The organism is Streptosporangium sp. NPDC049046 (genome assembly GCF_040649155.1).
Taxonomy (GTDB): Bacteria; Actinomycetota; Actinomycetes; order Streptosporangiales; family Streptosporangiaceae; genus Streptosporangium.
On record NZ_JBEZEZ010000011.1, the window covers coordinates 1 to 115050 of the forward strand.

The window sequence follows — 115050 nt, forward strand, 5'->3', positions numbered from 1 at the left end:
GGTGGCGATGATCGTGCCGTCCAGGATCAGGTGGGTGAGGCCCTCATCGGTAGCACGCTGCAGGGCGTGGTGCAGGTCGGGGGCTTGGTCGGCCAGGACGTTGATGACCTCGTCGAGGTAACGGTAGGCGGTGGCGCGGGAGATGCCGTGGTCGCGGCCGAGGGCGGCTGGGGCGGTGCGGTCGCGAAACCAGCGCAATCCCATCACTGCCTGCTCAAAACAGGTCAGTGCCCGAGAACCCGAGCGGGTGCCCAGTCGGCGGCGTTCGGCCGACAGCAGCAGCGAGAGGTGGCAAACCAGCTCCCGGGGGACGTCGAGCGTGGCACGATAGGTGATCACGTGGGGCTTTCTGGACTGAAGAAGACTTGTGGTGAGACCTCTTCTACCGAAAGCTCCACGCCTATTTCAGGGGCATCGCGATCCATCCCGGTTCATGTCAGCGGGCGCCGCTTTGAAGGCATCGAATCACAACCGCCCTTATTGATCTTGGTGAGATCACCTCACTGAACGATCCGGACCGGCCTGCCGTTGAAGGCCGGTCCACGGTGCTCAGGACGCCTGAACATCTGAGCGCTTGGGCACTCGACCCGAGCCCTTGAGTACCTGAGCCCTTGAGCGCCCGAGTGCTTGGGCATCTGGGCGCCGAGAGGCACCGAGAGGAACTGCGGCGGGTCCGTCCTCGCCCGACCCGCTCACAGCCACGATCGTCGGCGCTTGAGCCGAGGGGAGCCGCGCCGGGCCCGTCCCGCTGCGCTGGCGAGACGGGCCGTCGGTGGTGCGGCCTCTCCGGTGGGACCTCGGTGAGATCAATGGGTCGATCTCACCGAGGTCCCACTACTCGTCCTCGCCCTCGTCGTCCTCGAAGATCTCGTCGACGATCTCGGCCGCGACGAAGCCGCCGACCACACCGGCCGCCCCGGCCGCGGCGACGCCACCCCAGCCAGGCCCGCTGCCGTGGCCACCGTGATGGCCGCCATGGTGACCGCCGTAGTGGCCGCCGCCCTGGTGGGCGTACGGGTCGTGGTGACCACTGTAGGGTCCGCCGCCGTGACCGCCGTAGGGGTCGTGGCCGCCGGAGTGGAAGCCGCCGTGCCCGTTCTGGGCGAGAGCGGCGAGCCAGCCGTTGATCTCGGCGGCCCAGTCACGGTGCGGGGCCTCGTCGTGGCTGGTCTGCCAGCGACCGAAGCCATCCCCACCGGAGCTGTAGCCGCCGGAGCGCTTGTCGGCCTCCAGGATGACGTCCAGCCCCACGGGACTGGCGACGAAGGTGAGCTCGACCTCGTTGATCTGCCCGGCGTAGGCGGGCGGCGGGTAGAACTCGATCTCCTGGTAGAACGGCAGCTGCTGGCTGACGCCGTAGAGGTGACCGTGCTCGATGTCGGCGCTCTTGAAGTGGAAGCCGAGCCGCACGAACGCGTCCAGCACGGCCTGCTGGGAGACGAGCGGTGCGATCTCGACCGGGTCCATGTCGCCCTTGTCGACGGCCGCGGCGATCGCGAGCTCGGTGCGCACCCCCATGACCATGCCGTGCAGGCGCTGGCCCATCACCTCGGTGACGGGAGCCTCCCACGGCACCGGCAGCTGGAACGGCACCACCCTGTCCTCGCCGCTGCGCAGCCGGAACGGCCCGCTGACCTGCGTACGGAAGAACTCCACCAGGCCCGTCTGCTCACCCTCGCCGTGCTCAGACTCCATCCTGGTGACCAGGCCGAGGGCGATGTACTCGATGTCGGCGTCGAAGTCGCCGCCCTTGACACGCACCTCGCCGCTCAGCAGCTCGCCGGGCCGCACCCTCGGCGCGGCCAGCACGGTGTCAACCGAGGGAGCTCCGACCCCGAAGGCCCCCAGCATCCGTTTGAAGATCACGGTTTCCTCTCTCTCACGTCTCGTGCGACGGTCGAGATGGAAACGATCACTCCGTGGCCGAGGTTCCCGACGCGCCATGCCGAATCGGCAGGTAAGAAAAACGTGTCTCACCTGGCGCGGAGGTCACAGGTGCACGATTCCTGCCGAGGTGTGGCCGTCATGTCCGTTGTGTCCACCGCGTTCGTCGCGTTCGCCGTGCCGGGGGTCCGCATCGCCTCGACCGTGGCGTTCAGCCGGGAGAGTTCCTGCAGCACGGTGTTGAGCTTGTCCTCGGTCCGCTGCTCCTCGGCGGAGGTGTTGTAGTCGTCCATCGCGTTGACCACCACGGCGACGAAGAGGTTGAGCACCACGAAGGTCGTCATCAGGATGTAGATGACGAAGAAGGTCCAGGCCCAGGGGATTTCGTCCATCACCTGATCGGCGATGTCGGGCCAGGCCTCGCCCGTCATGATCTGGAACAGGCTGAACAGCGAGGTGGGCAGTTCGTCGAAGTAGTCGGGGGCCACCTCGCCGAACAGCTGGGTGGCGAGGACGGCGAAGACGTACATCACCAGGGCGAGCAGTCCGACGATGGAGGCCATGCCGGGGGTGGCGGCGAGCAGGGCGCTGACGACCTTGCGCATGCTGGGAACGGCCGCGACCAGCCGCAGCGCGCGCAGGATGCGCAACGCCCGCAGGACCGAGGCCGGGCCGGAGGCGGGCACCAGCGCGATGGCCACAATGATGGTGTCGAACCAGTTCCAGGGATCCTTGAAGAAGGCACCACGGTAGGCGTACAGGCGGGCGGCGAGTTCGACGACGAAGATCGCGACCACGATCCGGTCGGCGACGTGCAGCAGGCCCCCGATCCGCTCGATGAGGAAGGGGGAGGTCTCGGCGCCGATCGTGATGGCGTTGAAGACGATGACGGCGATGACGAAACGTTCGACGAGGGGGTTTTCGAGGGAGGAACGCACCCGTTCTCGGTCTGGCAAGTGGTCAGCTCCTGCTGGGGGCGAGACTGCGACAACGATGATCGTAAACACGTGCGAGCAGGGATCGGCGAGACGATCGAGGTATGACCTCCCTCACAACCGGATAATCGGGGCTGTCGGCCGCGTCGCCGCGCTCTCTCCCGGCTCCAGCGGAACGGCCCGTTCCCGCCGTGAGATTCCCATCGCAAGAGATATGCAAATCCCCCGCAAGTCCGGATCAATAGCATCGCCGCCATGATGAAGAGAACGATCACGCTGGCCGCCGTCGCCGGAGCCGCCCTGCTGGCGGCCCAGCTCCCCGCGTCCGCGAACTCCTCCACCGCGCTGCTCCGGCTGCGCGGCGGTTTGACGCTGGAGATCCCGAACTCCTGGCGGGTGTACGGGACCGCGGACCAGGTCCGGGTGGTGACCGGTGCCTGCGCGCGGCCCAAGGGCGGCTACTTCCAGCCCAGGTGCGACAGCTTCTGGGTGATGGGGCCGAAGGCACTCAAGACCGGGGGAGAGGGCTTCCGGCGCTACGACCCCACGCAGGGCCCGTTCTACCCGGCCTCCGACGTGGCGCCCTGCGCGACCAACCCCAAGTACGGCCAGGTCATCGGCAAGGCGATCGCGGTCGGCTACCGCAACATCGGGGTGGCGCACAAGGCGCACTACCGGGTCTGGCCGGGCCGGTGCGTGACCTACAGCGGCGGCGAGCAGAAGTCGACGTTCAAACAGCGCGAGTGGTACCTGCCCCAGTCGAAGATCCTCGTCATCGACCAGTGGGCCACCCCCGGCCTCGCCACCATCCTGAAGAACGCCACCTGGGACAACTGACCACTTGCTCGAACCGCTCCCCTCCGGTTCCAGGGAGCCGCCCCTCTGGAACCGGACGGCTGCGTGGATGAGCTGGCCCAGGCTGCCGATCATTCCTTTTGAACTGCGGTCCCTCGGAGGGGATTGTGGCCCGGCAGGGGTTGGATTCCCGGAAGTCGCCACCGGAGTGTACTTCCGAGAACCGGTCGTTCTCAGAAGCCGCCCGAACGGGATCGCCGCCATTTCACCGCCGCGAGGCGCGATACCCGTCGGGGGCGGAGATAAAGCGATGAAGATGGCCGGATGTGGTCGCTGTGCCCGCATTGATCCGAAATGCGATCGGGGTCACTGTGAGTGGACTTCAGCTCACGGAGGTGGCTATGGCGGCTCAGGATGCCCTTCTCAAGGTGTACGGCGATCGGACGTACGCGCATGTGGCGATGGTCCGGCACCAGGGTGTCACGGTGGCGTTCGCGATGGACTCGGCGCGACGGATCGTCTACAACGTCCTGGACCTGGGCAAACAGGATGCCACCAAGGGCGTGCTGGACTCCGCGTACTGGGCCGACAACCCCGTCGAACTGCCGTTCCCGACAGAGATCACCGAGGTCGGCTACAGCATCGCGGGCGCGACGGCGATGCCGACGGTCAAGCGGGGCGGCCGGATAGAGGCCAAGGCGAGCGAGCAGCTCGACCCCGACGAGACCGACAGGTTCCTCTCCACGACCGCGCGGCTCTCGGCGGCGGCCCCGTTCCAGGTGATCTCGGACGGCACCTACGTGGTGGTGCTGCGGCAGTCGATCCCCGACGGCCACGCCGACGCGGTCCACAAGCTGACCGGTGGCGGCTGCTCCGGCGACCCTGCCGCGGCCGGCTACCTGCTCGGCGGCGGCAAGAAGGTGCCGCTCGTCCGTGACACGCTCTTGTGCGACCGTTTCCTGCTGGTGGAGGGGAAGCTCAAGCCGGTGCTGGAGGTGCGCTTCCGGCGCAGCCGCCACGCCTCCCGCCCTGACTCGGCCAAGGACACGCTGGGCACCGAGGACATGGAGAGCCGGCCGTTCTACGAGCCGACCAGGGAGCTCTCCTTCATCCGCAACCTGAGCGGCGGGCGCTTCACGGCGGTGCTGGTGCCGACCGCGATCAGCGGCAGGTGGCGCTGGCAGATCTTCGCGTACAACAGCGTCACCGACCGCGTCGACGGCTTCAACATCGAGCAGGATGCCGACGGCGGCTTCAACACCCAGGGCACCCGCCACTACACCAGCCCCGACCCCAGGTACCGTGACTCCGTCTTCGAGCGCACCCCTGGCAAGTGCCCCTTCACCAACCTGGACCTGGTGCCGGTGGCGGGCGTCGCGGGGCACGCGGAGACCGCGCTGCTGCTGGACGGCACGGCCGGCCACGTGGATCTGGGCACTCCTGGAACGCTCCAGTTCGGCCCCGGAGCGTACACGATCGAGGCGTGGATCAAGCCGGCGGCCCTCGGCGGGACCGTCCTGGCCAAGGGCACGGCCTGCCAGTTCGGGGTGAACGCGAACGGCACGGTCTTCCTCGCCCACAACGGCGGGGCCTGGTCGGTGACTTCGATGGAGCCGATCTCGCTGAACGAGTACACCCACGTGGCCGGGGTCTACGACGGGAGCAAGGCGACCGTCTTCATCAACGGCAGGGCGAGCCAGAGCGCGAGCCTGCAGTACCAGGCGGGCCAGGCCGCGGCCGCACCGGTCCTGATCGGCGCGGTGAACGACACAGGGCAGCCGGCCAAGTTCTTCAACGGCGAGATCGACGAGGTACGGCTCTGGGACCGCGCCCGCACGACCGAGGAGCTGAAGCGGGAACTGGGCCACCGCCTGATCGGCAACGAGTCGGGGCTGCTCTCGTACTACCGCTTCGACGAGGGGTCGGGCACGACCGTCTTCGACCAGAGCGACCGCGCCGTCAACGGCACGCTCCGCGGCGGGGTGCGGTGGGTCGGCTCGCAGGCCCCGGTGGGCGATCACCCCGGCGTGCGCCGTGACAGCTTCTCCGTCAAGGACCGGAGCGTGGTCTCCGGGCTCTCCTCCGTCATCTACCACCAGCAGCAGTCCACCGCCGTCGGATACAGCACGACCGCCAAACCGGCCAAGCGCCAGGCGCGGGTGCTGCTCGCCTTCGCCACCAAGACCGCCGCCGACTCCGGCGGCCAGGTGGCGGCCGTGGACTTCGGCGTGGGCCGGGACGGGCGGCTGACCCAGGCGCCCGACCTGCTGGACCTGCCGCTGCTGGACCGCCCGAAGCAGAGCCAGGACCTGGACGCGGTCAGCGCGCTGGAGCAGCGGATCAAGTCCCTGGAGACCGAGGTGCGGGACCTGCCCTTGGAGATCGACCGGATCTCCAAGGCCGCCGGGAACCTGCCCGCGCTCCAGGCCGACCATGACAGGCAGGCCGCGATCGCCGCCCGCTGGCAGCAGAACCTCGATGGCGACAAGGGCAATTACCTGGCCTGGCTATGGCGGCTGGAGCTGAAAGGGTCTCCCGACCGGCCGGTCATCGCGGTCATGAACGACAGCCCCGATTCGGGGGCGGAGCTGGTGCGAACCTCCGACCGCAACTCGCCCACCGGCCTGTGGAAGTTCGACAGGGTGCCCACGTCGACCAACGACGCCTTCACCTACCGGGCCATCAACGTCTTGTCGGGCAAATTCATCAACGTGGTCGGCCTCTCCCCATTGGACATGGCGAGGCTCAACCAGCAAGGAGACGGCGCGAGGTTCCGCTTGGAGCAGATCGGCGAGTACCACCGGCTCATCAACAGCCACAGCGGGTGCGCCGTCTCCTCGTCGGGCTCCGGCAACACGGTGGTCCAGTCGCGAACGGCCACGACAGATGATTCCGGGCTTGTCAAGATGGTGCCTGTCAAGCATGCGAGCGGCTGGGACACCTACCTGAAGGACGCGCAGACCGCGGTCGTCAACCTCCGCATCGCCATCGACGAGGCGCGCATGGCGCAGAGCAGGCTCGACGGGCTGCGCCGCACCCTGGCCGCCAAGACCACCGATCTGGACACGGCGCGCAACCAGCTCGCCCAGATGACCGGCGCGGCCCAGGGGTCGACCGACCTGACGGTGGTCATGCCGCTGTTGGCGCTGGACCGCACCGGGCTGAGCTGCGCCGGCGGCGTGCTGGGCTTCGCCCGATGCGCCGACGCGCCCACCCTGATGGAGAGCGCCACCGGCAACGTGGTGCTCTACTTCCGGGGCGTCAACGACCAGTTCTTCGCCGCCTACCTCGACACCTTCGTGATCCCGTCGACGCAGGAACTGCCCGTCGACAGCGACGCGGTCCTCTTCACGGCCCGCGACGCGGGCATCGACCTGGGCGCGCTCACGATCACGGTGAGCGACGGTGACTCTCCCAGCCGGTGCGACCTGACCATCACCGGGGGCCAAGAGGGCGAGACCTGGCGCTCGCTGCCGCGCGACACCGCGCGGCTGACCGCGGTGCTGGCCGGAGCCCCGGGCGAGCCCGTCAGGCTCGGCACGGTGGCCAAGGTGAACGGCACGCAGGTGGAGCTGGCCGAGCCCCTGACGACCGCCGTGCCGAAGGCCTCCCACATCATGATCGGCTCTGACGGTTACAGCGCCGGCGCTGACCACGCGGTGGGGGCCAAGAGCCTCACCCTGACCGCCGCCAACCAGACGATCACCGCCGGCGCCCTGGTCACCCTGGCCGGCTACGACTACCAGCGGGCCGTCTGCGCCCGTCCCGGAGTGCCGCTGACGGAGGGTTCGCGCCTGGTCATCCTCACCGCGGGCACCGTCGCCTCCATCGCGAACGGAACCGCCAGACGCCTGGTCAGCGGGCACGGCTCCCGCTGGCGTGGCGAGATGCCGGGCCGCGCCTACTCCTTCGACGGCCGCCAGCAGCACCTGCGCCTGCCCGCCGCCCAACTGGAGCGCGTGACGGTGACCGGCGACCTGACCATGGAGAGCTGGGTGAACGTCGGGCCGGTGAACGGCAAGGCCAGGATCCTGCAGGCCAACAGCGGCCAGTCGCAGCACACGATGGCGCTCGCGGAGGCTCCGCTGAACACCGCGAAGGTCTTCAACGGCGCCGAGACCCACGAGCTGAGCAAGAACATCGATCTGGCCAACCGGGACTTCACGATTGAGATGTGGGTCAAGCGCGACGCCTCGCGCGGCACGACCGATGGACTGCTGACCCACGGCGATCTGACCGGGCAGACGGACCGGTCGCTGCATCTGGAGTTCACCGGTACCAACCAGTTCGGCTTCTGCTTCTTCTTCGACGACTACCGCACCACGCAGACCTTCCCGGAAACGGACTGGCATCACTGGGCGGTGGTGTACGTCCACGCCACCCGCCAGCAGATCGTCTACCGCGACGGCACCGAGGTCGGCCGGCGCACAGCCAATGGCCCCTACACCGGGAAAGGGCCGCTGCTGCTGGGCTGCAAGGTCTTCTCCGGGGAATACTTCAGCGGCCGGATCGACGAGGTCCGCGTCTTCGGCCGTGCCCGCACCCCCGAGGAGATCAGCGGTGAGCGCAACCAGCGGCTCTCCGGCCGGGAGCCGGGGCTGCTGGGGTACTGGACCTTCCCTGGCAGCCTCTCGCTGCCCTCACCTATCAAGGGGTACCAGCTGGTAGCCGGGGTCGGCGGCCGCTTCGTCCGCAGCCAGGAGGCCTTCCCCTGCAACGAGTGGACGCACCTGGCCGCCGCCTTCCAGCAGTCCTGGGCCGTCAAGCTGGACGGCGGCGCCTACCTGGAGGTGGCCAAGGACGAGGCGCTGAACGTGACCGAGGACCTCACCCTCGAGGTCTTCCTGCAGGCCGATCGGCTCGGCGGCACCATGGGGCTGGTCTCCAAGGGCGAGCTGGGCTTCTCCGGCGGGGTGCCGTACCAGCTCAGTGTGCGGGGCGACGGCAGGCTGGAGTTCGCCTTCGAGGAGCCCGGCGGCCAGGTCGTCCGCTACACCTCCACCATCGGCATCGCCCCGAAGGCCTTCCAGCGGGTGGCCGTCGTACGGAAGGGCCGCAAGGTGGAGGTCTCCACCTCCGCCCAGACCCCGCCGGACACCAACCCCGGCAAGGACATCCGCTTCTACATCAACGGTCAGCCGGCCGGCGCCGAGCACTACACCGGCCCCGGTGCCCAGAGCAACAGCAGCAACCTGGTCATGGGCAAGGTGGGGTCCACCTCGACCTTCGCCGGGGTGCTGGCCGAGGTGCGCATCTGGAACGTGGCCCGCGAGGCGGCCCAGCTCGGCCTGCCGGTCGTGGGGCGAGACAGGGGGCTGCTGGCCCGCTGGCCCTTCGAGGAGAACAGCGGCAACGTCACCCTCGCCGCCGACGGTTCCTACCCGGCGCGCCTGCGCGCCACCCAGTGGGTGCGCGACCCCGATCCGACCGCCAGCCCGTTCCGCCTCTACCGCAACGGCGTACCGATCCTCGCCGACCCCATCCCCGACCCGGGCCCGGCCGACTACGGCGACCAGCAACTCACGCTGGGCGCCCGGCTGCTCTCCGGCGCGGTGGGCGAGCCGTTCAGCGGCATGCTGGAGGAGGTCAGGCTCTGGCGTACGGCACGAAGCGGAGAGCAGATCCTCGACAACCTCTTCACGCGCCTCAAGGGCGAGAAGCAGGAGCTCGTCGGCTACTGGCCCTTCGACCGCGACTCCACCTCCCCCACCGCCACGGAGGTGCACGACGAGGGCCTGCGGGGCAACCACCTCGAATTCCCCGCCTCGGCGCGCCCGCGCCCGATGCTCTCCAGCGCCCCCATCGCCACCGACACCGCCCAGGTGCGCTCCGCGCTGGCCGCCATCCGCACCCCCTTCCACGACGTGATCGGCGCCACCCCGGCCGTCGGCGAGTACGCCGACATGCAGCAGACGGTCAAAGGCGAGCCGTTCGGCGTGCTCAAACGCTGCTACAGCTACCTGCGCCAGGGCCGCTGGCACCTGGTGACCGGCTACAAGGTCGGCAACCTCGTCTCGGAGTGGGTGGGCCAGGCCCAGTTCGACCCGCAGCTCATCGGCTACATCGAGAGTGCCCCGCCGGTGCCGTCGGAGAACCTGACCGGCGCCGACTCCTTCGCCGGTGCCTCCTCCGTGGAGTTCACCGAGGCCGACCAGGTCACCTACAGCATGTCCTCCGACCGCAACAGCAGCGTCGACACCTCCTTCGGCGTCTCGCTCGGCCAGGACTCGGACCAGAACCTGATGACGATCGCCGCGCCGCTCGGCGTCGGGACGGCCACACCGATCCTGGAGGTGGACTACAAGATCTCGGCCACGAAGAACCTGGAGTTCTCCAACGCCTGGTCGAGCGAGACCAAGCTCTCCCAGGGCCAGAACAGCACGCGGGCCGCCAAGCTCCGGCTCACCGGCAATCTGGAGGACCCCACCCGGCTGCTCAACTCCGTCATCGGCCGCCGCTACGTGCCCGCCAACACGGGCTTCGCGCTGGTGCAGTCGGAGACGGCCGACATCTTCGCGCTCCGCCTGGCCCACACCGGCGCGCTGGTCGCCTACCGGATGTCGCCCAACCCCGACATCCCCAAGGACTGGAACATCATCACCTTCCCGGTCAACCCCCGCTACACCAAGCAGGGCACCCTGGACGGCGCGGTCGGTTTCGACGACCGCGGCAAGGTCCTCGATCCCGACTATCCCGCCGCCGCCGACTACGGCCAGCACAGCTTCTTCAAACCCCAGGAGGCGTACGCGCTCAAACGCCGCATCATCCGCGACCAGCAGCGGCTGCGCGCCTACTACGAGGCCGTCTCCGTCCAGACCCATGTCCCCGATCCGACGCAGGCGCAGGCCCAGAAGATCCTGCGCGGCATGGGCGTGACCGCCGATCCCCCCTCGGGCGGCGACCGCAACACCAACAGTTCCACCCCTGACAAGTTCTCTCACCGCGACCTGATCAACACCTACGTCTGGACGGCCCAGGGCGGCTTCTTCGCCGAGACCACCCAGGCCACCGACGCCGTCACGCAGACCCACAGCGGCTCCTACACCTTCAAGACGAACGAATCGCTCACCGTCGACCTCACCGTCAAGGTCCTCGGCGTCGGACTGGCCGGCAACATCGACGCCTCCATCGGCGGCAGCACCTCGGTGACCCGCTCCCGGGCCAAGGACGTCAGCCGCACCTTCGGCCTCACCGTCGACTGCGCGCCCTCCGGGGACCTACAGCGGTACGACAACGGCAAACCCGTCTTCACCGCGCAGGGCAAGCCCGTCCTCGTGCCGGGGAAGGTGGACGCCTACCGCTTCCTCACCTTCTACCTGGGTGAGAGCAGCGCCAACTTCGAGGACTTCTTCCACAAGGTCGTCGATCCGATCTGGCTGGCCAACAGCGGCGCCCCCGACGCCGCCGCGCTGCGCCAGGCCCGCCAGACCGCCACCAAGCCGCCCTGCTGGCGGGTGATGCACCGGGTCACCTTCGTCAGCCGGGTGCTTCCGCCCGTCCCGCCGCCGGGCGCTCCGCCGGTGGAACGGGCGATGCGGGCCGAGAACATCGCCAGCAACTACGAACTGATCCAGCGTCTGGCCCCCTACACCCGCACCGCCACGGCGAGCAAGGCGATACTCGCCACCGCCACCCGGGCCGCGCTCGCCAAGCACCTGCCCGAACTGCTGCCCCACGCCGCCGAGGTCATCGACTACCTGGTCGACTACTACGGCCTCCACGACTGACCTACGCCTTTCGGCGACAGATCGCAGAAGCCGCCTTCCCCGAGTAACGGCGGCGCCCTTCCGAGGGTCTCCTCGCCGGATGGCCCCGGTGCATCGATGCGCCGGGGCCACCCGGCAAGGAGGAGGCCGACCAGCAGGGTCCCTGGGCCGATGCTCACCACATCGTCTTCTACTGGGGCTACTCTGAATCTAGACAGACTAGACAGGGAGACGCCGTGAGCGGGTGGCAGGTCCAGGAGGCGAAACAACGCTTCAGTGAGGTCGTTCGGCGTGCGGTGAGTGAGGGTCCTCAGGTGGTCACCCGGCACGGCGAGGAGGTGGCCGTCGTCATCGACATCGCCGAATACCGCCGCCTCAAAGGCGACGCTCCGGACTTCGGGCGGTTCCTGCTCGCCGACCCCGACTGGGATGACGACGTGGAGTTCCCGCGGAATCGGGACCTTCCCCGGGAAGTCGATCTCGACTGATGGGCATCGGTTACCTGCTCGACACGAACGTGGTCTTCGAAGCGCGCAAGCGGAACGGCAGCCCTCAGGTCAAGAACTGGATCGCTGCGGCGCATGGACCCACCCTCTACATCAGCAGCCTGACGGTCGGGGAGATCCGCTGCGGAGTCGAGCTCCGCAGACGCCGGGACCCCGGCCAGGCGACGGTGCTGGAACGCTGGCTACACGGCCTTCAGCGGCAGTTCGGTGATCGCATCGTCCCCGTCACCCTGGAGGCCGCCGAGGAGTGGGGACGCCTGAACGCCATCCGCCCACTTCCCACGACGGACGGCCTGATCGCCGCGACGGCCCGGGTGAACGGATGGACCCTGGTCAGCCGGAACATCAAGGACTTCGCCGGCACGGGAGTGTCCGTCGTCAACCCGTTCGACGTGCTGATCTGAGTTCCGCTGCCCTGGGCACTACCCCGTGACCTGGAACCACACCGACCTGCCCGCGCCGTCGTGGTGGGATCCCCACTCGGTGGCGAGCAGGTCGACGAGCCACAGCCCCCGCCCGCCGTCGTCGTCGGCCTCCGGTACGCGTACGGCGGGCGCGCTCGTGGCGGAGCCGTCGTCGGTGACCTCCACGTGGACCAGCGTGGTCGTGCGGGCCAGGTAGACGGTGAGGCGGCCGGCCGTGGTGCGCCCGGAGTCGGAGTGGGCCACCGCGTTCGTGGCCAGCTCGCTCAGCAGGAGCAGCACGTCGTCGAGCACCGGGGCCGCGACGCGTCCGGCGAGCAGGTCCCGTGCCCAGGCCCGCACCTCCGGCACGGATGCCACCCGGCCGGGAAAGACCTGCCGCCACGCACTGTACGGCCCACCCGCCCACGGCATCGCGTCGTGACGTCCGGTTTCCCGGCATGACATCGTTGAAGTCCCCTCACCGCGATGCCCGGAACGGTCGCTCTCTTCCCCCGACGCCTCCGGCTCGGACCTCATGCGGTCACCGCCGACATGATCATGTCGGCCGCGTTGTCGGCCTCCGCCCAGCCCCATTCACCGCGCTGCCACAGCCGAGCCCACCAAGGCCGCCAGACGAACGCCCAGCCGCAGTGGCGCCGGACGACGGTGACCCTGACCAGTGCCGTGCCCGTCCGGATCTCCAGAATCGGCTGCCCGGCCACCGGAAGAACCAGAGAGGTGCACACCCCGAGGCCGTGCAGATCCCAGCTGAGCCGGGTCAGATGAATGAATCGCGCACGCCGCTCGACCGCCGTGACGCTCCTGTCCTCCGGATGCGTACGGCGAACACGACCGAGCCGCGAAAGGTCGCCGTTCTGATCATTCATCACTCGTTCTCGCCCCTGATTTAAAAGTATGAGGATGCTTTCTTTTTCGTCCTGTCGGATCGAGAGGACGTGTGATTAGATTGCCCGCGTGGCAGGTGGATTCATGGCGGGATTGACACCCCGGTGGATGCTCTGGAATGTCGGGCGAGGGTTTCCACATACCAGTGCCTGGAATCGCCGCTATAACCAAAAATCCGTTTTTCTCTATTTCAGGAGGAATGCGATGAGCGACGAGATCCCCCCGGACCCTGGCTCCCCTCGTGCGCGCTTCGGCGCCGAGATGCGCCGCCTGCGCGAGGCTGCCCAGCTCTCCCAGGCCGCCGTGGGCAGACGCCTCGGCTGCACCCAGACTCAAGTGAGCCGCCTGGAGAGCGCCGCCCGCACCCCGTCCAAGTCCGACGCCGAGCGCCTGGACGTCCTCTTCGGCTCAGATGGCAGCACCTACTTCACGGACCTGCGCGAACACATCGTCGCCCGCCACGGCGGCCCTGTCTGGTTCATGAGCTGGGCACAGGAGGTCGAGCCGTTCGCCCTCGTCCTGCGCTCGTGGGATCCGCTGCTCATCCCCGGTCTTCTGCAGACCGAGGCGTACGCCCGAGCGATCTTCAAGAATGCCCCTCGGATCACCCCGGAGGAGTTGGAGGAGCGGGTCAAGGCACGCATGTGGCGTAAGAAAATCCTCGAAGGGGACAATCCGCCACTTTTCCTCGTGCTCATCGATGAAAGTGTGCTGCGCCGTAATGTCGGCGGTCCAGAGGTAATGCGGGAACAGCTCACCTACTTGCTGGAGGTCGCCCAGCAGCCCTCTGTCTCCGTCCAACTCGTCGATCGGCTCTGCCTCTCCGGAATGGTGGGCCCTTTCATGATCGCGAAACTTCCGGACAATCAGCCGGACGCGGCTCATGCAGGCTCTGCAATGGAAGGACAGGTTTCGGCCGACCCTAGCGTCGTAACCTCGATATGGAATCGCTATGAAGCGATACGTGGATGGGCTTATCCTGACCACATGTCCCTCAAAATGATCGAGGAAGCGAGGCAGGAATGGACCTGAGTGTCGCGGTATGGCGGAAGTCGTCGTTCTCCGCAGACGATGGTGGCCAGTGCGTCGAAGTCGCCTCGAACCTTCCTGGTGTGGTCGCAGTCCGCGATAGTAAGGACCCCGACGGCGCCAAGCTGCTCTTCGCTCCCGGTGAGTGGCGGTCCTTCGTCGGCGGTATCAAGTCGGGGAAGTTCGACCGTCTGGTCTGATCTCTTCGGGAACTCAGGTGCTGGCCTACACGAATCGAGGAGAAATGGACCTGAGTGCCGCCGTATGGCGGAAGTCGTCCAGTTCTGGATCGAATGGTGGCCAATGCATTGAGGTCGCCGCCAACCTGCCCGGTGCGGTCGCGGTCCGCGACAGCAAGGACCCGTACGGCCCCCACCTGCTCTTCACCTCCACCGGGTGGCGGTCCTTCGTACACGGCATCAAGGCGGGAGACTTCGACCGTCTGATCTGAGCCGGGATTGAACTGTTCTTGGCTATCCCTTAATGGCGAGGAGTCGCCATCGCAACCCCCGATCGGTCACCGGTCGGGGGTTCTGTGCGTCCAGTAACGGTCTCGGGACGAGGCGGGAGAAGAAGTCCGAGTAATCATGTGAGGCGTCGGGGCCGGCCCACACCGACGTGGTGGTGAGCACGCCGAACACGATACTTCGCGCGGTGAGCGGCGTTAACCTCGCCAGATGGCCGATCTCCAGCGCCTCATCGGCGAATCCGGTACAGCACATGCCGGCGTAGCGGCCCGTCGGGCACGTTCGGGTGGTCGAAGTCGGCGTCGAGGTCACGGGTCATGCCGATCCGGCGCATCACCGCGTGGGATCGCAGGTTGGTGGTGGTCGCCATCGCGACGATCTCCGGCAGTTCGAGGGTCTCGAAACCGAAGGTCAGGCAGGCCAGGGCGGCCTCGGTGGCGTAGCCGTGGCCCCATGCCGAGCGTGCCAGCCGCCAGCCGATCTCCACGCCGGTGAACGGCATGCCCTCGACCGGATTCAGGCCGGTGAAGCCGATGAACTCACCGGTCGCCACGACCTCCACCGCCCACCACCCGTAGCCCCGCCTGCCGATTTCTTCCTGGATGCGGGTGAGGAAGGCGGCACTCTGCTCATGTGTCAGCAGGTCCGGGAAGTGTTCCCTGACCTCGGGGTCGGCGTTCATCGCGGCCCAGGGGGCCAGGTCGGAGTCTCGCCACTGGCGGAGCAGGAGACGGTCGGTGCGCGGTTCGAGCATGCGGCCACGCTAACGTGATCAAACTTGGGGAGTCGATCGGTTTCGCCGAGCGGCGATCCCGGTCCGTGGCGGGGGGACTGCCGGCCCACGACGGAGACCTCCCGGTCAGGTGCCGGATGTTCAGCGGGGCGAACCCGATCGAACCGTCGTCGGTCTCGTACGAGACGGGGCCAACCGACGGCGCCGCATCGTCTTTTCCCGATAGCGTCCAGCCCTCAGACAGGCGCCGACCCGCAGATGGGACTACCGTGAAGAAGCTGATCGTCCGGCTCTGGAGGCTCGTCAACGGCTCACTTCAGTGGCGCATCCTCTGGCTCCGGCACGCCAAGTTCACGGTCGGGGTGACCGGGATCGTCCGTGACGCGGAGGGCAACGTGCTCCTGCTGAAGCATCGTTTCTGGCCAGTGGGCAGGCAGTGGGGGCTGCCCACCGGGTGCGCGAACAGGTCGGAGACCTTCGAGGACACGGTCCGCCGCGAGGTGCGCGAGGAGACCGGCCTGGAGGTCGACGTCGGAGAGCTCGTCCACCTGAAGAGCGGCTACAAGCTCCGCCTGGAGGTGGCGTACGAGGCCGAGCTTGTCGGGGGAACGCTCGAAATCGACGACTTCGAGATCCTGGAGGCGAGATGGTTCGCGCCGGACGAGCTGCCGGAGGAGATGCAGGAGTCGCACCGCCTTCTCATCCACCGCGGGCGTCTCTAGCCTCCGTGCCGTGGACGACGCCGACCACGATGGAATCCGGAGGGTCGTGCTCTCGGTCGACTCGCGTCGGGACGGGTGACCGGGGCACTCCCTCCGCCCAGGGCGTATCCGCCTCCGGGGGGAGACGGTGTCCGCCCAGCGGTTGATTTTCTGCTCGCCAGGGCTCCAGCGGCCCGTTACTGTCCGGGCCGCTGCCTAGTGTCCCTCATGGCGAAGGCGCCGCACGTTTGCGTCCGGGCGATCCGGACCGGTTCTCGGGAGATGCCGTCATGACCGTGTGGGAAGAAGTCCGCGACCTCATCGGCACCGGTGATGCCTTCAAGGTCGCGGCCAGGGTCGCCGACCTCGACGACGCCGGGCGGAGGGAGGTGGCCCGGGAACTGCCGGGTCACATCCAGGAGGCCCGCAGGGAGGTGGAACGGCGGCTGAGTGAGCGCGGGGAGGAGTACGACCGGATCCGCCTGGCCCGGGGGGAGGCGTACAAGCGGTTCGCCCGCGAACGCGGGGTGCCCGAGCATGAGATCCACCGGCGGTGGGCGGAGACCCTCGGCTGGGGCGGCGACATGGAGGGCACCTGGGAGGGGCCCAAGAACAATCGGGAGTACTACAGAGCGTTTCCGCCCTCGTTCGATGGCGATGCCTGGATCGACCCGATGCGGGTCGCGGGGGCGGGCACGCTCCCCGGTGCGGCGGCCGTGGTCGCCTGGCTCAACCGGCGCGACTTCGAACGCCGCCATCGCTCCGCCGACCTCGTCGAACCGGTGCTCCAGGCGGTCGCCACCCGCCCTGCCGAGTGGCAGGCCGATCTCGCCGTACGGCTTGCGCTTCGGGTGCGTGTCCGGCGCGGAGGCTGGGAGGGCGATCCCCGCGACCGGAACCTGCCGCTTACCCTGGCACTGCTGGGCCGCACCGGCGCCACGCCGCCCGAGCACGACCCGCTCGTGCTCGCCTGGGTCGGCACACCGCCGACCGCGGAGCGGCTGCGCGAGGACCCGCTGCTCGACGTACTGCTGCCCAGGCTCTTCCAGGCGCAGGGGGTGGGCCGCGCGCTGCGCGAGGAGCGGGTCGACCCGCTCGCGGCCGAGTCGTGGTTGGGCGCGCTGCGCACCCTGGCCGACGAGGGAAGGGTGAGCCGGGAGGCGTTGCTGAAGGGCTGCGTGGGCCGGTTCCTGCGCGGGGGCGGCGCGACCGACCTGCGGTTCTTCGCCCGCCTGCACGAGCTGCTCGAACCGTCTCCCGCCGAGGTGGCCTCCCGCGCCGGTGACTACCTGCGGCTGTTGCCGACGGCGCCTGGGCCGGTGGCCGAACTGTCGTTCAGGCACCTGCGTCACCTGGACTCCCTCTCCGGGGACAACGCGGCCGGCCTCGACCCCGACGACGTGAGCGAGGCTCTGTCCGGCCTGCTGTTCCGCGCGGAGAGCGGGCTGGCCAAGGCCGGGTTGGCCTGGCTGGACCGGCTCCTCCAGCGGGAGCCGGAACGGGCCGACGAACTGTCGCCGGCTCTGGCGTTGGCGCTCGGCCACGAGGCGCCCGCCGTCCAGGAGCGGGCCGTGCGCCTGCTGGTCGGGCACGCGGCGGCCTTCGGCCCGCTCGGTGCCGAGACCGTACGGGACGCCTCCGGGCAGCTTCCGGCCGGCCTGTCCAACAGGTTGGTCGCGGTCTTCGGCGGAGATCTCCAGGAGGAACCCGAGCCCGAGCCGGAGCCGGAGGAGCCCTTCGTCCCCGCCGAGATCCCCGAACCGCCGCCCGCCACGGTGTTCCCGGTGCCGCGGACGCCCCGGCAGGTGGCCGCCCTGTTCGGGAAGAAGGACTGGGCCGAGGCAGAGGGCTTCCTCGGAGGGTTCGTCCGCCTCGCCGCCGGAGATCCCACTGGGCTCCGGGACGCGCTGGCGGCACGTTCCGAGAGGCCGCCGACGCAAGGCGACTGGACGAGTCCCCAGTGCTGGGGCGCCGCGATCGTGGCGGAGTTCGTCGATCCCGGCGCGGAGCTCCCGGAGACCGGGTCCGGGGTCGGCCTCCCCATCGACCTGCGTCCGGAGTCGCCGTCGGAGTCACCGTGGACGAGGCTTCCCGGCCGGGATGAGGTCTGCGCGCCGGAGTGGCTCGTGCTGCGCCGCCACGCGGAGATCCTCGTCGCTCTCAAGGAGGGCGTCCTGCCGCCGCTACTGCTGGCCACGCCCACCCTCTCCACCGGCCACCTCGACCCGGTGGAGCTGGTCGCCAGGATCGAGGAACTGGAGCGGGCGGGTGTGGAGCCGCTTCCGGCCGATCTGGCGCAGGCGCTGCTTCGGTTGCCCAGGGGTGCCGATCCCGTCGCGGTGACGCGGGCCGCCGCGCTGACCTCGGCGGCCGGGCGCGAGGCCGCCCGCTGGCTGGCGGGGAACGGGCTGCCCGATCCGGTGGTGACCGTCCGCCGGTTCTGCTCTCCCGGCGCGAAGCCGGACTGGAGGCTCGCGGAGGATCCGGCCGGGCACTGGCTCGACGAGCGCGAGCCGCAGGGGGCTCTCGAAGCATGGCAGACCCTGGCGGTGGCCTCCATCACGCCGAGCGACAGCATGGTGATCGACAGCACGGTGACCGACAGTGCGCCGAGTGACATCACTCCGAGCGACTGCGCGGACGAGGAGGCGGGAACGTCGGCCGGTGAGCGGGCGGTCCGTGCCTCGGCGTCGCTGATCGCCGGCCTCCTGGTCTCGCCGCCCCGGTTCCTGGAAGAGGGACGCGGCCATCACGGCAGGTTGATCGGCTGGTGGCCGGGGGTCATGCCGTCCCACCGCGAGGTGATCGCCGCGCACATGGTCCCGCTCCGGTTCCACAGCGACTGGACCGGTGGCCTCGTCGACGGGCCGAGGCTCACCGACCTCGCGTGCGCGCGGGGACCGGTCGGGCAGGCGACCGCCCTGCTGCTGGTGGAACGGCTCGCCCTGAGCATGTCGGTGTATCGGCGCCGGGCCGTGCAGTACCTCCTGGCCACCGGGGACCTGCCCGCCACCCGGATGGGCACGGAGTTCGGGGAGCGGATACGCCGGTCCTGGCTCTCGATTTCCAGGCTCTGGACGATCATGGATGACGCGGTCTGCGTGGGCACCCACCGCGAGGCGTGGGCCATGATCGCCGCCGCCCTGCCCGGCCTGCTGGCCGTCTCGGGCGGGCGGCCCCCCAAGGAGCTGGTCGGTTTCCTGGCCTTCGCCCGGCAGGTGGCCCGGCGGGCGAAGGCGACCGGCGAGATCCCCGAGGTCACGGCGGTCGCCGGGCGCAAGGGTTCCACCCAGGTCATCCGCGAGTGCCGCGCCCTGCGCGACCTGCTCTCCGCGCAGTGACGGCCGGACGGCGTCGTTCTCGATCAGCGGCTGACCCCGTCGGACGGGCGGAGCAGATCGATACATCAGTTTCGTAGGTGGGTTTCACAGTTACAGCCCACGGATGCGGCCACCCTTTCCGCGTTCGGGTTGGCCATGCCGGATCTGCGGCGCGCAGCAGAGGACGGGCTCATTTACGGCGTCGTCGTTGATGTGTCTCCGCATGCCCTACGCCAACGGTTAAAGCAGGAGGAGGTCCAGTCGTTCTGGGTGACCGATGTTTGGAAATGCTCTGACAGAGAAGCATGCCCCGGCGCGATGCGCTGAGTCCGAGATGCGCTGGTCTGCGGCCTCCGGATGGGAACCATGGTGAAGAAGCCGACCGTTCCGTCTCTGTAGGCTGCCGACTTCCCCTCCAGGTCTAAAACCAGGGGAGGGGAAGCCAACACCCCGATCAGGAGGGGGCGCCCCCTGCGAATGGGAGTGATGGTCACCCGCTACGGAGTCCTGGCAGATCCCGTCGGTACCGTAAGTAGTGGCCGAGCCCGCACAGCATCGTCGCCTCACCCGAACGATCGTTGGCCCGTCGGTAGGCGGCCCGCGCCATGCTCAGGGCCCGCTGCCAGTCGTCGTGGTATCCGCGCAGCTCGTAGAAATCGGCGCTGGAACCGGCGAGGCAGCGCGTCGTCGCGGCCAGGCCCGCCTGTGCGCAGGCCGACATCAGCGCGGCCAACGCCTCCCGTTCGGCTTCGAACCACTCAACGGGCTGGTCGGCGGCGACGGTCGCCGCCCGCTGGTCGACGATGGTCGCCGGGTGGTCCTTGTCGTCGAGGTGGAAGCGCGGGGAGTCCAGCTGTTCTTGAGCCTTCCTGGCCAGGGCGAGCCAGCCGGTGGCGGCACGGTCGAGTGCGGCCGTCCATTCGGCCTGGTCGATCTCGGACTCCCGCCGCTCTCGCGCGTACAACCGGGTGATGTCATGAAACCGATATCGCAGCTGGCCCGCCTGGTCGGGGCCGAGCGCCTCCAGCAGCCGCGCGTCGAGCAGCTCTTCGAGGACGGCGGCTCCCACGGCCGGATCGACGCCCAGCAGGGCGGCCACCGACCACCCGGGAAACGACGGCACCCCCAGCTCGCCGAGCAGCGCGAACACCCGGGCGGCGGTGGGGGTGAGCCCCTGATGGGCGAGGTGCAGTCCCGGACGTACGGCCAGGTCTCCGTGGCGCAGCTCGTCGAGTCGTTTGCGTTCGTCGGCGAGCCGCTCGTTGAGGGTCTCGACCATCCAGTAGGGGCGTGCGGCCAGTCGCGCCCCGGAGATCCGGACGGCGAGCGGCAGTCCGCCGCACGCCGAGACCAGGTCGAGCGCGGCCTCTGGCTCGGCCCGTACCCGATCCTCGCCCGCCACCCGGCACAGCAGCTCGACGGCCGTCGGCCCGGGCATCGGTCGCAGGTCGATGGAGGAGACACCGGGAAGGCCGGTCAGCGGCAACCGGCTGGTCACCACCACCGCGACGTCCTTGGTCGGCAGCAGTTGCTCCATCTGGCGGTATCCACCCACGTCGTCGACGACGAGGAGCACCTGTTGCACCGCCAGCCTGTCCCGAAACAGCGCGGCGTGCGCGTCCACACCGGTGGGCAGGGCCGATCCGTGCACGCCGAGTGTCCGCAGCCATTGGGCGAGCACCTCGACGGGGTCGACGGGGTCGGCGGTGGCGCCGCGCAGTGCCGCGTACAGATGCCCGCCGGGGAACCACGACGAGAACCGGTGACCGGCGTGTACGGCGAGGGCGGTCTTACCGATGCCCGGTGGTCCGGAGAGCACCGCCAGCCTTGGGTTGCGGTTGCCGGGGTCGAGGATCTCGGCCAGCTGGGCGAGTTCCTCGTCGCGGCCGACGAAGTCGGGAAGGTCTGCGGGGAGTTGCCTCCACATCAGGTTGGCGGCGGGGGTGCTCTCTGTCGGAGGGCTGCGGTCCGGTCGGCCGGTCCGGCTGGCCCAGAACAGCGAGTGGCCGATGGCGACGAACTCCTCCCGTTCCTGGCCGGCCAGATCCAGCGCCGTTACCAGCTGCTCCAGTGAACGGGGCCGCGGACTTCGGCCGCGCCCCCGTTCCAGTTCGGCGACCGAGCGGGAACTGATGCCCGCACGTTCGGCAAGTGCTTCCTGAGTGAGGCCCCCACGGAGCCGATGGCGTCGAAGCAGCACGCCAAACACGTCCTCCACGTCTGATGCCTCCCGTGATCAGATGTGAATGCCCATGCGATATGTAGTGGTCAGTTTTCGGACGCGTCCCCCACGTCTGACGCCTCCCCCTGACCGGATGTGATTCCACACCATATGTCGCGATCAACGTCCGGTTCAATGTCCGGCTGAACGTCATGGCGCGTTGATCGGACGCCGGGTTTCATGAAGGCAACGTTCACACAGAGCAACCAACGCTTTCCGAACCCGCTGTCCCACACATGGTGACTCGGCACTTCTGCCTGGTCACCGCGACTCGCGCGACGCTACGACCTGCGGCATCAGATCACCGTGACGCTTCGTGGACGTCGTCCCCCTCCGGCCGATCGCCGGAATCCCACGCACAGACGAATGCCGAGCCTCTCTTCGACGAGAGATCGGCCGGTGCGGTCGATCCCCAGCTAGGAGCCTCATGTCCATATCCGCTTTCTTACGAGCAGGCATTTCCGCCGTGCTCGTCGCGGCCTTCGGCGTGCTCGCCACAGCGAGCCCTGCCGCCGCGGCGGCTGCCCCGAATCTGCAGTTGCCCTTCCCCTGTGACCAGAAGTGGCGGCTGGACACCTGGGCGCACGCCCCCGCGCTCGACATGGTCAAGGAACCCGACCAGCACGGCACCGACGGCGCCACACTGATCGCCCCCGCCGCCGGGACGGTGAACCAGTCCTTCTACCACAGCAACGCCGGCAACGTGATCCAGATCAATCACGGCGGCGGCTACTACACCACCTACCTGCACCTGGAGTCCCGCGCCGTCTCGGTCGGGGCGAGGGTGAACATGGGCACGACGATCGGCAAGGTCGGCAAGACCGGCCCGACCTCCAACGGGCATCCGCACCTGCACTTCGAGCTCGGATACGACTCCAACGGCAACGGGGAGGCATCCTGGGGATTCGCGGGCTCCGAACGGGTCAGGCCGACCTTCAACGGCGTCACCTACGGCGGAGCGAACAACCAGACCTCGCGTAACGTCACCAGCCGCAACTGCTCCACCTCTCCCACTCCCTCGCGCGAGGCTCCGGCGATGATGCGCGATGACGGGGACGGGTCGATGACGATCTGGCGGTGGTCGTCGAACGGGTCCGTGTTCGAGCGCGGTAGCGACTATGAGTCCGGTGGGTGGACGATGTCGCAGGTGGGTGAGCGGGTCGCCGCTGGTGATGTGGATGGTGACGGTGCCGATGATGTGGTGGCGGCGTATCAGAATTCCGATGGCACGTTCAGTTTCCACGTGTGGAAGAAGGGCGTGAGTTACGCCGGTAAGTGGTACACGTCGGGGCCGTTCGAGTTGGGTCCGGTTGACGGTCGTTTGGTGGTGGGTGATTTCACCGGTGACGGTAAGGCCGAGCCGGCGATGATGCGTGATGACGGTGATGGGTCGATGACGATCTGGCGCTGGTCGTCCAATGGGTCGTCGTTCGCGCGTGCGGCGGATTACGAGTCCGGTGGGTGGACGATGTCGCAGGTGGGTGAGCGGGTCGCCGCCGGTGATGTGGACGGTGACGGTTCCGAGGACATCGTGGCCGCGTATCAGAACTCCGACGGCACATTCAGCTATCACGTGTGGAAGAAGGGGCTGAGCTACGCCGGTAAGTGGTACACCTCCGGTCCGTTCCAGTTGGGTCCGGTTGACGGTCGTTTGGTGGTGGGTGATTTCACCGGTGACGGTAAGGCGGAGCCGGCGATGATGCGTGACGATGGCGATGGGTCGATGACGATCTGGCGGTGGTCCTCCAGCGGATCCGCGTTCGAGCGCGGCAGCGATTACGAGTCCGGCGGGTGGACGATGTCGCAGGTCGGTGACCGGGTGGCCGCCGGTGATGTGGATGGTGACGGTTCCGAGGACATCGTGGCCGCGTATCAGAACTCCGACGGCACGTTCAGTTTCCACGCCTGGAAGAAGGGGCTGAGTTACGCCGGTAAGTGGTACACCTCCGGCCCGTTCCAGCTGGGTCCGGTCGCGGGCCGTCTCGTTCTCGGCGATTGGTAGCTCTTTCGGTATGTCCCCGGTTCGGGGACACGGGGCGGCCTTCCGGGCCGTCCCGCTCCCGGAACCGAATGAGTTCGACAACCCCCTCGCTGTCGCAAGCAGAGAAAGAGAAGAGCCTTGCGAAGATCAGTGTCGTTAATTCTCCGTCGCGGCATGACCGTCATCGTCAGCGCAGCCCTCCTGGCGGCCGCACCATCCGTGGCCTCGGCCGCCCGGATTCCGAGCCCGGCACCGACGATTCCTCCGTCCGAGGCGTCGGCAGCGGTGGCGTACGAGACCGTGCCCTGCGATCCGAACGGTACGACCAGCGGCGATGCCGCTCTGGCCACTCGGCTGAACAGCCAGTTGAAGTCCGACATGCGCGGCTACATGTCCGCGTACCGCACCTCCTGCGCCCGAATGGTGGTCAACGCGGTCAAAGCCCGAGGGCTGTCCTCTCGAGCAGCGGTGATCGCCATCGCCACGGTGATCGTGGAGACCCACCTGCAGAACATCAGCGTCGAGGTCGACCACGACAGTCTGGGCCTGTTCCAGCAGCGGGCATCGTGGGGCAGTCGGGCGCAGCGGTTGAACCCGACCTGGGCCACCAACGCCTTCCTCGACAAGATGCTCCGGGTGTATCCGAACAACTCCTGGGCGACGGCCCCGATCGGTGAGGTCTGCCAGGCGGTGCAGGTATCGGCGTACCCGGACAAGTATCAGCTTCAGGCCGGGGACGCCCAGATCATCGTCAATGCGCTGTGGGCGCCGACCACTCGATCCGCTCCGGCGATGATGCGCGATGACGGGGACGGGTCGATGACGATCTGGCGCTGGTCGTCCAATGGGTCGTCGTTCGCGCGTGCGGCGGATTACGAGTCCGGTGGGTGGACGATGTCGCAGGTGGGTGAGCGGGTCGCCGCTGGTGATGTGGATGGTGACGGTGCCGATGATGTGGTGGCGGCGTATCAGAATTCCGATGGCACGTTCAGTTTCCACGTGTGGAAGAAGGGCGTGAGTTACGCCGGTAAGTGGTACACGTCGGGGCCGTTCGAGTTGGGTCCGGTTGATGGTCGTTTGGTGGTGGGTGATTTCACCGGTGACGGTAAGGCGGAGCCGGCGATGATGCGTGACGATGGTGATGGGTCGATGACGATCTGGCGGTGGTCGTCGAACGGGTCGTCGTTCGCGCGTGCGGCGGATTACGAGTCCGGTGGGTGGACGATGTCGCAGGTGGGTGAGCGGGTCGCAGCTGGTGATGTGGACGGTGACGGTGCCGATGATGTGGTGGCGGCGTATCAGAATTCCGATGGCACGTTCAGTTTCCACGTGTGGAAGAAGGGCGTGAGTTACGCCGGTAAGTGGTACACCTCCGGTCCGTTCGAGTTGGGTCCGGTTGATGGTCGTTTGGTGGTGGGTGATTTCACCGGTGACGGTAAGGCGGAGCCGGCGATGATGCGTGACGATGGCGATGGGTCGATGACGATCTGGCGGTGGTCGTCGAACGGGTCGTCGTTCGCGCGTGCGGCGGATTACGAGTCCGGTGGGTGGACGATGTCGCAGGTCGGTGACCGGGTCGCAGCTGGTGATGTGGACGGTGACGGTTCCGAGGACATCGTGGCGGCGTACCAGAATTCCGACGGCACGTTCAGTTTCCACGCCTGGAAGAAGGGGCTGAGTTACGCCGGTAAGTGGTACACCTCCGGCCCGTTCCAGCTGGGTCCGGTCGCGGGCCGCCTCGTCCTCGGCGCCTGGTAGTCGATCACCTGTGACGCGACGGTGGGCGGTCGCGGGGTGCCGCCCACCGTCGGCCCTACGAGTCGAAGTGCCCGTCCCGAGTGATGATCGGAGGGGCGGGCACGAGAGCCGGGCGTCTCCCGGTGGACTCGGGCCGAAAGACGCTCAGGCGGCCGGTTCCTCGACGATGGAGTCGACCCGGTCGGGATAGAAGGCGACGTGGTCCTTGATCTCGGCGACGGCCGGATACGGCGACTCGTAGAACCACACCGCGTCCACCGCCTGCTTCCCGTCCACCGTGACGGTGTAGTAACTCGCGTCGCCCTTGAAAGGACAGTAGGAGGCGGTGTCGGTCCGCTCCAGCAGCGAGCGGTCGACGTCGGTGATCGGGATGTACTGCACCGGCGGGTACGCCGCCTCCCGCAGTGTCAACGCGCTCCGCGAGTCGGCGACCACCCGGCCGGCCACCGAGACGACGATCCGGGCCGGGTTCGGCGTGATCGTGATCGGGTGACTGGGGCTGGGCTCCAGGATGGGCTTGTCAGTCATGACGAGAACCCCTTTCTGTCATATCCAGTCTGCCGGACCCCGGACCCTGAACCGCGTCGCCGTCCCCCTCCCCGGTGGATGGGAGATCTGTCGCCTCCCGCTCAGGCGGGGCCGACGCCGGAGATCTGGTAGCGAGACACCTCGGCGTCGCGGATCATCGTCTCCTGGCCGTCGCTCGGCCCGGAACCCCGGAAGGCGTCGAGGGTCTCCTCCGACTCCCAGCGCTCGTAGACGTTGATCCGGCCGGTGTCGAGGAGGTCGGCGCCGAGCGTGAAGTCGAGGCAGCCGGACGCGGCGCGGGCCTGCTCGATCACGCTTACGCATCCCTTGAGGTAGTCGTCACGGGCATCGGGGTCGACACGGATCCAGCCGGAGATAATGATCACGATGGCAGGGTACGGCCCGCCACCGACATTTAGCCTCGCTCATGGACACGCGTGCCCCCTTTTCGCGTTGTCCTGGCCCACCGCGCCCCCTCCTCGTCAGCCGCGTATATAAAGGTGTCCGTCTTCCGCGCCGGTCGCGCATTCCAGACGTCGATCCTTCCGCGCCGGTCGCGCGTCTCGGGCGTCGATCTTTCCGTACGGTTCGCGCATATCAGGTGTCCGCCGGGCACGTAGGATTCGACGGCTGGGCAGGCGACGACGAGGACGACGAGGACGACGAGGACATGGTGTGAGCTTTGATCTCGGAGTCTGGTTCGCGGCCGGACCGATCACCGCGCGGGAGGCCCTTCTTCGATATCTCGCCTGGGACGAGAGCGGAGCCGCGCCCGGTGAGCCGCGCCCGGAGGTGGCGGCCTTCTACGAGGAGTTGACGGCGCTCTTCCCCGACCTGACCGTCGAGAACTACGGCGCCTCACCGTGGTCCGAGCCGCTCACCGTGGGGGAGGACTTCGTGCTGATGAACGCGGTCTTCCCACGGGCGGGGGAGGTGTGCCGCGTGGTCCTGGAGATGACGCGGCGCCACCCTCTGGTGCTCTTCGAGCCCTAGCTCTCCGGCTTCGCGGGCCTGTCCATTACCCCCGAGACTCACGGCGCCCTCGCGGACGTGACGTGCGGCCCCGAACGGCCTCGTTGAGCATTCGTCGGGCGTGGAGGGGTGGCACCCGCTCGGCTTCGTTCCCCTCTGTACCGATAATTTTTGCCTGGACCAGGGCAGAACTGTCCCTCGGGGTGGTTGACAGGCCAAAATTGATCCGTGGTCAGGATCGGATCGGTAGAGATGAGCGATTGCGAGCGTGAGAGACTCCCGCCAGTTCTGGGCCAGTTGTTCGCCGATGGGGGAGAAGGAGCCCACGAAGGCGAGGGGGACGGGGGAGGCAGGGGCAGGAGGCTCTCGGTGGAGTTGCCGCCGGGGGACGTGGTGTGGCCCGACCCCGGTTACGCTCAGCTCGCGGTCCGTCGCCGTCCGGCGTTCTGGCTGAGTGAGGTGACGGTCTCCGGCGAGTACTGGGCCCGGTTGAGGGCTCAGCACGAGCAGTCGGGCCTGTGGCCGGTCCTGCTGGAGGACTCCGTCCAGCCCTGGTCGGCGGGTCAGATCGCCCCCGACACCGCCGCGCAGATCGACAACTACAACGCCGCCGCGTTCATGGCCGAGGTGTGGTCCGACTGGATCGAGAGGGCGACCCTGGACCAGCTCGAAATCCTCGATCCCTACGGTCCCGAGTGTCCGGGCCCGGCGCCGGCGGGAAGGCTCGCCGCCGATCCCGGTGTGGTCGCCGACTGGTACGCCGGGCTGGTGGCCGAGCGCAGGACCCCGCTCGGGCTCGTCGCGGTGGAGCGCGGGGCCGACGCCCTGGCCGTGATGGGCTGGCAGGGCGCCCTGAACCACAACGAGTGGATGGTCCCGCTCGCGGCCGTCGTACGGAGCTGGGAGGAGAGGTTCGGGGTGCGGGTGGTCGGGATGGGTTTCAACACTCTCGACCTCAGCGTCGCCGCGCCTCCGACGACCTCCGAGCACGCCCTGCACGTCGCGGCGGAACACTGGACGTTCTGCCCCGACAGCATCATCCAGGGGGCGGGGACCCTCATCGACTACGCCGAGCAGATCAAGGGCAGGAACGCCTGGTCGTTCTGGTGGGACTGACCGGACGGGGATGACCCGCGGGGTGGGGGAGATCCCGTGCGGGTCTCGGTGAGGGGTCCGCGATGGGCTGCCCCCCGGTGAGGAGGCCCTGTGTGGGTCTTGGGGAAGGACCTCTGTCCCACGAGACGGACTGTCGGCCGCCGGTGGGGAGACCCCGTCCGGGGTGGGGGTTCTCGCGGCGGTTGCCGGGATGGGAGAGGCGTTCTCGCTGGTAGGGCGGGTGTCGACCTGGCGGGGCAATCGATGGGGCTTCCTTGAAGCTTGTAGGTAGATCTTCTGGGTTTTTCATGGTGTTTGCTTTGCTTTGTCCGGTTTGGTGGGTAGTGTCCACTGTTATCGGTTGGCGACCTGCCCTTCACAAGAGGAGGCGGCCGGCCGACGTCGAATCCCGAGGGCCCGCAGGGCTCCGGAGCCGGGGAACCAATTTTCCGGGGTGAATCCGCCGCGAACGCGCGGCGGTAGGGCAACTCCACCGCCCGAACCCGTCAGCTAACCCGGTAGACGAGATGGAGAGGAGATCCCCTCATGGATCACCGCGTCACCACGTCGGTGGACCCCCTGTCGGCACCGACCACCTGAACTTCAACGCCGCCCCCCGTCCCCTCGACCTCGCCGCCGCGCCTGACCGTGGCACCTTCAGGACCGTGCTCCGCGTAGCGATCGGCTGATCCGGCTACGCCACCTTTTCCGATGAGCGCGTCCCCGCCAGTGCACCCCTTCGGTGTTCGCACCTGGCCGCCCCGTTCCCTCGCGAAAGAGCCATTTCTCCATGCACCCCTCCTTTGGTATGCACAAGAACGACCTGAACACGCTCTGTCCGGGCGAGCGATCCCCGTACAGGAACACCTCCTTCGGGCGCGGCCTCGCCGCGGCCCTCACCGCCGCGAGCCTCCTCGTCTCCGGCGGTGTCGCCCTGGCGCTCCCCGCCTCCGCGGCCCCCGCCGCCACCCGCCTCGCGAACGACCCGGCGGCCGGCGCGCCCGCCGGTACCGAGGCCGTTCTGCTCCAGGGCGCGACCACGGCCTCCTACTTCTGGGACGACTCCTCTGGCCGGGCCGGTGACACCGGACTTCCCGCCAGCGGCAAGCCGATGCAGAAGGGCATGATCGCCAGCCCGAGCTGGCCCCTGTTCACCGAGGGATACATCCTCTACAAGGGCAAGAAGGCGAAGTTCTTCGTCGGCGACCGCGGCCCGGGTAACCCCTCCAACCAGGGCATCATGATCGACATCGACGCCAAGACCTTCGCCGACCTGACCGGCGGCACGTTCAACGCCGGCACGCTCGGCGTGGACGGCAACGGTGGCATGGGCCACATCGACATCCAGTACGTCGTCACCAAGTGGGGCGGCGGCACGGGGATCAAGAACCACCCGGTCGCGTTCTCCACCGGCGCGTGGAACCGCAGGGACACCAGCCCGGCCCAGCCGCCGACGACCGTCTTCGCGATGGCGAGGAAGCTGGGCATCGGCCTGCAGACCCAGCTGGTGAGCGCCGAGGCGCGACCCTGGCTCGGCAAGCCCAAGGTCATGGTCGAGCACGTCTCCGAGTACGTTCCCGACGGCGTGGCCGCAGAGAAGAACTGACCCCTACGGTGTGGCGGCCGGGAAGAACCGGCCCCCGTCACCGTCCCCGAGGGGGTAGCGGCAGGGAAGAGCCGACCTCGTCACCGTCCCCGGCGGCACGGACGCCGGGAAGAACCGCCCCCGAGAGGCGTGGAGGGTTCCGGTGCGGCCCGCGCCTGCCGGGACGCGGGCCGCACCAAAGGATCAGACTTCGAGCTTCTCCTCGATGCCACGCAGGTTGTGCCGGGCGAGCGCGAGGTTGGCCCGGTTCCGGTCGAGGGCCAGGTAGAGGAACAGCCCTTTACCGCTCCGGCCCGCGATAGGGCGGATCACGTGATACTGCGTGCCGAGCGTGATGAGGATGTCCTCGATGCCGTCCTTGATGCCGAGCGACTCCATGGTCCGCATCTTCGCCCTGACGACCTCGGTGTTACCCGCGGCCGCGACCTGGAGGTCGAGGTCCTTGGACCCGCCGAGCGCGCCGAGCGCCATCCCGCTGTTGTAGTCGACGACGACCGCGCCGATGGCACCGTCGATCGCCATCATCTCCTTGAGCGAGATGTCCATGTTGCCCATTACTGTCTCCGATCACTGGGATATCGATGTGCGTGAGCTGACGGCGGCGAGTCGATCCGCCGTTCTGCGGCCCTCCAGCCTGAGCAGTCCGAGATTGGTCCCCGGGCGTGCCAGGACTGTGAGAACGATCTTGGGTCCGGCGGCGTAGAACGCCGCGTAGCCGTTGGTTCCGGAGATGAGCGTCTCCTCGAAGGCGCCCTTGCCGGCGATGCCCGTCATCCGGCGGCTCAGGGCGAGCACCGCGGAGGAGAGCGCGCCCGTCTGCTCGATGTCGTTTCTCAGGTCGCTGGCTATCGTCAGGCCGTCGACACTGCACGCGATGCTCCCGTCCACATCGGGTACGCGTTCTCGCAGCATCGCCATCTCACGGCGTATCTCCTCGCGCAGTTCCACCGGCATCCTCCTTCCGATCAACTTCAGCGTCCGTAGCCTTATCGGCATGTGACCGGGCTCAAGTCATTGCCTCCAATGCGTTCCTGAGCCGGATGAGCAGGTTGACGTCGGCCGGGTCCCCGTTCGCCCTGGGGATCCACTCCGACGTCTCCACGGAGCCCGTCCCGGCCGCCGGGATCTCCGTGGCGCCCTTCGTCCGCCTGGGCAGCGGGTCCGGCACGGCGGGGGCCTCGGCCGGACCGGGCTCCGGGACGCGGAGCAGCCCGGAGGAGGCGAGCTGTCGTACGGCGAGCAGCACCGAGTACGCGGGACGGCCCAGTTTGCGCGCCAGCTCGGCCGGGGTCGCGACGGAGTCGGCGCCGACGAGCACCTCCCACTGGAGCGCGCTCAGCACCACCCGGTGGGCGCCGATGCGCTCCACCGGGACGACCGGGAGCGTGTCCAGCTCCGCGGACGGCCAGATCTGTTCCAACTGCGCCTTCCTCCGCTCGCACTCCCGGAGCAGGCCGGTCGCGTCGAAGTACCACTGCGGTCCGAGCCAGTGCAGCTCCCCCCGCCGGAACCTGGGCCGGTGCCCGGTGGCCCGCAGCAGGAAGTACGCGGCGTCGAGCACCGTGCTGAGCACGCAGAACTCCAGCTCACCCCTGGTGAGCAGGCCCTGGGCGATCAGCCGCTCGCCCCCCGTCGGCTGGGGCTCCCGCGACTCCTGCGGCCCGGGAGGGAGCGCGGGGTCCGGTCGCCGGCGGGTGGTGGCCTGCCTGATCTGCCGTACGGCGTGGGCGGATATGCCGCAGCGGGCACCCAGCAGGTCCTCCAGCCGAGGGGCGGACGCGCTCTCGGCGTAGGTCACCCGGCCGTCGGTGAGGTAGACGACCCCCGCCTTGCCGAGTCGCAGGGATCCGGTGGCGTGGTCGCCGGCGAGCCCGCTGAGGATGTTCTCGACGCTGGGCATGGGCTCACGTGGATATCAGACGGCCGGAAAGGGCCTGGAGGCGGTGGCGGGCCAGTGCCAGGTTCGAGCGTTCCGGATCGAGCCTGACGTAAATGACGAGCGGGCCGTCGAACGGCGTTTCCAGCGGCTTCAGTAAATGGTGTCCGCCGTCCGTGGTCACGATCATGTCGTTGATCCGGACCGTGCCGCCGGGCACGGTGACGGCGAGCCCGTCGAGCGTCGCGCGCAGGGTCTCGCTCAGCCCCGCGGCCGACCTCTCCACGTCGGCATGGCGGCTCGCACCGCCGGCGGCCACCGCGGTTCCGCTGGTCTGATCGATGAGGATCGCGTCCAGGGCCCCGGGGATGGCCATTACCTCGGTGAGGCAGTCTTCGATTCCGAGCACGTGCTCTCCCTTGCCGACGACTTCGAACGTCGCCCGGTCAGCGTAGGGAAAAGCCTCGGAAACCACTCTCTCCGGCTAGGGGTTTGATGGGAGAAGGGGGAGGATTCACCACCCCGAGGGGAAGTTATGCACCCCGGATGGAAATCAACCCTTTAGTCCTCGGCGATGAGTGCCTTTTCGTCCGGCTTGAAAATGAGAATGTTCTTCACATAGGAATTCACCGCGGCGGGCAGGCCGACATCGGTCCCGGCCTCCTCCGACATGTACCAGCGGTGGTCGAGCACCTCGTGGAAGAACTGCGCGGGCTCCAGCTTGCCCCGCATCTGGAGGGGGACGGCCAGCACCGTGGGCTGGAAGACCTCGGCGAGCCAGCGGTGGGCCACGATCGCCTCGTCCTCGTGGCGAAGGCCGTGTGACACGCGGAAGGAGTCGAGGTCGTTGAGGAGGCGTCTGGCCTGGTTCTCCTCCACGTCCAGGCCGGTGAGCCGCAGCAGCCTGCGCTGGTGGTGCCCGGCGTCCACGACCTTGGGCCGGACGATGAGCCGCCCGGTGCCCGCCTTGCGGCGGACCATCATCTCCGCGACGTCGAACCCCAGGGAGTTCAGCCGGCGGATCCGCTGGTCGATCATGTGCCAGTCGACCTCCTCGATGATCTCGTCGGAGGTGAGTTCGCCCCACAGACGGTGGTAGCGGCGGCAGACCGAGTCGGCGACCTGCTCGGGGTCGATGGAGGAGTGCAGCAGCCCGCCCGCCTCCAGGTCGAGCATCTCGCCGAAGATGTTGGTGTGCGCCACCTCGATGTCGTACAGCCGCTGCCCCTCGCTGATCATGGGGTGCAGCTCGCCCGTCTCGGCGTCGACCAGATAGGCGGCGAAGGAGCCCGCGTCCCGGCGGAACAGGACGTTCGACAGCGAGCAGTCGCCCCAGTAGAAGCCGCTGAGGTGCAGTCGTACGAGCAGCACGGCGAGGGCGTCGAGCAGCCGGTTGAGCGTCTCCGGGCGGACCGTCCCCGACATGACCGCGCGGTAGGGCAGCGAGAACTGCAGGTGCTGGGTGATGAGCGCGGAGTCGAGCGGCTCGCCGTCCGCGCCGGTCCGCCCGGTGACCACGGCGACCGGCTCGACGGACGGGGTGTCCATCCGGCTCAGGTCCCACAGCAGGCGATACTCGCGCTTGGCGTAGTACTCGCTGATCTCCTTGATCGCGTACACCTTGCCCGACAGGCGGGCGAAGCGCACCACGTGCCGGGAGATGCCCCGGGGCAGGGAGACCAGGCGGTGCTCGGGCCACTGCTCCAGCGGGACGTCCCAGGGCAGGCGGATGAGGTCCGGATCGCTCGGCGCGCCGGTGAGCTGCAGGGGCATGGGGTCAGTCCTCGCGATGGGTGGTCCGGCGGTGTGCAGGACGGGCAGGTGGTCGCGCCGCGCTCAGTCCTCGCGGCGGGGAAAGGTGGGCGGGTCGAGGGCGCGCCGGACCACCGAGGCGAGCTGCTCCTCGGTGAGCACGCGGGGCTCGCCGACGCTCCTGGCCCGCACGTAGACCTCGCAGAGCCACTCCAGCAACCTGGTCGCCTCGAAGGCACCGTCCAGGTCGTCGCCGATCGTGACCCCGCCGTGGTTGGCCATCAACGCGGCACGCCTGTCCTTGAGCGCGGCCCTGACGGAGGCGGCGAGCTCGGGGGTGCCGTAGGTGGCGTATTCGGCGACCCGCACGGTCCCGCCGAGCAGCAGGACGTTGTAGTGGATCGGCGGCAGCTCGCTCATGGTCGTGGCGACCACGGTGCCGAAGACGGAGTGGGTGTGCACGACGGCGCCGGCGCCGGTGGTCGCGTAGACCGCGAGGTGCATGGGGGTCTCCGACGACGGCCGCAGATCGCCCTCGACGAGGTGTCCCTCGATGTCGACGACCGGGCAGGCATCGGGCTCCAGCCGGTCGAGGGAGACGCCGCTGGGTGTCACGGCGACCAGGTCGCCCACGCGGACGCTGAGATTTCCCGCGGTCCCGACGACCAGTCCGGTCGTGGCGGCCCGATGGCCGTACTCACACAGCAGGCGGCGCTGCTCGGCCAGCAACATGTCGTCAAAAGTAGGGGGTTGCGGTACCGGGCGGCAAACCTTCATTATCTGGTCTAGACCGGTTGCCGCCTGTCGGTGGTCGGCGAGCAGGGTTCCTCTACCTCTCCGGCGGTCGTGCGTCAACGGTTGGTAGAGGAATTTAGACCGCTATGTGCTGTTTCGTTGCCGGATAGCACTTCCCTGGCGTTTGGTTGCTACCGGATATGTCGCGAGGACATCACGGCTCGGTCTAGACCGGATGCGGGCCCTTGACGGTGGGCTCCAGGGATACGTACCTTCGGGCAAACGTTTAGGAAACTTTCCTAATTGATCCCCCGTGCAGGAGGGTTACATGTCCACATCGGCCAGTACGCCCGGAGATATCACCCGGCGGCAGATGCTCCGCCGGATCGGCATGACCGCTCTGATCGCCGGCCCCGGCGCAGGGATGCTCACCGCCTGCGCCACCGGCGGCGGCCCGGCCCCCGCCGCCTCCGCGGCACCCTCCGCGAGCGGCGCGGTCTCCGCGGCGAACCCGTTCGGCGTCGCCGCCGACGCGCCGCTCGAGGTCGTCATCTTCAAGGGCGGCCTGGGCGACAGCTACGCCACCGAGGTCCACGAGCCGCTGTACAAGAAGGCGTTCCCGCAGGCCCAGATCAAGCACGTCGCCACCCAGCAGATCGCCCAGACCCTGCAGCCGAGGTTCGCCGGCGGCGACGTCCCCGACATGATCGCCAACTCCGGCACCGACCTGATGGACAACGGCGCCCTGCAGCAGGAGGGCCAGCTCCTGGAGCTCACCGAGCTGTGGGACGCCCCCTCCATCGACGACCCGAGCAAGAAGGTGCGCGACATGGTCGCGCCGGGCACCGTCGAGTCCGGCCTCATCGACGGCAAGCCCTACCTGATGAACTACGTCTTCTCCGCGTACGGCCTCTGGTACGACTCCGCGCTGTTCGAGAAGAACGGCTGGACCCCGCCCAAGACCTTCGACGAGTTCAAGACCTTCGCCGAGACGGCGAAGGCGGCGGGGATCACCCCCTTCGCGTACGCGGGCAAGAACGCCTCCTACTACATGTACTGGATGATCCTCATCTCCGCCGCGAAGATCGAGGGCAACCAGATCCTCATCGACGTCGACAACCTCGCCGACGGCGTCTGGCAGCGCGACGCGATGAAGCAGTCCGCCGCAGCCTGGGCCGAGATCGCCAAATACATGGACAAGTCCTTCGAGGGCCTCATCCACACCGAGGTGCAGCTCCGCCAGAACCAGGGCAAGATCGCGCTGTACCCGTCGGGCTCCTGGCTGGAGAACGAGCAGAAGGAACAGACCCCCGAGACCTTCAAGTACGCGCTGACGCCCACCCCCAGCGTCACCGCCGCCGACAAGATGCCGTTCGAGGCCATCCGCGCCGCGGCCGGCGAGGCCTACATCGTCCCCGCCAAGGCGAAGAACCCCAAGGGCGGCCTGGAGTATCTGCGCATCATGCTCTCCAAGGAGGGCGCGCGCGGCTTCACCGAGAAGTCGGGCAACATCACCGTCGTGACCGGGGCCGCCGACGGCCTGGAACTGTCACCGGGCAACGCGAGCCTCAGCGCCGCGCAGACCGCCGCCGGCCAGAACATCGTCACCTTCAGCAGCTTCGAGAACTGGTACAAGGAGTTCGAGACCGAGCTGCGCAAGCAGACCAACGCGCTGATGTTCGGCCGCATCTCCGCCGACGAGTTCTGCGAGAAGGTGCAGAAGGCCGCCGACAAGACCAAGGCCGACTCGTCCATCACCAAGCAGGAACGGAAGGTGTAGCTTCCGATGCGGCAGGGCAAGTATCCGTTCATCGTCGGCTTTCTCGCCGCGCCGGTCCTCCTCTACGTGGTCTTCGTGATCAGCCCGTACATCCAGGCTTTCCAGATCTCGATGACCAACTGGAAGGGCATCTCGGCGAACCCTCAGTTCATCGGCCTGGAGAACTTCACCAGGCTCTTCGAGGACGAGGTCTTCTGGGCCGCGGTGCGGCACCACGGTGTTCTGCTGCTTGTCATGCCGCTGGTCACGATCGTGATCGCCCTGTTCTTCGCCTTCCTGCTCAACCTGAGCGGCGGGCAGCGGGACGGGCGGATGACCGGGATCTGGGGTTCGAAGGTCTATCGTGTGATCTTCTTCCTGCCCCAGGTCCTGGCCGTCGCCATCGTCGGCGTGCTCTTCCAGGCGATCTACCGCCCGGACGGGACCGGCGTGATCAACGGCCTGCTCGGCAAGGTCGGCATCGAGCCGGTCGGCTGGCTCATCGACCCGGACATCGCGCTGCTGTCGATCATCGCGGTGATGGTCTGGCAGGCCGTCGGCTTCTACGTGGTCCTGTTCTCGGCCGGCATGTCCTCCATCCCCAAGGACGTCTTCGAGGCCGCCGCGCTCGACGGCGCCGGCCGGTTCACCCTGTTCTTCAGGATCACGATCCCGCTGCTGTGGGACACCATGCAGGTCGCCTGGGTCTATCTCGGCATCGCCGCGTTCGACGCCTTCGCCCTGGTCCAGGTCCTCTCGGTCGACCGCGGCGGGCCCGACAACTCCACCACGGTGCTCCCGCTGGAGATCTGGCGTACGGCGTTCAACTTCTCCAAGTTCGGCTACGCCTCGGCGATGGGCGTGGCGCTGTTCTTCATGACCATCACGTTCGCCGCCCTCACCCTGCGCGTGACCCGGCGCGAGAGGATCGAGTTCTGATGGCTGCGCCTCCCACGGACACGGCTCGCAAGCCCGACGCCACCCGCCCCGCCGCCCCCGCGCGCGCCGGGCGCCGGGTGAGAAACCCGCTCGGGATCTTCGGTGCGCTCTCCCACGTCGCACTGCTGGTCTGGGCGATCCTGATCGTCGGCCCGATCCTCTGGACGTTCCTGTCCTCCTTCAAGACCAACACCGAGATCTTCGGGGACGCGATCACACTCCCCGCCTCGTTCGGCTGGGACGCCTGGGGCCGGGCCTGGGAGAAGGCCCACATCGGCCAGTACATGCTGAACACCGTCTTCGTGGTGGCGTGCAGCACGGCGGGCACCATGCTGCTCGGCTCGATGGCCGCGTACGTGCTGGCGCGCTACACCTTCCCCGGCAACAGGTTCATCTACTTCCTGTTCGTCTCGGGGATGACCTTCCCGGTCTTCCTCGCGCTGGTCCCGCTCTTCTTCGTGGTGAGAAACCTCGGCCTGATCGACACCCACTTCGGGCTGATCCTCGTCTACATCGCCTACTCGCTGCCGTTCACCGTCTTCTTCCTGTCGGCGTTCTTCAAGACGCTGCCCACCTCGGTGGCCGAGGCGGCGATGATGGACGGCTGCTCGCACACCCGGACGTTCTTCCAGATCATGGTGCCGATGGCGAGGCCGGGGCTGATCAGCATCACGATCTTCAACATCCTGGGCCAGTGGAACCAGTATCTTCTGCCGATCGTGCTGCTGTCGGGCAACGTCGAGGACAAGTGGCTGATCACCCAGGGCGTCGCCAACATCTCCACCAGCGCCGGGTACGAGGCCGACTGGCCGGGGCTGTTCGCCGCGCTGAGCATGGCCATCATCCCCGTCATGATCATTTACATCATCTTCCAGCGCCAGATCCAGTCGGGTCTGACCTCGGGCGCCGTCAAATGACCGGATCCGGTCAAATAAACGGTCTCGGCGAGTAATCCCGGAGGCGTCGTCGGGAGTCGTTCATATTCGGAACGACTCCTGTCCCCTTCTCCCGTGGAGAACCCGACACATGGCCCACCCCGACCAGGATTTCCCCTTCCCCTTCTTCGGCGCGGGGGAGGCGAGTTACTACATGTGGGCCGAGGTGCACGTACGCTTCGCCCGTCAGCCCAGCAGCTCCCAGCGTGCGGTCATCGTCGACACCGTCCCGGCGCCCCTGCGCGGGGCGATCGACTGGTGCGAGGGGCGCCAGCTCATGGTGGCGAGCGGCCTGCTCCTGCACGGCACGGTGGTCCGCACCTACCCGGTCGCCGACGGCGAGTCCGACCGCATCGGCGACGACGGCTGGCTGTACGCCGCACCCTCCCGGATCGCCGCGTTCAACGCCGACATCGAGCGATGGCTGCTCCGCATCAGCCGCGAGTGCCCGATCCTGGCCGCCTACCGCGCCGAGGACCCCGACAGCGGGGGCACCCGCCTGTCGGGCTGGCACGAGTGGAGCCTCGCCAGGCTGCCCGAACTGCTGTCCGAGCTGGAGCCCCTCCTCGACCAGGCCAGCCACGCCACCTCCATGGCCCAGGGCATCATGGCCATGGCCAGGCGCGCCGGAAGCCTGCCCAGGCTTGGTGTCCTCGCCGGAGACATGATCTCCTGGGGGGATGAACCTGCTTGACGACTCCACGGTGGACGCTCGGCTGACCGGCCTGCCCGAGTGGCGGCGCGAGGGCGACGAGATCCGCCGCACGATCAACGCCACCGATTTCCCGACCGCGATCCGCATCGTGGACGAGATCGCGGTGGAGGCCGAGAAGCTCGACCACCACCCCGACATCGACATCCGCTGGCGCACCCTTCACCTGGCGCTCAGCACACACAGCGCGGGCGGCCTGACGGAACTCGACTTCACCCTGGCCGCCCGCATCGACGAGATCGCCTCGGCCAACGCCTGAACCGCTCCCGCGCCGATCACGTCTCGCGCTTCCCGGCGGCATGGCCGAGAGTGGTCAATGCTCAGAGTGATCATATGATTACTGGATATGGTGAGCTCTGCTCTTCTCCGGCCGCTCAAGGAGATCGTGGATGCGCATCATGGGAGTTCTCGCCGCCGTGGCTCTGCTCTGCGCGGGCTGCGGTGATCAGGCCGCCGATCCGGCCGGGCGCGGCCCGGCCGTGGCGTCGGCCACCCCGGGCGCCCGCGAGATGCGTCTCGTCGGGGGCGGCACGTTCACCGATCCGGCGCCGCGCGCCTCCGCCATCGTCTACGACACCCGGCTGGTGCCGCCGGGAGCCTGGGCACAGGTCAACGTGGAGTCCGGGGCGGTGCTCGCCACCGCCACGGTCACCGTGAAGGGCATGCTCCCCGGGCGCACGTACGGGGCGCACCTGCACGTCAACCCGTGCGGCTTCAAACCGGAGGACGCCGGGCCGCACTACCAGCACTCCCACACCCACGCGAGCGCCGAGAACGAGGTCTGGCTCGACTTCACCACCGACGCCCAGGGCGCCGCCACCGGCACCGCCACCCAGGACTGGGCGCTCGTCCCCGGGCGGCTCCCCAGGTCGCTCGTGATCCACGCCGAGCCCACCCGCAGCACGGGTCCCGAGGCCGGCGCGGCCGGTCTTCGCATCGCCTGCGTCACCCTCGTCGAGCGCTGAGCCCGGCACCGGATGGCCGGTGCCGGACCGCGCTCAGGCGTGGCCGGCGGGGATGGTGCCGAGGCGGCCCGCCTGGTAGTCCTCGAACGCCTTGGCCAGCTCCGCCTGGGTGTTCATCACGAACGGCCCGTAGTGCGCCACCGGCTCGCCGATCGGACGGCCGCCGAGCACGATGACCTCCAGGTTGGGGCTACGGCTCTCCTGCGTACCGGCGGCCGAGAGCGTGATGGACTCGCCGTCGGTGCCCAGCCCGGGCAGGTTGCCGAAGCCGTCGAAGACGGCCAGCTGACCCGACTCGATCGGCTGCCGGTCGCCGCCGACGGTGCCGCGTCCCGACAGGACGTACGCGAGCGCGTTGAAATCCTTGCGCCAGGGGAGCGTCAGCTGGGAACCGGGGCTGAGGGAGGCGTGCAGCAGGGTGATCGGCGTCCGGGTGGAGCCGGGGCCGGTGAACTCGCCGACCTCGCCCGCGATGAGGCGGACCAGTGCTCCACCGTCGTGGCTGCTGAGAAGGACGACATTGGTCCTGCCGATGTCCTGATACTTCGGTGCGACCATCTTCTCCTTGCCCGGCAGGTTGACCCAGAGCTGGATCCCGTGGAACAGGCCGCCCTTGGCGACCAGCCACTCCGGGGGAGCCTCCTTGTGCAGGATGCCACCGCCGGCCGTCATCCACTGCGTGTCGCCGTCGGAGATCGTGCCGCCGCCGCCGTGCGAGTCGGCGTGGTCCATCACGCCGTCGATCATGTAGGTGACGGTCTCGAAGCCCCGGTGCGGGTGCCAGGGGGTGCCCTTGGGCTCGCCCGGCGCGTAGTCGACCTCGCCCATCTGGTCCATCATGATGAACGGGTCGAGATACTGGGACTTGATCGTCGCGAGTGCCTTGCGGACCGGGAATCCCTCTCCCTCGAATCCGCTCGGCGCGGTGGTGACGGCCAGCACCTGGCGCTCGCGGGTCGCGTTCAGCGGCTGCGGCAGGCGGGGCAGGGTCAACGGGTTCTCAACGGTCACGGCGGGCATCTTGGATTCCTTCCTGCGATGTTCGCCGGTGACAACTCGGTTGATGTTTCAACTATTCCTTGCCGGGTCGGCCAACGCGAAGCCGCCTCGGCTCAGCGAGATCAGTTCGGGGGTCGCGACCCGCTCGTCCAGCGCGCCGGCGGGGTCGCTGGTCAGCGCGGTCACGACGTAGGTCCTCCCGGTGGCCGAGCGTGCCAGGTACGACAGGTCGAGGACCCCCAGCTCCGAACCGCCCTTGGCCCAGACCGTCGGCCACTTCTTCTTGTCGAGCTTGATCCCGAGGTCGTTGGCCGACATCACCGCGCTCACCTGCTTGCCCCCCAGCTTGAGGAGCCCGGCGTAGGCGCGGCAGACGTCACGGGGTGAGCCGAACCACTCCAGAGTGTCGATCTCCCTGGGCTTCTGCCAGAGCACGATGTCCGACAGCGACTGTCCGGCGACCGTGTCCTTGAGGTAGGCGCGCTTGCCCGCGGTGTCGAGTGCCAGGTAGGCACGGGCCTGCGCCGGGTGGTTCACGCCCTTGAGCAGGAAGACCTCGCGCGTGGTGAGGAACGGGATGTTCCGGGTGGCGTGGCTCGACCACTGCCGTACCTTCGCCTCCACCGCCTTGCGGCCGACCGTGTGGATCAGGATGTCGGTGGCGGTGTTGTCGCTGATCGAGATCATCAGCTTGGCGGCCTCCTTCACCGTGGTGGTGCTGCCGTCCGGACGGCCCGTCAGCCCGTCCTCGCCCAGGCTCTTCCACTCGGGCTTGATCGTGAGCTTGGTGTTCCAGCTCAGCTTGCCGTCGCGGACCTTCTCGGCCACGGCGCCCAGCACGTACAGCTTGAAGATCGAGCCCAACGGCCGGGCCGTGTCCGGCGCCACGGCGTGCGCGACGTCGCACCTGCCCCGCGAGTCGATCTCGGCGGAGAGGAAGCCCACGCGCGGTGCGACCTCGCGGAGCCGGGCGTCGAGCTGCTTCCAGTTTTTGGGAGCGGCGGGTACGGAGGGCTCCGGAGGCGTCAGCCCGAGCAGGTTGATCTTCCCGTCGCCGTCCACACCGAGCTGCAGGACGAACGCCTGCTCGCCGATCGCCCCGGTCCCGGCCAGCGCGGACGGCGTCTCCTTGGTCAGCTTCTCCAGGCGGAATCCCTTCGACGCCTGCAGGAAGGCGTTGACACCGTTGACCGTGAGCGACGACAGGTAGCCGGAGTTGAGATGCTCCCCGAGCTCGCTCTCCGAGAGCGGTGCCCGGTCAGGCGCGCCGAGGAACCAGCGCAACTGCCGGCCGGCGGGGCTGTCGGGGATCTCCGGCTCGGCGAGAACGCCTCCGGTCGTGATCGCTCCCGACGTGGTCGTCTCGGCCGTGGCCGCTTCTGACGCGACCGTCCCCGCGGTGACCACGGAGGTGGCCGCTCCCGTGGTGACCACCTCCGTGACCGCTGAGGCGGGGACGGCCAGTGGCAGGGCCGTCGCTGGAACGGCCGCGACGGCGACGGCGACGGCGAGCAGGCGCTTCGATCGGAACGGCAACCGCATGAGGTTCTCCTTCGGATGGTCTCCGGCGTTGCGGCCATCTCCCCGATGGCCCTCATCCGAAACTAGAAAGAGCTCCCGGCTCACGACACCCGGCGGCCCTCCGTCTCGCGGGTGCGGCGAACCGCACCGGATGTGCGGACAACCCCCTGGACGGCGGAGCCGGTGGCAGGTCACCCTACGTGCCATGACGTCCACGGCCTCCCACCCCGTCCCGGCACCCGCGTCGTCGCCGGGTCCGTCGGCGTCCACCACCTCGACCCGCGTCCTCGCCACGTCGATGGCCGCGGTGTCGGTGGCCGGGATCGTCGCGGGCGTCCTGCTGACGGCGGGCATGTCCGTGCCGTTCAGTGAGTGGTTGTTCCTCGCGGCCTGCGCGGTCCTGCCGTCGGTCGGCCTGCTCATCGCGCTGAGGCGCTCCGACAACCCCTACGGCTGGCTGCTGCTCGCCGCCGCCTGCTGCCTCGGCCTCGGCCTTCTCGGGGTGGGCATCCTGACGACGTACGGAGACGGGAGCGGCCCTCTCGCCGTGGCCGCCGTGCTGCTGACCTCGGCGCTTCCCGTCTTCTACGGCCTGAACTGGGTCTTCGTCCCGCTGATCTTCCCCGACGGCAGGTTGCCCTCGCCGCGCTGGCGCCCGGTCGCCTGGATCGCCGTAGTGGCGATCTTCCTGCACTGGCTGGGCATCCTGCTGAGCCCGGACGAGGTATACGCGTTTCTCCCGTACGGCAACCCGCTGGGGCTCGAAGGCATGGCGGGGCTGCTCGCCGCGCTGGTGGGCGGGTTCGGGCAGCTCGCGGCCTTCCTCGTGTCACTGTCGGTGCTGGTCTCCCTCGTCTTGCGCGCTCGGCGCGGACCCCGCACCGAGCGCCGCCTTCTCCGCTGGATGGCCCTGGGGGTGGCGGCCGGCTTGAGTGGTTCCGTGCTGACGGTGATCCTCGAGCAGGTCGGGCAGATCGGGCAGGGAGGCCACGCGCTGAGCTGGCTCGGCGTCATGACGGCGATGGCGGCCCTGCCCGTGGTGATCACCACGGCTGTGTTCCGCCACAACCTGCTCGACATCCGGGTGGGCATCAGGGGCTCCAGACTCTTCCTGATCTTCGATCTCAGGCCCACGGTGGACGAACTCCTGACGGAGCTCGGGCCTGGCCTGGAGGAGGTGGAGCCCGTGAAGCAGCTGGGAAGGCTGGCGGAGGCCGTACGGGCGGGCCTGGAGACGCGGTGGGCCGCCGTGGCGCTCGCGGACGGCACACGGGTGGTGGCGGGCAGGGAGGACGGCGAGGCCGTGCTCACCGTCCCGGCAGGGCTGGGGCACATCGCCTGCGGGCCCAAGGTCGTGGGGCGCCTCAACGCCGAGGATCGCAGGCTGCTCGGCTCGCTCGCGGTGCCGATCGGGCTGGCGATCCAGAGCGCGGGCCTGGCGGCACGCCTGGTCAACGCCCAGGAGGCCGAGCGGCGGCGGATCGAGCGCAACATCCACGACGGGGCGCAGCAGCAACTCGTCGCGCTGATCGCGGGGTTGGAGCTGGCCCGCGCCACCGGCGGCGGCCCCGACAGCTTGACGCTTCTGCGCGAGCAGGCTCGCCAGACCCTCGCCGACCTGCGGGAACTGGCGGCGGGCATCCACCCGTCCGTGCTCAGCCAGGGCGGTCTGGCCGAGGCGGTCGAGGAACGCTGTTCGCGGCTGCCGGTGGCCACGACCGTGACGGTCGATCCCGCGCTTCGCTCGCGGCGCTTTCCCGACGAGGTCGAGGGAGCCGTGTACTTCACGGTCAGCGAGGCCATCGCCAACGCGCTCAAGCACGCCGACGCCTCCAGGATCGAGGCGCGGCTGGCCTGGTCGGGCGGGCGCCTGCGGGCGGCGGTCTCCGACGACGGCAGGGGCTTCGAGCGGGACGGGTCAGGCCATGGGGGCCTGGGCGCGCTCGCCGACCGGATGGCCGCGCTCGGCGGCGGCCTCGACGTCTCCTCGACGCCCGGCGAGGGCACCCTGGTCAGCGCCTGGGTTCCCGTCCCGGACTGAGGCGCGGAACGGGGGCAGGGGCGACGCGTTCGGCCCGTGCGTCGGGCTGACGGGCTGGAGTGACGGGCTGGGGTGGCAGGCCGACCGATGGGCCGGAGGGAGAGGGGGCAGAACAGGCCGGGAGACCGGGTCAGCCGAAGACCGCGGGCGGGGGGACAGGGATGACCACGGCGTCGCCGTCGTGCAGGGGCCGGGCTCCGGCGATGAAGTTGACGATGTCGTCGCCGTACACGCAGCGGGCCTGCGTGAGGCCGCCCGCGGCCCTGCGGGTGAGACCGGAGACGGGCAGGGGCAGGCGGGAGGCGGCGACGATGAGGTTGCCGAAGCGCCGTCCCCGCATGACGCCGGGTTCGGCGAGCAGTACGACCTGGGGGAAGGTGCCGCGGACGGTGGCGAGCACCCGGCGGACGAAGGCTAGTCCTTTGCCGTCCGCGACGTTGATCAGCACGGTGCCGTCCGTGCGCAGGACGCGGGCGACGTCGCCCATGTACTCGGAGGTGGCGAGCTCGATCGGCATCGTGGCGCCGCTGAAGGCGTCCAGCACGAGCAGGTCGGCGGAGGCGTCGCCGAGTCCGGCGGTGGCGGTGCGGCCGTCGAGGATCCTGACCTTGAGCCGGGGCACCGACTTCAGCCGGAGCTGGTCCCTGACGAGCTGGACGAGCCCTTCGTCCGGCTCGGCGACGATCTGCCGGGACCCCGGGCGGGTCGCCGCGACGTAGCGGGGCAGGGTGCAGGCGCAGCCGCCCACGTGCACGGCGTCCAGCGGACCCTCGCGGAGGAGGTCGACGACGTCGGCCATCAGCCGGACGTACTCGAAGTCGAGGTAGGTGGCGTCGTCGAGGTCGACGTACGACTGCGGCACACCGTCCTTGGAGACCACCCAGCCGGAGGGCCGGTCGAGGTCCTGCAGGAGGTCGACCTCGCCGAAGGTCACCGGATACCGTCCCGGCATCGGCTCCCGCGCTTCCCGCCTGCCCATCGGTGCGGTCCTCTTTTCCCTGATGCGAATCCGTGGGTTCCTGATGCGAACCCGAGGGGAAACCATATGCGCAGTGGCGACCGGTCGGCGTCCGGGTGGGGCGGATCACCATCTCGTACGGTCCGGCGTGCGGCGCCTTGTTCTCGCCGAGGTTCTCGCCGACTCGACGCCGTGTAGGACGGATCACAACCTACGAACGCGTAACTTACGCTACCGTAGGTTTATGGCCACGTCCCTCACGGAAACGCTCACAGAGTCCGTCAAGCCGCGCCTGCGCGGCTGGTTGCATGCGGGGACGCTGCCCGTGGCGCTCGTCGCGGGCTTCGTCCTCGTCGCGCTGGGTCCCACCCTGGAGGCGAGGCTCGCCGCCGTCGTCTACGCGATCACCTCCGGCCTGCTCTTCGGCATCTCGGCCACCTATCACCGGGGGAAGCTCTCCCCGGGCCTGGAGGAGGTGCTGCGGCGCCTCGACCACGCCAACATCTACCTGATCATCGCGGGCACCTACACCCCGTTCGCGCTGCTCGCCCTGGACGGTGTGGCGGGCGCGGTGGTGCTCGGCGTGATCTGGACCGGCGCGATCGCCGGGGTCCTCTTCCGGGTGCTGTGGACCGGCGCTCCCCGGTGGCTCTCGACCGCGCTCTACATCGGCCTCGGCTGGACGGCCGTTTTCGTGCTGCCCCAGCTCGTGGAGGGTGCGGGGATGGTCGCGGTGGCCCTGCTCTTTCTGGGCGGGGTGCTCTACACGGCGGGCGGGATCGTGTACGGCATGCGCAGGCCCGACCCCTCGCCCGGCTGGTTCGGCTTCCACGAGGTCTTCCACGCCTTCACCGTCGCCGCCTACCTGGCGCAGTACGTGGCGGTCTCGCTGGTGGTCTACGCGGCGACGTGATCCTCCCCGCCGCCTTGTCGCACGACAGGCCGATTTGACCGGCTGATGGTCTCGGCGGGGGCGGGCTCGGGGAAGGAGAACGGTCATGCGGGAAGGCCGGGCCGCGCGGTCCGATATTCACGCCCGGGTCGCGCGTATGCAAGAAAATCTTCACAAGAACCGGCCTTGACACGTAATGTCTCCGTGTAGATGTGCGAACAGCGGGGGATCATCTTCTCGGATCACCGTGGAGGGGACATGGACGTTCATGGCCGTCTCGCCCGTCACCTGCTCGTCGACGGCTATCGGCTCGTACTGGACCTGGAACGGAGCCGGGGGTCCCGGCTCGTCGACGCCCGCACCGGCCGGAGCTACCTCGACTTCTACTCCTTCTTCGCCTCGGCCCCGCTCGGGGTGAACCCGTTCGACGACGATCCGGAGTTTCTGGCTCTGCTCGGCAGGGTCGCCGCGAACAAGCCCGCCAACTCCGACCTCTACACCGCCCACCTCGCCGACTTCGCCGAGACGTTCGCCCGGGTGCTCGGTGATCCCGAACTGCCGCACCTGTTCTTCGTGGAAGGCGGCGCCCTCGCCGTGGAGAACGCGCTCAAGTGCGCCTTCGACTGGAAGAGCCGCCTCAACAGTTCGCGGGGACACTCGCCGGAACTCGGCACCAAGGTCCTCCACCTCACCCGGGCCTTCCACGGGCGCAGCGGCTACACCCTCTCGCTGACGAACACCGACCCGATCAAGACCGACCGCTTCCCGAAGTTCGACTGGCCCAGGATCGAGGTGCCCGCGATCCACCTCGGCGACGTCGAGGCGGCCGAGGAGCGGTCCCTGGCCGCGGCGCGGGCGGCCTTCGAACGCCACCTCCACGACATCGCCTGCTTCATCGCCGAGCCCATCCAGGGAGAGGGCGGCGACAACCACATGCGGGCGGAGTTCCTGCTCGCCATGGAACGGCTCTGCCACGAGCACGACGCCCTCTTCGTCCTGGACGAGGTGCAGACCGGCGCGGGGACCACCGGAACCCCCTGGGCGTACCAGCAGCTGGGCCTGCGTCCCGACGTCGTGGCCTTCGCCAAGAAGGTCCAGGTGGGCGGGATCATGGCGGGCCGCAGGGTCGACACGGTGCCGGGCAACGTGTTCCAGGTCAGCGGCAGGATCAACTCCACCTGGGGCGGTGGGCTGGTCGACATGGTCCGCTCCCGCCGGATGCTGGAGATCGTGGAGCGTGACGGCCTGATCCCGCGTGCGGGAAGGCTCGGCGCCGAGCTCCTCGCGGGGTTGCTGGAGATCCAGGAGCGCTTTCCCGACCTGGCGGAGAACGCGCGTGGACGCGGCCTGATGTGCGCCTTCGACCTGCCGGACGCCGTGGAGCGCGATCTCCTGGTGGCCCGCCTGCGGGAGGAGGAGGGCGTGCTCGTCCTGCCCTGCGGAGAGCGGTCGGTACGGTTGCGTCCGGCGCTCTCGATCACCTCGGCGGAGCTGGGGGAGGGCACGTCCGCCATCGCCCGGGCCCTGGAGGCGTCCCGCTGCCTGCGGCTCACCGCCTAGCACGGACCTGACGGTCCCGGGCCGGCGGGCGCTAGTGGCGCTGTGGCTCCTCGCGCGCGGCCCGTTCCAGCCACAGGTCGATCGCGGTGACCCGCGAGTCGACGCCGAGCTTGGCGTATATCCGGTTCACGTGGTTCTTCACGGTCTTCTCGCTCAGGAACAGGTGCTGGGCGATCTGCCCGTTGGAGCGCCCCATCGCGATCAATTCCATGACCTCGGTCTCACGCCTGCTCAGATCCGTAACGGCTCTGGGCTCCGCGTCGAACGGGGCATCGTCGACTCTCATCCGGCCTCCGTGGCTGAAACACGGTCAGGTCGCCGAAACCCCCGGTCCTAACGGCGTTGCGATAGCAGCGAGCATAACCTGCAATATCCACTTTTGGTGGGTAATAGTGCCGGAAATGCGGAACGGCCGGTCCTTAAGGACCGGCCGTTCCAGTGGGGTGAGCGAGGGGACTTGAACCCCCGACATCTAGGACCACAACCTAGCGCTCTGCCAACTGAGCTACGCCCACCATCGCCGCCGCAGCAGCACATGAAAAGTGTAGCGGTCTTTGGGAGTCGTTTCGTACGGGGTTTCTCGTGAAACGTTCAAGGCCTGCGCGTGGACACGCTCTCGGCCAGTTCCCTCGCGGTGGCGGAATCGGGGCCAGGCTGGGACACGAAGACCGCCGCGCGGTAGTAACGCAGCTCCCGGATGCTCTCGACGATGTCGGCGAGCGCCCGGTGGCCGCCCTGCTTCTCCGGCGAGGCGAAGTAGACACGGGGGTACCAGCGGCGGGCTAGCTCCTTCACCGAGGAGACGTCGATCATCCGGTAGTGCAGGAACCCGTCCACGGCGGGCATGTCGCGGGCGAGGAAGGAACGGTCCGTGGAGATGGAGTTGCCGCACAGCGGGGCCTTCTTCGGCTCCCGGATGTGGCCCCTGATGTATTCGAGCACCATGGACTCGGCCTCGGCCAGCGTGACGCCGCCCTCCAGTGCCTCCAGCAGGCCGGAGGCGGTGTGCATCTCCCGCACCACCTCCGACATCTGCTCAAGGGACTCGGGCGGGGGCTTGATGACCACGTCCACCCCCTCGTCAAGCTGGTTCAGCTCGCCGTCGGTGACCACGCAGGCCACCTCGACAAGCGCGTCACGGCCAAGGTCGAGCCCGGTCATCTCACAGTCGATCCAGACCAGCAGGTCACTCATAGCCCTCAGGGTAGTACTCACTTCAGGGCAGCTTGAATGACTTGATCACCTTGTCTACTGCAGATATGTCTAGATTGTCCGGTATGGAGACGTAGGCCAGCGCCGGACGGGTGTTCTCGCCACGATCGACGATCAAGAACGCGGCCCGCTCCCGCTTCCACTTCCAGCCGTTGACCTCGGACTGCTCGGAGAAGTCCAGGTCGAAGACGAGCAGCCAGGCGTCCTTGCCGCTCACCTTGACGGCCTTGTCCTCGACGATGTTCCGCTTGTGCGGAGGGCTGTAGAAGGCGGGCTCCACGACCTGCAGCAGGGTCGCGGCGGCCGAACGCAGGCTGCCGACGCCCTGGTAGCCGTACTGGTCGGGAAGCTCGCCGGTGAGCACGTTGCCGAGCCAGTCGCCGCCCCTGCCGTCGAAGTTCTCCTGGGCGACGGCGATGGCCGCGCTGTTCCAGACGAACCCGAGCCCGCCGCCGACGGTGGGAGGCACCTCCCAGGGCCCCTCGGGCATTTCGAACGACAGGCCGGTCACCGGGTCCGTGACGCGCCCGTCCACAGCCTGGGGCGGCGCGCTTCCCGAGGGCGCGGGCGTCGCCTCGGGAGTCGGCTCGGTGGGCTCCAGGCTCGCCGTGGGGGGTGGTGTCCGGGGCACGGGAGACCTGCCCGCGGTGTTCGTGCCGTCGGGGTTCACCAGGGACATCGCGGCGACCACGATCACGATCACGAGGATCAGCGCGCCTCCGCCTCCCAGGATCCACGGGAGAGGGCTGCTCTTGCGCGGCGGAGGCCCGGACGGGTAGCCGCCGTGCGGCGGCATGGGCATCTGCGCCGTGTCGCCGTTCGGCGGCCCGCCGCCCCACAGTGGCTGTCCCGTGCCCGCTGCCCCGGGGCCGGCCTGCTGGGTCCACTGGCCGGTGGGACCACCCCCGTGTGCCCCTTCCCGGGCGGGAGGCGGGCCCGCCTGCCGGGAGTCGGGCCCCGCCGGGTGCTGCTGGAGGGAGGGGCCGGTCCGCGGCCCTTCCGCCGTGCCCTGTCCGGCGGGAGCGTCCGCCTGGTGGGTGGCGTCGGTCCACTGGTTGCCGTCCCACCACCGCAACAACGGTGAGCCGTAGGGATCGGGGTACCAGCCGGAGGGGGTCTGCGTGGTCATGGCCGCCAGAGTAGTAAGAACGGCTTTGTGTCGCATTGTGGACCTTGGTGATCAATCATGAACATTTGTAGGCGAAGGTAGCCTTGTCCTGGATCTTCTTCCCCTCGGGTACCGGGGAGAGCAGCACCAGGGTGGCGGTTCCCTTGAAACTTCCCTCACCCTTGACCGTCCACTCCAGGCTCACCTCGTGAGAGGTCGTCCCGGACGGGATCTGGTCGGTCTGCGCGATCGGTTTCTTACGATCGCTCCGCTTCCACTGGTAGCGCACCTCGCCGCCCGCGCCGTTGGTGGACAGCACGCCGGTGATCTTTACCGTGGTGTCGCATCCCTGCGTCTTCTTCGGGGCGCTGACGTCCACCTTCGTCACCTCCAAAGGCATCGCCGAACCCCGGAACAGCCAGAGTGCCAGCGCGCCCACGACCATCAGCGCGAGGATCACCGAGGCGAGGATCGTACGGCCGCGTCTGCGACGCGCACGGGGGGCCGCGCCCGCGTCGAGCCTGCCGGAGGGCGGTTCGGTCTGCTGCTGGTCCCTTCCGGCCCGCCAGAGCTGGGCTGCCGTGGTCTCGGAGGGCACCCCGGGACCGAACCGCATGACCACCTCCTCGGCCCCCCGCCGGTCGCCCCCGGGGGCCCACTCGCCGGTCTCCTGGGCGCGCGGCTCATCGGCCCTCGGGACGTGCAGCAGGGTCGCGACCTCCCCCTCGTCCGGGGCAGGCCGTACGGGGGTCGCGGCACCGCCCGGAGCGGGTGCCTCGTGCGCCGGCCACAGGTGCAGGGTCTCCACGAGCCTGTCACGGGTGGTGAACCCGGACGGCAGCACGTCGCGCCCGGCGAGCAGCGCGTCACGCGCGGGGGCGAGCCCTCTGGTGGAGGCCGTGGCCGCCGCCCTCTCCAGCAGCGCCGCGGCACCGCGATCGGCCGAGGCCCAGGTCGCGGCGAGCCCTCGGGCGAGCGACGCCCAGGCCGCCACGTCACGTTCCGGTGCGGTGGGGCGGCCGAGAAGGGCGTCGGCCAGCCCTCGCCCGGTGAGCAGCGCCGACCCGTCCGAGGCGATCACCACGGTGCCCGGGTGAACCTGTCCGTGGGCGAGCCCGGCGGCGTGCACGGCCAGCAGCGTCTGTGCGGTCTCCACCAGGACGGTGGCCGCGCTGCCCGCGTCGGGCCGGGACGATCCGGGCGAGAAGGCCGGCCCGGCCGAGAGCAGGTCGCCCACCGTCGGATCGACCGGTTTCGAGGTGATCAGCCAGACCTCGTCCCTCGCCGTGATGAGGTCGGCGACCGGGACCAGCCCGGTCACGCCGCCTCTCGCGAGCCCGCGATCGGCGAGCACGGCCGCGACCAGCCGCTCGCGCGCCGCGGGATCGGCGACCAGCCGCGGGTCGAATCTGAGCGCGCCGGCCGGTCGTCCGTCGGGCGCGACGGCCGACGACCAGACTCCCAGGTCGTCCGCCCGGGTACGGCCGGTCAGCCGGAACCCGGCGATGTCTCCGCGATCGGTGCTCATGGGGTGATATTCATGATCGCGATCGTTCCCCTGTCTACCGGTCTACCGGCGTCTCCGGTGCCGTCCCGTCATGCCGCGCTTGACGGCCAGTGTGAACGGTACGAGACCGCTCGTCACCAGGCCCAGTGCGAGGAACGCCGCGGGGGTCGTCTCGACCGGCGGCAAAGGTGAGCTGGAGAGGGTGGGAGGCGGCTCGGTGCCCGGCGAGGAGGGGTCCGTGCGGGTGGGAGTGGGCTCCGGGGGCGGTCCCGACGGCGTTCGCGTAGGGGGCGTCCGGGTCGGCTGGGCCGTGGGCTGGGTGGGGGCGGCCGTCGGCCGGGTCGGGGTGGCCGACGGTGGCGGGGTCGTGGGACGGTCGGGGTCGCGGGGACCGTCCAGGGTGGTGCTCTCCTCCGGGGTGGGCTCCGTGGACGGCCGCCGCGTCGGGGTCCTCGTCGGCCTCGTGGTTGGCCTCGTGGTGGGCCTCGCCGACGCTGTGGGCGTCGCGGCCGCCGACGTCGCGGTGGGTGCCACGGGCGGAGGACCGGAGGTGGTCGTGGTGCTCGGGGTCGGCGTCGGGGTGGGGGTGCCCGCGGACGGAGACTCCTCCACCGGCTCGTCGAGCTCGTCCGGGTCGTCCTCGGGGGCGAGCGTCTCCAGCGGGTCGGAGGGGGAGGGACTGTGCGAGGTGACGGCACCCTGCGACTGGATCTCCGTGGGGTCGCCGGAGCCGACCAGCACCGCGGTCAGCCCGCCGATCACCGCGATGCAGCCGACACCGACGAGGATCTTGATGCCCAGCCTGCCGACCGAAGAGGTTCTCGTCCCGTCGAGGTCGCCGCCGTCGAGCTCGGTCATGGCCAGCGAGGTGTCGGCCCCGGGAACGGGCACCTCCATCGGGAACATCCCGGCGAGCAGCCCGGCGACCGCGGCCAGGCGACGCCGGCCGCGGTCCTGCCAGTCGGGGCCGTAGGCGTCGGCGGCCACCGCTTCGAGTTCGGTGAGGAACGCGCTCGCGGTCGGCGGCCGGTCGGCGGGGTGCTTGGCCAGGCCGCGTTCGACCAGTCCCTGCAGGGCGGAGGGCACCTCCTCGACCGGCGGCGGCATGATCTGGTGCTGGCGGGCCAGCGCGGCGACGTTCGTGGCGCGGAAGGGCCGGGTGCCGGTCAGGCATTCGAAGAACACGACGGTGGCGGCGTAGACGTCGGTGGCGGGTCCCGCGGGACCGCCCACCCACTGCTCGGGGGCCATGTAGGGCGGCGTGCCCGCCGGGAGGTCGCCGTCGCCGGAACGGACCGCGATGCCGAAGTCGACGAGCTTGCTCCTCCCGTCGGCCTCCACCATCACGTTCTCCGGCTTGAAGTCGCGATGTACCACGCCCGCCGAGTGCGCGGAGGCGAGCCCCAGGAGCGAGCCCTTGAGCACGAGCAGCGCCGCCTCGGGACCGGTCGGCCCCTCGGAGCGCAGCAGCGCGCGCAGGGGGACGCCGTTGATCAGCTCCATGACGATGGCCGCGCCGTCGCCGGTTTCCACGTAGTCGTACAGCCGGACGGAGTGCGGGCTGCTCAGGGCGTTGAGCAGCCTCGCCTCGTGCCGGAAGCGCGCCACGAACCCGACGTCGCTCCTGAGCTCGTCGGACAGATACTTGATCGCGACCATGATGCCGTCGGCGTCGTGCCGAGCCATCACCACACGCCCGGCCGCACCGGCGCCCAACTCGCGGATCTCGGTGTATCCGGGGACTCGCCAGGCCGATGGCGTGCCGTACATAACGGTCTCCTCAGTTGTCTGGGCCCCCACCCATAACAGACGAACCGCAGCTTAGCGATAGATAACGGCATTCCGCTCATTAACCGGGGATCAGTCTCACAGAGTGGAGCTGATCAGTGATTATCCACCGTGGCCGGCCCGGACGGGCGGCTTTCGCGACAGGACCGAAATCCCGATCAATCCTCGGTTTTCGGCGCTACGTCGCGGTTCGCCGGCGGCCTCACGACAGCCCGCCGGGCACCGGCGACCGGCTCCTCCACCGACGCGGTGGATTGAGCCGGTCGCCGGTGCCCGGCGGCGATGCGGGTGCGGGTGCGGGCAGGAAGGCTTTCGAAGTGCTTCCCGCGGCTAGAGCGGGAGGTTCGCGGTCGGCATCTCCGACGGGGCGGGCATGGTCCTCGACGCGATGTGCTCGGGCACGGCCAGGTCCGCGGTGAGCGCGGGGTCGGGCTCGGGGGCTCCCCAGGACTGGTGGAGCGGCAGGACCCCGGCCCAGATCGGCAGCTCGTAGTCCTCGTCCTCGTCGACCGGCGGGCCCTGGCGCACCTTCACCGACGCCTCCTCAAGGGACAGGGCGAGCACCATGGTCGCGGCGAGCTCCTTGCGGGTGGGCTTGCGGGCGGCCTCCCACTGGCCGGGGGCGAGCTGCTCGGTGATCGCCCGCAGCGCGGCGAGGTGCTCCTCGGGGTCCTCCACCCGGCGGGCGCGGCCGTAGACCATGGCGCAGCGGTAGTTGACCGAGTGGTTGAAGGACGAGCGGGCGAGCACGATGCCGTCCAGGTGGGTCACCGTGACGCAGACCTCGTCCGCGTCGCGCAGGGAGGTCGCGCCGGTGGAACCGTGCAGGTAGAGGGTGTCGTCTATCCGGCCGTAACCGGTGGGTACGACCATGGGGAAGCCTCGGCTCACGACGCCCAGGTGGCAGACCAGTCCGGCGTCCAGCACCGCGTACAGGTCCTCGCGGGAGGTCCTGGCCTTGTCCTTCGCGCGGTTGAGGGTGGTACGGGGAGTCGTAGAGAGCATGACCCTAACCTAGAAAGAAGTGGATACCGAGAACACGTCCACTCTAATGCTCTTACAGGAGACCACTTTGCCACGCCCTTCCGTCGACCTACCCGTATCGGTGGACCGTGAGGCGGGCACGGCGCTCGCCGTCCAGCTCGGCGACAGCCTCAGGGATGCCATGCGCGGTGGCGCCCTCACCTCGGGGGAACGCCTGCCCTCCACCCGTGCCCTCGCCCGCCAGCTCGCGGTGAGCCGCACCGTCGTCACCGAGGCATACCAGCAGCTGTACGCGGAGGGCTGGGTCGAGGGACGCCACGGCTCGGGCACCTACGTGGCCGAGATGACGTTTCCCGCCGTGGAGGAGAGAGGGCTGCGGGCCCCCGTCCCCGTGCCGGTCGAAGGGGGCGACCACGGGGGGTGGAACGGCTACCGGAGCGAGAGCGGGCAGGGGGTGATCGACCTGCGCCCGGGGCGGCCGTGGGTCCACGACTACGACAGGGCGGCCTGGCGCAGGGCCTGGCGGAGAGCGGCCGACCTGCCGCCGGTGAGCGACCCCGACCCGCGCGGCCTGCCGAGGCTGCGCGCCGCGCTGGCCGAGCATCTCCGCAGGACCAGGGCGATCCCCGTCGGCCCGGAGAACGTGATGGTCACCCGGGGCACCGGCAACGGGCTCGGCCTGGTCGCCGCCACCTTTCTGCGGCCCGGTGACCGGGCGGGCGTGGAGGAGCCGGGCTACCGCGTCGCCAGGAACGTCTTCGCTGGGCGGGGCGCCGAGATCGTGCCCTGCCCGGTCGACGAGGACGGTGTCGTCGTGGACGGACTCCCCGGCGACCTGCGCGTCCTGCACACCACCCCCGCCCACCAGTACCCCCTCGGCGGGCGCCTGCCCATCCCGCGCAGGGAGCGCCTCCTGGCCTGGGCCCGCCGCACCGGCGCGATCGTCGTGGAGGACGACTACGACGCCGAGTTCCGCTACGACGTCGCCCCGCTGCCCGCCCTCTACGGTCTCGACCCCGCGTCGGTGGTGCTGCTGGGCAGCCTGAGCAAGATCCTGACGCCGGACATCGGCGTCGGCTGGCTGGTCGCGCGTCAGAGCCTCGTCGAAGCCTTCGCCGTGACCAGGGACGCCCTCGCCGACCGCACGAGCGGTCCGGCACAGCAGGCGGTGGCGGTGCTCCTGGAGAAGGGGGATCTGGACCGGCACCTGCGCCGGACGCGCCTGGAGTACGCGCGCCGCCGCGCCGTGGTCGTCGAGATCCTCGGTTCCCGGGTCACGGGCGACACCGCGGGCCTGCACGTCATGGTGGAGTTGCCCGAGCACACGGTCGCGCCCCTGGTCGAGGCCGCCCGTGCCCGGGGGGTGCTGCTCGACTCGATGGCCCGCCACTACCACGGGCCGCGGCTGCGGCACGGTCTGGTGATCGGCTACGGCTCCGCGTCGCGGGCCGACGTCAGGCGGGGTGTCTCGGTGGTCGCCGAGCTGATCGGTTGACCGGCCACCGGCCTTTCGAGCGGGTGGGCCGACCGGCCGTCGGGGGAGGGCGGACGGATCGCGTGACCGGCCGCCCGGACCCGAAGGGCGGGTGCCGCCGTGGCATGGGACCGTTCCCAAACCACGGCGGACGGATCACGCCTGTATGGACGTCCGCAGGCGGCCGTACGTCTTGAGCGCGCGGTCGGCGGTGGTGCGCAGCAGCGGGCTCGCCAGGACCGTGCCACGTGCCTTGCGTACCGGGACCCGCAGCATCCAGTGGACCCCGGCGCCGGGGCTCAGCCTGGCGATCCTGCCCTCGGCGACCTCGTACTCGCCGTTCTTGAGCTTCTCCTTGTACTCCTTCTCGCCGCGGCCCATGTCGATGACCTGGATTCCGGCGTCGGCGGCCTTCTCGGCCATGGCGAGGTGGTGGATCAGGCCGGGGGAGTACTTCGCGAAGGCGGTGTCGTAGGCGGGGAACCAGCCCGCGAGGGTCGTGCCGGTGCGCAGCCCGAAGTGCCCGGCGACCGGCCGCCCGTCCGCGTACAGCATGTCGAGGACCCCGCCGAAGTGCTCGGTGTCGGTGGCGAGGAAGCGTTCGACCAGCTCCACGATCCACGGCTTGGCGAACCTGTCGGTGCGGCCGGTGCGGCGGTACTGCTCGGTCTTCCAACCGAGCAGCGTGCGCAGCGGCGCCAGGTCGGTGGTGGCGTAGTCGTGCCGGAGCGGCCCGACGTCGCGCTGGAGCTTGCGGCTCTTGTACGCCGTCGAACGGTAGGTCTTGCCGGAGGTGACCTTGATCGTCTCGATGTACGCGTCGTGGCCGTCACGCAGGTCGATGATCGGCGAGGGGTGCCTGCTGTGCCCCGCCTGGAGCAGCGGCTGCCCGGAGACCAGGTGGTCGAACTCGTAGACGGCGAGGCCGCACGCTCTGATCAGCCGCTGCGCGTCGATCTCCACGTCCTTGGCGTGCACCAGTCCCTGCGCGTCGGTCAGGCCCGCGGCGACGGGCATGCCGATGCCCATCGGGTGGCGCTCGAAGGGGAAGAATCCCACCGTGTCCGTCCCGTCGTGCAGCACCGCGACCCGGACACGTTCCTGGAGCGCGCCGACGGTCACGGTGAACTCCGGCGACAGGAACGGGGTGTCGAAGGCGGGGTCGGCGCTCTGAAGGACTCTCCATCGGTCGATGTCGGCCGGTCCGAGATCACGGGGCTGAACAACTGAAACGCGCATGAGCTCCTACTGGGATGTGCGGGGTCCCCTACGTCACCCCGAAGGATGCCGTAAAGCTCAAGCATGCTGGTAGGGACGTAATGTAACGATAAAGGACGGAACTGAGGGCAGGCTGTGTACATCGCAACGTTTCGGAATCTCCTTGGAAGACCCCGGGTGGCGCCGCCGGTCCGAGTGACGTTCTAATTGGTGGCTATGAGCACCCCTGGCATCGACTGGTCACACCTTGTCGGATGGATCGCGGCCAATGTCCCCGGCGTCGGTGAGCCTACCGGGGTCTCCCTGATCGCGGGCGGCAGATCCAACCTGACGTACGTCGTGGAGACCCCCGGGCGCCGGCTGGTGCTGCGCCGCCCGCCGCTGGGGCACGTGCTGCCGACCGCCCACGACATGAGGCGCGAGTGGCGGGTGATCTCGGCGCTCGCGCCGACCTCCGTCCCCGTGCCCGAGCCGGTCGCCTTCTGCGAGGACCCGGCGGTGATCGGGGCGCCCTTCTATCTCATGGGACACGTGGACGGCGCGGCCGTGCGCACCCAGGAGGACGCCTGGGCACTCACCCCCGAGCAGACGCGGCGGCTGTCGGAGCGCCTGGCCGAGGTGCTCGCCGCGATCCACGCCGTCGACTACGAGAGGGCGGGGCTGGGGGACTTCGGGCGTCCCGAGGGATACATGGCCCGCCAGCTGGAGCGCTGGGGGCAGCAGTGGGAGCGGTCGAAGACCGCCGAACTGCCCGCGTACGACCGCCTGGTGGCCCGCCTGCGCGAGCGACTGCCGGCGCGGTCCGCCTCGGCGCTCGTGCACGGCGACTACCGGCTCGACAACACGCTCGTGCGGCTGTCCCCGGATCCCGACATCCTCGCCGTCGTCGACTGGGAGATGTCCACGCTCGGCGATCCCCTCGCCGATCTCGGCCTCACCCTCACCTACTGGCAGGACCCCGGCGACGAGGAGCGCGCCTCGGTCCCGGTCGCGGCGGGCGTCACCGTGGCCCCCGGCTTCCTCACCGCCCGCGAGTTCGCCGCCCACTACGCGAAGGTCTCCGGCGCGGACCTGTCCGACCTGGACTTCTACGTGGCCTTCGGCCACTACAAGCTCGCCGTCATCGTGGAGGGCATCCACGCCAGGTTCAAGCAGGGCAAGACCGTCGGCGAGGGCTTCGAGGAGATCGGCGCCGCCGTCCCCACGCTCGTCGAGCGGGCTTCGCGGATCCTGGGAGACTGACCGGCGGCTCACAACGGGCCCGTCTCCTTTGTTCTGAGAGTCCCGGGAGGCTCACCGATCCGGCCCGCTCGCAGGGGATCCGTGGTCGCCGGCCCGGTGACGGCCCGGCGGCTGGAGAGCGGGCGGGAACTACGGTAGAAGTTTCAAGCGTTGTGCAAGCCACCCTGGATACGCTGGCGGCATGGCCGGTAACGCTTGCCTGTGAACCATGTCGAGGCACCGTCACGGTCCGCTGCCGCTGTGGAACGCTACATTCGTTGACCTGCGAGGATTGAGGAATTCGGTGATACCGACTAACGGACGGCACCAGCGACGGCGCCCGGCCTGGCCGGTCGCACTGGGAGCCATGGTCGTGACGGTGGTGCTCGTGGTCGGCATCATCGCCTACGCCGCGAAGCCGGACGTTCCCCGCGGACAGGCCATGACCGCGGCTCCGACGGAGCCGGCACCCGTGCTGGAGGCGCCCCCCTCCCTCGAGGAATGGCCGCGCTGGGGCATCACCCACACGGAGTTCAGCGCCGACAACGAGGGCAGCGACGTCACCGAGGCCGCCTCCCACATGCTGAGCCGGGTCCCGATGCTGCAGAACCAGCACATCATGGGCTGGGGCGCGGGCAATCCCGAGCCGGCGCCGGGTAAGAACGACTTCCGCGACCTCGACCGCAGGGTGAGACTCATGGCCGGCTCCGAGGCCGTCCCGATCATCACGCTGTGCTGCGCGCCCGACTGGATGAAGGGCGGCAGCTCCGGCAGGACCGACTGGACGCAGCTGGAGACCGCACCCCGGCGCGAGCACTTCGACGACTACGCCAAGCTCGCCGTGACCGTCGCCAAGCGCTACCCCACCGTCAAGCACTTCATGGTCTGGAACGAGCTGAAGGGATTCTGGAACACCCCCCAGAACCGCTGGGACATCGAGGGCTACACCGAGCTGTACAACAAGGTCTACGCCGCGCTGAAGGCCGTCGACAAGGACATCAAGGTCGGCGGCCCCTACGTCTCCGTCGGCAGCACCACCGTCCCCGAGCGGGGCGCGGAGATCCAGGGGCCGTGGGGGAGCATCGTCCAGCGCGACCTGGAGGCGGTCCGCTACTGGATCGACAACAAGGACGGCGCCGACTTCATCGTCGTCGACGGAGCCTCGGTCACGAAGGAGGCCGGGGCCTTCCCCGACGAGTTCACCGCCCTGGGCAAGTTCGGCGCCCTCACCAGGTGGCTCCAGGAGAAGAGCGGAAACCTGCCGGTCTGGTGGGCCGAATGGTACGTCGAACCCAACAACAGCGACTGGGAGGAGGATCGCCGCATCGCCGTCCACACGGCCGCGATGATGGAGTTCGCCACCAGCGGCGTCACCACCTCGCTCTTCTGGAACCCTCAGCGCAAGTCCATCGACGCGAACCAGGCGTGCCCCGGCTGCCTGTGGCATCCGACCACCGGCGTCGAGATGCCCATGGCGGGCATCATGAGCGGCTTCACCAAGTGGTTCCCCCTCGGGGTCACGCTGGAGACGGTCACCTCCTCCAACACGCAGGTGCGGGTCCTGGCCCAGGAGCGCCAGCTCGTGATGGTCAACACCACCAACGCGCCCGCCACCACCGTCGTGGACGGCAAGGAGTTCCAGCTCAGGCCGTACGAGGTCAGATGGAGCGACCGCACCGGAGCCTAGGCGGCGCCCGCGGAGGCGGAGGGGGAGGGCCTGCGCCAGTTGGTGAACCAGCGCAGCACCCACTCCACGGGCCCGTAGCGGTGGCGACGCAGCCACCACAGGCTCCAGAGAGACTGCGCCGCGAAGATGCCGACGCCGATCGACACGACGTGAAACGGGCTGAGCCGGTCGACCAGGCTCAGCCCGTAGCCGGTGAAGATGAGTGAGCTGATCAGCGACTGCGCCAGATAGTTCGTGAGCGCCAGCCTGCCGGGCGCCGCGAGCGCCCCCGCCAGGCGCGGCATCGCCGGGAGCAGGCGCAGCAGGGTCGCGGCGTAGGCGGCGGCGAGCAGCGGCGCGGTGAGCAGGTTCACCGCCTGGCCGACCATGTGGTACGCGTGCCCGCCGCCCGACCAGGTCGAGTGCGCGTAGACCAGCGCCCCGGCGAGCCCGACGGTGAACCCCGCCCACTGCATCCGCCGCAGCGTGGCCGTGTGCCCGGAGAGGTCGGTCAGCAGCCGCAGCTTGCCCACGGCCAGCCCGACCAGGCAGGCGGCGAGCACCGTGGGCCCCTGGAAGGAGACCCGCAGCACGAAGATCTTGGCGAGCCTGTGCAGGTGCTCATTGATGATCATGGAGGCGGAGCCGTGCAGCGCCTCGTCGGACAGGGCGGCCTGCGCCGCGTTCTCCGACATGGCCTGAGAGGCGTCCGTGCCCAGTGTCGCGAGCGCCGCCAGCAGCAACATCCCCGCGGCCAGCGCCACCGTGAGCGCGAGCGCGATGATCAGCGCGGTGCGCGGGGCGATCCGCCGCATCGCCAGCAGGACCAGCCCCACGACCGCGTACGTCGTCAGGATGTCACCGGGGAACAGAAGGACCGCGTGGGCCAGTCCGAGCAGGAACAACCCTCCCAGGCGGCGCAGGAACCGGGGGGCGAACCTCGTCGCCGACCTGTGGGCCGAGTCGATCTGCAGGGTGAAGCTGTAGCCGAACAGGAAGGCGAACAGCATGTAGAACTTGTTCTCGAAGAGGATCGAGACGAACCAGCGCACCTCCCAGTCGAGCGGTGCGGAGAACGTCGGCGTCGCCAGCCCGGCCATCCGGTACCCCGAGGCGAGGTAGGTGATGTTGACCACCACGATGCCGAGCAGCGCGAAGCCGCGTAACGCGTCGACCGCCGCGATCCTCGGCGCCGTGGCCTCGGCGGACGTACCTGCCCGGCCCCGGGGCTCCCCTGCGAGCATCTGACCGTCCTTCGAGCAGCGCCGGGACGTGCGTCCCGGCGAACGATGCTCAGTATGGTGCGGTTCGACCGCCCACAATGAGACTTTGTTCCTTATTGAAGCTGGTAGCCGATGACGATGAACCGCTCCGCGATCACGGCCAGGGCCAGCACGAACGCGGGCACCGCGACGAACAGGATGCGCCTTCTTCTCCGGGTCGCCTGGTCGCGGCCGCGCAGGCAGGTCACCTCGTAGGCGAACAGCGCGATCCAGGTCACGGCCAGCGCGGCCAGGCCGACCGGCGTCCACGGCGACGTCGGGTCACTGCCGTTCAGCTGCACCCCCGGCTCGGGGATCTCGGCCCCCTCGGGATAGGAACTCAGTGTGTAGACGGCCGCGTCCTCGCCGTTGAAGACCCGTTTGAGCTCCTTGTTGGCGTCGAGCGCGGCGCGGAACCGCTGCGCCCAGTCGTGGGGGAAGCCGTGGTTGAGCTGCAGGTATCCGGCCTGCCCACGGGTGGCCACCAGATAGGTGTTGGGCGGCGAGACCCGGAGCTTGTCGATCACCGAGGAGAGCTGGGCCGGATCCTTGTCCACCAGCACCTGCTGGTAGGAGATCTTGTCGAAGTCGCGCTCGCCCCACGGGATGCTCGGCGTCACCTCCTGGCCCAGCACCGGGACCAGGTAGAGGACGCGGGCGCTCGGCTCGTCGTTGTCGTAGATGTAGTGCATCGCCGCGACCTCGCTGGCGGAGACCCGTTCGAACTGCTCGTTGCCGTAGCGCGCGACCAGGAAGACCATCGCCAGCATCATGGCGCACCCGGCGGCGAGCAGTAGCGAGATCCGCCGCGTCAGCTCGGGGTTGAACCGGATGTTGCGCCTGCGGATCGGCACCGTCTCCTCCGGCGCGTCCTCGGTGCCCGCGGGGAGGTTCGGGAAGAACGCGTACGCGGCCAGGATGCAGGCGCCGGGCAGCGCGAACAGGTAGATGCGCAGGCCGATCTCGCCGCCGTAGTTCTGCAGGCCGAGGGCGAGTACGGGGACGCACAGCAGCAGCAGGGCCGCGCGGTCGCCGACGCCGCGCCGCAGACGGCGGAACAGGCCGGCCGCGGCGAGCGTCAGGATGACGCCGCAGATGCCCAGGCGGGCCATGAGGACGAGCGCGTGCTTGGGATCGCTGCCGTCGATCCGGTCGCCGGTGTTGCTCTGCAGGTTCTCCAGGATCCGGCCCAGACCGCCGAAGAGCTGGTCGATGTGCCCGCTCCAGAAGGTGACCGTCTGGTAGCTGATCCAGGCCAGCACCATCAGGCCCAGGAAGAAGGGCAGCCCCCAGCTGAGCGAGGAGCGTCGGAGCAGGATCAGGCCCGTCAGCGCGCCGAGCATCATGAACGGCGTGATCTGGTGCGAGGCGGTCGCCGTCGAGAACAGGCCGATCAGCACGATCAGCATGATGGCCCGGTCGTAGACGCCGGTGGAATGGGGCAGTTCACCCGGCGTCAGCCCGTCCAGGCGGGCGAGCAACCGCCGGACGGGCCCCTTGGCGGGCATCGGTTTGACGCGGGGCTCCACCTTGCCGAACCAGCGCAGCACGATCGCGACGAAGGCCAGGTAGATCGCGTACGTGAAGCCCTGGGACGAGAAGTAGTCCTGGCCGATCCACTGCACGATGACGAACAGCAGCGCGGCGAACCAGCGGGCCCTGGTCGTGGCGACGACCTGGCGCAGGATCAGCACGAACGGCAGGAGATACAGCAGGTTCGACAGCAGCGGCGTCCACCGCATGATCGTCGTCAGGTCGGTGACCCCGGCGGCCTTGGTGACGAACGCCACCAGCGCGAAGAACCCCGGCCACGCCAGACGGGCGTCGAGGATGGCGGAGGCCTCACCGGTGCGGTTGATGTACTCCACGAAGCCCGCGTGGACGTAGGCCGTGTGGAACCTCGCCTCGTCCTCGATCAGGGCCGCGGCCCCGTGCAGGGCGAAGGTGATCGCCGCGATCTGGAAGAGCAGCAGGAACTTGCGGTCGGTGTTCTGCGCGATCGTGACGAAGAACGCGACGAGCATCAGCAGGATCGCGGCGAACGCGGTGGACGGCATGGCGGAGATCAGGCCCACGCCGTCGATGTCGTTCAGGTCGACGCCCCGCAGCGGGCCCGGCGACACGCGCAGGGCCAGCACGTACATGACCAGGCCCTCGACGGTGAGCAGCGGAGGCAGCCACACCATGGCCGACCGCATCAGGGTCTGCAGGCGCGTGGGCCTGCCAGCGGGGCCGGGAGTGGGGTCGGGAGTGAGGTCGGGAGTGGGTCCGGCGGGCGTCGTGACCGGCGGTTCGACGGTGTCCACCGCGGCCGGGGGCATCGCGCTCGTCGCCGGTGCCGCCTTCCCCGTGAGCCTCCCGGCGCTCTTTCCCGCTCCCGAGCCGGTCTCCGAGCCCCTCTGCGTGTCCTGTGAGGCCCGATGGGCCGCCGGGGTCTCCGTGACATCGGAGAAGGACTCGGAAGCTTCCAGGGGGACCCCAGGGGCTCCGGTGGACCTCTCTCGAGACTCCACGCCCGCAGGCCGGTCGAGTCCCGAAGGTCCGGAGGACACAGGGCGCACCGGGGGCGCAGAGGGCGTAGAGGGCGCGGTGGACGGTGGGGACGCTGTCAGGTCGGGCAGGCGGAACTCCGCCGTGTTGTCGGCCCCGTCCTCGTCCTCGGCCTTCTCAGTGTCCTTACCGTCCTCGGCATCCCCGGTGTCCTTGGCCTGCCAGGCGTTCTCGCGGCGCGCGGGCGGGGCCTCTGTCGTCTCGGAGCGGGTAACGCTCGCGGAGGGCGGGGACGATGGGCTGAGGGGCAGCCGGATGACGGCGGTCACCTCGGGGTCGTCACCGTAGGCGCTCTCCCCGGGAGAGTCTTTCGCGCCTTTCGCGCCTTTCGCGTTTTTCGTGCCGGTATCGGGGGCCGGCGACAGGTCATCGGCGGCGTCGTCGTCAACGTCAACGTCAGGATCGGCGTCCTCGGCGGAATCCGGCGGCGTGCCGTCATCGGCCGTCTCGTCGTCCGCCGTCCCGTCGCGAGGGGCGCCCGCAGGGGTCTTCTCCTCGGACGTCCGCCCGTCGGGAGTCTCCCCGTACGGGCTCCTGCCGTGAGGGCTCCCGGCGCCGGATGCCTCCCCGTACGGGCTTCTGCCGTACGGGGCTCCGGTCCCGGCCGTCTCGTCGTCGGGAGTCTCGCCGTGCGGACCCCCGGCGCCGGAGGTCTGATCGCCCGGAGCCTCGTCGTCGGGGACCTCGCCGCCCGGGATCTCGTCGGGAGCCTCGTCGCCGGGCGCTCCGAAGGGCGCCGTGCCGGCGGGCTCGCCGTCGGCCCCGGCCTGGGGCTCGTCCGAAGGCGCGGGGTGAGTGGGATCGATCTTCCCGACCTCGGCGGTTTCCGCCGCCCCCGTCGTCGTCACGTCATTACCTGCCCGTTGCCTCACGTCTAACATCATGGCGGCTACGCGGACCAGGCTGTGACGGGTCACTACGGATATCCGTCATGTCCGGACGCTTCGCGTAGATCAGTTAAAAGCGGTATCGCGGCTGTACTCCGGCCAAATGGCCCTCTCCTGGCGTCCCCGATTCCCCTGGGGACGGGGAAGCCAGGCAGCGGAGACCGTCGAGCTCGCCGGGGCGGCCACCGGTGCGCGACCCGCTTCGCGGATCGCGCTCTTTCCGTGGCGTACCCGGCCGTTCACACCTGGCCGCGCACCTTGCGCAGACCGTATCTCGTGCGCCTGACGACGGCGTACCCCTTCGTCAGCATCCGTTCCCGCATGTAGATGAGCGGGACCTGGTTCCCCTCGACCGCCCGGGTGAACATTCCCATCGAGGTGCCCTCGGCGACGGTGAGGCGCGGCAGTGCGAGCACGTCGTGCCGGTCGGCGGCGATGGCGTTGTTCACCGCGCAGGCGGCCCAGTATCCGGCCTTCCTCACCTCGCGCCGCACCCGCACGTTGGAGTAGCCGTACGGGTAGGCCATCGTCGAGACCAGCGAGCCGATCTTGTCCTCAAGGAGGGCCTTGTTGCGCCGCAGCTCCTGGCGGAGCTCGTCTTCGGGCAGCTGGTCGAGCTGGGGGTGGCTGTGGCTGTGGCCGCCGATCTCGATGCCGCAGGAGGCGGCCTCGCGGGCCTGGCTCCACGAGAGCATCGTGTCCAGGGGCCTGCCCGCCGCGTCCTTGCCCGCGTCCCTCACCCACCCGCTGGTCAGGAAGACCGTCGCGGGGAAGTCGTAGCGTTCGAGCAGGGGCAGCGCCTCGCTGTGGAAGTCGGCGTACCCGTCGTCGAAGGTCACCACGACCGGACGCTCGGGGATGGAGCGGCCGTTGTTGTTGTGCAGCGAGGCGACCAGGTCGGCCACCGTGAGCGGCGTGAAGCCGTTCTCCTTCAAATAGGCGAGGTGCTCGGCGAAGGCCGAGGGACGCACCGCGAGCGGCTTCGTCTCGGCGTTGGGCCGGTCGGAGACCGAGTGGTACATCAGGATCGGTACGCGGATCATGCCGCACGCACCCGCTTCAGCTTCAGCCGAAGGGAACCGACGATGTAACCCCAGGTCGTCCAGGCCAGACCGACGACGATCGCCCCGGCCCTGCCGAGGCCGGCCAGGTCGCCTCGCAGCGCCTCACCGACTCCGCGCAGCGCGCCCATCGGCAGAGCCTTCAGCGCGTGGGCCCGCTCGCTCGACAATCCGTCGCCCGCTCCCACGCTCTGGGCGACCAGCGCCTTGGACAGCCCTTCGGCGAAACAGCGTGAACGGAAGTAGGCGAACGTCGAACGTACCGGCGGGACCTTGTGACCGATCACCGCCGCGGGCTCGAACAGCATTCCCGACCCCGGCATCCGCTGCGAGAGCCGGATGCAGAACTCGGTCTCCTCACAGCCCAGCGGGCGGGGCTTGCGCCCCTGCACGCTGCGCCCGATGCCGGTGTGGAACCCGCCGACACCGCCGATGACCTCCCTGCGGAAGGCCGCGTTACCACCCATGACGTTGCGGATCCGCGCCCGTTGCGTGGGCATGCCGAGATAGCTGCACCCCACGGTCCAGTCGAACTCGTGGGGATACCAGCCGGGCCGGTGCCCGATGCCCCACAGCGGCCTGGTCAGCCCGCCCACCCCCACGATGGTCGGGTCCTGGAAGCCCTCCTCCAGTGCTTCCAGCCAGCCAGGCTCCGCGACGGCGTCGTCGTCGAGATAGGCCACGATGTCGCCGGAGGCGGTCGCCGCACCGGTGTTCTTGCCACCGGAGAGCCCCTTCTCCTGAGCGTTCTCCACCACGATCGCGCCGGGATACTCCTTTTTGAGCCTCAGGTGGAGATCCGGGTTGTAGTCGACGACCAGGATGATCTCGTGTGGCGCGCGCGTCTGGTTCTGGACCGACTCGACGGCTGCTCGGATGTCCTCCCAGCGGTCCTCGGTGTAAACGCAGATGACGACACTGCTTCTCATGGTTACGCGGCACCCTGATCGGCGGCCGGAGCGGCGGCGGCCGGCTCGTGAACGGCGGGAGCCGGGTTGCTCCGCCACTCGCGGATGATGGTCTTCAGCACCCGGATGCCGTCGCGTACGGCGTGCAGGTTGCTCTCGCCGTGAATGCGGCAGCGCTCGTGGCTGGGCACCTCGTGGACCTTGAGCCCGGCCTTGGCGGCGCGGACGTTCATCAGGGTCTCGATCTCGAAGCCGTCGCAGTCGAGGTTGAGGACGTCCAGATGGCGGGCCCAGAAGGCGTTGTAGCCGTAGCACAGGTCGGTGTAGCTGGTGCCGTACATCCTGTTGACCAGCGCGGTCAGCGACTTGTTGCCGAACTTGCGGATGAACGTCAGGTCGTCGCTGCCGCCGCCTGACGCGTAACGCGAACCCTTGACGAAGTCGGCCCCGGTGACCAGGGCGCCCACGAACTGGATGATCTCGCGGCCGTCGGTGGAGCCGTCGGCGTCGATCATCACGATGATGTCGCCGGTGCAGGCGGCGAAGCCGTCCGTCAGCGCGTTGCCCTTGCCCTTGCCCGTCTGGTGGACCACGCGCACGTTGGGACGCAGTCTCTTGGCCACGGCGACGGTGTCGTCCTTGGAGTTGCCGTCGACCAGGACGATCTCGTCGATCCACTGCGGGATCGTCGCGAAGACGTGCGGGAGGTTCTCGGCCTCGTTCATCGCCGGCACGACGACGCTGACGGTCGGGGAGATCGCCATGTTAGGGGTGATGGGAGTGAACCGCTCGATGGGAGGCACCGCCCTCAGCGGTGGCTTGTTGTTGTAGTGCTTGGTGATCTCGGGACTCATTGTGACGGATGTCCTTCCGGGCGGTCGGTCGTCAGGGGCGACTTGGGCGGACGGACCCGGGGCCATGGCCGATCGGGACGATCGGCGAAAACGGCGAATGCGATGAGGGATGCATACGAGGGTCCTGGCGAGTGGGGTGGTGATGAACGGGAGCGGTCTAACCCACTCCCCACGGTTCCTTGACAGCCGGAGTGCCTGATTGGTTCTGCGCGGGGGAGCGCATACGGCCGAAACCTTTCAGCACACGGTCAGCAAGCCTGTATAAATTCGGGCGATCCGTGACGATCGTTCGTGCCTTGTTGACCGGGGTGCGGCCGATCCAGTGGACGGCGGCGGCCGGGGAGGGACGCGACACGCGACCTTCCGCGACGAAGAGATCGCCGCTTTTCAACCAGCTCTTGTACTCGCGTCCGCCCTTGCCCATGTCGACCTGCAGCAGCCCGGAGTTCGCGGCGTGCTCGGCCATGTGCAGGTGGTGCATGATCCCGGGGGAGTAACGCGCGAACTCGGTGTCGTAGGCCGGGAACCAGCCCACCAGCGTCGTCGCCGTCCGAAGGCCGAAGTGACCGGCGACGGGCCTGTCTCCGGCGTAGACCATGGTCAGGACGCCCGCGAAACTCTCGGACCTCTCCGCGTGCATCTCGTCGAGCAACTGGACGATCCACGGCTGGGCGAAACGGTCGACCCGGCCCGTCCTGCGGTACTGGTCGGACTTCCAGTTGGTGAGCGTACGGAGCGTGCCCAGGTCGGTCGAGGCCCACTCGAAGCGGATCTCACCCTGCTCGCGGCCGAGCTTGCGCTCCTTGTAGCGGACCGTCTTGAGATTCTTCGGCGAGTTGGCCTTCACCCGCTCGATGTAGGTCTCGAAGCCCACGCTGAGGTCCATCACCGGAGCCGGCCGCACGTCCGACTCGTACGGCGCGAACGTCGGCTGGCCGGGGACGAGGTGGTCGAAGTCGAAGACGGAGAGCTTGCAGGCGCGCAGGAGCGTCCGGACGTCCAGCTTGAGGCCGGAGACCGCGATCAGCCCGTGGCAGGTGGTGAGGAAGCCGCCGAGAGGCTTGCCGATCCCGAAGCTGTGGCGCTCGTAGGGGAAGAACCCCACGATCTTGCCGCCGTCCTGGATGATCGCGACACGAACGTAGTCACGCAGTCGCCCCATGGCCAGGGTGAACTCCACGGAGAGGAAGGGGTTGTCCAGCGACGGGTCCGCCACCTGCAACTCCCGCCATCGCGAGATCTCGGGCTCCCCGAGGTCTCCCGGGCGAACGATGACGATGTTCACCTTGACCTGGCCCCCTGTTCGGTCTGCAAACTCCCGCTCCCCCGATACAACACGCGTAGTACGTATATGAAGCCGCCGAGCACCGCGATGGTCGCGACTCCGGCGCGGGGCGACCATGCGTCAAAGGTAAGCATGGCAGCGGCCAAGAGAACGTTTACGACCAGGCTCGCCGCTGCACCCACTGATAGTGCCGCAAGTGGGTCACGATCACGCAACAGTCCTACCACTGCGGCGCCGGGAACGACCAACAGGAACAGGGGCGTAAGGATCAATCGTAACGGAGTGTCCAGGTCGGCCAAGGCGATCACGGCCCCCGCCACGCACGCGAGGGTGAGTGCCCATCTGAGCACCCTGCGGTTGACCGACATCTTCCGAGCTCCTGGTTGGTAATGAGGTGACTGATCGCGCTCTTCATGTGACCAATCACTCAACATGGACGTCAATGCCGACGCTCGGCACCAGTCCATGGTTTACCGGATCCCTGAGGGAAGTCTCGGTGTTAGGTAAAACGAGATGTGGGAATCAGCCCGTCGCCTCCTCCGAACCCGCCCCGGCGGAGGGGGTCGGAGTCGGCTCCGGGGCAGGGTCTTCAGGGGGTGCGGAGGCATCTGGGTCAGGGCTTTCCCACGAAATCGCGCATCCGGCGTTGCCCCCGGCGGACTTGAACGCGACCCGCCCGGCACCGCTCTCCGACGGGTCCTTGGCAGTGACCCAAATCACGCCGCTCGCGCCCGCCTTCAACTGCCCGCGGACGGGGTGCACGGCGAGCCCGCCGGAGGTGGTCGCCGACCACGAAACAGTGGCGCCGCGAGCCGCGAGCCGGATCTGCCCGGCACCCTCCCCGATGTCGCGCGGGCACGAGACGTTCAGCCGTCCGGTCACGGGCGGTGTGGTGGCGGTGCGGGTGGGGCGGGGCCGTCCTGCGGTGGTGGCGCGGCTCGGAGCCGGTCGCGCCGCGGTGGCGGTGGGAGCGGGGGTGGCGGGTGCCTCGCTCCTGCGGCTTCTCGTCGGCGTGGGCGTCGGCGCCGTCCCCGGGTCCTCCGACAGGGGGTCGGGCTCCGGCGCGGGCTCGGGCTCCAGCGTGATCAGCGCGGGTTCCGGTCCCGGCGCGGTCTGGGGGTCCCTCAACTCCCCGCCGGCCAGGTCGCCTCCGCCCACCACGACCACCGCCCCGGTGGCGGCCAGCACGCACACGGCCGCCAGCAGCACCGGACCCCTGCGTCCGCGCCGCCTGCGCCGCTGCGCGGGGAGCGCCTCCGTGCCCCGCTTCCCACCGCCGGGGAGTGCGGCACGCCGGACCTCGCCGTACTCCGCCGATGACGTACGCCGGGCCTCCGGGTCTTCCCGCGACGCCGTACGCCGAGCCTCGGGAGTCCCCGCCGGTGGCGTGTGCCGGGCCTCGGCGCCACCGTTCGGCGGGGTGCGCCAGGACTCGTCGTCCACCGGCCACGACGCGTGCCACGCCTGCTCGTTCGCGGATGGTGCCCCCTCCCACGCCTGGTTCTCCGTGGGCGTCGCCTGCCATGCCTGATTGCCGGTGGATGGTGTCGTCTGCCAGGCCTGGTCGTTCGTGGGCGGTGTCGTACGCCACGCCTCGTCGTCCGCCGGAGGTGCGGGCCATGCCTCGGCGTTCTCGGTCGGTGTCGGCCACGCCTTGGCGCTCACGGGCGGTGCCGGCCAGACCTCGATGTTCACGGGTGGCGGTGTGTGCCGCGCCTCGCCGTCCGCCTGCCGTGAGGCCGGCCGCGCCTCCGTGTCCGTCGTGTTCGTCGTGTTCGTCCAGGGGGCCGCACGCCCTGGCTCGCCGGCCGAGGGCGACGGCAGAACGTATCGGGGTGCAGGTCCGCCCTCCGCGCGGTGCGGGCCGCCGCCCGTGCGGTGCGGTCCGCCCTGGTTCTCCGGCCCTCGCCACGTCGTGCCCGACCCACCCTCGGGGGATCGCGTCCTGGCCGCTGTGTGTCCCCCTGTGTGTCCCGCTCGCTCCTCCTCGTACTCGTACCGTGCCTCTGCCCCGGTTGCCCCGGCCTGCGAAGCCCTCGCGCCCGTGGGGGGCGTTCCGGGGTCCGCGGGAGGCGCCGCGTGCCGGGCGCGGGTGCCCGTGGGCGGTGTGGCCGCGCTCTCGGAGGTTTTCTCGTCGCGTGCCCGCCTGCCGCCCGCGCTCCTCCGCCCGCCCCACCGGCGCCCTGCTGAACGTTGTTCGGCCGCCGTGGGGAAACCGGCCTTGTCGAAGCCGTTCTCGGCGGCGATGGCGGCGCGCTCCTCGCGCGACTCCGGGTTCACGCAGGTCTCGATCACCCGGCGGCGCAGGGAGAGCGGCGGGTAGGTCAGGGGGACGAGGTCCAGCAGCCGCCCGGCCGAGACGTGCCGGTCCCTGCGCTCGAGGCAGACCTCGCAGCGGCCGATGTGGGCCGATAGGCGCCTGCGCAGCATCGTGGTGAGGGGCCCCTCCCACGAGTCCACCATCGCCGACAGGTCGGGACAGTGCGCCCGGCCGACCTTGGCGAGCACCACGGCGCCGGCCGCGTTCTCCAGGTGGTCGCGGGCCCGGCCGAGCCTCGCGGTGACCTGGCGGGAGGTGAGCCCCAGCACCGCGCCGACCTCGCCGCTGCCGAGGTCGTGGCGGAGCGACAGTTCGAGCACCTCGCGTTCCTGAACGCTCAGCTCCGCCATCGCCTCATGGACCAGGACCGCGAGTTCCCGCTCGCCGGGATCGTCGTGGATGTCGGGCGGTGGCACCGCTCCCCGAGGTCCGCCGCGCCCGGCGTCCGCGCACCGGATCCGTACGAGCGCGTACAACCACGCGCGCAGGCGGCCGGGCTCGCGCAGGCGGTCCACGCTGCCCCGGGCCGTTACCAGGGCGTCGTGTACGGCGCCGGCGGCCGTCTCACGGTCGCCCAGCAGCGAGTGGGCGTAGTCGTTGAGCCGTTCCGCATAGGAGTCGTAGAGGCTCGCGGGTGCCACAGGGTCGGCTGTGTCGGCACGCCGCAGCGCTTCAACGAGTCGTTGGTCGTCGGTCCGGCCGACGGTCGGCCATCCGGGCACGGATATTCCTCCCCCGTGAGACGGGCTCGTTCACGGGTTTCACCACTCGCCCGTTCCAGCCCACACGCGTAGGACGTCACCTCCCCGCGACTGGTTGACCAAAGGGGTCAATATCATGCCGATACGGTATGACCTGGGAAAACTGCTACGGCTGGTGCCAATGTGACACCAGCCGTACGGGGTGAAAGTGATGCGGGAGGGTCAGCAGTTGGGAGCGCAGAGCCGGCGCTTCATGCCCTCCAGGAAGAACTTTCTGACCTCCAGGACGTCCTTGGCGATGTAGGCGTCACCGCCGGTCGCCTTGGCGAGGGCGTCCATCTGGCGCTTGCCCTTGGGGGCGTCGGGACCGAAGGCGATGATCAGGACGCTGACCGGCTTCTCGGGGTTGAACTGGTCCCTGAGCCGCTTCAGGATCTGCTGGTTGCTGATCCCGCCGTCCGGATCGTCGTTGCCGGCCCCGTCGGTGAGGATGAGCACCGTGTTGATCTTGTCGCTCTGGTACTCGTCGGTCATCTGCTTGTACGCGGCCGCGAGGGTGTCGTTGAGCCCGGTGTCACCGGTCGCCTTGGCCTGGGTCGTGATCAGCTTCTGGTTGATCACGTCCCTGCGCAGGGCACCGTTCATGTCCTCGGTGAGCGGGCCGACCGGGACCGTCTCGCGGTAGTCGACGCCCTGGCCGTTGAGATGGGTGGAGAACTCCCACAGTCCCAGCTCGCTGTTGGCGGGGAAGAGCTTCATGCCCTCGACGGCGATCCTGCTGATCGCCTGCATCCGGGTCAGGCCCGTACCGGGAACAGGGAGTGCCATGGTGCCCGAGACGTCCAGCAGGGTGAGGAGCCTCGTGCCCAGTTTGATCCGGGACCAGGTCTGGGACATCCTCGCGACGGTCTTGGCGTCGGGCGGTTCGATCGCCTGCGGCGCCTTGGCCTGGAAGCCGTCGGAGCCGGAGATGGCCTTGCCGCCCTTGCCGTCCGGGGTGCGGAACCCCTGGTCCTGCAGTGCCTTCTTCGACGCCTCGCTGCCGAGCTCCTTCTGGAACGCCTCGGCGGCCTTGCGGACTACGGCGTCCTTGGCGGTGATCACCACCGGGTAGTCGAGGTTGATGGTCCCCTCGGCCGGATAGAGCGGCACGGCCGGGACATCGGGCTTCTTGGCCTTGTTGAACGCCCAGACTCCCTGCTCCGAGGAGATGCCGAGCGGGGCCTTGCTGCCCTGGACGCCCAGGCTGGACAGCAGCGCGTCCTGGTCGCGAACCGTCGACGTCGATCCCGACAGGCTCTTGAGCGCGCCGACCAGCTGCTCCTCGCCCGCGCCCGAGGCAGTGGCCACCCCGGCCGCCGCCAGGAGCGCGCCGAGCCCGGCGGAGTTGAGCGCGGGATCCAGCACGAGCACGCGCACCTTGCGGCCGGGACCGTCCACGTTGGCCACGTTGGCGGCGTTGATCATGCCGCCCCAGCTGGCCTCGCCGAAGCTCTTCTTCAGGTTCGGCACCACCGAGCCCGAGGCCACCATGACGATGGGGGACTGGGCGATGGACGCGCCCGCCTCGGGCACCTCCTCCACCCTCGTCCGCAGGTTCGTCACCCACAGCTTCGAGTCGGGGACCCACATGTCCATCGCGACGGCCTTGCCCCCGGTGAAGGAGGAGGCCACGGTCGCCGAGGTGCCCTTGGCCACCGTGACGGCTGCGCATCTGCCGTCGACCTGGTGGGCCGCCTTGTTGAAGCGCTGGGCGATCTGGGACAGGGCGGGCTGGATGTCAGGGGAGGCGGTGATCCGCAACGGGACTGCCTCGCCCGCGCACCCGCCGTCACGGTCGCGGTTGATGACCACGAACGCGGCGACGCCGAGCAGTACCGCGAGGGCGACGGATCCGGCGAGCGGGACCAGCACCTTGCCGCGTCCTCCACGCCTGCGTCTCGTCTGCTGTTCCCTGTACGGGGTGTAGCCGTCCTCGAGTTCATCTGTCCGGTGACGTCCGCCCACGATGTCCTCTTCGGTGTCGATGTCATGGAGCTAGCGGGTCACCCTATCGGGAGGTCGTCCGCAATATTCACGGAACTGTACTTGCAATGATTAGTGGGGCAAAAAACGCATTTCGGTGCGGTTGTTACTGTATGTGTTGATCATTGAACTCTGTGTCCGCGAAGAGCGGTCGACGACCGAGACAGCGAGGATCGCCTGGTCAGTGGCAGCAGGAGTGCCCGTGCCACGCCCTGAACCCCTCACGTACCGCCACCGCGGCGAGCAGGACCGCCATCGCGGGATCGACCCACCACCAGCCGGCGGAGTTCAGCGCGAGCCCGGCCAGGACCCCCGCCGCGAGGGTGGCGCACATGAGGTTCTGCGTCCCCTCTCCCGCGGTCGCCGCCGAGTGCAGCCGGACCCCCAGTCGCCGCTTCGCCATCCCCAGGAACGGCATGCCGACCACGCTGACCGCCGTCACCACGATCCCGAGCAGGGTCGGCACGGCCCGGTGCCCGGCGTCCAGGTCGTGCGCCACGTGCACCACCAGGTAGGGGGCGAGGATCCAGAAGCTGATCGCCACGGCCTTGCGGGCCCGTTCCTCGGCGTACGCGGAACCTGTCCTCGTCCCGGTGAACCGCCAGACCACGATCAGGCCGGCCGCCGCCTCCACCAGGGCCGACGTGCCCCAGCCGATGAGGGCGACCGAATGCGCCTCCAGACCCGCGGCGATGCCGAGCAGGCTCTCGGCGCCCAGCCAGACCAGGGTCACCAGGGAGAGGGTGCGAGCCCTGCGGGCGTCACGCAGCCACTCGGCGCTCGGCGGTGCCACCGGCACGATCTGATCGGTCACGACGGCCTCCGGTACCCGTTCGACGACGCTCGGTAATCTATGCGTCACATGGTGTCGGAGTGTGGAGAAGCGGCGAAGCTCCTCATGGTGACGGCGACATGCCTCCCCCGGTGGCGGACCACGTGCCTCCCCGTGACGAACCGCATGACGGAACCGCATGGCGAACCGCGCGAACGGTGTGGTGGATTGTGTGGCGGGACAGGCCGGTCGACCGGCCTGTCCCGCCACAGGCGGGGCGTGGGAGGACGGCGGGTTTCGCGGGCCGGTGAAAGTCCGCGGTCCCGGCGCGGGCATGCCGCAAGATGGAGCTGTCCAGCAGATCGTCGGGAGGGAAATCCGTGCCGTTCACGCCCAGCCACGTCGCAGCCGTGCTGCCGCTGATCTCCTCGGAGCGGACGCGCAGGTTTCTCGACCCCTGGGCCCTCGCCCTGGGCGCGATGGTGCCCGATCTGCCGATCTTCTTCCCCTTCCTGCCCGACTACATGTTCTGGCACTCCTCCGAGGGCGTCCTCACGATCGACCTGTTCGCCGTCCTGGTGCTGCTCGCCGTCTTCCACCTGACGCTCCGCGACCCGCTGACCGCGCTCCTGCCCCCCTCCCTCGCCGGACGCGCCGCCGCGCTGACCCCGGGGATGTACGGGCTGCGGCGGCTGCCCGCCGTGGTCGCGGGAGGCATCGTGGGCGCCTTCACCCACAAGCTCTGGGACTCCTTCACCCACTCGTACAGTTCGGCCCTGTGGGGCTGGAGCTGGCTGGACGTCCGGGTGGCGGGAGTGATCTCCCTGTTCCGCCTGCTGCAGTACACCTCCACCGTGGTCGGCCTGGCGGTCGTCCTCTGGTGGGCCTGGCGCGGACTGAGCGCGATGGAGCCGCGGCCGGTGCCCGAACGGCTGCTCCTGCCCGCCGGTGAGCGGGCGGCCGTGCTCCTGGCCACCGCCGTCTCGATCCCGCTGGGCGCGGTCGCCTGGGCGCTTACCTTCCCCCCGGACACCAAGGCCGAGCTCGTGACGAGGCTGGGCGCGGGGGCGGTCGTCGGCTGCTCCGCGATGCTGCTCGTCTACGCGCTGATATGGCAGCTCAGGCGGGTCATGGCAGTATTCGAGGGTGCCTGAAGCCATCGACCCCCACCTGGCCGACTACGCCAACCTGCGCGACGTCGAGCTGCGCAAGAGCATGGAGGCCGAGCACGGCCTCTTCATCGCCGAGGGGGAGAAGGTGATCCGCCGCGCCGTCGCGGCGGGCTACCCCGTGCGTTCCGTACTCCTCACCTCCCGCTGGGCCGGCCCTCTCGCCGATCTCCTCGGCCCGCTCGGCGACCGGGTCCACGTCGTGGACGACGCCGTCATGGAGGAGGTCACCGGATTCCAGGTCCATCGCGGCGCCCTCGCCGCGATGGAACGCCTCCCGCTTCCCGAGGTGGAGGATCTCCTGTCCGGACGCGAGGCGCGAAGGGCTCCCGCCGGGCACACGGCGCGGTCGGACGGCGAGCCAGGATCGGACTCCCCGGCTCCGCGAGGGGCCTCCGCCGAGGACGCGGCGCACTCGGAGGGCGGACCAGGATCGGGTTTCCCGGCTCAGCGAGGGGTTTCCGCCGAGCCCGTGGCGCCCCGGCGCGTCCTGATCCTCGAAGACCTCGTCGACCACGGCAACGTCGGCGCGATCTTCCGCTGCGCCGCCGCCCTGGGCGTGGAGGCGGTGATCCTCTCGCCGCGCTGCGCCGACCCCCTCTACCGGCGCTCGGTGAAGGTCTCCATGGGCGCGGTCTTCGCGATCCCGTACGCGCGGATGACCGACTGGTACGCCGGTCTGGCCGAACTGCGCGAGGCGGGTTTCCAGACGCTCGCCCTCACCCCCGACCAGTCCGCCACCCCCATGGACAAGGTCGCCATGGCCGACCGGGTGGCACTGCTCCTCGGTTCGGAGGGGGACGGGCTCTCCTCCCGCTGGCTGCGCGAGGCCGACGAGGCGGTCTGCATCCCGATGAGCCCGGCCGCGATGGACATGGGCGTCGACTCCCTCAACGTGGTGGCCGCCGCCGCCATCGCCTGCCACGGACTCATGCGCGCCGGTTGAGCGGATCTCCTCGCCGCGCGTCCACCTCGATCTCGATCTTCATACGGGAGTCGGCGAGGCCGCACACGATCATCGTCGCGGCGGGGCGGACCTCGCCGAAGTGACGGCGCAGGGTCGGCCAGCAGGGCTCGAAGTCCTCGCGGTCGGGCAGCATGTATCGCACCCGTACGACGTCGGCGAACGAGCAGCCCGCCTTGGCCAGTGCCTCTCCGATGTTGCGCATGCACTGCTCCGCCTGCTCGACGACGTCGTCGGAGATCGTCATGGTCGCGTAGTCGTAGCCGGTCGTCCCGGACACGTGCACGCGGTCACCGTCGACCACCGCCCGCGCGTATCCGATCTGCTCCTCGAAGGTGGACCCGCTCAGGATCGCGAACCGTTCAGTCATGCGGAAAACCGTAACAATCTTCGCTGGTTCCCCTGATCGGCTCGCACACGGTCGTCCGAAACCCGCGATCACCGGGGCGCGAGCTCCGGACGACCGCGGAGTGACCGTCGCCGGATCGTCGGGACCGTGACAGGGGGCCGGTCTCTCAGGACCGTGGCCGGGCAGGGGGCCGGTCTCTCACGGCCGTGGCCGGGCAGGGAGCCGAATCGTCAGGATCGTGACCGGGAGAGGAGATAGCTCGGCCAGCTGCCGTGCCGACTGATGTCGGGGGCCTTCTCGGTGGCGTACGGCTCGCAGAGGAAACCGTGCACCGCGCGGCCGTCGGCGAGTTCGATCGTGCCGAGGCCGAGGGGCGAAACGGTCTGCGTCAGGAGGACGCCGAGCGCAGAGGGGGGCAGTTCGTACAGTTCGACCTCCACCGCGACCCCGCCGGAGGTCGAGCGGACCAGCCCCGGCAGTGGCATCTCGCCGCCTTCCAGGGCGTAGAGGCGGTAGAGGGGGGCGGTGAGGGCAACTCCCAGACCGGTGGCGCCGAGGGAGAGGAGCCGGCCGTGCAACGGCTGGCCGGAGCGGTGCGCGCCGACCACGGCGAGCACCGTCCGCGCCTCGGCCTCGGCCTCGGCCCCGGCCCTGGCTGCGGCTTCGACCGCGGCCCCGACCCCGACTGCGGCCTCGGCCCCGGCCTTGGAGGCGTGAACCGTCGCCGGTCCCGCCTTCGGAGCGTGGACGGTGCTCGCCGAGGCCGAGGTGGCCGCCGATCCCGAGTCCGGGACGGGGAGCGCGGGACCGCCGGTCAGGGCGTGGAAGGTGGCACCGAGACCGGCGAGGAGTCCGTCGGAGCCCGCCGGTCCCAGGAAGGTGACGCCGTGCGGGCGGCCGGCGGTCGTCGTCCCCGCGGGTACGGAGATCCCGGCGAGGTCGAGGAGATTGGTGAAGGTCGTGTAGTGGCCGAGGATCGCGTTGCGCTCGATCGGGCTTTCGAGCATCTCCGCGACGGTGAAGGTCGTGGGTACGGTCGGGACGGCGAGCACGTCCATCGACGCCCATGCCTCCCGGGTCTTCGCGTCCAGCGCGCGCAGGCGGTAGAGCCCCTCGAAGGCGTCCACGGCACTGAGCGCGCCGCCGCCGGACAGCACCTTCAGGGTGACGGGGTGGATCTCGCCGGGGTTGCGGGTGACGAAGTCGCCGACCGCCGCGAGCCGTTCCGCGAGCCACGGCCCCTCGTACAACAGCCGCCCGGCGGCGAGGAAGGGGCCGAGGTCCACGGGGACGATCCGGTGGCCGAGGCCGCCGAGCCGGTCCACCGCCCGCGCGAAGGCCGTCTCGGCGGCGGTGTCGCCGAAGAACTCCGGTTCGTGCGGAACCCCGATCCGCAGGGGGGACGCGCGGGTCGGTACGGGGCCGGGGACGGGGAGCACGCGTGACCAGGGGTCGGCGGGTTCGAAGGCGGCGATGGCCGACAGGACGGCCAGGCCGTCGGCGGCCGAGCGGGCGAAGACGCTCGGGCAGTCCAGTGACGCGCACGCGGGCACCATGCCGAGCGTGCTGACGAGCCCCCGGCTCGGCTTGACCCCGACGGTGCCGGTGAGCGCGGCGGGTACCCGGCCGGAACCGGCCGTGTCGGTGCCGACGGCGAACGAGACCAGGTCCGCGGCCACCGCCACCGCGGAGCCCGAGCTGGACCCGCCGGAGATGAGACCGGGTACCAGCGGTGACTCGCACGCGCCGTACGGGCTGCGGGTGCCCGACAGACCGGTGGCGAACTGGTCCAGGTTGGTCTTGCCGACGAGGAGGGCGCCCGCCGCGAGCAGTCGTTCCACCAGCGGCGCACCGCGCTCGGGGACGTAGGAGTAGGCCGGGCAGGCCGCGGTGGTGGGCAGCCCGGCCACGTCCACGTTGTCCTTGACCGCGAAGGGGACCCCGTAGAGCGGTGGGCGGGTGCCGGGGTCCGGCCAGCGGCGGGCCAGCTCGGCCGCGTCGCCGAGCAGGTCCGCCGCCGGGCGCAGGGTGATCCACACGTGGTCGTCACCTCGCGCCGCGATCCGCGCGAGCACCTCCCCGGCGACATCGGCGGGGAGGGCCGCACCGGAACGGTAGAGACCGGAGAGGCTCTCCAGGTCCAGCCGGACCGGGTTCAGGGGGAGGCGGGGCATGCTGTCCGGATCAGGCGGAGTGTGCATATGCCTTTCCTGTGTACGTGGTTCGCGGGACGGTGTTCGGCGGGACGGTGTTCAGGAGGTGGCGGGTGCCTCGGCGGAGACGGGCCTCGCGGGGGCCGGCTCGGGCTCGCCGGGCTCCTCGGTGGCCTCCGGCGTCTCGCCGGAAGGCTTGGGCTTGAGGAGGGTGAAGGCGAGCAGGATCAGTCCCGCGAAGAGGTAGCCCAGGGAGACCTGGCCGTTGGCGTTCCACTCGACCCGTTCGCCGTGGATGAGGCCGATGAAGGCCAGGGCCGCGCCGACGAAGGCGTACCCGGCGGCCCACAGGAACGACCGGTCGATGATGAAGGCCGTGATCGAGCCGAGCACCAGGCCGGCGAGCACGGCACCGCCGCCGAGCAGGACCGTTCCCTCGTAGACCGTCCCGCTCTGCGCGATCGTGTCGTACCCGACCTCCCGCGCGCTGGTGCCCGCCGCGGCGAGCGCGTTGTCCATGTAGCCCTGCGCCCAGGAGGCGATGTTGGGGATGATCGCGATCACCACGGCCACCGCGTGCGCCTTCGGCACCGACTGGAAGGCCTGGGCGCCGATGAGCAGGCCGATGTAGAGCAGGATCGGCACGATCGCGGGCGTCGGCAGCACCGCGCCGAGCAGCGCGAACATGCCGAGGAAGCAGAAGAGCGCGATGACGACGCCGCTCGCCATCGAGTAGCTCGTACGGCCGCCCGCGGACTTCCACCCCGGGTGGCCGATGTAGACGGCGGGCGGGAACGGCGAGCCCAGCATCGAGCCGACCACCGCGCCCGCGCCGTCGGCCAGGAGCACCGAGCGCAGGTTGTACGAGTCACCCGCGGCGGCGGCGCTCTCCACGTTGCTCATGCCCTCGGTGAAGTTGTAGATGCCCAGGGGGATGGCGGTGGCGAGCAGCGGCGAGACCTGGCCGAGTCCTTCGAGGAGGAGGTCGATGTGCAGCGACGGCAGGCTCACCGCGATGTTCCCGGCGGCGGCGCCCACGTCGGCGGGGTCCATGTAGCCGCCGATCCAGGCGATCGCGGTGCCGGCGAGGAGCGCGGCGAGCCCGACGGGGATGTTGCCCGGCAGCCTCAGGTCGGTGAAGAAGCCGACCATGATGATCACCAGCACCGGCAGCGCGATCCAGGCCGCCTCCCACATCTGCGCGGCGGGCCGCATCGAGATGAAGGCGATCGAGATGCCCGCCAGGGTGCCGAGCATCGCCGCCCTGGGGGTGAAGCGGCGGATGTACGGGCCCACGAAGGCGCCGATCACCACGATGACGCCGATGATGAAGCACCAGGCGAGCCCGGCCACCCAGGCCCGCAGCGGGTCCTTGGTGGCCAGGTAGGTCGGCAGCATGATCACGAAAACGACGATGAACATGTGCGGGACGCTGGGACCGTACGGCATCGCGCACACGTCGGTGCGGTTCTCCCGGCGGGCGAGCCGCCGGGCGAGGTAGGTGTAGTACACGTTGCCGATGAGGAGCTGGATGCCCATCGCGGGGAGGATGACGCCGAAGACGTCGGAGCCCGGCAGGTGGACGACCCCGAGGCAGAGGCCGCTCAGCACCAGCACGTTGACCATCACGTTGAAGCCGAGGCCGAAGAAGGCGTTGGTGTCCCCGCTGACCCACCAGGGGAGCTTGAGGTTGACGGGGTCGGTTGTCGTGGTCATCGGTCAGCTCCGTGTTTCGAGTGCCTTGAGATAGCCGCCGGAGGGGGCGACCCAGCCGAAGATGCCGCCCTGGGCGGCGATCATTTCGAGCCCGTACCGCTGGAACTCGGCGAAGTACGAGCCCACGCAGTCGGACAGGACCAGGCACTCGTAACCCCGGTCGTTCGCCTCGCGAACGGTGGTGTGCACGCACACCTCGGTCGTGACGCCGGTGACGATCAGACTGCGGATGTCCGCCGCCCGCAGGGTCCGGTCCAGGTCGGTGGAGTGGAAGGAGCCCTTGCCCGGCTTGTCGACGACGAGTTCGCCCTCGACGGGGGCGAGCTCGTCGATGATGTCGTGGCCGTACTCGCCGCGGATCAGGATCCGTCCCTTGGGACCCGGATCCCCGATGCGCAGCGAGGGGGTGCCGCGGTTGAGCTTGGCGGGCGGGCAGTCGGACAGGTCGGGCAGGTGCCCCTCACGGGTGTGGATGACGGTCATTCCCGCCGCGCGGGTGGCGGCCAGCACCTCCTGGAGCGGCGGGATGACCCGCCGCAGCATGGACACGTCGTTGCCCAGGGTCTCCCCGAAACCCCCGGGCTCGACGAAGTCCCGTTGCATGTCGATGAGCAGCAGCGCTGTATGTCGGGGATCGAACCCGTATGCGTACGGCTCGGCCTCGACGAGAAGCGGATCGGACACGTTGACTCCGTTCCTCGGATCCTCCTTTTGTCGATTGTCGACAGAATTATGTCGGCGGCTTTCCCGTCCGGTTACGCTTCTGTTAGCGGCCTGTACCAGAGCGTGATCGTGTCCGGTGCGCGCCTCTCCCGCGGTCGAGCGTCCGGCCGATGCGTGACAGCGCCCCCGCGCCCCCGCGGCTCTGCGCCCCCGCGCCCCCGCGGACGGCCGACAGCCGACGGGCGTGAGCGCGGCGGTCGGCCGGCACCCGCGCCCTACGTCGAGAGGAGCCGGACGGGACGGGTGGAACCCGATGCCGTTCTAGCCGATGTAGGTGCGCGCTCCGTGCCGGGAGAGGGCGTCGAGCGCGGTGACGGGATCGCCGGAGGCGATCGCCTCGAAGAGCCGCCTGTGCCGCTCCACCCCCTCGGCCGGAGAGCGCTGCTCGGCCTCCCTGCGCAGGTTCGCGGCCATGTAGAGCTGCAGTTTCAGGATGACGGGCTCGTACGCCATCAGCAGCTGGCGGTGGCCCGCGAGCGCGACCAGCGCGAGGTGGAAGCGCCGGTGCGCCTCGTTCTCGCTGAGCGGGTCGTCCAGGCGCACCGCCGCCGCCATCCCCTCAAGCGCCTCGGCGAGCGCGGTCATGTCGTGCGTGCCGGAGAGAGGCAGCGCGGTCTCGACCGCGTAGCGTTCGAGCACGTCGCGCAGCCCGAACAGCTCGTCCACGTCGTTCCCGGTCAGCTCGGTGACGCGGGCTCCCCGCCGGGGCAGGTGCTCCACCAGCCCCTGCTGCCCGAGCGACCGCAGTGCCTCGCGCAGCGGCGCCCGGCTGATGCCGAACCGCTGGGTGAGCTGCTCCTCGATCAGCCGCTCGCCCGGTGCGAGGGCACCGGAGAGGATCTCGTGACGGAGCCGTCGCATCGAAAGCTCGACCAGGCTGGGGTGTTTCAGCTCCCCATCGGGTTCCACCCGTCCAACTCCTCTCGACGTGTGGAACAAACTCTCTCAGAGAACGGCCGGAATCCCACCCACGGGATGGCGGCGTGGTCGGGTGTTCCGGTCGAGGGCCGGTCGGGAGCGGGCGCTCCAGCCGTCCTCACAGCTCGGGTGGAGTCTGCTCGCCCGCCCAGTCCAGGAGCCGTGCCGCGGTCTGGAAACGCCGGTCGCCGTTGGACTCGCCGAGGATGACGCCGATGAACCGGTGGCCCTCGCGGTCGGCGGCGAAGGACAGGCAGTATCCGGCGGCGCTGGTGTAGCCGGTCTTCAGGCCCGTCACCCCGGGTGTCTTGCCGAGCAGTTTGTTGGAGTTGGTCCAGGTATGCGCCCGGTGCACCTTGGACTTCGCCACGAGGTGACGCCTGGTGGACGCGATGATCCGCAGCACCGGGTCGCGCAGCGCGAGGTCGGCCAGCTTCGCCTGGTCCAGGGCGGTGGAGTAACCGGGCCCCGGCTTCGGCAGGCCGTCGGGAGTGGCGTAACGGGTGTCGACGAGCCCCATGGAGCGGGCCGTGGCGTTCATCTTCGCCACGAACCTCGTGCTGCCGGGCCCGTAGACGCGGGCCAGGGCGTGTGAGGCGTCCGCCCCCGAGGGGAGCATGACCGCGTACAGCAGGTCCCGCACGGTGAGTCGCTCCCCGGCGCGCAGGGAGGCGTGAGTCGCGCCGTTCGCCGCCGCGTGCCGTACGTCCTCCGCCTGGACCGTGACGGTGTCGGCCAGCCGCGCCTCCCTGAGGACGACGTACGCCGTCATGATCTTGGTCAGGCTCGCCACCGGCATCCGCCTGCCCGCCTGCTTGCTCAGATGGATCGTTCCGGTGCTCGCGTCGTACAGGTACGCGGCCCGCCCCGGCACCGAGGGCACCGACGCGCGCCGGTCCCCTGCGGGCGCGAAAGCGGGTGTGGCGGTGAGGGCGGGCGTACGAAGCGTGGCGAGCGGGGCGGACACCGTGGATCCGGTGACAGAAACGCGCGCCGAAGCCCCGCCGGGCGGCGCGGAGGTCGAGATCCCCCAGGCCGGGGCAGACACCGAAGACGCGGTGCCCAGGATGAGCGCGGTGACCAGCGCGGCGCGGGCCGTGCGGCCTGTTCCCCCGTGATGCATGCGAGCCATGCTGGCAGAGGCCACCGTCGATATACGGAAGTTGTCGGTTTGGCTATTGAAAAGTTGACATCTGTGGCGGGTGTTTCTCCAGTTCGCGGCGGGAGGCCCGGCGACGGCGCCACCGCACGAATCCGGCGACGAGCGCGACCGCCACCAGCGCGGCCAGGCCCGCGAGGAGCGGTGAGCGAGCGGCCAGCTCCAGCCACCCCCAGATCACCGAGTACAGGCCGAAGGAGGTCACCGGCACCCAGGTCAGGCAGCCCAGTGCGCTCGCCACGACGTACCAGGGGTAGGAGATCCGCAGCACCCCGGCCACCCAGGGCAGCGTGTGGCGCAGGCCGGGCACCCAGAAGCAGCCGTAGACGGCGAGCGCGCCCCACTTCCTGACGACGTTCTCGACCCGGGTGATGTTCTCCTGACCGATCTTGGCGCCCAGGCGCGAGGCGTAGAGCCTGGAGCCCAGGGCGTGGCCGATCCAGTAGTAGGCCTGGAACGCGCCGAACAGGGCCACGCCACCGATGATCACCCAGAGCCACAGGGGCATGCCCAGGAAGGACGCGGAGGTCGGGTCGGGGATGCCCGCCACAACAGGTCGCATTCCGAACATCACCGCCGCGGTCGTTCCAGCTGCCTTTACTTGATATTAGGGCAGGCTTACCTGAGCCGGCATGGCGGAGCCCTCCTTGGGCGCACCCGCCGGCCTGTGGGCGCACCGGCTGCAAGCGGACGTCAACTCCAAGGCAAGAACCGTGGCGTACACCTTGGGGTAACGAAAGAGGTGTCTGTCATGAGTCCGCGTAGCAGTGTGGCACCGGTGGTGGCGAGTGGAGTCGCGAGCGCACTCAAGCTGCTCGTCGCCACCCTCGCCTTCGCTGGAGCCTACCTGGGGGTGGAGGCCGCGTACGGCACTCCGGGCCAGGTGACGGCCGGTGCGTCGGCGCAGGCGCCGGTGCGGGCGGTGGAGCTGTCGTCGCGATCGATGCCCGCCACGGAGCGGGTCCCGGTCACCGTCGAGCGGGTCTCCGACACGGTCATGACGCCCGGTACGGTCACCGTCGGCGCGATCGACGCGCTCGGCCCCTGTGACCGGCCCTACCAGGCCAAAAGCCTCGTCGAGAACGACGACCCCCGGGCCGCCGTCTCCTACGGCTGGCGCCTGGAGCGCTGGAGCCCCGGCACCCGCCGCTGGCAGGCATACCTGGGCACCGGGTCCGGCTTCACCGGCGAGAGCCAGGTCGTCGAGTGGCAGCCCAGGGTCGTGAACAACCCCGGCTGGTACCGCGTCGTGCTGTCGGTCTCCGGCGAGGCCCCGCTGCGCAGCGAGAGGTTCCTCGTCAGCTGCTGATCCGACCCCGGCCTCCCGGCTGCCGATCCGTCCCGGGCCTCCCGTAGGAGAGCGGGTCTCGGTGAAGATCCCCGCCCTCGTGAGGCGTCAGCTGCCGAGTGAGCGCCGTGCCGCCTCCACCCACCGGTCCACACCGACCCGCTCGGCCACCGCGAGGGCGTTCTCGTAGTGCGGCTTCACCGCGTCGGCGAAGCCCAGCCGCAGTGCCAGGTCACCCAGCGTCAGGGCAACGGGCCAGAGCGCGACCACCCCGGTCCCCGCGCCCGCGATCCGGTCGGCGAACGGCTTCAGCGTGTCGTACGCCTCGATCATCCGCTCCCGGTCGTCCAGCAGCATGCCCGCGAGGGCCCGCCAGATCATCGCCAGCTCGTAGAGGAAGTCGGGGCGCACGGGCGTCTTCACCGCGATGACCGCCCTGGCGTCCCGATGGTGGCCGGCGGAGGCGAGAGCCACCGCGTAGGCGTCCAGGGTCCACTTGGCTCCGCGCTGGTGCGCCTCGGCGAGCGGCTCGACCATCTCGGCGGCCTGCCCGTTCACCAGGCGCAGGCAGAACGTGGTGATCAGCGGCAGGTCCTGGCGGCCCTCCAGCATCCCGGCCTTCGCGGTCAGCCGGGCGGCGTCGCGGTAGGCGCGCTCCGCCCCGGCGAAGTCACCGGCGATCATCAGGCGCTGCCCGGCGTACCAGGCGACCACGGAGGCGGGCGCGGACAGGCCGTACTGCCTGGCGAGCTTCTCGGCGGCGGCCACGTGCGCGTCGGCCTCGGCGAACGCGCCCGAGGCGGCGGCGCACTCCATCAGCACCAGGTGGGCGAGGGCCTGCACCGAGATCTGCCCGGTCGTCTTGCCGACCTCCAGCAGTTCCCTGCCGATGACCTCGCGCTCGCCCACCGGGGTGATGCCGTACGACTGGCGCAGCCGCCCGCTCAGCGCGGTCGCGAGCAGGGCGGGGTCACCGGAGCGGCGGGCCAGCTCCTCGGCCTCCAGCGAAGCCTGCTCGCCCCGGGGGGTCGCCGACCCCTCCAGCTCCAGGGCGAGGGTGGCGAGCAGGCTCGCCCGCAGCGACTGCTCGCCGGCGGGCAGCTCGACGAGCGCCTGCTCGGCGACGTCGACGATCTCCCAGGCCGTACGGGTGAAGTCGCGGGCCATGCCCTTGTGCGGCACCGCGAGCGAGGCGGCCACCCGGGCGGTGAGCTCCAGGTTGCCCAGGGGCAGCGCCGCGTCCATCGCCTCGCGCCGCCGCCTGCGGGCCGCGGCCATGTCGCCGCAGAGCGCGAGGGCCTTGATCAGCCGCAGGGTGAGCAGCAGTCGCTCCCTGGTGCTGTCGGGAGTGTGGGCGACGCCCGACCTGTCGAAGGCGGCGATGGCCTGCTCCCACAGGGTGGCCGCCTCGCGGTGGGCGAAGCGCCGCTCGGCCTGCTCGGCGGCGAGGCCCGCGTAGTGGACCGTCTTGCCGGCGGTCTCGCCGGTGCCCGCGGAGTGGTAGTGGTGGGCGAGCGCGGCCACGTCGCCGGGATTCCTGCGCTCGATCACCGAGGCGACCGCGGCGTGCAGCCGGGAGCGGCGCAGCCGGGAGGCGTCGGAGTACAGGGTGTCGCGGACCAGGTCGTGGTCGAAGCGGAGCCTGCCGGGACCGGGTTCGGTGACCAGGCCGGCGAGCAGCGCCGCCTCCACCGCGTCGACCACGGCGTCCTCGTCGCCCGAGACGTCGACGAGCACGTCCACGTCGACGTCTCGGCCGATCACCGCGGCCTGCAACAGGATCTGCTGGGCGATCGCGGGCAGCCGGGAGACGCGCCTGCGGAGCACGTCGCGGACGCCGGAGGGCACGCCGGAGATCACCTCGGCGGCCGTCGCGCGGTCGCTCACCGCCTCGGCGTCGAGCAGGCGCACCGTCTCGCGGACGAAGAAGGGGTTGCCGCCGGTGCGCTCGACGATGCTGCTGACCGCGTCCTCGTCGACCTCGCGCACGCACGTCGCCCTGACCAGCTCGGCCACCGCCTTGGTGTCGAGTCCGGTGAGGCCGACCCGCACCGGACCGAGCCTGGCCAGCGCGGCCAGCACGTCGGCCTGCTGGTCGCTCAGCTCGCTGTCCCGGCAGGTCACCACGAGCAGTACCCGGCTGGTGGCGAGCAGGCTCGGCAGCGCGCGGAGCAGCGCCAGCGTCTGGTCGTCGGCCCAGTGCAGGTCCTCCAGGGTGAGCAGGATCGGCGTCTCCTTGGCGACGGCGGCGAGATAGCCGCCCACCGCCCGGTGCAGCCGGAACCCGCCGGAGGCCTGGTCGTCGTCGGGCTCGGGGGCCGCGTCGTCGAGGAGCGGCGCCAGCAGCGAGGCGTACTCGCCGGGCCCGGCCGCGTTCACCAGGGTGCGCAGGATCTCCACCCAGGCCCAGCCGGGAGGCGTGGCGCTGCTGTCGGGGCAGGCGCCGGAGGAGATGCCCCACCCGTCGTCGGAGAGCCGCCTCATGAGCTGGCGGACCAGGGTGGTCTTGCCCGCGCCCGCGTCGCCGCTGATCACTGCGACGGTGAAGCGGCCGGTTCTCGCCGCGGCGGTGGTGAGCCTGCCCAGTTCGGCGTCGCGGCCGACGAACGGCTCGGGCTCCAGCGGGGGAAGCTCCACCTGGGCCACCGTCGGCCTGGGCGGCCAGGTCTCCGCGGCCACCTGCTGGCGCTGCCTGGACGGCGCCGAGGGGGCGAGCTGCAGGCCGGGGTCCTGGGACAGGATGTCGGACTCCAGCTTGCGCAGCGCCGGGCCGGGGTCGATGCCCAGCTCGTCGGAGAGGATCGTGCGCGCCCGGCGCAGCGCCGCCAGCGCGTCGCCCTGCCGTCCGCAGCGGTACAGGCCCAGGGCGAGCAGCCGCCAGCCCTCCTCACGGAGCGGGTGCTCGGTGGTGAGCGCCTCCAGGTCGGGCACGGACTCGGCGGGCAGGCCCAATCGCAGGCCGCTGTCGGCGTGCCGCTCGCGGGCCACCAGGCGCAGCTCGGCGAGCCGGTTGACCTCGGCCTCGGCCCACGGCTGGTCGGCGAAGTCGGCGTAGGGGGTGCCCCGCCACATGCTCAGGGCCTTCTCCAGGCGAGCCCGCGCGGAGGCGGGGTCGTCGCCCTCCAGGTGCTCTCCCGCGGTGCGGACCAGCGTCTCGAAACGCAGCGCGTCGACCTGGTCGGGAGCGGCACGCAGCGCGTAGCCCGAGGCCACGGTCACCAGCAGCCGGTTCGGCCCTCCGCGCGGACGTCCCGGCTCCAGCACCCGGCGCAGCCGGGAGATGTAAACCTGGAGCCCCGACTGGGCGCCCTTGGCCGCGTCGTCGTCCCACAGGTCGTACAGCAGCGAGTCGACGGGAACGACCTGCCCGCGCGCGACGAGCAGGCGCGCCAGGACCGCACGTTGACGGAGCCCGCCCAGGTCGAGCTCGTCTTCACCTGAATGCGCCTCGACCGGGCCGAGAACTCGGAACGCCACCATGTCAGCCGCCACGCTATGTGGGCCTTCCAATCGCATACAAGGTATTTCCCAATCTAGCGGCTGATCGACTCCTTTTCGGCGGCCGTCGCGGCGTTCTCACGCCTGCGCAGGAAGGTCCAGGCTCCCAGAGCCAGCCCGCCGAAGGGGATTTCGACAGTGTAGGTCCAGAACCCGAAAAGCAGGGCGGCGGCGGTGGCGGAGTCGAGGGGGGCGCCGAAGAAGACCAGTGCGCCGATGGTTCCGGCCTCCATGATCCCGGTACCGCTGGGAGTCACCAAGGCCGTGGTCAGGACCCTGGACAGGGCGAAGGCGGCGATCGACTGCGCCAGTCCGGGATAGGCGCCGGTCGCCTGCAGGCAGACGACGAGAATCAGCCACTGGAAACCCAGAAAGAAGATCATTCCCAGCGTGAGCCCGGCCCAGCGGTCCCTCACGATCTCGGAGGTGTCGGCCCGCAGCTTGGACAGCGCCTCGGAGGCGGAGTGCTCGCCGGGACGGATCCGGCGGGGGAGCAGACGGGTGAGGGCGTCGAGACCGCGACCCAGGACGTTCGCGGCGCGGTCCCAGTACAGGGCGGCGGTCACCACGGCGACCAGGCCCAGGATGGAGAGCGCACCCACCCAGCCCGCCCTCGTCACCGTGGGGCTGAGCGACTGCCCGCTGAACAGCAGGGCGACGATGCCCGCCGCGGGCAGCAGGAAGCGGAACAGGGTGTTCCAGATGCCGGTGGTCAGCGTGGAGACCACGACCGCCCGCGCGGGAAACCCCCAGCCCCTGGTCATCGCGAACGTCATCGCCACGCCGGCCGCGCCGCCGAAGGGGAGCAGGTTGCTCACCGCGCTGCCGCCCGCGTTCAGTGTGAGGGCCTGCAGGTGGGTCAGCCCGGGAAGGGAGGCGGTGAGCACGAACGTGTAGGCGAGGAGGCTGAGCAGCCAGACGACGGTCATCAGCGCGACCTCTCGCGGACCCAGCGCGGCGAACTGCGCGCCGATCTGCGCCCAGGAGACGTGCTTGCCCGTCAGGAGCGCCACGACCTGGGGCATGAAGAACACGAGCGTGGCGGCGAGTGCCAGCGACACGACCGACAGCCCGACCTGGAACAACCTGCTCTTCATGCGACACGACCGCTCTTCACCCGATATCCCCGACCCAGTCTGCCGCTACCGAACTCATCCTTTGGGAGGAACTTCGAAGGGGTGCCTCAGCCGGGAGCCCAGGGGGGCGTCCCTGCGGACATACCACTCGGTGCCGAAGACGAGGCGGTAAAGAGGCTTAGGGATCTTGAGCATCACCCCGAGGGTGCGGGTGTCGGCGCCGGTGGCCTGGGAGGCGTGGGCGGCCATGCTCGCCCGCTTCTGGCGGGCGAAACGCCGCACGGGGACCCGGTGGGTGATCACCTCACCGGGGGAGTACGCCCGCTCGAAGGCCCGGATGTCGAGCTGCGGATAGAACCTCCTCGCGAGCCGCAGCCCCCGCAGCAGGGGGTCGCGGTTGACGGTCGCCTCCAGCACGATCGGGGTCTTCGCGATCTCGGCCGCCCTGCCGCCGACCCGGTGCACCTGGACGTGGTCGGGGTGGCCGTAGCCGCCCGCGGGGTCGTAGGTCGTCAGTAGGTCGGCCTTCTCCTCGGTGAGGATGGCGGCGAGCCGCCGGGCGGCCTCCTCGGCGTCGGCGTCGATGAAGGCGTCGTCCGGCCGGTCGTCGGCGATCCCGCCGCCGGGGGCGAGCCCGGAGTCGCCGTAGCCGAGGTTCACCACCCGGGCGCAGCCGAGTGCCGCGGCCGACTTGTACAGCTCGGCCATGCGGGCGGCGCCCAGCGCCTCACCGGGTTCGAGGTCGGCCTGGCCTCGCTCACCCGAGGTCGCCACGACGAGGACCACCCGGTGGCCCTCGGCGGCGAGCATCGCCATGGTGCCCGCGGTCAGCAGGGCCTCGTCGTCGGGATGGGCATGAAAGAACACTGCTGTCTTGACGCTGCTGATCAGGCTCACTCCGTTCGCGCGACGCGGATGCGCCCTCAGGGGCACGCAGGCATGATCTCACGCGGGTCTACGCTGGCACGGTGAGGATCCTCCACATCAGTGACTGTTACCTGCCGCGCCTCGGCGGGATCGAGGTGCAGGTCGCCGATCTGATCCGGACGCAGCGGGAGGCGGGCCACGACGTCGAGGTGGCGACCGCCACCCCGGGGGAGAGCCTTCCCGGGGTGCACAGGATCGTCGCGAGACTCCCCTTCGACCTGCCGGTCCACCCGTTCGGTACCGGACACCTGCTCCGCCTGATCGGAGCGCGGCGGCCCGAGGTGGTGCACGTGCACACGGGGGCGGTCTCGCCGTTCGCCTGGATGGGCGTGCGGGCGGCGACCCGCGCGGGCCTGCCCGTGGTCGTCACCGTGCACAGCATGTGGGACCCGGTCACGCGGGCGCTCTACCGGGGGCTGCGGCTGCTGTTCGGGTGGCACCGCTGGGGGCTGGTGGGCACCGCGGTGAGCGAGGCCGCGGCCCTGCCGATCCGCGCGGTGGCCGGGCCCGGCGTGCCGGTGCACGTGGTCTCCAACGGCCTGGACGTCTCCGGCTGGCGCTCGGCGCACCTTCCCCCGGCTCCCCAGGCTTCCCCGCCCCTCTCGGCCCCTCCGGCTTCCCATGCCTCCCCCGCGGGAGACGTGCCGTCAGAGCGGGAAGGCGGCCCGGTACAGCCGGTGCACGTCGTCGCGGTGGGGCGGCTCGCGCCCCGCAAGCAGCCGGTCCGGTTGCTGCGGCTCCTGCGGGAGGCCCGCGCCCAGGTGCCCGCCGAGACGCCGATGCGGGCGACCGTCGTCGGGGACGGCCCGGCCCGGTCGCAGATGGAGCGCTATCTGAGGACGAACGGCATGACCGGCTGGGTCTCGCTCCCCGGCCGCTACAGCCGCGACCAGATCCGCGAGCTGCTCGCCTCGACGGACGTGTTCGTCGCCCCCGCGCCCCGTGAGTCCTTCGGGCTGGCGGCACTGGAGGCGAGAGCCGCGGGGGTGCCCGTGGTGGCGCGTGCGCAGAGCGGGGTGGCCGACTTCGTACGGCCGGGCAAGGAGGGACTCCTCGGGCGGACTTTCGACGATCTGGTCGCGTCGGTGGCGAGGCTGGTCCGCGACCGCGAGTTGCGCGAGTCGATCGCGGCGAACAACCGGGAGACCGAGCCCGTCCACAGTTCCTGGCCCGCGGTGCTCGAAGGCTTCGAACGCTGCTACGAGCAGGCGCGCGCCGGCCGGACCTGAGAGCCGGGCCCCGGGTGAGAGGGCCGGTGGACGGGAGGCCGAGGCGAGGGGCGGTGTCCGGCGGGACGTCGTCGCGAGGCCGGGCGACGGCCGGGTGGAAACGCGCAAGGCCCCTGCCGTGCGGTGGCAGGGGCCTTGCCGGAGATCGTCGGTACGGCCGCCGCGCCGCACTGCCCCCCGCAGGCGGAGCGGCGGCCGTACCCGGAGTGCCTCCTGCCGCCAGGAGGCACCGGTCCCTGGATCGTCCAGGAGGTCCAGGAGGTCTAGGCGCAGGCCTCGGCGAGCTTGGTGCTCGCCTCCTGGGCCTTCGTCGCCAGCGACGTCGCGGCCGTCGCGGCCGCGGCCGGGTCGCTCGGGTCGATCTTGACCGCCTCGAACGAGGTGGCGAGGTCGGTGAGGGCGGTGGCCACCTCACCGTCGGCCGTGGCCGCGAGCGCCTTGAGGTCGGCGGCGAGCTTGGCGGTGGCGTCGTTGAACTTGGTGAGATCGCCGGCGCTCGACGTGGCGGCGGTGGTGAAGTCCGCGAAGGGCTTCGACCACGCGGCCTCCGTGCAGACCGCGCTGTTTGAGGACGACCCGCCGCAGGCGGCGGTCATCGATATGAGAGCGACTCCCGCTGCGGCGACGGCGAGGTGGCGGGAGGAGAGGGCGCGGAACATTTCTGCCTTTCATTGCATTTCGTGACAGTTGGAACTGTAGGCAGGGTTCCTTGCGGATCACTTTCATGACACTTACAGGAGTGACTCCTGTGACCTGACGTGATTTTGCCCCCGCCGAGGGTAAGTGCGGGGCATGGCTGAGGCGATCGTCGATCCCGGTTCCGGTCAGCACTCGCTCAAGCGGGTCATCGGGCGCAGGGTCCTCCTTCTGTTCGTGGTGGGCGACATCCTCGGTGCCGGGATATACGCCCTGGTGGGGAAGGTCGCCGGCCACGTCGGCGGGGCGTTGTGGGTGCCCTTCCTGGTGGCCTTCGTGCTGGCGGCGCTGACGGCGACCGCCTACGCCGAACTTGTCGGCAAATATCCCCAGGCAGCCGGTGCCGCGCTTTATGCGAACAAAGCGTTCAACATTCCCTTTGTCACGTTCATTGTGGCGTTCGCGGTGTTGATGAGCGGCATCACCTCCGCGAGCGCCGCCGCGCGGGCCTTCGGCGGCGACTACCTCGGGGAGTTCGTCACGCTGCCGGTCGTCGTCGGCGCGTTCATCTTCCTCGGCCTGATCACGCTGGTGAACTTCGCCGGGATCTCCGAGTCCATCAAGGTCAACGTGGTGCTCACGATCATCGAGGCGTTCGGCCTGCTGGTGATCATCGCGATCGGGATCTTCGCCCTGCTGTCCGGCGACGGCGAACCGGCGCGGGCACTGGAGTTCCATCCGGTCAACGGCGCCTTCCTCGGGATCCTGGGCGGCACGGCCCTCGCCTTCTACGCGCTGCTCGGCTTCGAGGACTCGGTCAACCTCGCGGAGGAGGCCAAGGAGCCGCAGCGAGACTTTCCCCGCGCGCTCTTCGGCGGCCTGACCATCGCGGCGGTCATCTACCTGGGGGTCGCGTTCACGGCGACCATGCTGGTCGACACCAAGACGCTGATGGACTCGTCCGGTCCGTTGCTCGAGGTCGTCAAGGTCGCCGGGCTGGCGTTCCCGCCCAAGTTGTTCGCCCTCATCGCGCTGCTCGCGGTGGGCAACACCGCGCTGATCAACATGCTCATGGCCTCGCGCCTGGTCTACGGCATGGCGCGTGAGGGAATCGTGCCCAAGATCTTCGGGACGGTCCATTCGACGAGGTCCACCCCGTGGGTGGCGATCGTCTTCACCGTGGGCGTCGCGGCGGTGCTCGTCGCCACCGGCGACATGAGCGACCTGGCGGACACCACGGTGCTGCTGTTGCTGTGCGTCTTCGCGATAGTGAACGTGGCCGTGCTGATCCTCCGCAAGGACCGTGTCGATCACGATCACTTCCGGGCGCCGAGCTGGATGCCGGTTCTCGGGGCGGTGGTCTGTCTCGTCCTGACGTTGCCGATCACCGGCAGGGACGCGGACGTCTATCTCCGCGCGGGGGTCCTGCTCGCGATCGGTGCGGTCCTCTGGTTCGTCAACCGGTTGTTCCTGTCAGAAGGGCAGGGCCCGTCCTGAGGGGGTGCGGAGGTCCAGAGCGATGGGTTTCCGTGGCGGCCGGGGCTTTTGGAGGATAAGAACCTTTTTCATGTGATACTCCCTCTTTGTTGGAGTTTGAGAGAGACTACGTCAACTGACCGACTTTTTCACGGATTTTTTACCCAGCTCGTGTTGATCTGTACCGGCCGGACGGGGTGCGAGTGTGCCGGGCGGCGTGATCGCGCGGATGTCGGGGCACGAGAGGGCGGGGAAGGGCAGCGAAGGGGAGGTCTGACCTTCGGTGTCCCGGCTGCGGCGTCGAGGGCTCTGTCGTGGCGTTTGGGAGAAATAGTCCGCCATGTCCGCAGACTAGGAGGCCGATGTTTCCGGCAGGGACACCGTTTGTTCCAAGTCCGCGACCTCGGCGGCGACCTCCGGGGCGATGACGGTCCGGTGGCGGCGGCGATGCCGACGGTGCCGGCGGACTCGGGGAGTCTCAGGAGTCCCGGGAATCCCGGAGGTCTCAGCGGCGGAGCACGAAGGCCTTCTCGTCGTCGCCCACGCCGACCGAGCCCACCGCCCACAGCGTTTCGCTGCCCGGCACCCGGGTCAGGACGGCGCCGCCCACGTCGTCGGTCTCCTCGTACTGCTGGGTGGCGGCGTAGGTGCGGAACAGCGGGCCGTACTCGCGTGACCAGGCGGTGCCGTCGAAGTGGAGGATGAGCGCCTGTCCGGCGTGGTCGGCGTCGACGCCGCTGATCCACACGTCGGAGCCGGAGGCGGTGACCCCGTACAGACCTCCCCGGGAGACCGGCACCTCGACCCGCGTCCAGCGGGTCCCGTCCCAGCGCATGACGAGCGGCTGCGCCCCCTCGGCACCTCGCGTCTCCGACCCGGTCTCCTGGCCGGTCGAGACCCGTCCGACCGCCCACACCTCCGACGGCGAGACCTGCCAGACCGCGCTGAGACGACCGCCTTGGACCGGCGGCGTCTCCAGGCTCTCCCATGATCCGGCGGTGCCGCGCCAGACCAGCGGGGTGCGGGTCTCGCTCGTTCCCACCGCCCAGACGTGCCCCTGCCCGGAGGTGATCGCCTCGAAGGTGCCCTGCGTGGTCAGCGCGTTGCGGAAACCGCCGTCCGCCCACTCGAGGACGACCGCGCCCGAGGGGCCGTTCGCGGCGAACCACGTGCCGCCGCCTGTCGCGACGTCGGCCAGCCGGTAGTCCTCGGCCACCCCGAAGGGCCGGTGCGGGCTCCACGCCCGCCCGTTCCAGTGCGCGGCGAACGCGCTCGGGCCGTTGCCCACCACCCAGACGTCGTCGGGCCCGGCCGCGCCGACCCCCTCCAGGTGGTGGACGTCGGCCTCGCCGCCCAGGGAGATCTCCCTCCAGCGGCTCCCGTTCCAGCGAAGGACGGCGGGCGTGCCCTCCCGGTCCTCCGCGCCGTCCTGGTATCCGACGGCCCAGGCGTCGCGGGGCCCGGTCGCCGCCACGTCGAGCAACGCCGTCGCGCCCGGCAGGTTCGCGCCGCCCACGGCTGTCCACTCGGCGGACGCGGCGACCGCCCCGGTCGCCGCCGGGGTCGCCTGACTCGCCGCCGGGGTCTCCGGCGCCGGGTTCGGAGAACTCGGAGCAGGGGAGGCGGGGGCCGGCGAGGCGGTGCCGCCCGGTGCGACGGTGGGTTCGGGCGTCGTGGGGGCACCTCCGCACGCGGCGATCAGGAGCGTACCGACGACCATGACCGCCATCGGGCGCGCTTTCACCATGTCCCCATTGTTCCGCATGCCTTCGCGATCCGGTCGTGCTCCGCGTGATTAGACCCGCCTGGTCGGGGCACCGGGGACGTAGGCGGGAGAGGATGTCGATGGCGAAGGCTGAAGAGGGCGGCAGACTCCGTGTTCGAGCCGACGAACACCGTGATTTCATCGCCCTGCACGCGGTGGGGGCACTGGACTACGGGTCCTCGCCACTGCTGAAGGAACAGGCCGACGTCGCACTGGGAGCGACCGACCCCCCGCGCCTGGTGATCGATCTCACCGAGGTCACCTTCTGCGACTCCACCGGGTACGGCGTGCTCATGTACGCCCTCAACCGCGTTCGCCGGCTGGCGGGCTCACTCGTTCTCGTCGGCCCCTCCGCCGTGATGAGGCAGCGGCTGAGGCGTCTCGGGGTGGCCGACCTGTTCGACACCCGTCGTACGGTTGAAGAGGCGGTGGAAGCATTTGCCGAGGTGACATGAGTGGTCACGTTTCTCCGCACTAGAGCGATCCGCGCCGTATGAGACAGTTATGGTTGCTTGGGCAAAGGGTCGGTTCAGAAGGTTGGTCATGTTCGTGGGAGATGAGCCGGAGTCGGTTTTCACCGCCACATCCGGGCTGCACGGTACGACACTCGTCGTACGGGCGAGCGGAGAGCTTGATCACTACCACACGTCGGTGCTCCGCGAGGAGATGGGAAGGGCCTGGGGCTCCCTGCCCTCACCGAGGCTCATTCTCGACCTGTCCGCCCTGACCTTCTGCGACTCCTCCGGGATCGGCGAGCTGCTCCAGGTGCGTCACCAGGGCCTGAGCAGAGGGGTGCGGGTGATCCTCACCGGCGTTCAGGGCAACCTGGCCCGGCGTCTCAATCTCGCCGGCCTGACCCAGGTGTTCGAGGTGCTCCCCTCCGTGGCCGACGCGCTCGAGGTGGCCTGAGCCCTCGCGAACGGCCCCGGGGCGACGAGAAGACCGGCGCGGAGGAGCGCCGGAGGATCGGCCCGATCCCCGGCGGGTCAGACGGCCTGGGTGGCGTGCTTCTGCCGCAGCCGGACACCGTCGACGCGTCCCTCGCGCTCGCGGAGGATGGTGCGGAGCACCCGCAGGCCGTCGCGGACGGCGTGCAGGTTGCTGGCGCCGTGAATGCGGCTGCGCTCGTGGCTGGGAACCTCGCGGATGACGAGACCGGCCTGGGCGGCGCGGATGTTCATGAGGGTCTCGATCTCGAAGCCGTCGCAGTCGAGGTCGAGCGCGTCGAGGTGGCGGGCCCAGAAGGCGTTGTAGCCGTAGCACAGGTCGGTGTAGCGGGTGCCGTACAGCAGGTTGGTCACCTTGGTCAGCATCGTGTTGCCGAGCGAGCGGATCGGGCTGATGTCGTCCGAGCCTCCGCCGGGGGCACAGCGAGACCCCTTGGCGAAGTCGGCTCCCTCGACCAGCGCGGTCACGAAGGAGTGGATCTCCCGGCCGTCGGTGGACCCGTCGGCGTCGATCATGACGATGATGTCACCGGTCGCGGCGGCGAACCCCTCGGTGAGAGCGTTGCCCTTGCCCTTGCCCGTCTGGCTGACGACGCGCAGCCCGGGCCGCAGGGTCCTGGCGACGGCGACGGTGTCATCGGTGGAGTTGCCGTCGACCAGGATCACCTCGTCGATCCAGGACGGCAGGGTCGCGAAGACGTGCGGGAGGTTCTCCGCCTCGTTCATGGCGGGGACGACCACGCTGACACTGAAAGGAAAAGGGGCGCTGTTCATGGCCACAGGGTTGAACACACCACCTGCAGAACACTTGAAAGCCTCTTGCAAGCCCTCACGTGACAGAGGATCGTGCCTTTTGACCTCCCCTTGGGGGTAGCGGGAGGGTCTCTTCGCCGACCGTTCCAAGGGGAGGCACGACCCGATGCGGATCGTGAGGGCTGTCAGAAGGGGAGCGTGCGACCCGAAGGGCTGCGCAGGTCGAGTGGCACCGGCTCACGGGGTGGACGCGGACGTTGTACGAGCAGGATCCTTTTCACGGTGCCGCTCCATTCTGGGCTTGATCACCGGGTGTTACCCACGCCAGGCCCAAGAATCACCTATCTCCGTATCACATGAAGAACACTGGCCACACGTTCCGCGGCCGTCGCGACGTCCTCCGCGTGGCCGATGCGCCCCGCCCAGGACAGCCAGAACCACCACTCGCCGTCCTCCTCGTGGGCGGCGAGCACGTCCTCGGTCCTGGCCGGGGCCATGGGGTTGATCACATGAAGTCGTGGATAAAGCCCTGCGGCCGACCTCAGGCGCACCTGAAAGGCGTGCGCCTCCAACTGGGTGGCCAACCGACGCAGGTGGTCGATACCTTCGCCGCGCTCTGTCATCATCCGGATCACTCCTGGCGGACACTGGTGACTTGCCTCTCTGCAGAGTGCGGTTTTGTGGCACTTGAGGCAATCGGTCCCTCCGCAACCCCCTCCGGGAACAGTGGAATAGACCGGAAAGTCATGGATGTTCCGTGGGGAAACCGCGAATAAACGGAATGCCGCGCACAGCTGCGTTTACGTTGAGGTGCGTGCTTGTTAATGTTGTGTAAACAGCAAGTGGGAGGGGCGCCGTGGCCCGAGGTGAGCATTCGCCGGCATGCGCGCGACGCTGGCGCGAGCAGGCGGCGTCCAGGCAGTGGACCCACTGGCAGACCGCGCAGGCCATTCACGGCTGCTGCGGGGTGAGCCTGCTCAAGGCACATCGGCTGGCCAGGGGCTGGTCGGCCAGGCAGTCCGTTCAGGAACTGGAGGAGCTCTGTGAGCGCCAGGACCTGGGCGAGGCGCGGGCCAGCATCGACCTGCTCAACGCCTGGGAGAACAACCGGGCACGGCCGCGCCCGCAGACCATCGATCTACTGGCTCGACTTTACCGTGCGAACGCCGTCAGGCTAGGCCTGGCCGGAGATTACTGCGAGGACGGCGGGGGCGCCAAGGTCGTGGTCGTCTCCGGTGGCGAGGGCCGCACGCCCTACCAGACGGAGGAGCGGGAACGGTCCGAAGACGACATCGAGCGGCGCGCGCTGTTCCACCACGCCCTGCTCGGCTCACGGTCGGTGATGACCGGCCGGCTGCTCGCCGAGGTCGAGCGGACCCGTCAGGACCTGGACCGTACGCTCGCCGTCTCCACCGTCTCCGAGGAGCAGCTCGACCGGCTCGACGAGCAGGTGCTGCGCTACCGGCGCGAATACATCAGCAGCGCGCCGGTGCCGATGCTCTACCGGCTGATGCTGGAGCTGTCGGACGTGCGGACGCTCTCGCTGGCCCGCCAGCCCGCGATGGCCCAGCGCCGCCTGCTCAACGCCACCGTGATGCTGGCGCTGCTCTCGGCCGACGCGCTGATGAAGCTCGGCGACACCCGCCAGGCCCACGCCTGGTACGGCACCGCGCGCAACGCCTCCGACGACATGGGCGACGTGCGGCTGCGCGCCCTCGTCCGGGCACAGCAGGCGATGCTCCCCTACTACTACGGCGACCTCGCCGAGACCGTGCGGCTCGCCCGCGAGGCCAGGATGCTCGCCGGCAGCGCCCCCAGCTCACCGGCGGCGCTCGGCGCGGCGGCGGAGGCGCGGGCGCTGGCACGGATGGGCGAGCACAAGGCCGCGAGGGTCGCGCTGGCCGAGGCGGAGCGCATCTTCGCCAAGATGCCTCCCGAGGGCCACGACCACCTGGCCTTCCGCTTCTCCGAGCGGCGGCTGCAGTTCTACCGGATCGGCACCCTGATCGAGCTCGGCGAGGACGTCGACTGGAACCCGGGACCCGCGGGGCCCTCGGTGCCGTACGCGATCGACCCGGTCCTCCTCCTGCTCGACCAGGCCGCGCACCTGGTCCGCGACGGCAAGGTCGAGGACGCCTGCCACCTGGCCGAGAAGGCCCTGCTCCAGGTTCCGCCGGAACACCGTACCTCCATCGTGCTCAACCGAGCGAAGGCGCTGCTGTCGGAGGTGCCGCAGACCAGAAACAGGGCGGCGGCGGTGCGACGTCTGAACGACCTGGTCACCGGCGCGGCGCCGGTCAGCTGATGAACTCGCTCGCCGAGGAGGCGTTCACCGTCTTGCGGGAGGTCTGCGAGAACCTCGGCATCGACCACAGGGACGCGGAGCTGCTGAGGGTGCGCAGCAACGCCGTCTTCAAGCTGCGCAGTGAGATCGTGGTCAGGATCGCCACCGCTCCCAACGCGCTGACCCGGCTGCCGCTCGTCCTCGCGGTGGCCCGCTGGCTCGCCGAGCAGGGGTTCCCCGCGGTGCGCCCGGCCGACGAGATCTCCGAGCAGCCGGTGGTGCACGAGGGCAGGGTCGTCACCTTCTGGCACTACGTCCCGGCGAGCGGGCGTCCCACCACCACGGAGCTGGGCGAGATCCTGCGCAGCCTGCACCTGCTGCCGGTGCCGCCGGTGGCGTTGCGGCGTTTCGTCGACCCGCTGTGCGAGGTGCGTCGCGCCGTGGACCGCTCCGAAGAGCTCACCGCCTGCCAGCGGGCGTGGCTGCGCGACCGCATCGCGGAGCTGACGGAGCGCTGGTCGGATCTCGGCATGGACGACTCGCCGGTGCTGCTGCACGGCGACGCGTGGATCGACAACCTGCTGCGCTGCACGGACGGGCACGTGGTGCTCTGCGACTGGGACGGCGTCGCGGTCGGGCCTCGCGAGTGGGACCTGGTCCACACCTACCACGGCCAGCGGCGCTTCGGCCTGACCGCCGCCGACGTGGACGCCTTCGCCGACGCGTACGGCAGCGACCTGCGCTCCTGGCCGGGATACTCCACCCTCATGGAGGTGAGGGACATCTACGCGGTGGGAATCCACATCCGCAACGCCGCCGCCGACCCCTTCTCCCGGCGCGAGCTTCCCCGAAGACTGAATTCCCTCACCCGAGGTGAGCAACATGCCCGGTGGTACATGGCCGAACCCGTTAGTGTCTCCCAGTAAAAATCTTCAAACGGGGGCACAAGATGCCAAAGGTCACACTGCGCAACACCTTCCACGTACAGAACACCGCGGCGGCGGTCCGTGCCCATTTGAGCCAGCCGCAGAGCTACGTGGGCCTCTCGCCGATGGTGGTCGCGGTCAAGGACGTCGAGCAGGGGGAGTCGGAGACCCGCTACACCTCGGTGGAGCGGTTCAGGTTCTTCGGTCTCGTCAAGTACGACAACATGATCAAGGTGACGCTGCGGAGCACGCCGCGGACCGTCGAGGGTGAGGTCGACAGTCCCGGAGGGGTGCGCCTGGACTACCGGTTCACCCTCAGCGAGAAGAACGGGGGCACCGAGGTCGAGGACATCCTCGTGGTGCACGCCTGGGCGAGGCCGATGCTGGGTTACGCCGCGAAGAAGGCCCGAGAGGTGCAGCTCGCCCGCGCCGGGATCCTCGCCGCCCGCCTCGCCTCCGCCTCCTAGGCTCGCCTTCACGATCACCGCCGTGGGGGCGGCGGGTGAGGATCTAGGGTGGGAGACGTGAGGGCGCCCACGGTCACCGGGAAGGTCATGGCCATCCTCGGCGCGTTCCTGCCGGGAGACGTGCGGCTGACACTCACCGAGATCTGCCGTCGCGCCGAGCTGCCTCCCGCCACCGGCCACCGGCTGGTCAAGGAGCTGGCGGAGGGCGGGTTCGTGGAACGGCTCCCCGACGGCTCCTACCGGATCGGGATGCTCCTGTGGCAGATCGGTGCCCAGGCCGCGGAGCCGAGGGAGCTGCGCGAGCTCGCTCTGCCGTACATGGCGGACCTCTACGCCGCCACCCGCGAGAACGTGCAGCTCGCGGTGCTCCGCGACGACCGGGCGCTGTACGTCGAGCGACTGCGCGGGCCCACCTCCGTGCCGGTCGTCTCGCGCGTGGCGGGGGAGTTGCCGCTGCACGCGACCGGAGTGGGAAAGGTGCTGCTCGCCTTCGCGGATCCGGAGACGGTGGAGCGGGTGCTCGCCGGAGGGCTCACCTCGCACGCGCCGAACACGGTGGTGGACCCGGCGCGGCTCCGCGGTGAGCTGGAGGAGGTCCGCAGGACCGGGATCGCCTGCACGCAGGAGGAGATGTCGGTCGGCACCTGCTCGGTCGCGGTGCCGGTACGGGGCGCGGGCGGCCGGGTGGTGGCGGCGCTGTCGCTGGTGGCCTGGCGGCACACCGCCGATGCGCGACGGCTGGCACCGGCCGTGCTGACCGCGGCCGCCGCGCTCTCCCGCGACCTCGTCGCCGTGCTCCGCTGAGCGTCCGTCCTCGCCTCACGCCTCCCCGGTTCCCCCTCCTTCCGCCGAGCGCGGCGTTCCCCCCGCCGAGCGGAGCTTTCCTCGTCGCTTTCCGCTGAGCGGAAGGGGGCGGTATGCGCGGGCGGACGGTACGCGATGCTCGACGCATGCGAACTCAGGTCGGGATCGTCGGCGCGGGACCCGCCGGGCTGCTCCTCTCCCATCTGCTGCACCTGCGGGGCATCGACTCGGTGGTCCTGGAGGCGCGGAGCAGACAGTACGTCGAGCAGCGCGTGCGGGCCGGGGTGCTGGAGCAGGGCACGGTGGACGTGCTCAACGAGGCGGGGGTCGGCGACCGGATGCGCGCCGAAGGGCTGCCGCACCACGGCATCGAGCTGCGCTACGGCGGAGCCGGGCATCGCATCGCGTTCGAGAAGCTGGTCCCCGGCAGGGCCATCACCGTCTACGGGCAGCAGGAGGTCGTCAAGGACCTCATCGCCCGGCGGCTCGCCGACGGCGGGAAGATCCTCTTCGACGTCCCCGACGTCGCGCTGCACTCGCTGGAGAAGGACCCCTACCTCACCTTCGGGGGCGAGCGTCTCGACTGCGACGTCATCGCCGGGTGCGACGGCTTCCACGGGGTCTCGCGGACGTCGATCCCCGAGGGCGTCCTGTCGGTCTTCCGGCGTGACTACCCGTTCGCCTGGCTCGGCATCCTCGCGAGGGTCCCGCCGTCGTCCGAGGAACTGATCTACTCCCGTAACGACCGGGGTTTCGCGCTGCACAGCATGCGCTCCGAGGAGATCAGCCGCTTCTACCTCCAGGTGCCGCCGGACGCCTCGCTCGACGACTGGCCGGACGAGCGGATCTGGGCCGAACTGCGGGCACGCCTGGAGACGGTACCCGGGTTCACGCTCGCCGAGGGGCCGATCATCTCCAGGGACCTGTCGGCGATGCGCTCGTTCGTCGCCGAGCCGATGCGCCACGGCAACCTCTACCTCGCCGGGGACGCCGCCCACATCGTGCCGCCCACCGGGGCGAAGGGGCTCAACCTGGCCGTCGCCGACGTCCGGCTGCTGACCAGGGCACTGGACGAGTTCTACACGAAGGGCTCCACCGGGCTGCTGGACACCTACTCCGCCGACTGTCTCAGGCGCGTCTGGCGTGCCCAGCACTTCTCCTGGTGGATGACGACGCTGCTGCACACCTTCGACGCCGACGACCCCTACGGGGGACGCCTGCAGACCTCCCACCTCGACTACGTCACCTCCTCGGAGGCCGCCGCGACCACGCTCGCGGAGAACTACGTCGGCCTGCCCTTCGACTCCTGAGCCTGTGTCCCCTCGCGAGCCCACGCCACGTCACACGGGCGGGCCGCTCCTCCGTGTCCCCGCCGGTGCGGCCCGTCGCGGCGCCGGAGGGGGAAGCGGTCCCGGCTGTTCGACGTCCGCCTCCGGGGTGACGGCGGGAGGGCGTTCTGCGCCCGCCGGACTCAGTACCTGCCGGACTCCGCGCCCGTCGGAATCAGCGCTCGCCGGGGCGGACGAGGCCGTGCTCGTAGGCGTACCTGACCGCCTCGACACGGTCGCGCAGGGCGAGTTTGGCGAGCAGACGGTTGACGTGGGTGCCGACCGTGGACTCGGCGACGAAGAGGGTCGCGGCGATCTCCGAGTTGTTCAGGCCGCGGCCGATCAGGGTGAGGACCTCCCGCTCCCGAGGGGTGACGGTCGGCGGGAGCGCGGGGGTGCCCACATAGCCCGCCATGACCCGGGCGGTGACGGCGGGGTCCAGGGTGCCCAGGCCACGCGCCGCCGTGCGGATCGCGGTGAACAACTGCTCGGGCGGCGAGGTCTTGAGCAGGAAGCCGCTCACCCCCGCGCGCAGGGCCCCGTCGAGGTTCTCGTCGGTGTCGTACGTCGTCAGGATGAGGACCTTGGGCGGGTCCTGGCCGGCCAGGAGCTCGCGGGCCGCGGCGATGCCGGACAGGCGGGGCATCGAGATGTCGAGCAGTACCAGGTCGGGGCCGAGGCGTCCGGCCGTCTCCACGGCCTCGCGCCCGTCGGCGGCCTCGCCGATCACCTGGATGTCCGGCTGGGTGCCGAGGATGAGCCGGAGCCCGCGGCGTATCACGGCCTGGTCGTCGGCGATTACCACGGTGATGGTCATTCGGCCTCCTGCCCGGATTCTCCCGCTCAACGGGCGAGTTCGTCCCCTGCGGTGGTCCGTACGGCCAGCGGGAACGAGGCGCTGACGCGGTAACCGCCGCCCTTCAGCGGCCCGGTGGCGAGCCGCCCGTGGAAGAGCGCGACCCGCTCCCGCATGCCGATCAGGCCGTGCCCGGCGCCCTGGAGTCCGATGTGGCCGTCTTTGGGGCCGTCGTCGACGACCTCCAGGTTGAGCGTACGCGGCAGGTGGGAGACGGTGACCGCGACGCGTGCCGGGCCCGCGTGCTTGAGCGTGTTGGTCAGCGCCTCCTGGATGATGCGGTAGGCCGACAGCTCCAGTCCCGCCGAGAGCGGCCGGGGCTCGCCCCGCACGGTCAGCCGCACCTCCAGCCCGGCGGCGCGCACCTGTTCCAGCAGATCCTCCAGCCGGGCCAGGCTGGGCTGCGGGGCGAGCCCGTCCTCGCCGGAGTCGGTGCGCAGCAGGCCGAGCATGCGGCGCAGCTCCTCGACCGCCTCGCGGCCGGCCTCCTCCACCACGGTGAGCGTTTCGCGTTCGACCAGCTGGTCGGGGCGGAGCATCAGCCTGGCCGCGGCGGCCTGCATGACCATCACGCTCACGCTGTGGGCGACCACGTCGTGCAACTCGCGGGCGATCCGGGTGCGCTCCTCGGCCACGGCCTCACGGGCGAGCAACTCGCCGTGCTCTCGCGCCTGGACCGCGACCTGCCGGTGCCGCCACACGGCGAAGCCCGTTCCGCCGGCGATGGAGGTCATCACCACGGCCACCGCCATGTCCCCGGGGCCGAAGGGGTGGTCGACGGCGAGCATCATCGACCCGACGAAGAGCCCGGTGACCACGAGCCCGAGCACGGTCCTGAGGTCTCGGAGGGGAACCTCACTGACCAGGGTGAACAGCAGGATGAGCTGGGTGTAGAACTGCCAGGCGGCGGCGAGGTCGCCGAAGTACGCGAAGCTCACCGCGCTCGCCAGCGAGTAGACGGTCAGGACCGTGAACGGGGCACGGCGCCGTACGAGCACCAGGGCCGCCGCGGCCATCACCGCGACCAGCCACAGCGGGGACCGTTCGTGGTCGAAGGGCGACGCGCGCGCGCCGAGCTCCTCGGCGAGCCCGAACGCGGCCATCACCGCCGCGATCAGCCAGTCGACGGCGGTGGGCGGGAGACGGCTCATGAGGCGGCGGGAGGGAGGTGCGGCATGGCGTGAGGGTAAGGGGCGGGGAAGAAGGTTGACATCCGCCTTTGGGGTGATTGCGGGTCAAGGCAGGCATTGACGACGGTGAGCGGTGCGGTACGTAGTTTTCCGGCCATGTTCACACTCACCAATCCTGACGCGTTCCGTCGCGGGGTCGCGGGCGTCAGCCTCGTCCTCGCCCCACTCTGCCTGCTGCTGGGCATGATCGTCGATCCGCTGGAGTTCGGGGTCGAGGACACCCTCGGCTATGCGGAGAACCCCGGGGCCGCCGGGGTGAGCGCGACGCTCCTGCACTACGCCTGGGTGCTCTGGGTGCCCGGAGTGATCGGCATGGTCCACCTCGTCCGGCGCAGAGGGGTCGTCCTCGCCCACCTGGCCGGAGCGGCCGCCGTGATCGGTCTGATCAACTTCTCCTCGCTGATGATCTCCGACTTCTTCGACATCGTGCTCTACCAGCAGCTCCCCGAGGAGACGGCGACGAAGATCCTGCAGGACGCCGCACAGCCCGCGCTGATCTTCGCCTGGCAGATCCCGGGCATGCTCGGCTCCTTCCTCGGCCTGGTCCTGGTGGCCGTGGCGTACACCCGCGCGGGCCGGGCCGGGTGGTGGTTCCCGGCCGGTGTGTTCGCCGGGCTGGTGGTCTGGGTGATCGGCGCGCGGCTGTGGAATCCGCTGCTCGGCTACTTGGGCCCGCTTCTCCTGCTGGTCGTCTTCGGCGCGGTGGGCGTGGCGATGATCCGGATGAGCGACGAGGAGTGGAACCCGTCCCGCGCACCGGCCGTCGTGTGACCGCCTCCCGGCGACCGGCGCCCTCACGGGAGACGGGCCTCCCCCAAGGGGAACCCTGATGAGGACCGCCCTACCATTACGGGTTTTCGCGCAGGTCAGACGGGTGACACCGGGGCCGTCCAGGGAAGGTTGGCACTACCTGGCCCGGATGTCCCTACGGGATCGTTCAGGGATGTCGAGGGGTTCTCTCCGATGTTCCGTCATTCTCCTCGTCGCCATCGTTGAGGCATGGGAAGTCAGGCGTTCACGGGATCGGCGATGGTCTTCGGTGGTTACGCGGCGATCGGCGCCGGGGCCGCCGCGATGCTCGGGCTGCACGTGGTCACCGGCCTCGATCCGGTGCACACCGTGATCAGCGAGTACGCGTTCGAGGCGGACGGCTGGTTGCTGCCCCTGTCGCTCACGCTCTTCGCCGCCGCGGCGACGATCATCGGGGCGGTGCTGGCCCGGCGCGGGGAGGACCGTGCGGTGGCGCTGCTGGTCGGAGTCTGGGGCCTGTGCATGCTGCTGATCGGAGCCTTCCCCACCGACGAGCCCGGCGTGCCGCTCTCGATGTCGGGTGGCATCCACAGGTACGCGGCGTTCGTGGCCTTCCTCACCATGCCGATCGCGGGGCTGCTCCTCGCCAGGCGGTACGCGACCAGCCCGTACGCCCGCGCGGTCCGGTTGCTCAGCCTGGCCGCGATGGGGGTGCTGGTCCTGGTGGTCCTCCCGTACGCGGTGCGGGTGTTCGGCGTGGACCTGACCAACGACGACATCCCCGCGGGGGTGACCCAGCGGCTGGTGGTGGGCTTCGAGGTGGCGGTGCTGGCCATGCTGGGGATGGTGGCCGGTGCCCGGCGCGGCCGCGTCCGCCGTCCGCTCCCGGCGGCCGCCCGAGCCTGACCCTCGTTCCCGGTTTGTCGTACGGCTGCCCTACGCTCCCGGAAAGTCGATCGATCGAGAAGGTGGAGCATGGCCGCGCGGAGCACTTACCTGGAACTGTCCGAGGACGGCGGAAGCTCGCACAAGTTCTACGAGGTCGTGGTCGACGGGACCGAGGTGACGATCAGATACGGCCGCATCGGCGAGTCCGGCCAGTCCAAGGCGTCGGCGTTCGCCAATGAGGCGAAGGCGGAGGCGGCCGCCGCGAAGAAGATCAACGAGAAGGTCCGCAGAGGATACGCCCCCGCGGTCCGGGGGGTGCGCCAGCGCCGCGCGGTCACCCGGCGCAGCGTGGAGAGCACCCGCTCCACCGCCACCCAGGCGCCGGTGCTGTGGCGCTTCGCCAGCGGCGCGGCGGCGTTCGGCATCTTCGTCGACTCCGAGCGCTGCTGGGTCGGCAACCAGCGCGGCGACGTCTACACCGTCACCCACGGCGGCACCGTCACCGGCCGCTTCAAGCTGCCGGACGGGGTCAAGTGCATCGTCGGCGACGACTTCTGGATCTACGCGGGTGCCGACGACGGCAAGGTCTACGACCTCGGCGGCAAGGTTCCCAGGGTCGCGTACGAGATCGCCGAGGACGTCGACATCTACTGGCTGGACATCCACGACGGTGTGCTCGGCGTCTCCGACCGGGCAGGGCGGATCACCACCATCGACCACGAGGACGAGTTCCAGTGGGCACGCAAGGGCAGGGGCGACTCGGCCTGGATGGTCCGCTGCGACGACGAGGCCGTCTACCACGGCCACTCCACCGGGGTGGCCCGCTACGACGCCGCCGACGGAGCGCCGGTCTGGGAGACGCCCCTCACCGGCGCGGTGCTCTTCGGCTGGCAGGAGGCCGACTCGGTCTACGCGGGAACCTCGCGCTCCACCGTGCACCGCCTGCGCAAGTCCGACGGCGCCTCCCAGGCGGTCTACCGCTGCGACGCCACCGTCTTCTCCTGCGCCACCGCCCCCGGCGGCCGGTACGTCTTCGCCGGAGACAACCACTCCTCGATCTACTGCTTCGACCAGAGCGGCGAGCGCCTGTGGAAGCTGGCCACCGGCTGCGGTTCCGCCTTCTCCATGCAGTATCTCGACGACCGCCTCTACATCGTCACCACCGACGGCACCCTGGCCTGCATCGACGCGACCGAGGAGGCGATCAGGGCGGCCCAGGACGGCACCCTCCCCGAGGCGGTCGACGTCAAGGCGTCCGCCGGGCTGGCGGTGGTGGAGCCCACCGCCGTGCTGGAGACCGTGGTGTTCGACGCCGTTCCGGACACCGGCGACGGCGTGGTGCTCGAGTGCTTCCGCGAGGGCGAGCGGCTCCGGGTGCGGGTCGTCAGCGAGGGCTACGACGTGCGGCGGAACGTGCAGTTCCCCAAGGAGGTCAGAGAGGCAGGGGCCCGCTACCTCGTGGAGGGCGTCCGCTTCTCCGAGCGGGGTGGTTTCTACCGCGCGTACGGCGACATCAGGCGCCTGCTCTGATCTCCCGTCGGGCAGGCGTTCACCACGTCGACGAGATCTTGTCATGGTGCCGTGAGGCGCCGGGCCGCCCTGGCGTATCCGGGGAGCTTTTCCCACCCGGGAATGTCGGTACCGAGCATGCCTCCCGAGGCGTCTCAAGCGGATCGGGAGGACGGGGAGGACCTGTCGCGGGCGGCCGGTGACAGCGGGACAGGCCCGGCGCGGGCCGGAACCGAGGGGGACGGTTCCGGCCCGCGCCGGAGCGGGTCAGGACGGGACGTTCCACTTCTGGTTGGCGGTGCCGCCACAGGTCCAGATCTGCAGGCGGGTGCCGTTCGCGCTGGACTGGCCGGTGGCGTCCAGGCACTTGTTGGCGGCCGGGTTCACGAGATCCCGGGCCCCGCTGTAGGTCCACCGCTGTGCCGCGGTGCCGTTGCAGTCGTACAGCTGGATGGGCGTGCCGTCGGCGGTTCCGGCGGCGGTGACGTCCAGGCACTTGCCCAGGGCGCGCACGGTGCCGTCGGTGCCCATGGTCCACTGCTGTGCGCCGGTGCCGTTGCAGTCGTAGAGCTGGATGGGGGTGCCGTTCGCGGTGTTGGCCGCGGCGACGTCGACGCACTTGCCGCCGATGCCGGTGATCTGTCCCGTACGGCCACCGCCGGTGGGCGGGGCGTAGACGCGGACGTAGTCGATGGTGAGCTGCTGGGGGAAGGTGGTCGAGGCATCGGGCGAGCCCGGCCAGTTCCCGCCGACGGCGAGGTTGAGGATCATGAAGAACGGGTGGTCGTAGACCCAGGGGTTGCCCCGCGTGTCGGCGGGGGTCTTCCTGGAGTACTGGACGCCGTCGACGTACCAGGTCACCGCGCCGGGCTCCCAGTCGACGGTGAAGGTGTGGAAGGCGTCGGCGAAGGCCTGGCCCGCGGGGAGGTTGTAGCTGCCGCTCAGCGGGTTGCCCCCCGAGTAGCCGGGGCCGTGGAGGCTGCCGAGCACCTGCCCGGGGACGCTGCCGACGTTCTCCATGATGTCGATCTCACCGTTGGCGGGCCACTGGGCCCCTCCGGTGCCCAGCATCCAGAACGCGGGCCACATGCCCTTGCCCCTGGGGAGCTTCATCCGCGCCTCGAAGCGGCCGTAGGCGCGCGTGAAGGTCGCGGCGGTGGTCAGCTTGCCCGAGGTGTACTCGCACGAGCCGTACCAGCAGCCGTGTCCCGCGGGGTTGCCCTTGCGCGCGGTGATGACCAGGTTGCCCGCGCCGTCGTGGGCGATGTTCTCGTTGCCGGACGTGTAGTACTGCCGCTCGTTGTTGCCCCAGCCTCCGCCGCCGACGTCCCGGCGCCATTTGGCGTTGTCGGGGCCGGTGCCGGAGGCCGCGTTGAACTCGTCCGACCATACGAGGGGGCCGGGGGCCGGGGCGGCGAGAGCCTGCCGGGTGGCGGTCTGGGCGGCGGTGGCCTGTGCCCCGGCCTGGGAGGGGACGAGTGTGGCGGAGCCGAGGGCGAGGAGTGTCGCGGCGAGGAGGCCGCCGATCCGCGCGAACCGCGTCCGCACGGGGCGAGGGCCGGTGGGGGGTGCCGGGCTGGTGACGATCATCGGCTGTTCCTTTCTAACCGGTGTCCGCTGGAGGGAGGTCACGGTCTAGAAGCCGGCCGTGATACGGGTGAACTCCCAGTTGGGCTGGGAGATGCCGCTGCACTCGGAGGAGGCGTTGCCACCGGGGCAGGGACGGTCGCGGTTGACCGCCCAGTAGGCGAAGCGGGTCAGGCCCTTGGACTTGGCCCAGTCGCGGATCTGGGTCCAGGCCTGGGTGGTGGTCAGCTCACCCTGGTCCGACAGGCCGTTCATGCCGGAGATGCCCATGCGGGCGTACGCCTGCGCGTCGGTCCAGCCGTTGGCGGCCTTGAGTGCGTTCTTCAGGCCCTCGGAGGAGCTGACGGTGGCGTTGTAGATGTTCGAGGCGCCGAAGTTGAACGGCATGATCGTGTAGTTGTCGATCGGCACGGCGAGCGCCTTGGCCTGGTTGATCAGGCGGATGCCGGCCGCGGTGGGACCGTTCACCCCGGTGCCGAAGGTGACGGCGATCTTGACGTTCGGGTTGTTCTGCTTGACGATCTTCAGGCCGTTGAGGATGCGGTCCTGGACGGTGTAGTTCTCGAACTCGTCGGTGTTCTCGATGTCGAAGTCGACGACCGCGGGACCGACGGCGTTGATCACCTGCTGCACCGCTCCGGCGTAGGCGGCCGGGGTGGAGCAGTTCGGGCCGAGCTTGTTGCCCGACCATCCGCCGAAGGAGACCTGGACGCTGCCGCCCGCGGCCTTGATCTGGTTGATCGCGGCCTGGTCGGCGCCGCCGGTCAGCGGCCTCGCGCCGTCCCAGCGCGGGGTGCAGCCGCCGCCGGACAGGATGAACGCCATGGTGAAGGACTTCACCCCGGTGGTGCTCATGATCGTCGCCGGGTTCGGCGGGTTGCCCCAGCCCATGTAGAGGTAGGGGGCTCCGGCCATCTTGCCGGCGGGCGGGGGCGTGGTGCCGCCGTCGCTCGGGGCGTTCCACTTCTGGTTGGCGGTGCCGCCGCAGGTCCAGATCTGCAGGCGGGTGCCGTTCGCGCTGGACTGGCCGGTGGCGTCCAGGCACTTGTTTGCGGCCGGGTTCACCAGGTCGTTCGCGGCGCTGTAGGCCCACTGCTGCGCCGCGGTGCCGTTGCAGTCGTACAGCTGGACGGGGGTGCCGTCGGCGGTTCCGGCGGCGGTGACGTCCAGGCACTTGCCCAGCGCGCGCACCGTGCCGTCGCCGTTGCGGGTCCACTGCTGTGCCGCGGTGCCGTTGCAGTCGTAGAGCTGGATGGGGGTGCCGTTCGCGGTGTTGGCCGCGGCGACGTCGACGCACTTGCCGCCGATGCCGGTGATCTGCCCGGTGGCGGCGGCGGCCGGGGACGCGGTGGTCACGCCGGCGAGGGCGAGAACGACGACGGTGAACATCCCGCCGAGAGTGGCCGGGAGCGACATGCGACGGCGCCGGGGAGGCGGCTGTCCTGTGTCCATGCGCGGATTTCCTTCCGTCTTGGGAGGCGACGTGCGGGTGACGTCACGCCCGGGCGGGGACGTGACGTGCGCGTGACGTCACGACCCGGACGAGCGGGGGGCATGCGGGCGGTGCCGGACGCGGAGAGCGTGCCTTTCGCGGGCGGCCGGACGGTGTCCCCGGAACGGATCGCCATGCGGCGGCACGCGCTGCTCGGCGCGTCCTGGGCCCTGCCGCGACGGATACGGCAGGGAGAACGGGAGCCCTCACGGGCGGGAGACGGTCGGTGTGCCTCCCGCTCATGAGGGGGTGTCGTCAGGGTGGTGGAGCGAGGCGCGGCCACCGCGCCCGCCGCCACACGGCGTCAGGAAAGCGAGTCATGGGAGTCCCTTCACGGCAGGCTTTCGCTTGCCCGGACCTTAGGACAGACTTCGTTCCTTGGTCAATACAAGCAGTAAAAAAAGCATCACAGCACCGGTCTCATGTTCGTGCGGACCGATGTGAGCTCCCGTAAAAAATGGAAAGTTTGTTTACGGTAGAAGCCCTGGGAGGAACGGTCCAGAGCTCGACGTTGTCAGGATTCGCTGTCAGGAAATCTCGGGTCGCTGCCGGAGGGGGTGCGAGAGACCCGATGCGGCGACGCTCTGGACGGGACAGGGCGGCGTGCGTACTCCTCCGGTGCGCTCACGGATACCCGGGGCCGCGCCCCCGCGGGGCAGCCGTCCGTGAGCCGGGCCCGTGCCGGTGAGAGGCCGCCGTCCGTGAACGGAGTCGCCGTCGCCGGTCGTCGGTCTCGCGCCGGGGACACGGCGTCGCGTGCCGGTCCCCGGCGATGTGCCCCGCGGGTGCGCGGGTGCGAACGTCTAGCGTTTGCCGCCTGAGCCGTCGAGTCCCGCGCGACGCAGGGCGTCGGCCATCGCGCCGCTCGGCGCGTTGCGCTGCCGGTCGCCGCGTCCCTGATCGCGTCCCTGTCCGCCGCCCTGTCCGCCGCGTCCCTGGCCGCCCCCGCGCCTGCCGCCGCCGTCACCCTGGCGCTGCCCGCCGCCACCCTGCTGGTCACGCTGGTCACGCTGGTCACGCGGTCCCCGGGGCCCCGCGGGCTTGACCTCGTCCTCCAGCCGGAGGGTGAGCGAGATGCGCTTGCGCGGGATGTCGACGTCGAGCACCTTCACCCGGACGATGTCGCCGGGCTTGACCACCTCGCGCGGGTCCTTGACGAAGCTGTGCGACAGCGCCGACACGTGGACCAGGCCGTCCTGGTGCACACCGACGTCGACGAACGCGCCGAAGGCGGCGACGTTGGTGACCACGCCCTCCAGCAGCATGCCGGGCTTGAGGTCGGAGAGCTTCTCCACGCCCTCCTTGAAGGTCGCGGTCTTGAAGGCCGGACGCGGGTCGCGACCCGGCTTCTCCAGTTCGGCGAGGATGTCGGTGACGGTCGGCAGGCCGAAGGTGTCGTCCACGAACTCCTGCGGACGCAGGGCACGCAGCGCCGTACCGTTGCCGATCAGGGACGCGAGGTCGCCACCGGTGCTCTTCAGGATGCGCCGCACCACCGGGTACGCCTCCGGGTGCACGCTGGAGGTGTCGAGCGGGTCGTCGCCGTCGCGGATGCGCAGGAAGCCCGCGCACTGCTCGAAGGCCTTCGGACCGAGCCTCGGCACCTCCTTCAACGCCTTGCGGGAACGGAAGGGGCCGTTGGCGTCGCGGTGCTGGACGATGTTCTCCGCGAGCCCGGAGCCGATGCCGGAGACCCGGGTGAGCAGCGGCGCGGAGGCGGTGTTGACGTCGACGCCGACCGCGTTCACACAGTCTTCCACCACGGCGTCGAGAGAGCGGGAGAGCTTGGTCTCGGCGAGGTCGTGCTGGTACTGGCCGACGCCGATCGACTTGGGGTCGATCTTCACCAGCTCGGCGAGGGGGTCCTGCAGCCGCCTGGCGATCGAGACGGCGCCGCGCAGCGACACGTCCATACCGGGCAGCTCCTGGGAGGCGAACGCGGAGGCGGAGTAGACCGAGGCCCCGGCCTCGGACACCACGACCTTGGTCAGGCCGGGGACCAGCTTGACCAGCTCGCCCGCGAGTTTGTCGGTCTCGCGCGAGGCGGTGCCGTTGCCGATCGAGACGAGCTCCACGCCGTGCTTCTTCGCCAGCGTGGCGAGGGTGGCCAGCGACTGGTCCCACTGGCGGCGCGGCTCGTGGGGGTAGACGGTGTCGGTGGCGAGCACCTTGCCCGTCGCGTCGACCACCGCGACCTTCACGCCGGTGCGCAGTCCGGGGTCCAGTCCCATGGTCGCGCGGCTCCCGGCGGGCGCGGCGAGCAGCAGGTCGCGCAGGTTCGCGGCGAACACGCGTACCGCCTCCTCCTCGGCGGCCTGCCACATGCGCGTCCGCAGGTCGATGCCGAGGTGGACGAGGATGCGGGTGCGCCAGGCCCAGCGGACCGTGTCGGCCAGCCACGCGTCGGCCGGCCTTCCCTGGTCGGAGATGCCGAAGCGGTGCGCGACGCGGCCCTCGTAGGTGCCGGTGGGCTCCTGCTCCGGCTCCAGGGTGAGGGTGAGGACCTCCTCCTTCTCGCCGCGGAACATCGCGAGGATCCGGTGCGAGGGCAGCTTGGTGAACGGCTCGGCGAAGTCGAAGTAGTCGGAGAACTTGGCGCCCTCCTCCTCCTTGCCTTCGCGGACCGCCGCGACGAGGCGGCCCTTCGTCCACATCCGTTCGCGCAGCTCGCCGACGAGGTCGGCGTCCTCGCCGAACCGCTCGACCAGGATCGCGCGGGCACCGTCCAGCGCGGCGGCGGCGTCGGCCACCCCCTCGCCGACGAACGCCTCGGCCGCGGCCCGCGGATCGACCGACGGGTCCGCGAGCAGACCGTCGGCGAGCGGTTCGAGCCCCGCCTCCCTCGCGATCTGCGCCTTGGTCCGCCGCTTGGGCTTGTACGGGAGGTAGATGTCCTCCAGGCGGGCCTTGGAGTCGGCGAGGAGGATCTGCGCGCGCAGGGCGTCGTCGAGCTTGCCCTGGGCGTCGATCGACTCCAGGATCGCGGTGCGCCGCTCCTCCAGCTCCCGCAGGTAACGCAGCCTCTCCTCCAGCGTGCGCAGCTGCGTGTCGTCGAGCATCTCGGTGGCTTCCTTGCGGTAGCGGGCGATGAACGGCACGGTGGCCCCGCCGTCGAGCAGGTCCACCGCCGCACTCACCTGCCGCTCGCGCACACCCAGCTCTTCGGCGATCCGCTGATGAATAGACGTTGTCACGGTCTCTCTTCCTCTGTGATGGCAGTCCCAAGTTACCGCCTCACCCCTCTGGTGGTCCGGAGAGCCGGAGGGACGAATCACCCGAGATCGGGAGGAGAGTCGCACTTTCGGCGCGGCCGTACCGGGAGGCCGGTGGTCAGGGAAGAACCTCGAAGGTGGGGGTCAAGCGGGTCCACTCGACGGTGGCGGCGGCCGTGTTTCCGCCGGGGGTTCCGGTCACCCAGTGCGTGAGCTGAGGGGTCTCCCTGCTGTCCTGGACGACCCAGGTCGCCCCGGTGTCGACGCCGTCCCTGAACAGCCGGGCCGTCCCCGCGCTGTTCACCCGTACCCGCCACGTCGCCGTCCGGCCGGCGGCGTCCAGCGAGTGGACCTTCTCCCAGACGGCGGACCCCTTGCGCATCGTCCAGACTCCGTTGCGCTGCACGGTCAGCATGAGCCGCCTGGCGCCGTTGGCCACCTTCGCGCCGAGACAGACACCGTTGCCGCTACGAGGGTCGAGCGCGCTGTCGTCGTCCACCCGGCCGCGGAACTCCAGGGTGAAGTCGCACCCCTTGGAGGCGTCGAGCGGGAAGGACGCCCGGCACACCGTGGTGCCGGTGCTTTCGAGCCGGAGCCCGCCGGTGGAGGTCCGCGCGCCGCCACTCAGCGTCCACCCCCTCGCGTTCCCCACGCCCGCGCTCCAGTCGCCCGAGGCGAGGGGCGCGTCGGAGAGGGGGCGGGAGATGTCGAGCCTGGCGACCTTGATGTTGGTCTGGTTGTGCTCCCAGACGACGAAGAACCGGCCGGGCTCGTACTCGTCGGCGCTGGGGTAGACGTCCCATCCCCGCGCCGCGCCTCGCGTCAGCCGGGGGCCGTCGGCGAAGAGCCGTGCGGGCTCCCAGGGTTCGCCGGGCCGCCTGACCTTGTAGTAGAGCACCTCACGATACTGGTCGGGTTTGCTCGCGGAGGGGCCGGTGAACGGCCCGGCCAGCGTGTTGAAGACGGCGAGGTGACGCCCCGCGGAGTCGCGGGTGAAGAACGTCTTGACGTAGTGGT

96 protein-coding genes, 1 tRNA gene, 1 pseudogene and 1 riboswitch (1 of these 99 only partly in view) are annotated in these 115050 nt (G+C 69.8%); of the genes and pseudogenes, 43 read left to right on the forward strand and 55 right to left on the reverse strand.

Annotated features, from left to right (window positions below; all coding sequences use genetic code 11):
• From AB0B96_RS17250 to AB0B96_RS17260, 3 genes and pseudogenes are all read right to left on the reverse strand, one after another.
• Positions 1-339, reverse strand: a pseudogene (locus tag AB0B96_RS17250) (IS5/IS1182 family transposase); the annotation flags it as partial.
• Positions 340-834: 495 nt separating this feature from the next.
• Entirely contained in the window at positions 835-1866 is a 1032-nt protein-coding gene (locus tag AB0B96_RS17255) for a sporulation protein (protein ID WP_362899676.1), read from the reverse strand.
• A gap of 107 nt (positions 1867-1973) precedes the next feature.
• A complete protein-coding gene (locus AB0B96_RS17260; protein ID WP_362899678.1) occupies positions 1974-2840 on the reverse strand; it encodes an ion transporter in 867 nt (288 codons plus the stop codon).
• Positions 2841-3074: 234 nt separating this feature from the next.
• Between AB0B96_RS17260 and AB0B96_RS17265 the strand changes: the two genes are divergently transcribed.
• From AB0B96_RS17265 to AB0B96_RS17280, 4 genes are all read left to right on the forward strand, one after another.
• Positions 3075-3656, forward strand: coding sequence for a hypothetical protein (locus AB0B96_RS17265; RefSeq protein WP_362899680.1), 582 nt, complete (start codon positions 3075-3077; stop codon positions 3654-3656).
• A gap of 359 nt (positions 3657-4015) precedes the next feature.
• The gene (locus AB0B96_RS17270) at positions 4016-11341 is read left to right on the forward strand and encodes a LamG-like jellyroll fold domain-containing protein (RefSeq protein ID WP_362899682.1); all 7326 of its coding nucleotides are present in this window, start codon (positions 4016-4018) and stop codon (positions 11339-11341) included.
• 215 nt (positions 11342-11556) lie between these two features.
• The gene (locus AB0B96_RS17275) at positions 11557-11808 is read left to right on the forward strand and encodes a type II toxin-antitoxin system Phd/YefM family antitoxin (protein ID WP_362899684.1); all 252 of its coding nucleotides are present in this window, start codon (positions 11557-11559) and stop codon (positions 11806-11808) included.
• Entirely contained in the window at positions 11808-12230 is a 423-nt protein-coding gene (locus tag AB0B96_RS17280; protein ID WP_362899686.1) for a type II toxin-antitoxin system VapC family toxin, read from the forward strand. The genes AB0B96_RS17275 and AB0B96_RS17280 overlap by 1 nt, the downstream gene beginning before the upstream one ends.
• An 18-nt stretch (positions 12231-12248) precedes the next feature.
• On the opposite strand, the gene AB0B96_RS17285 is transcribed toward AB0B96_RS17280, so the two are convergent.
• Together AB0B96_RS17285 and AB0B96_RS17290 are read right to left on the reverse strand one after the other, a co-directional pair.
• Complete coding sequence (locus AB0B96_RS17285; protein WP_362899688.1) at positions 12249-12608, reverse strand: ATP-binding protein; 360 nt, start codon at positions 12606-12608, stop codon at positions 12249-12251.
• A gap of 155 nt (positions 12609-12763) precedes the next feature.
• Positions 12764-13117: a hypothetical protein gene (locus tag AB0B96_RS17290; protein WP_362899690.1), complete on the reverse strand. Its 354-nt coding sequence runs from the start codon at positions 13115-13117 to the stop codon at positions 12764-12766.
• Positions 13118-13340: 223 nt separating this feature from the next.
• On the opposite strand from AB0B96_RS17290, the gene AB0B96_RS17295 reads away from it, so the two are divergent.
• The 3 genes from AB0B96_RS17295 to AB0B96_RS17305 are packed head-to-tail and all read left to right on the forward strand — an operon-like array spanning position 13341 to position 14616.
• Complete coding sequence (locus tag AB0B96_RS17295) at positions 13341-14168, forward strand: helix-turn-helix transcriptional regulator (RefSeq protein ID WP_362899692.1); 828 nt, start codon at positions 13341-13343, stop codon at positions 14166-14168.
• Positions 14159-14365 (forward strand): DUF397 domain-containing protein, encoded by a 207-nt coding sequence (locus AB0B96_RS17300; RefSeq protein WP_362899694.1) that lies wholly within the window; start codon positions 14159-14161, stop codon positions 14363-14365. Before AB0B96_RS17295 ends, AB0B96_RS17300 begins: the two co-directional genes overlap by 10 nt.
• A gap of 44 nt (positions 14366-14409) precedes the next feature.
• On the forward strand, positions 14410-14616 hold the full coding sequence (locus AB0B96_RS17305; RefSeq protein ID WP_362899696.1) for a DUF397 domain-containing protein: 207 nt from the start codon (positions 14410-14412) through the stop codon (positions 14614-14616).
• Between the two features lie 245 nt (positions 14617-14861).
• On the opposite strand, the gene AB0B96_RS17310 is transcribed toward AB0B96_RS17305, so the two are convergent.
• A complete protein-coding gene (locus AB0B96_RS17310; RefSeq protein ID WP_362899698.1) occupies positions 14862-15386 on the reverse strand; it encodes a GNAT family N-acetyltransferase in 525 nt (174 codons plus the stop codon).
• Between the two features lie 248 nt (positions 15387-15634).
• Between AB0B96_RS17310 and AB0B96_RS17315 the strand changes: the two genes are divergently transcribed.
• Positions 15635-16087 carry an NUDIX domain-containing protein gene (locus AB0B96_RS17315; protein WP_362899700.1) on the forward strand — a complete coding sequence of 151 codons (453 nt, stop codon included), beginning with the start codon at positions 15635-15637 and terminating at the stop codon, positions 16085-16087.
• Positions 16088-16356: 269 nt separating this feature from the next.
• A complete protein-coding gene (locus tag AB0B96_RS17320) occupies positions 16357-19407 on the forward strand; it encodes a DUF6493 family protein (RefSeq protein WP_362899702.1) in 3051 nt (1016 codons plus the stop codon).
• A gap of 469 nt (positions 19408-19876) precedes the next feature.
• Here AB0B96_RS17320 and AB0B96_RS17325 read toward each other — a convergent pair whose 3' ends face one another.
• Entirely contained in the window at positions 19877-21604 is a 1728-nt protein-coding gene (locus AB0B96_RS17325; RefSeq protein ID WP_362899704.1) for a helix-turn-helix domain-containing protein, read from the reverse strand.
• Between the two features lie 430 nt (positions 21605-22034).
• On the opposite strand from AB0B96_RS17325, the gene AB0B96_RS17330 reads away from it, so the two are divergent.
• Together AB0B96_RS17330 and AB0B96_RS17335 are read left to right on the forward strand one after the other, a co-directional pair.
• Entirely contained in the window at positions 22035-23609 is a 1575-nt protein-coding gene (locus tag AB0B96_RS17330) for a VCBS repeat domain-containing M23 family metallopeptidase (protein WP_362899706.1), read from the forward strand.
• A 153-nt stretch (positions 23610-23762) separates the two neighbouring features.
• Positions 23763-25346 (forward strand): VCBS repeat-containing protein, encoded by a 1584-nt coding sequence (locus AB0B96_RS17335; protein WP_362899708.1) that lies wholly within the window; start codon positions 23763-23765, stop codon positions 25344-25346.
• A gap of 144 nt (positions 25347-25490) precedes the next feature.
• On the opposite strand, the gene AB0B96_RS17340 is transcribed toward AB0B96_RS17335, so the two are convergent.
• Positions 25491-25874, reverse strand: a complete 384-nt coding sequence (locus AB0B96_RS17340) for a DUF427 domain-containing protein (RefSeq protein ID WP_362899710.1) — start codon at positions 25872-25874, stop codon at positions 25491-25493.
• A 101-nt stretch (positions 25875-25975) separates the two neighbouring features.
• Entirely contained in the window at positions 25976-26260 is a 285-nt protein-coding gene (locus tag AB0B96_RS17345) for an antibiotic biosynthesis monooxygenase family protein (RefSeq protein WP_362899712.1), read from the reverse strand.
• A gap of 289 nt (positions 26261-26549) precedes the next feature.
• Between AB0B96_RS17345 and AB0B96_RS17350 the strand changes: the two genes are divergently transcribed.
• The 3 genes from AB0B96_RS17350 to AB0B96_RS17360 all read left to right on the forward strand — a co-directional run bounded on the left by AB0B96_RS17350 (position 26550) and on the right by AB0B96_RS17360 (position 29547).
• Positions 26550-26867 (forward strand): hypothetical protein, encoded by a 318-nt coding sequence (locus AB0B96_RS17350; protein ID WP_350945225.1) that lies wholly within the window; start codon positions 26550-26552, stop codon positions 26865-26867.
• A 348-nt stretch (positions 26868-27215) separates the two neighbouring features.
• Positions 27216-27962, forward strand: coding sequence for a DUF4253 domain-containing protein (locus tag AB0B96_RS17355; protein WP_362899714.1), 747 nt, complete (start codon positions 27216-27218; stop codon positions 27960-27962).
• Positions 27963-28331: 369 nt separating this feature from the next.
• A riboswitch (cyclic di-AMP (ydaO/yuaA leader) is annotated at positions 28332-28481 on the forward strand.
• A gap of 250 nt (positions 28482-28731) precedes the next feature.
• Positions 28732-29547 (forward strand): hypothetical protein, encoded by an 816-nt coding sequence (locus AB0B96_RS17360; protein ID WP_362899716.1) that lies wholly within the window; start codon positions 28732-28734, stop codon positions 29545-29547.
• A 183-nt stretch (positions 29548-29730) separates the two neighbouring features.
• Here the strand turns inward: AB0B96_RS17360 and AB0B96_RS17365 are convergent, their stop codons facing one another.
• The 6 genes from AB0B96_RS17365 to AB0B96_RS17390 all read right to left on the reverse strand — a co-directional run bounded on the left by AB0B96_RS17365 (position 29731) and on the right by AB0B96_RS17390 (position 33907).
• A complete protein-coding gene (locus tag AB0B96_RS17365; protein WP_362899718.1) occupies positions 29731-30102 on the reverse strand; it encodes a hypothetical protein in 372 nt (123 codons plus the stop codon).
• Positions 30103-30114: 12 nt separating this feature from the next.
• Positions 30115-30495, reverse strand: a complete 381-nt coding sequence (locus AB0B96_RS17370; protein ID WP_362899720.1) for a roadblock/LC7 domain-containing protein — start codon at positions 30493-30495, stop codon at positions 30115-30117.
• A 58-nt stretch (positions 30496-30553) separates the two neighbouring features.
• Positions 30554-31447 (reverse strand): hypothetical protein, encoded by an 894-nt coding sequence (locus AB0B96_RS17375; protein WP_362899722.1) that lies wholly within the window; start codon positions 31445-31447, stop codon positions 30554-30556.
• A gap of 4 nt (positions 31448-31451) precedes the next feature.
• Positions 31452-31898, reverse strand: a complete 447-nt coding sequence (locus AB0B96_RS17380) for a roadblock/LC7 domain-containing protein (protein ID WP_362899724.1) — start codon at positions 31896-31898, stop codon at positions 31452-31454.
• Between the two features lie 86 nt (positions 31899-31984).
• Positions 31985-33196 carry a DUF4032 domain-containing protein gene (locus AB0B96_RS17385; RefSeq protein ID WP_350945232.1) on the reverse strand — a complete coding sequence of 404 codons (1212 nt, stop codon included), beginning with the start codon at positions 33194-33196 and terminating at the stop codon, positions 31985-31987.
• Positions 33197-33259: 63 nt separating this feature from the next.
• Positions 33260-33907, reverse strand: coding sequence for a class II aldolase/adducin family protein (locus AB0B96_RS17390; protein ID WP_362899726.1), 648 nt, complete (start codon positions 33905-33907; stop codon positions 33260-33262).
• Between the two features lie 331 nt (positions 33908-34238).
• Here AB0B96_RS17390 and ngcE point away from each other — a divergent pair, with 331 nt between their 5' ends.
• The 6 genes from ngcE to AB0B96_RS17420 all read left to right on the forward strand — a co-directional run bounded on the left by ngcE (position 34239) and on the right by AB0B96_RS17420 (position 39220).
• On the forward strand, positions 34239-35690 hold the full coding sequence (gene ngcE, locus AB0B96_RS17395; RefSeq protein ID WP_362899728.1) for an N-acetylglucosamine/diacetylchitobiose ABC transporter substrate-binding protein: 1452 nt from the start codon (positions 34239-34241) through the stop codon (positions 35688-35690).
• 6 nt (positions 35691-35696) lie between these two features.
• Positions 35697-36608: a sugar ABC transporter permease gene (locus AB0B96_RS17400; protein WP_362899730.1), complete on the forward strand. Its 912-nt coding sequence runs from the start codon at positions 35697-35699 to the stop codon at positions 36606-36608.
• On the forward strand, positions 36608-37525 hold the full coding sequence (locus AB0B96_RS17405; protein ID WP_362899732.1) for a carbohydrate ABC transporter permease: 918 nt from the start codon (positions 36608-36610) through the stop codon (positions 37523-37525). Before AB0B96_RS17400 ends, AB0B96_RS17405 begins: the two co-directional genes overlap by 1 nt.
• Positions 37526-37634: 109 nt before the next feature.
• Positions 37635-38237 carry a hypothetical protein gene (locus AB0B96_RS17410; RefSeq protein ID WP_362899734.1) on the forward strand — a complete coding sequence of 201 codons (603 nt, stop codon included), beginning with the start codon at positions 37635-37637 and terminating at the stop codon, positions 38235-38237.
• The gene (locus AB0B96_RS17415) at positions 38224-38514 is read left to right on the forward strand and encodes a 4a-hydroxytetrahydrobiopterin dehydratase (RefSeq protein WP_350945238.1); all 291 of its coding nucleotides are present in this window, start codon (positions 38224-38226) and stop codon (positions 38512-38514) included. The genes AB0B96_RS17410 and AB0B96_RS17415 overlap by 14 nt, the downstream gene beginning before the upstream one ends.
• 130 nt (positions 38515-38644) lie before the next feature.
• Positions 38645-39220, forward strand: coding sequence for a superoxide dismutase family protein (locus AB0B96_RS17420; protein WP_362899736.1), 576 nt, complete (start codon positions 38645-38647; stop codon positions 39218-39220).
• Positions 39221-39253: 33 nt separating this feature from the next.
• Here the strand turns inward: AB0B96_RS17420 and AB0B96_RS17425 are convergent, their stop codons facing one another.
• Positions 39254-40240, reverse strand: coding sequence for a pirin family protein (locus tag AB0B96_RS17425; protein WP_350945240.1), 987 nt, complete (start codon positions 40238-40240; stop codon positions 39254-39256).
• A 48-nt stretch (positions 40241-40288) separates the two neighbouring features.
• Positions 40289-41761 carry a serine hydrolase gene (locus AB0B96_RS17430; protein WP_362899738.1) on the reverse strand — a complete coding sequence of 491 codons (1473 nt, stop codon included), beginning with the start codon at positions 41759-41761 and terminating at the stop codon, positions 40289-40291.
• Between the two features lie 184 nt (positions 41762-41945).
• On the opposite strand from AB0B96_RS17430, the gene AB0B96_RS17435 reads away from it, so the two are divergent.
• On the forward strand, positions 41946-43781 hold the full coding sequence (locus AB0B96_RS17435) for a histidine kinase (RefSeq protein ID WP_362899740.1): 1836 nt from the start codon (positions 41946-41948) through the stop codon (positions 43779-43781).
• A gap of 130 nt (positions 43782-43911) precedes the next feature.
• Here the strand turns inward: AB0B96_RS17435 and AB0B96_RS17440 are convergent, their stop codons facing one another.
• Positions 43912-44760, reverse strand: a complete 849-nt coding sequence (locus AB0B96_RS17440; protein WP_350945243.1) for a fused MFS/spermidine synthase — start codon at positions 44758-44760, stop codon at positions 43912-43914.
• Positions 44761-44983: 223 nt separating this feature from the next.
• Here AB0B96_RS17440 and AB0B96_RS17445 point away from each other — a divergent pair, with 223 nt between their 5' ends.
• Entirely contained in the window at positions 44984-45652 is a 669-nt protein-coding gene (locus AB0B96_RS17445) for a hemolysin III family protein (protein WP_362899743.1), read from the forward strand.
• Positions 45653-45889: 237 nt separating this feature from the next.
• Entirely contained in the window at positions 45890-47191 is a 1302-nt protein-coding gene (gene lat / locus AB0B96_RS17450) for an L-lysine 6-transaminase (protein WP_362899745.1), read from the forward strand.
• 31 nt (positions 47192-47222) lie between these two features.
• Here lat and AB0B96_RS17455 read toward each other — a convergent pair whose 3' ends face one another.
• The 7 genes from AB0B96_RS17455 to AB0B96_RS17485 form a co-directional block, all read right to left on the reverse strand.
• Positions 47223-47477, reverse strand: a complete 255-nt coding sequence (locus AB0B96_RS17455) for a LuxR C-terminal-related transcriptional regulator (protein ID WP_362899747.1) — start codon at positions 47475-47477, stop codon at positions 47223-47225.
• 153 nt (positions 47478-47630) lie between these two features.
• A tRNA-His gene (locus AB0B96_RS17460) sits at positions 47631-47706 on the reverse strand.
• Between the two features lie 76 nt (positions 47707-47782).
• Positions 47783-48385: an oligoribonuclease gene (gene orn / locus AB0B96_RS17465; protein ID WP_350945247.1), complete on the reverse strand. Its 603-nt coding sequence runs from the start codon at positions 48383-48385 to the stop codon at positions 47783-47785.
• A 22-nt stretch (positions 48386-48407) separates the two neighbouring features.
• Complete coding sequence (locus tag AB0B96_RS17470) at positions 48408-49532, reverse strand: DUF2510 domain-containing protein (RefSeq protein WP_362899749.1); 1125 nt, start codon at positions 49530-49532, stop codon at positions 48408-48410.
• 55 nt (positions 49533-49587) lie between these two features.
• Positions 49588-51039 (reverse strand): hypothetical protein, encoded by a 1452-nt coding sequence (locus tag AB0B96_RS17475; RefSeq protein ID WP_362899751.1) that lies wholly within the window; start codon positions 51037-51039, stop codon positions 49588-49590.
• 42 nt (positions 51040-51081) lie between these two features.
• On the reverse strand, positions 51082-52788 hold the full coding sequence (locus tag AB0B96_RS17480) for a serine/threonine-protein kinase (RefSeq protein WP_362899753.1): 1707 nt from the start codon (positions 52786-52788) through the stop codon (positions 51082-51084).
• 348 nt (positions 52789-53136) lie between these two features.
• Complete coding sequence (locus tag AB0B96_RS17485) at positions 53137-53811, reverse strand: pyridoxamine 5'-phosphate oxidase family protein (RefSeq protein WP_362899755.1); 675 nt, start codon at positions 53809-53811, stop codon at positions 53137-53139.
• 67 nt (positions 53812-53878) lie between these two features.
• On the opposite strand from AB0B96_RS17485, the gene AB0B96_RS17490 reads away from it, so the two are divergent.
• Complete coding sequence (locus AB0B96_RS17490; protein ID WP_362899757.1) at positions 53879-55285, forward strand: PLP-dependent aminotransferase family protein; 1407 nt, start codon at positions 53879-53881, stop codon at positions 55283-55285.
• A 135-nt stretch (positions 55286-55420) separates the two neighbouring features.
• Here the strand turns inward: AB0B96_RS17490 and AB0B96_RS17495 are convergent, their stop codons facing one another.
• On the reverse strand, positions 55421-56503 hold the full coding sequence (locus AB0B96_RS17495; RefSeq protein WP_350945253.1) for a GNAT family N-acetyltransferase: 1083 nt from the start codon (positions 56501-56503) through the stop codon (positions 55421-55423).
• 195 nt (positions 56504-56698) lie between these two features.
• Here AB0B96_RS17495 and AB0B96_RS17500 point away from each other — a divergent pair, with 195 nt between their 5' ends.
• Positions 56699-57724 carry a phosphotransferase family protein gene (locus AB0B96_RS17500; protein WP_362899759.1) on the forward strand — a complete coding sequence of 342 codons (1026 nt, stop codon included), beginning with the start codon at positions 56699-56701 and terminating at the stop codon, positions 57722-57724.
• 283 nt (positions 57725-58007) lie between these two features.
• Positions 58008-59390: a xylan 1,4-beta-xylosidase gene (locus tag AB0B96_RS17505; RefSeq protein ID WP_362899761.1), complete on the forward strand. Its 1383-nt coding sequence runs from the start codon at positions 58008-58010 to the stop codon at positions 59388-59390.
• Here the strand turns inward: AB0B96_RS17505 and AB0B96_RS17510 are convergent.
• From AB0B96_RS17510 to AB0B96_RS17550, 9 genes are all read right to left on the reverse strand, one after another.
• On the reverse strand, positions 59387-60613 hold the full coding sequence (locus AB0B96_RS17510; protein WP_362899763.1) for a DUF418 domain-containing protein: 1227 nt from the start codon (positions 60611-60613) through the stop codon (positions 59387-59389). The genes AB0B96_RS17505 and AB0B96_RS17510 overlap by 4 nt on opposite strands.
• A 92-nt stretch (positions 60614-60705) precedes the next feature.
• The gene (locus AB0B96_RS17515) at positions 60706-64029 is read right to left on the reverse strand and encodes a hypothetical protein (protein WP_362899765.1); all 3324 of its coding nucleotides are present in this window, start codon (positions 64027-64029) and stop codon (positions 60706-60708) included.
• A gap of 278 nt (positions 64030-64307) precedes the next feature.
• Complete coding sequence (locus AB0B96_RS17520; protein WP_362899767.1) at positions 64308-65111, reverse strand: polysaccharide deacetylase family protein; 804 nt, start codon at positions 65109-65111, stop codon at positions 64308-64310.
• Positions 65108-66058 (reverse strand): glycosyltransferase family 2 protein, encoded by a 951-nt coding sequence (locus AB0B96_RS17525; protein WP_362899769.1) that lies wholly within the window; start codon positions 66056-66058, stop codon positions 65108-65110. The genes AB0B96_RS17520 and AB0B96_RS17525 overlap by 4 nt, the downstream gene beginning before the upstream one ends.
• Positions 66059-66060: 2 nt before the next feature.
• Positions 66061-66891 (reverse strand): glycosyltransferase family 2 protein, encoded by an 831-nt coding sequence (locus tag AB0B96_RS17530; protein WP_362899771.1) that lies wholly within the window; start codon positions 66889-66891, stop codon positions 66061-66063.
• Positions 66892-67048: 157 nt separating this feature from the next.
• A complete protein-coding gene (locus tag AB0B96_RS17535) occupies positions 67049-68176 on the reverse strand; it encodes a GNAT family N-acetyltransferase (RefSeq protein ID WP_362899773.1) in 1128 nt (375 codons plus the stop codon).
• Positions 68177-68698: 522 nt separating this feature from the next.
• Positions 68699-71218 (reverse strand): sigma factor-like helix-turn-helix DNA-binding protein, encoded by a 2520-nt coding sequence (locus AB0B96_RS17540; RefSeq protein ID WP_362899775.1) that lies wholly within the window; start codon positions 71216-71218, stop codon positions 68699-68701.
• A 201-nt stretch (positions 71219-71419) separates the two neighbouring features.
• Entirely contained in the window at positions 71420-73204 is a 1785-nt protein-coding gene (locus tag AB0B96_RS17545) for a substrate-binding and VWA domain-containing protein (protein ID WP_350945263.1), read from the reverse strand.
• Positions 73205-73403: 199 nt separating this feature from the next.
• A complete protein-coding gene (locus AB0B96_RS17550) occupies positions 73404-74036 on the reverse strand; it encodes a hypothetical protein (protein WP_350945264.1) in 633 nt (210 codons plus the stop codon).
• Between the two features lie 338 nt (positions 74037-74374).
• Between AB0B96_RS17550 and AB0B96_RS17555 the strand changes: the two genes are divergently transcribed.
• The gene (locus AB0B96_RS17555; protein ID WP_350945265.1) at positions 74375-75148 is read left to right on the forward strand and encodes a DUF4184 family protein; all 774 of its coding nucleotides are present in this window, start codon (positions 74375-74377) and stop codon (positions 75146-75148) included.
• Positions 75141-76109, forward strand: coding sequence for an RNA methyltransferase (locus tag AB0B96_RS17560; protein ID WP_362899778.1), 969 nt, complete (start codon positions 75141-75143; stop codon positions 76107-76109). Before AB0B96_RS17555 ends, AB0B96_RS17560 begins: the two co-directional genes overlap by 8 nt.
• On the opposite strand, the gene AB0B96_RS17565 is transcribed toward AB0B96_RS17560, so the two are convergent.
• The 6 genes from AB0B96_RS17565 to AB0B96_RS17590 form a co-directional block, all read right to left on the reverse strand.
• The gene (locus AB0B96_RS17565; protein WP_350945267.1) at positions 76093-76497 is read right to left on the reverse strand and encodes a RidA family protein; all 405 of its coding nucleotides are present in this window, start codon (positions 76495-76497) and stop codon (positions 76093-76095) included. The two genes, AB0B96_RS17560 and AB0B96_RS17565, sit on opposite strands and share 17 nt — an antisense overlap.
• Positions 76498-76706: 209 nt before the next feature.
• Positions 76707-78677, reverse strand: coding sequence for an allophanate hydrolase (gene atzF, locus AB0B96_RS17570; protein WP_362899781.1), 1971 nt, complete (start codon positions 78675-78677; stop codon positions 76707-76709).
• Between the two features lie 51 nt (positions 78678-78728).
• The gene (locus AB0B96_RS17575) at positions 78729-80345 is read right to left on the reverse strand and encodes a hypothetical protein (RefSeq protein ID WP_362899783.1); all 1617 of its coding nucleotides are present in this window, start codon (positions 80343-80345) and stop codon (positions 78729-78731) included.
• 3 nt (positions 80346-80348) lie between these two features.
• Complete coding sequence (locus AB0B96_RS17580; RefSeq protein ID WP_362899785.1) at positions 80349-81029, reverse strand: isochorismatase family cysteine hydrolase; 681 nt, start codon at positions 81027-81029, stop codon at positions 80349-80351.
• A 300-nt stretch (positions 81030-81329) separates the two neighbouring features.
• Positions 81330-81977 carry a GntR family transcriptional regulator gene (locus AB0B96_RS17585; RefSeq protein WP_350945271.1) on the reverse strand — a complete coding sequence of 216 codons (648 nt, stop codon included), beginning with the start codon at positions 81975-81977 and terminating at the stop codon, positions 81330-81332.
• 127 nt (positions 81978-82104) lie between these two features.
• Entirely contained in the window at positions 82105-82953 is an 849-nt protein-coding gene (locus AB0B96_RS17590; RefSeq protein ID WP_362899788.1) for a D-alanyl-D-alanine carboxypeptidase family protein, read from the reverse strand.
• A 10-nt stretch (positions 82954-82963) separates the two neighbouring features.
• On the opposite strand from AB0B96_RS17590, the gene AB0B96_RS17595 reads away from it, so the two are divergent.
• Positions 82964-83104 carry a hypothetical protein gene (locus AB0B96_RS17595; RefSeq protein ID WP_362899790.1) on the forward strand — a complete coding sequence of 47 codons (141 nt, stop codon included), beginning with the start codon at positions 82964-82966 and terminating at the stop codon, positions 83102-83104.
• Positions 83105-83161: 57 nt separating this feature from the next.
• Here AB0B96_RS17595 and AB0B96_RS17600 read toward each other — a convergent pair whose 3' ends face one another.
• Positions 83162-83707: a VTT domain-containing protein gene (locus tag AB0B96_RS17600; protein ID WP_350945273.1), complete on the reverse strand. Its 546-nt coding sequence runs from the start codon at positions 83705-83707 to the stop codon at positions 83162-83164.
• Between the two features lie 189 nt (positions 83708-83896).
• Between AB0B96_RS17600 and AB0B96_RS17605 the strand changes: the two genes are divergently transcribed.
• The gene (locus AB0B96_RS17605) at positions 83897-84454 is read left to right on the forward strand and encodes a hypothetical protein (RefSeq protein WP_362899792.1); all 558 of its coding nucleotides are present in this window, start codon (positions 83897-83899) and stop codon (positions 84452-84454) included.
• An 87-nt stretch (positions 84455-84541) separates the two neighbouring features.
• Here AB0B96_RS17605 and AB0B96_RS17610 read toward each other — a convergent pair whose 3' ends face one another.
• From AB0B96_RS17610 to AB0B96_RS17620, 3 genes are read right to left on the reverse strand one after another with little or no spacing between them, the layout of a single operon-like run.
• Positions 84542-87925, reverse strand: a complete 3384-nt coding sequence (locus AB0B96_RS17610) for a BTAD domain-containing putative transcriptional regulator (RefSeq protein WP_362899794.1) — start codon at positions 87923-87925, stop codon at positions 84542-84544.
• A gap of 41 nt (positions 87926-87966) precedes the next feature.
• Positions 87967-89028 carry a lysylphosphatidylglycerol synthase transmembrane domain-containing protein gene (locus tag AB0B96_RS17615; protein ID WP_362899796.1) on the reverse strand — a complete coding sequence of 354 codons (1062 nt, stop codon included), beginning with the start codon at positions 89026-89028 and terminating at the stop codon, positions 87967-87969.
• A 54-nt stretch (positions 89029-89082) separates the two neighbouring features.
• Positions 89083-89940: a PIG-L family deacetylase gene (locus tag AB0B96_RS17620; RefSeq protein WP_362899798.1), complete on the reverse strand. Its 858-nt coding sequence runs from the start codon at positions 89938-89940 to the stop codon at positions 89083-89085.
• Between the two features lie 35 nt (positions 89941-89975).
• Between AB0B96_RS17620 and AB0B96_RS17625 the strand changes: the two genes are divergently transcribed.
• Positions 89976-91163, forward strand: coding sequence for a glycosyltransferase family 4 protein (locus tag AB0B96_RS17625; RefSeq protein WP_362899800.1), 1188 nt, complete (start codon positions 89976-89978; stop codon positions 91161-91163).
• 123 nt (positions 91164-91286) lie between these two features.
• Complete coding sequence (locus AB0B96_RS17630; protein ID WP_362899802.1) at positions 91287-91430, forward strand: hypothetical protein; 144 nt, start codon at positions 91287-91289, stop codon at positions 91428-91430.
• Here AB0B96_RS17630 and AB0B96_RS17635 read toward each other — a convergent pair.
• Positions 91427-91822 (reverse strand): hypothetical protein, encoded by a 396-nt coding sequence (locus AB0B96_RS17635; RefSeq protein WP_362899804.1) that lies wholly within the window; start codon positions 91820-91822, stop codon positions 91427-91429. The two genes, AB0B96_RS17630 and AB0B96_RS17635, sit on opposite strands and share 4 nt — an antisense overlap.
• Before the next feature lie 133 nt (positions 91823-91955).
• On the opposite strand from AB0B96_RS17635, the gene AB0B96_RS17640 reads away from it, so the two are divergent.
• The gene (locus AB0B96_RS17640; RefSeq protein WP_362899806.1) at positions 91956-93296 is read left to right on the forward strand and encodes an APC family permease; all 1341 of its coding nucleotides are present in this window, start codon (positions 91956-91958) and stop codon (positions 93294-93296) included.
• Positions 93297-93780: 484 nt separating this feature from the next.
• Here the strand turns inward: AB0B96_RS17640 and AB0B96_RS17645 are convergent, their stop codons facing one another.
• Positions 93781-95022: a hypothetical protein gene (locus AB0B96_RS17645; RefSeq protein WP_362899808.1), complete on the reverse strand. Its 1242-nt coding sequence runs from the start codon at positions 95020-95022 to the stop codon at positions 93781-93783.
• Positions 95023-95120: 98 nt separating this feature from the next.
• On the opposite strand from AB0B96_RS17645, the gene AB0B96_RS17650 reads away from it, so the two are divergent.
• Together AB0B96_RS17650 and AB0B96_RS17655 are read left to right on the forward strand one after the other, a co-directional pair.
• A complete protein-coding gene (locus AB0B96_RS17650; RefSeq protein ID WP_362899810.1) occupies positions 95121-95495 on the forward strand; it encodes an STAS domain-containing protein in 375 nt (124 codons plus the stop codon).
• Positions 95496-95583: 88 nt separating this feature from the next.
• Positions 95584-95949 (forward strand): STAS domain-containing protein, encoded by a 366-nt coding sequence (locus AB0B96_RS17655; protein WP_350945283.1) that lies wholly within the window; start codon positions 95584-95586, stop codon positions 95947-95949.
• Positions 95950-96026: 77 nt separating this feature from the next.
• Here AB0B96_RS17655 and AB0B96_RS17660 read toward each other — a convergent pair whose 3' ends face one another.
• A complete protein-coding gene (locus AB0B96_RS17660) occupies positions 96027-96761 on the reverse strand; it encodes a glycosyltransferase family 2 protein (RefSeq protein WP_362899812.1) in 735 nt (244 codons plus the stop codon).
• 320 nt (positions 96762-97081) lie between these two features.
• Positions 97082-97366, reverse strand: coding sequence for a hypothetical protein (locus AB0B96_RS17665; protein ID WP_350945285.1), 285 nt, complete (start codon positions 97364-97366; stop codon positions 97082-97084).
• A 230-nt stretch (positions 97367-97596) separates the two neighbouring features.
• Here AB0B96_RS17665 and AB0B96_RS17670 point away from each other — a divergent pair, with 230 nt between their 5' ends.
• The 5 genes from AB0B96_RS17670 to AB0B96_RS17690 all read left to right on the forward strand — a co-directional run bounded on the left by AB0B96_RS17670 (position 97597) and on the right by AB0B96_RS17690 (position 102531).
• Positions 97597-99045 (forward strand): helix-turn-helix transcriptional regulator, encoded by a 1449-nt coding sequence (locus AB0B96_RS17670; RefSeq protein ID WP_350945286.1) that lies wholly within the window; start codon positions 97597-97599, stop codon positions 99043-99045.
• Positions 99045-99950, forward strand: a complete 906-nt coding sequence (locus tag AB0B96_RS17675) for an aminoglycoside phosphotransferase family protein (protein ID WP_350945287.1) — start codon at positions 99045-99047, stop codon at positions 99948-99950. Before AB0B96_RS17670 ends, AB0B96_RS17675 begins: the two co-directional genes overlap by 1 nt.
• Before the next feature lie 23 nt (positions 99951-99973).
• Positions 99974-100417: an SRPBCC family protein gene (locus AB0B96_RS17680; protein ID WP_350945288.1), complete on the forward strand. Its 444-nt coding sequence runs from the start codon at positions 99974-99976 to the stop codon at positions 100415-100417.
• Between the two features lie 57 nt (positions 100418-100474).
• The gene (locus tag AB0B96_RS17685; RefSeq protein WP_362899815.1) at positions 100475-101221 is read left to right on the forward strand and encodes an IclR family transcriptional regulator; all 747 of its coding nucleotides are present in this window, start codon (positions 100475-100477) and stop codon (positions 101219-101221) included.
• 146 nt (positions 101222-101367) lie between these two features.
• Positions 101368-102531 carry a 4-hydroxybenzoate 3-monooxygenase gene (locus AB0B96_RS17690; RefSeq protein ID WP_362899817.1) on the forward strand — a complete coding sequence of 388 codons (1164 nt, stop codon included), beginning with the start codon at positions 101368-101370 and terminating at the stop codon, positions 102529-102531.
• A gap of 193 nt (positions 102532-102724) precedes the next feature.
• On the opposite strand, the gene AB0B96_RS17695 is transcribed toward AB0B96_RS17690, so the two are convergent.
• Positions 102725-103366: a response regulator transcription factor gene (locus tag AB0B96_RS17695; RefSeq protein ID WP_362899819.1), complete on the reverse strand. Its 642-nt coding sequence runs from the start codon at positions 103364-103366 to the stop codon at positions 102725-102727.
• Positions 103367-103392: 26 nt separating this feature from the next.
• Positions 103393-104556, reverse strand: a complete 1164-nt coding sequence (locus AB0B96_RS17700) for a sensor histidine kinase (protein ID WP_362899821.1) — start codon at positions 104554-104556, stop codon at positions 103393-103395.
• Between the two features lie 135 nt (positions 104557-104691).
• Between AB0B96_RS17700 and AB0B96_RS17705 the strand changes: the two genes are divergently transcribed.
• The 3 genes from AB0B96_RS17705 (at position 104692) to AB0B96_RS17715 (ending at position 107763) form a co-directional block, all read left to right on the forward strand.
• Positions 104692-105366 (forward strand): hypothetical protein, encoded by a 675-nt coding sequence (locus tag AB0B96_RS17705; RefSeq protein ID WP_362899823.1) that lies wholly within the window; start codon positions 104692-104694, stop codon positions 105364-105366.
• A 228-nt stretch (positions 105367-105594) separates the two neighbouring features.
• Positions 105595-106251, forward strand: coding sequence for a DUF998 domain-containing protein (locus AB0B96_RS17710; RefSeq protein ID WP_350945291.1), 657 nt, complete (start codon positions 105595-105597; stop codon positions 106249-106251).
• 69 nt (positions 106252-106320) lie between these two features.
• A complete protein-coding gene (locus AB0B96_RS17715) occupies positions 106321-107763 on the forward strand; it encodes a WGR domain-containing protein (RefSeq protein WP_362899825.1) in 1443 nt (480 codons plus the stop codon).
• A gap of 246 nt (positions 107764-108009) precedes the next feature.
• Here the strand turns inward: AB0B96_RS17715 and AB0B96_RS17720 are convergent, their stop codons facing one another.
• The 4 genes from AB0B96_RS17720 to AB0B96_RS17735 form a co-directional block, all read right to left on the reverse strand.
• Positions 108010-109332 (reverse strand): family 16 glycosylhydrolase, encoded by a 1323-nt coding sequence (locus tag AB0B96_RS17720; protein WP_362899827.1) that lies wholly within the window; start codon positions 109330-109332, stop codon positions 108010-108012.
• Between the two features lie 45 nt (positions 109333-109377).
• Complete coding sequence (locus AB0B96_RS17725; protein ID WP_362899829.1) at positions 109378-110781, reverse strand: ricin-type beta-trefoil lectin domain protein; 1404 nt, start codon at positions 110779-110781, stop codon at positions 109378-109380.
• Positions 110782-111624: 843 nt separating this feature from the next.
• On the reverse strand, positions 111625-114015 hold the full coding sequence (locus AB0B96_RS17730; RefSeq protein WP_362899831.1) for a Tex family protein: 2391 nt from the start codon (positions 114013-114015) through the stop codon (positions 111625-111627).
• Positions 114016-114151: 136 nt separating this feature from the next.
• Positions 114152-115050, reverse strand: partial view of a sialidase family protein gene (locus tag AB0B96_RS17735; protein WP_362899833.1) — the 3' portion only. The gene runs 844 nt beyond the window's last position; the window shows 899 of its 1743 coding nt (coding positions 845-1743); its start codon lies off the right edge, out of view; its stop codon occupies positions 114152-114154.

Excerpts from the sequence above, each read along its gene's own strand:
- AB0B96_RS17265 (WP_362899680.1), top strand. The coding sequence starts at position 3,075 with ATGATGAAGAGAACGATCACGCTGGCCGCCGTCGCCGGAGCCGCCCTG.
- AB0B96_RS17270 (WP_362899682.1), top strand. The coding sequence starts at position 4,016 with ATGGCGGCTCAGGATGCCCTTCTCAAGGTGTACGGCGATCGGACGTAC.
- AB0B96_RS17280 (WP_362899686.1), top strand. The coding sequence starts at position 11,808 with ATGGGCATCGGTTACCTGCTCGACACGAACGTGGTCTTCGAAGCGCGC.
- AB0B96_RS17290 (WP_362899690.1), bottom strand. The coding sequence starts at position 13,117 with ATGAATGATCAGAACGGCGACCTTTCGCGGCTCGGTCGTGTTCGCCGT.
- AB0B96_RS17295 (WP_362899692.1), top strand. The coding sequence starts at position 13,341 with ATGAGCGACGAGATCCCCCCGGACCCTGGCTCCCCTCGTGCGCGCTTC.
- AB0B96_RS17300 (WP_362899694.1), top strand. The coding sequence starts at position 14,159 with ATGGACCTGAGTGTCGCGGTATGGCGGAAGTCGTCGTTCTCCGCAGAC.
- AB0B96_RS17305 (WP_362899696.1), top strand. The coding sequence starts at position 14,410 with ATGGACCTGAGTGCCGCCGTATGGCGGAAGTCGTCCAGTTCTGGATCG.
- AB0B96_RS17310 (WP_362899698.1), bottom strand. The coding sequence starts at position 15,386 with ATGCTCGAACCGCGCACCGACCGTCTCCTGCTCCGCCAGTGGCGAGAC.
- AB0B96_RS17320 (WP_362899702.1), top strand. The coding sequence starts at position 16,357 with ATGACCGTGTGGGAAGAAGTCCGCGACCTCATCGGCACCGGTGATGCC.
- AB0B96_RS17330 (WP_362899706.1), top strand. The coding sequence starts at position 22,035 with ATGTCCATATCCGCTTTCTTACGAGCAGGCATTTCCGCCGTGCTCGTC.
- AB0B96_RS17335 (WP_362899708.1), top strand. The coding sequence starts at position 23,763 with ATGACCGTCATCGTCAGCGCAGCCCTCCTGGCGGCCGCACCATCCGTG.
- AB0B96_RS17340 (WP_362899710.1), bottom strand. The coding sequence starts at position 25,874 with ATGACTGACAAGCCCATCCTGGAGCCCAGCCCCAGTCACCCGATCACG.
- AB0B96_RS17360 (WP_362899716.1), top strand. The coding sequence starts at position 28,732 with ATGCACCCCTCCTTTGGTATGCACAAGAACGACCTGAACACGCTCTGT.
- AB0B96_RS17365 (WP_362899718.1), bottom strand. The coding sequence starts at position 30,102 with ATGGGCAACATGGACATCTCGCTCAAGGAGATGATGGCGATCGACGGT.
- AB0B96_RS17375 (WP_362899722.1), bottom strand. The coding sequence starts at position 31,447 with ATGCCCAGCGTCGAGAACATCCTCAGCGGGCTCGCCGGCGACCACGCC.
- AB0B96_RS17385 (WP_350945232.1), bottom strand. The coding sequence starts at position 33,196 with ATGCCCCTGCAGCTCACCGGCGCGCCGAGCGATCCGGACCTCATCCGC.
- AB0B96_RS17390 (WP_362899726.1), bottom strand. The coding sequence starts at position 33,907 with ATGTTGCTGGCCGAGCAGCGCCGCCTGCTGTGTGAGTACGGCCATCGG.
- ngcE (WP_362899728.1), top strand. The coding sequence starts at position 34,239 with ATGTCCACATCGGCCAGTACGCCCGGAGATATCACCCGGCGGCAGATG.
- AB0B96_RS17400 (WP_362899730.1), top strand. The coding sequence starts at position 35,697 with ATGCGGCAGGGCAAGTATCCGTTCATCGTCGGCTTTCTCGCCGCGCCG.
- AB0B96_RS17405 (WP_362899732.1), top strand. The coding sequence starts at position 36,608 with ATGGCTGCGCCTCCCACGGACACGGCTCGCAAGCCCGACGCCACCCGC.
- AB0B96_RS17410 (WP_362899734.1), top strand. The coding sequence starts at position 37,635 with ATGGCCCACCCCGACCAGGATTTCCCCTTCCCCTTCTTCGGCGCGGGG.
- AB0B96_RS17415 (WP_350945238.1), top strand. The coding sequence starts at position 38,224 with ATGAACCTGCTTGACGACTCCACGGTGGACGCTCGGCTGACCGGCCTG.
- AB0B96_RS17420 (WP_362899736.1), top strand. The coding sequence starts at position 38,645 with ATGCGCATCATGGGAGTTCTCGCCGCCGTGGCTCTGCTCTGCGCGGGC.
- AB0B96_RS17425 (WP_350945240.1), bottom strand. The coding sequence starts at position 40,240 with ATGCCCGCCGTGACCGTTGAGAACCCGTTGACCCTGCCCCGCCTGCCG.
- AB0B96_RS17430 (WP_362899738.1), bottom strand. The coding sequence starts at position 41,761 with ATGCGGTTGCCGTTCCGATCGAAGCGCCTGCTCGCCGTCGCCGTCGCC.
- AB0B96_RS17435 (WP_362899740.1), top strand. The coding sequence starts at position 41,946 with ATGACGTCCACGGCCTCCCACCCCGTCCCGGCACCCGCGTCGTCGCCG.
- AB0B96_RS17440 (WP_350945243.1), bottom strand. The coding sequence starts at position 44,760 with ATGGGCAGGCGGGAAGCGCGGGAGCCGATGCCGGGACGGTATCCGGTG.
- AB0B96_RS17445 (WP_362899743.1), top strand. The coding sequence starts at position 44,984 with ATGGCCACGTCCCTCACGGAAACGCTCACAGAGTCCGTCAAGCCGCGC.
- lat (WP_362899745.1), top strand. The coding sequence starts at position 45,890 with ATGGACGTTCATGGCCGTCTCGCCCGTCACCTGCTCGTCGACGGCTAT.
- AB0B96_RS17455 (WP_362899747.1), bottom strand. The coding sequence starts at position 47,477 with ATGAGAGTCGACGATGCCCCGTTCGACGCGGAGCCCAGAGCCGTTACG.
- orn (WP_350945247.1), bottom strand. The coding sequence starts at position 48,385 with ATGAGTGACCTGCTGGTCTGGATCGACTGTGAGATGACCGGGCTCGAC.
- AB0B96_RS17470 (WP_362899749.1), bottom strand. The coding sequence starts at position 49,532 with ATGACCACGCAGACCCCCTCCGGCTGGTACCCCGATCCCTACGGCTCA.
- AB0B96_RS17475 (WP_362899751.1), bottom strand. The coding sequence starts at position 51,039 with ATGAGCACCGATCGCGGAGACATCGCCGGGTTCCGGCTGACCGGCCGT.
- AB0B96_RS17480 (WP_362899753.1), bottom strand. The coding sequence starts at position 52,788 with ATGTACGGCACGCCATCGGCCTGGCGAGTCCCCGGATACACCGAGATC.
- AB0B96_RS17485 (WP_362899755.1), bottom strand. The coding sequence starts at position 53,811 with ATGCTCTCTACGACTCCCCGTACCACCCTCAACCGCGCGAAGGACAAG.
- AB0B96_RS17495 (WP_350945253.1), bottom strand. The coding sequence starts at position 56,503 with ATGCGCGTTTCAGTTGTTCAGCCCCGTGATCTCGGACCGGCCGACATC.
- AB0B96_RS17500 (WP_362899759.1), top strand. The coding sequence starts at position 56,699 with ATGAGCACCCCTGGCATCGACTGGTCACACCTTGTCGGATGGATCGCG.
- AB0B96_RS17510 (WP_362899763.1), bottom strand. The coding sequence starts at position 60,613 with ATGCTCGCAGGGGAGCCCCGGGGCCGGGCAGGTACGTCCGCCGAGGCC.
- AB0B96_RS17520 (WP_362899767.1), bottom strand. The coding sequence starts at position 65,111 with ATGATCCGCGTACCGATCCTGATGTACCACTCGGTCTCCGACCGGCCC.
- AB0B96_RS17525 (WP_362899769.1), bottom strand. The coding sequence starts at position 66,058 with ATGAGAAGCAGTGTCGTCATCTGCGTTTACACCGAGGACCGCTGGGAG.
- AB0B96_RS17530 (WP_362899771.1), bottom strand. The coding sequence starts at position 66,891 with ATGAGTCCCGAGATCACCAAGCACTACAACAACAAGCCACCGCTGAGG.
- AB0B96_RS17565 (WP_350945267.1), bottom strand. The coding sequence starts at position 76,497 with ATGACTGAACGGTTCGCGATCCTGAGCGGGTCCACCTTCGAGGAGCAG.
- atzF (WP_362899781.1), bottom strand. The coding sequence starts at position 78,677 with ATGCACACTCCGCCTGATCCGGACAGCATGCCCCGCCTCCCCCTGAAC.
- AB0B96_RS17575 (WP_362899783.1), bottom strand. The coding sequence starts at position 80,345 with ATGACCACGACAACCGACCCCGTCAACCTCAAGCTCCCCTGGTGGGTC.
- AB0B96_RS17600 (WP_350945273.1), bottom strand. The coding sequence starts at position 83,707 with ATGCGACCTGTTGTGGCGGGCATCCCCGACCCGACCTCCGCGTCCTTC.
- AB0B96_RS17605 (WP_362899792.1), top strand. The coding sequence starts at position 83,897 with ATGAGTCCGCGTAGCAGTGTGGCACCGGTGGTGGCGAGTGGAGTCGCG.
- AB0B96_RS17615 (WP_362899796.1), bottom strand. The coding sequence starts at position 89,028 with ATGAAGAGCAGGTTGTTCCAGGTCGGGCTGTCGGTCGTGTCGCTGGCA.
- AB0B96_RS17635 (WP_362899804.1), bottom strand. The coding sequence starts at position 91,822 with ATGTTCCGCGCCCTCTCCTCCCGCCACCTCGCCGTCGCCGCAGCGGGA.
- AB0B96_RS17640 (WP_362899806.1), top strand. The coding sequence starts at position 91,956 with ATGGCTGAGGCGATCGTCGATCCCGGTTCCGGTCAGCACTCGCTCAAG.
- AB0B96_RS17645 (WP_362899808.1), bottom strand. The coding sequence starts at position 95,022 with ATGGTGAAAGCGCGCCCGATGGCGGTCATGGTCGTCGGTACGCTCCTG.
- AB0B96_RS17650 (WP_362899810.1), top strand. The coding sequence starts at position 95,121 with ATGGCGAAGGCTGAAGAGGGCGGCAGACTCCGTGTTCGAGCCGACGAA.
- AB0B96_RS17655 (WP_350945283.1), top strand. The coding sequence starts at position 95,584 with ATGTTCGTGGGAGATGAGCCGGAGTCGGTTTTCACCGCCACATCCGGG.
- AB0B96_RS17660 (WP_362899812.1), bottom strand. The coding sequence starts at position 96,761 with ATGAACAGCGCCCCTTTTCCTTTCAGTGTCAGCGTGGTCGTCCCCGCC.
- AB0B96_RS17665 (WP_350945285.1), bottom strand. The coding sequence starts at position 97,366 with ATGATGACAGAGCGCGGCGAAGGTATCGACCACCTGCGTCGGTTGGCC.
- AB0B96_RS17675 (WP_350945287.1), top strand. The coding sequence starts at position 99,045 with ATGAACTCGCTCGCCGAGGAGGCGTTCACCGTCTTGCGGGAGGTCTGC.
- AB0B96_RS17680 (WP_350945288.1), top strand. The coding sequence starts at position 99,974 with ATGCCAAAGGTCACACTGCGCAACACCTTCCACGTACAGAACACCGCG.
- AB0B96_RS17690 (WP_362899817.1), top strand. The coding sequence starts at position 101,368 with ATGCGAACTCAGGTCGGGATCGTCGGCGCGGGACCCGCCGGGCTGCTC.
- AB0B96_RS17695 (WP_362899819.1), bottom strand. The coding sequence starts at position 103,366 with ATGACCATCACCGTGGTAATCGCCGACGACCAGGCCGTGATACGCCGC.
- AB0B96_RS17700 (WP_362899821.1), bottom strand. The coding sequence starts at position 104,556 with ATGAGCCGTCTCCCGCCCACCGCCGTCGACTGGCTGATCGCGGCGGTG.
- AB0B96_RS17705 (WP_362899823.1), top strand. The coding sequence starts at position 104,692 with ATGTTCACACTCACCAATCCTGACGCGTTCCGTCGCGGGGTCGCGGGC.
- AB0B96_RS17710 (WP_350945291.1), top strand. The coding sequence starts at position 105,595 with ATGGGAAGTCAGGCGTTCACGGGATCGGCGATGGTCTTCGGTGGTTAC.
- AB0B96_RS17715 (WP_362899825.1), top strand. The coding sequence starts at position 106,321 with ATGGCCGCGCGGAGCACTTACCTGGAACTGTCCGAGGACGGCGGAAGC.
- AB0B96_RS17720 (WP_362899827.1), bottom strand. The coding sequence starts at position 109,332 with ATGATCGTCACCAGCCCGGCACCCCCCACCGGCCCTCGCCCCGTGCGG.
- AB0B96_RS17725 (WP_362899829.1), bottom strand. The coding sequence starts at position 110,781 with ATGGACACAGGACAGCCGCCTCCCCGGCGCCGTCGCATGTCGCTCCCG.